This is a genomic window from Pseudomonas sp. F8002 (assembly GCF_013385495.1).
Classification (GTDB): Bacteria; Pseudomonadota; Gammaproteobacteria; order Pseudomonadales; family Pseudomonadaceae; genus Aquipseudomonas.
This window is the reverse complement of sequence record NZ_JACAPW010000039.1, coordinates 1-115,343: the sequence shown is the minus strand read 5'-3', so window position 1 is coordinate 115,343 and position 115,343 is coordinate 1. Positions and strand designations below refer to the sequence as shown.

General features: G+C 57.8%; 101 protein-coding genes and 9 tRNA genes (1 of these 110 running past the window's edge). 36 read left to right on the top strand and 74 right to left on the bottom strand.

The features are described from left to right. The 4 genes in view from dbpB (HX811_RS26480) to queC are tightly spaced (at most 28 nt apart) and all read left to right on the top strand, a layout consistent with a single transcriptional unit that may run on beyond the window. Window positions 1-769: the 3' portion of a DGQHR domain-containing protein DpdB gene (dbpB, locus tag HX811_RS26480; protein WP_177048106.1), read on the top strand. It extends 353 nt beyond the left edge of the window; only the last 769 of its 1,122 coding nucleotides appear in the window; the start codon falls outside the window, past its left edge; it ends in the stop codon at window positions 767-769. Further along, complete coding sequence (gene dpdA, locus HX811_RS26475) at window positions 766-2,064, top strand: tRNA-guanine transglycosylase DpdA (protein ID WP_177048104.1); 1,299 nt, start codon at window positions 766-768, stop codon at window positions 2,062-2,064. The genes dbpB (HX811_RS26480) and dpdA overlap by 4 nt, the downstream gene beginning before the upstream one ends. Continuing rightward, window positions 2,061-3,116 (top strand): DGQHR domain-containing protein DpdB, encoded by a 1,056-nt coding sequence (gene dbpB / locus HX811_RS26470; protein ID WP_177048102.1) that lies wholly within the window; start codon window positions 2,061-2,063, stop codon window positions 3,114-3,116. Before dpdA ends, dbpB (HX811_RS26470) begins: the two co-directional genes overlap by 4 nt. 28 nt (window positions 3,117-3,144) lie before the next feature. Further along, the gene (gene queC, locus HX811_RS26465; protein ID WP_177048100.1) at window positions 3,145-3,843 is read left to right on the top strand and encodes a 7-cyano-7-deazaguanine synthase QueC; all 699 of its coding nucleotides are present in this window, start codon (window positions 3,145-3,147) and stop codon (window positions 3,841-3,843) included. 105 nt (window positions 3,844-3,948) lie between these two features. On the opposite strand, the gene HX811_RS26460 is transcribed toward queC, so the two are convergent. Together HX811_RS26460 and HX811_RS26455 are read right to left on the bottom strand one after the other, a co-directional pair. Then, the gene (locus tag HX811_RS26460; protein WP_177048097.1) at window positions 3,949-5,136 is read right to left on the bottom strand and encodes a DGQHR domain-containing protein; all 1,188 of its coding nucleotides are present in this window, start codon (window positions 5,134-5,136) and stop codon (window positions 3,949-3,951) included. Further along, window positions 5,129-6,061: an HNH endonuclease gene (locus HX811_RS26455; protein ID WP_177048095.1), complete on the bottom strand. Its 933-nt coding sequence runs from the start codon at window positions 6,059-6,061 to the stop codon at window positions 5,129-5,131. The genes HX811_RS26460 and HX811_RS26455 overlap by 8 nt, the downstream gene beginning before the upstream one ends. A 266-nt stretch (window positions 6,062-6,327) precedes the next feature. Between HX811_RS26455 and queE the strand changes: the two genes are divergently transcribed. After that, the gene (queE, locus tag HX811_RS26450; protein WP_177048093.1) at window positions 6,328-6,963 is read left to right on the top strand and encodes a 7-carboxy-7-deazaguanine synthase; all 636 of its coding nucleotides are present in this window, start codon (window positions 6,328-6,330) and stop codon (window positions 6,961-6,963) included. Window positions 6,964-7,009: 46 nt separating this feature from the next. On the opposite strand, the gene dpdD is transcribed toward queE, so the two are convergent. From dpdD to HX811_RS26405, 9 genes are all read right to left on the bottom strand, one after another. Beyond that, complete coding sequence (gene dpdD / locus HX811_RS31875) at window positions 7,010-9,187, bottom strand: protein DpdD (protein ID WP_218172379.1); 2,178 nt, start codon at window positions 9,185-9,187, stop codon at window positions 7,010-7,012. After that, window positions 9,184-9,711: a phospholipase D-like domain-containing protein DpdK gene (gene dpdK, locus HX811_RS26440; RefSeq protein ID WP_177048091.1), complete on the bottom strand. Its 528-nt coding sequence runs from the start codon at window positions 9,709-9,711 to the stop codon at window positions 9,184-9,186. The genes dpdD and dpdK overlap by 4 nt, the downstream gene beginning before the upstream one ends. Before the next feature lie 11 nt (window positions 9,712-9,722). Beyond that, window positions 9,723-14,180 carry a protein DpdJ gene (dpdJ, locus tag HX811_RS26435; protein ID WP_177048089.1) on the bottom strand — a complete coding sequence of 1,486 codons (4,458 nt, stop codon included), beginning with the start codon at window positions 14,178-14,180 and terminating at the stop codon, window positions 9,723-9,725. Next, a complete protein-coding gene (locus HX811_RS26430) occupies window positions 14,180-14,932 on the bottom strand; it encodes a hypothetical protein (protein ID WP_177048087.1) in 753 nt (250 codons plus the stop codon). The genes dpdJ and HX811_RS26430 overlap by 1 nt, the downstream gene beginning before the upstream one ends. Further along, the gene (dpdH, locus tag HX811_RS26425; protein WP_177048085.1) at window positions 14,919-17,996 is read right to left on the bottom strand and encodes a protein DpdH; all 3,078 of its coding nucleotides are present in this window, start codon (window positions 17,994-17,996) and stop codon (window positions 14,919-14,921) included. Before dpdH ends, HX811_RS26430 begins: the two co-directional genes overlap by 14 nt. Further along, the gene (dpdG, locus tag HX811_RS26420) at window positions 17,993-18,895 is read right to left on the bottom strand and encodes a protein DpdG (RefSeq protein WP_177048084.1); all 903 of its coding nucleotides are present in this window, start codon (window positions 18,893-18,895) and stop codon (window positions 17,993-17,995) included. Before dpdG ends, dpdH begins: the two co-directional genes overlap by 4 nt. Then, window positions 18,895-21,369 carry a protein DpdF gene (gene dpdF, locus HX811_RS26415; protein ID WP_177048083.1) on the bottom strand — a complete coding sequence of 825 codons (2,475 nt, stop codon included), beginning with the start codon at window positions 21,367-21,369 and terminating at the stop codon, window positions 18,895-18,897. The genes dpdG and dpdF overlap by 1 nt, the downstream gene beginning before the upstream one ends. Then, window positions 21,369-24,449 carry a protein DpdE gene (dpdE, locus tag HX811_RS26410; RefSeq protein ID WP_177048082.1) on the bottom strand — a complete coding sequence of 1,027 codons (3,081 nt, stop codon included), beginning with the start codon at window positions 24,447-24,449 and terminating at the stop codon, window positions 21,369-21,371. Before dpdE ends, dpdF begins: the two co-directional genes overlap by 1 nt. Window positions 24,450-25,024: 575 nt before the next feature. Further along, window positions 25,025-25,315 carry a hypothetical protein gene (locus HX811_RS26405; protein ID WP_177048081.1) on the bottom strand — a complete coding sequence of 97 codons (291 nt, stop codon included), beginning with the start codon at window positions 25,313-25,315 and terminating at the stop codon, window positions 25,025-25,027. A gap of 127 nt (window positions 25,316-25,442) precedes the next feature. Between HX811_RS26405 and HX811_RS26400 the strand changes: the two genes are divergently transcribed. Continuing rightward, complete coding sequence (locus HX811_RS26400; protein WP_177048080.1) at window positions 25,443-26,315, top strand: WYL domain-containing protein; 873 nt, start codon at window positions 25,443-25,445, stop codon at window positions 26,313-26,315. Between the two features lie 601 nt (window positions 26,316-26,916). On the opposite strand, the gene HX811_RS26395 is transcribed toward HX811_RS26400, so the two are convergent. The 9 genes from HX811_RS26395 to thrS form a co-directional block, all read right to left on the bottom strand. Further along, window positions 26,917-26,993: transfer RNA gene (locus HX811_RS26395), tRNA-Pro, on the bottom strand. 90 nt (window positions 26,994-27,083) lie between these two features. Continuing rightward, on the bottom strand, window positions 27,084-27,440 hold the full coding sequence (locus HX811_RS26390; RefSeq protein WP_003219935.1) for a MerR family transcriptional regulator: 357 nt from the start codon (window positions 27,438-27,440) through the stop codon (window positions 27,084-27,086). Further along, window positions 27,421-27,723 (bottom strand): integration host factor subunit alpha, encoded by a 303-nt coding sequence (ihfA, locus tag HX811_RS26385; RefSeq protein ID WP_002553164.1) that lies wholly within the window; start codon window positions 27,721-27,723, stop codon window positions 27,421-27,423. Before ihfA ends, HX811_RS26390 begins: the two co-directional genes overlap by 20 nt. A gap of 3 nt (window positions 27,724-27,726) precedes the next feature. After that, a complete protein-coding gene (pheT, locus tag HX811_RS26380; protein ID WP_177048079.1) occupies window positions 27,727-30,105 on the bottom strand; it encodes a phenylalanine--tRNA ligase subunit beta in 2,379 nt (792 codons plus the stop codon). A gap of 26 nt (window positions 30,106-30,131) precedes the next feature. Continuing rightward, window positions 30,132-31,148 (bottom strand): phenylalanine--tRNA ligase subunit alpha, encoded by a 1,017-nt coding sequence (pheS, locus tag HX811_RS26375; RefSeq protein WP_003219939.1) that lies wholly within the window; start codon window positions 31,146-31,148, stop codon window positions 30,132-30,134. A gap of 109 nt (window positions 31,149-31,257) precedes the next feature. Continuing rightward, window positions 31,258-31,614, bottom strand: coding sequence for a 50S ribosomal protein L20 (rplT, locus tag HX811_RS26370; protein WP_003219940.1), 357 nt, complete (start codon window positions 31,612-31,614; stop codon window positions 31,258-31,260). Between the two features lie 28 nt (window positions 31,615-31,642). Then, entirely contained in the window at window positions 31,643-31,837 is a 195-nt protein-coding gene (gene rpmI, locus HX811_RS26365) for a 50S ribosomal protein L35 (RefSeq protein WP_002553160.1), read from the bottom strand. A gap of 59 nt (window positions 31,838-31,896) precedes the next feature. Then, window positions 31,897-32,448, bottom strand: coding sequence for a translation initiation factor IF-3 (gene infC / locus HX811_RS26360; RefSeq protein WP_169875357.1), 552 nt, complete (start codon window positions 32,446-32,448; stop codon window positions 31,897-31,899). Beyond that, window positions 32,448-34,370: a threonine--tRNA ligase gene (thrS, locus tag HX811_RS26355; RefSeq protein WP_003219944.1), complete on the bottom strand. Its 1,923-nt coding sequence runs from the start codon at window positions 34,368-34,370 to the stop codon at window positions 32,448-32,450. The genes infC and thrS overlap by 1 nt, the downstream gene beginning before the upstream one ends. Window positions 34,371-34,734: 364 nt before the next feature. Here thrS and HX811_RS26350 point away from each other — a divergent pair, with 364 nt between their 5' ends. Together HX811_RS26350 and HX811_RS26345 are read left to right on the top strand one after the other, a co-directional pair. Then, the gene (locus HX811_RS26350) at window positions 34,735-35,049 is read left to right on the top strand and encodes a hypothetical protein (RefSeq protein WP_080673250.1); all 315 of its coding nucleotides are present in this window, start codon (window positions 34,735-34,737) and stop codon (window positions 35,047-35,049) included. Between the two features lie 289 nt (window positions 35,050-35,338). Continuing rightward, window positions 35,339-35,551, top strand: a complete 213-nt coding sequence (locus HX811_RS26345) for a cold-shock protein (RefSeq protein WP_003179963.1) — start codon at window positions 35,339-35,341, stop codon at window positions 35,549-35,551. Between the two features lie 73 nt (window positions 35,552-35,624). On the opposite strand, the gene HX811_RS26340 is transcribed toward HX811_RS26345, so the two are convergent. Then, window positions 35,625-35,945, bottom strand: coding sequence for an I78 family peptidase inhibitor (locus HX811_RS26340; protein WP_008438688.1), 321 nt, complete (start codon window positions 35,943-35,945; stop codon window positions 35,625-35,627). Between the two features lie 147 nt (window positions 35,946-36,092). Next, window positions 36,093-36,398: a hypothetical protein gene (locus HX811_RS26335; protein WP_003219949.1), complete on the bottom strand. Its 306-nt coding sequence runs from the start codon at window positions 36,396-36,398 to the stop codon at window positions 36,093-36,095. Between the two features lie 142 nt (window positions 36,399-36,540). Between HX811_RS26335 and HX811_RS26330 the strand changes: the two genes are divergently transcribed. Next, entirely contained in the window at window positions 36,541-36,753 is a 213-nt protein-coding gene (locus HX811_RS26330) for a hypothetical protein (protein WP_003219951.1), read from the top strand. 33 nt (window positions 36,754-36,786) lie between these two features. Here the strand turns inward: HX811_RS26330 and HX811_RS26325 are convergent, their stop codons facing one another. Genes HX811_RS26325 through HX811_RS26295 form a run of 7 tightly spaced genes read right to left on the bottom strand, consistent with a single transcriptional unit; the run spans window position 36,787 to window position 43,755 of the window. Continuing rightward, window positions 36,787-37,815 carry a nucleoside hydrolase gene (locus HX811_RS26325; protein WP_003219953.1) on the bottom strand — a complete coding sequence of 343 codons (1,029 nt, stop codon included), beginning with the start codon at window positions 37,813-37,815 and terminating at the stop codon, window positions 36,787-36,789. 26 nt (window positions 37,816-37,841) lie between these two features. Then, window positions 37,842-38,246: a D-ribose pyranase gene (gene rbsD, locus HX811_RS26320; RefSeq protein ID WP_008438690.1), complete on the bottom strand. Its 405-nt coding sequence runs from the start codon at window positions 38,244-38,246 to the stop codon at window positions 37,842-37,844. Continuing rightward, on the bottom strand, window positions 38,243-39,160 hold the full coding sequence (gene rbsK / locus HX811_RS26315; RefSeq protein ID WP_008438691.1) for a ribokinase: 918 nt from the start codon (window positions 39,158-39,160) through the stop codon (window positions 38,243-38,245). The genes rbsD and rbsK overlap by 4 nt, the downstream gene beginning before the upstream one ends. Before the next feature lie 23 nt (window positions 39,161-39,183). Next, window positions 39,184-40,206 carry a LacI family DNA-binding transcriptional regulator gene (locus HX811_RS26310; protein ID WP_003219958.1) on the bottom strand — a complete coding sequence of 341 codons (1,023 nt, stop codon included), beginning with the start codon at window positions 40,204-40,206 and terminating at the stop codon, window positions 39,184-39,186. Between the two features lie 3 nt (window positions 40,207-40,209). Further along, the gene (locus HX811_RS26305; RefSeq protein ID WP_003219960.1) at window positions 40,210-41,187 is read right to left on the bottom strand and encodes an ABC transporter permease; all 978 of its coding nucleotides are present in this window, start codon (window positions 41,185-41,187) and stop codon (window positions 40,210-40,212) included. Further along, on the bottom strand, window positions 41,184-42,737 hold the full coding sequence (locus HX811_RS26300; RefSeq protein WP_008438693.1) for a sugar ABC transporter ATP-binding protein: 1,554 nt from the start codon (window positions 42,735-42,737) through the stop codon (window positions 41,184-41,186). Before HX811_RS26300 ends, HX811_RS26305 begins: the two co-directional genes overlap by 4 nt. Window positions 42,738-42,795: 58 nt before the next feature. Then, the gene (locus HX811_RS26295; RefSeq protein ID WP_177009393.1) at window positions 42,796-43,755 is read right to left on the bottom strand and encodes a sugar ABC transporter substrate-binding protein; all 960 of its coding nucleotides are present in this window, start codon (window positions 43,753-43,755) and stop codon (window positions 42,796-42,798) included. Window positions 43,756-44,321: 566 nt separating this feature from the next. On the opposite strand from HX811_RS26295, the gene HX811_RS26290 reads away from it, so the two are divergent. The 3 genes from HX811_RS26290 (at window position 44,322) to HX811_RS26280 (ending at window position 46,585) form a co-directional block, all read left to right on the top strand. Then, window positions 44,322-45,410: an asparaginase gene (locus HX811_RS26290; RefSeq protein WP_003219965.1), complete on the top strand. Its 1,089-nt coding sequence runs from the start codon at window positions 44,322-44,324 to the stop codon at window positions 45,408-45,410. Window positions 45,411-45,639: 229 nt separating this feature from the next. Then, window positions 45,640-45,891, top strand: coding sequence for a DUF1654 domain-containing protein (locus HX811_RS26285; RefSeq protein WP_023659007.1), 252 nt, complete (start codon window positions 45,640-45,642; stop codon window positions 45,889-45,891). A gap of 4 nt (window positions 45,892-45,895) precedes the next feature. Continuing rightward, window positions 45,896-46,585, top strand: coding sequence for an endonuclease (locus HX811_RS26280; protein ID WP_003219970.1), 690 nt, complete (start codon window positions 45,896-45,898; stop codon window positions 46,583-46,585). A gap of 43 nt (window positions 46,586-46,628) precedes the next feature. Here the strand turns inward: HX811_RS26280 and HX811_RS26275 are convergent, their stop codons facing one another. Further along, window positions 46,629-47,006, bottom strand: coding sequence for a hypothetical protein (locus HX811_RS26275; protein ID WP_032899812.1), 378 nt, complete (start codon window positions 47,004-47,006; stop codon window positions 46,629-46,631). A 263-nt stretch (window positions 47,007-47,269) separates the two neighbouring features. On the opposite strand from HX811_RS26275, the gene csrA reads away from it, so the two are divergent. After that, window positions 47,270-47,464 (top strand): carbon storage regulator CsrA, encoded by a 195-nt coding sequence (gene csrA / locus HX811_RS26270; protein ID WP_003192511.1) that lies wholly within the window; start codon window positions 47,270-47,272, stop codon window positions 47,462-47,464. Between the two features lie 120 nt (window positions 47,465-47,584). Here csrA and HX811_RS26265 read toward each other — a convergent pair whose 3' ends face one another. Next, on the bottom strand, window positions 47,585-48,043 hold the full coding sequence (locus HX811_RS26265; protein WP_177048077.1) for a DUF2214 family protein: 459 nt from the start codon (window positions 48,041-48,043) through the stop codon (window positions 47,585-47,587). A 170-nt stretch (window positions 48,044-48,213) separates the two neighbouring features. On the opposite strand from HX811_RS26265, the gene HX811_RS26260 reads away from it, so the two are divergent. Together HX811_RS26260 and HX811_RS26255 are read left to right on the top strand one after the other, a co-directional pair. Further along, window positions 48,214-48,474, top strand: coding sequence for a hypothetical protein (locus HX811_RS26260; RefSeq protein ID WP_177048075.1), 261 nt, complete (start codon window positions 48,214-48,216; stop codon window positions 48,472-48,474). 159 nt (window positions 48,475-48,633) lie between these two features. Further along, a complete protein-coding gene (locus HX811_RS26255; RefSeq protein ID WP_177048073.1) occupies window positions 48,634-48,948 on the top strand; it encodes a hypothetical protein in 315 nt (104 codons plus the stop codon). Window positions 48,949-48,964: 16 nt separating this feature from the next. Here HX811_RS26255 and HX811_RS26250 read toward each other — a convergent pair whose 3' ends face one another. After that, a complete protein-coding gene (locus HX811_RS26250; RefSeq protein ID WP_177048070.1) occupies window positions 48,965-49,639 on the bottom strand; it encodes an HAD-IA family hydrolase in 675 nt (224 codons plus the stop codon). A gap of 243 nt (window positions 49,640-49,882) precedes the next feature. Between HX811_RS26250 and HX811_RS26245 the strand changes: the two genes are divergently transcribed. The 5 genes from HX811_RS26245 (at window position 49,883) to HX811_RS26225 (ending at window position 53,528) form a co-directional block, all read left to right on the top strand. Beyond that, window positions 49,883-50,095 carry a hypothetical protein gene (locus HX811_RS26245; protein WP_003219983.1) on the top strand — a complete coding sequence of 71 codons (213 nt, stop codon included), beginning with the start codon at window positions 49,883-49,885 and terminating at the stop codon, window positions 50,093-50,095. 161 nt (window positions 50,096-50,256) lie between these two features. Further along, entirely contained in the window at window positions 50,257-51,027 is a 771-nt protein-coding gene (locus HX811_RS26240; protein ID WP_177048068.1) for an alpha/beta fold hydrolase, read from the top strand. A gap of 111 nt (window positions 51,028-51,138) precedes the next feature. Continuing rightward, window positions 51,139-51,396: a DUF2790 domain-containing protein gene (locus HX811_RS26235; protein WP_003219985.1), complete on the top strand. Its 258-nt coding sequence runs from the start codon at window positions 51,139-51,141 to the stop codon at window positions 51,394-51,396. 51 nt (window positions 51,397-51,447) lie between these two features. Next, complete coding sequence (locus HX811_RS26230) at window positions 51,448-52,119, top strand: heavy metal response regulator transcription factor (RefSeq protein ID WP_003219986.1); 672 nt, start codon at window positions 51,448-51,450, stop codon at window positions 52,117-52,119. Continuing rightward, window positions 52,116-53,528: a heavy metal sensor histidine kinase gene (locus tag HX811_RS26225; RefSeq protein WP_003219987.1), complete on the top strand. Its 1,413-nt coding sequence runs from the start codon at window positions 52,116-52,118 to the stop codon at window positions 53,526-53,528. The genes HX811_RS26230 and HX811_RS26225 overlap by 4 nt, the downstream gene beginning before the upstream one ends. On the opposite strand, the gene pcp is transcribed toward HX811_RS26225, so the two are convergent. Genes pcp through HX811_RS26210 form a run of 3 tightly spaced genes read right to left on the bottom strand, consistent with a single transcriptional unit; the run spans window position 53,521 to window position 55,836 of the window. Continuing rightward, window positions 53,521-54,168: a pyroglutamyl-peptidase I gene (pcp, locus tag HX811_RS26220; RefSeq protein WP_177048066.1), complete on the bottom strand. Its 648-nt coding sequence runs from the start codon at window positions 54,166-54,168 to the stop codon at window positions 53,521-53,523. The genes HX811_RS26225 and pcp overlap by 8 nt on opposite strands. A gap of 7 nt (window positions 54,169-54,175) precedes the next feature. Next, window positions 54,176-55,126, bottom strand: a complete 951-nt coding sequence (locus HX811_RS26215) for a DUF979 domain-containing protein (protein ID WP_102605117.1) — start codon at window positions 55,124-55,126, stop codon at window positions 54,176-54,178. Next, window positions 55,123-55,836: a DUF969 domain-containing protein gene (locus HX811_RS26210; RefSeq protein WP_177048065.1), complete on the bottom strand. Its 714-nt coding sequence runs from the start codon at window positions 55,834-55,836 to the stop codon at window positions 55,123-55,125. Before HX811_RS26210 ends, HX811_RS26215 begins: the two co-directional genes overlap by 4 nt. Window positions 55,837-56,149: 313 nt before the next feature. Here HX811_RS26210 and HX811_RS26205 point away from each other — a divergent pair, with 313 nt between their 5' ends. Further along, window positions 56,150-56,275 carry an SPOR domain-containing protein gene (locus tag HX811_RS26205; RefSeq protein WP_256344468.1) on the top strand — a complete coding sequence of 42 codons (126 nt, stop codon included), beginning with the start codon at window positions 56,150-56,152 and terminating at the stop codon, window positions 56,273-56,275. A gap of 18 nt (window positions 56,276-56,293) precedes the next feature. On the opposite strand, the gene HX811_RS26200 is transcribed toward HX811_RS26205, so the two are convergent. Then, window positions 56,294-56,719, bottom strand: a complete 426-nt coding sequence (locus tag HX811_RS26200) for a GNAT family N-acetyltransferase (protein WP_177048063.1) — start codon at window positions 56,717-56,719, stop codon at window positions 56,294-56,296. A gap of 165 nt (window positions 56,720-56,884) precedes the next feature. Between HX811_RS26200 and HX811_RS26195 the strand changes: the two genes are divergently transcribed. Further along, a complete protein-coding gene (locus HX811_RS26195; RefSeq protein WP_177048061.1) occupies window positions 56,885-57,799 on the top strand; it encodes an SGNH/GDSL hydrolase family protein in 915 nt (304 codons plus the stop codon). 27 nt (window positions 57,800-57,826) lie between these two features. Here HX811_RS26195 and HX811_RS26190 read toward each other — a convergent pair whose 3' ends face one another. Both HX811_RS26190 and HX811_RS26185 read right to left on the bottom strand, forming a co-directional pair. Beyond that, the gene (locus HX811_RS26190; RefSeq protein ID WP_177048059.1) at window positions 57,827-58,063 is read right to left on the bottom strand and encodes a hypothetical protein; all 237 of its coding nucleotides are present in this window, start codon (window positions 58,061-58,063) and stop codon (window positions 57,827-57,829) included. Next, complete coding sequence (locus HX811_RS26185) at window positions 58,063-58,839, bottom strand: AraC family transcriptional regulator (RefSeq protein ID WP_174717779.1); 777 nt, start codon at window positions 58,837-58,839, stop codon at window positions 58,063-58,065. Before HX811_RS26185 ends, HX811_RS26190 begins: the two co-directional genes overlap by 1 nt. A gap of 211 nt (window positions 58,840-59,050) precedes the next feature. Here HX811_RS26185 and HX811_RS26180 point away from each other — a divergent pair, with 211 nt between their 5' ends. From HX811_RS26180 to HX811_RS26155, 6 genes are all read left to right on the top strand, one after another. Continuing rightward, window positions 59,051-60,667 (top strand): APC family permease, encoded by a 1,617-nt coding sequence (locus HX811_RS26180; RefSeq protein WP_134326083.1) that lies wholly within the window; start codon window positions 59,051-59,053, stop codon window positions 60,665-60,667. Between the two features lie 30 nt (window positions 60,668-60,697). Next, a complete protein-coding gene (locus HX811_RS26175; protein WP_177048057.1) occupies window positions 60,698-61,624 on the top strand; it encodes a 4-hydroxyproline epimerase in 927 nt (308 codons plus the stop codon). 38 nt (window positions 61,625-61,662) lie between these two features. Then, a complete protein-coding gene (locus HX811_RS26170) occupies window positions 61,663-62,610 on the top strand; it encodes a dihydrodipicolinate synthase family protein (RefSeq protein WP_177048055.1) in 948 nt (315 codons plus the stop codon). A 179-nt stretch (window positions 62,611-62,789) separates the two neighbouring features. Further along, complete coding sequence (locus HX811_RS26165) at window positions 62,790-64,361, top strand: aldehyde dehydrogenase (NADP(+)) (protein ID WP_177048053.1); 1,572 nt, start codon at window positions 62,790-62,792, stop codon at window positions 64,359-64,361. A gap of 3 nt (window positions 64,362-64,364) precedes the next feature. Beyond that, window positions 64,365-65,624 carry an FAD-binding oxidoreductase gene (locus HX811_RS26160; RefSeq protein WP_177048051.1) on the top strand — a complete coding sequence of 420 codons (1,260 nt, stop codon included), beginning with the start codon at window positions 64,365-64,367 and terminating at the stop codon, window positions 65,622-65,624. A 169-nt stretch (window positions 65,625-65,793) separates the two neighbouring features. Continuing rightward, on the top strand, window positions 65,794-66,930 hold the full coding sequence (locus HX811_RS26155) for an alpha/beta fold hydrolase (protein ID WP_177048049.1): 1,137 nt from the start codon (window positions 65,794-65,796) through the stop codon (window positions 66,928-66,930). A gap of 23 nt (window positions 66,931-66,953) precedes the next feature. Here the strand turns inward: HX811_RS26155 and gltS are convergent, their stop codons facing one another. Together gltS and HX811_RS26145 are read right to left on the bottom strand one after the other, a co-directional pair. After that, window positions 66,954-68,165 carry a sodium/glutamate symporter gene (gene gltS / locus HX811_RS26150; protein WP_102368526.1) on the bottom strand — a complete coding sequence of 404 codons (1,212 nt, stop codon included), beginning with the start codon at window positions 68,163-68,165 and terminating at the stop codon, window positions 66,954-66,956. Window positions 68,166-68,483: 318 nt separating this feature from the next. Beyond that, window positions 68,484-68,560: transfer RNA gene (locus HX811_RS26145), tRNA-Val, on the bottom strand. A 183-nt stretch (window positions 68,561-68,743) separates the two neighbouring features. Between HX811_RS26145 and HX811_RS26140 the strand changes: the two genes are divergently transcribed. Continuing rightward, entirely contained in the window at window positions 68,744-70,027 is a 1,284-nt protein-coding gene (locus HX811_RS26140; RefSeq protein ID WP_003212689.1) for an FAD-binding oxidoreductase, read from the top strand. A 166-nt stretch (window positions 70,028-70,193) separates the two neighbouring features. Here the strand turns inward: HX811_RS26140 and HX811_RS26135 are convergent. The 19 genes from HX811_RS26135 to leuC form a co-directional block, all read right to left on the bottom strand. Next, a tRNA-Asp gene (locus tag HX811_RS26135) sits at window positions 70,194-70,270 on the bottom strand. A gap of 105 nt (window positions 70,271-70,375) precedes the next feature. Continuing rightward, window positions 70,376-70,452: transfer RNA gene (locus HX811_RS26130), tRNA-Asp, on the bottom strand. Between the two features lie 55 nt (window positions 70,453-70,507). Then, window positions 70,508-70,583, bottom strand: a tRNA-Val gene (locus tag HX811_RS26125). Window positions 70,584-70,690: 107 nt separating this feature from the next. After that, a complete protein-coding gene (locus HX811_RS26120) occupies window positions 70,691-71,455 on the bottom strand; it encodes an SDR family oxidoreductase (protein ID WP_003212687.1) in 765 nt (254 codons plus the stop codon). A gap of 11 nt (window positions 71,456-71,466) precedes the next feature. Beyond that, a complete protein-coding gene (locus tag HX811_RS26115) occupies window positions 71,467-72,678 on the bottom strand; it encodes an O-succinylhomoserine sulfhydrylase (RefSeq protein ID WP_008438742.1) in 1,212 nt (403 codons plus the stop codon). A 66-nt stretch (window positions 72,679-72,744) separates the two neighbouring features. Next, entirely contained in the window at window positions 72,745-74,250 is a 1,506-nt protein-coding gene (purF, locus tag HX811_RS26110) for an amidophosphoribosyltransferase (protein ID WP_003212683.1), read from the bottom strand. 41 nt (window positions 74,251-74,291) lie between these two features. Next, window positions 74,292-74,849 carry a CvpA family protein gene (locus HX811_RS26105; RefSeq protein WP_003212681.1) on the bottom strand — a complete coding sequence of 186 codons (558 nt, stop codon included), beginning with the start codon at window positions 74,847-74,849 and terminating at the stop codon, window positions 74,292-74,294. A gap of 254 nt (window positions 74,850-75,103) precedes the next feature. Continuing rightward, window positions 75,104-75,766 (bottom strand): SPOR domain-containing protein, encoded by a 663-nt coding sequence (locus HX811_RS26100; protein WP_177048047.1) that lies wholly within the window; start codon window positions 75,764-75,766, stop codon window positions 75,104-75,106. Then, the gene (gene folC, locus HX811_RS26095; protein WP_008438745.1) at window positions 75,750-77,057 is read right to left on the bottom strand and encodes a bifunctional tetrahydrofolate synthase/dihydrofolate synthase; all 1,308 of its coding nucleotides are present in this window, start codon (window positions 77,055-77,057) and stop codon (window positions 75,750-75,752) included. The genes HX811_RS26100 and folC overlap by 17 nt, the downstream gene beginning before the upstream one ends. After that, window positions 77,054-77,974 (bottom strand): acetyl-CoA carboxylase, carboxyltransferase subunit beta, encoded by a 921-nt coding sequence (gene accD, locus HX811_RS26090; RefSeq protein ID WP_003212675.1) that lies wholly within the window; start codon window positions 77,972-77,974, stop codon window positions 77,054-77,056. The genes folC and accD overlap by 4 nt, the downstream gene beginning before the upstream one ends. 243 nt (window positions 77,975-78,217) lie before the next feature. Continuing rightward, window positions 78,218-78,850 (bottom strand): phosphoribosylanthranilate isomerase, encoded by a 633-nt coding sequence (locus HX811_RS26085; protein WP_177048045.1) that lies wholly within the window; start codon window positions 78,848-78,850, stop codon window positions 78,218-78,220. Window positions 78,851-78,913: 63 nt separating this feature from the next. Continuing rightward, window positions 78,914-79,738 (bottom strand): tRNA pseudouridine(38-40) synthase TruA, encoded by an 825-nt coding sequence (gene truA, locus HX811_RS26080; protein WP_003212671.1) that lies wholly within the window; start codon window positions 79,736-79,738, stop codon window positions 78,914-78,916. A gap of 156 nt (window positions 79,739-79,894) precedes the next feature. After that, window positions 79,895-82,453, bottom strand: a complete 2,559-nt coding sequence (locus tag HX811_RS26075; RefSeq protein WP_177048043.1) for a FimV family protein — start codon at window positions 82,451-82,453, stop codon at window positions 79,895-79,897. A gap of 160 nt (window positions 82,454-82,613) precedes the next feature. Next, on the bottom strand, window positions 82,614-83,624 hold the full coding sequence (locus HX811_RS26070) for an aspartate-semialdehyde dehydrogenase (protein WP_008438747.1): 1,011 nt from the start codon (window positions 83,622-83,624) through the stop codon (window positions 82,614-82,616). A gap of 249 nt (window positions 83,625-83,873) precedes the next feature. Continuing rightward, complete coding sequence (gene asd / locus HX811_RS26065) at window positions 83,874-84,986, bottom strand: aspartate-semialdehyde dehydrogenase (RefSeq protein ID WP_003212667.1); 1,113 nt, start codon at window positions 84,984-84,986, stop codon at window positions 83,874-83,876. A gap of 64 nt (window positions 84,987-85,050) precedes the next feature. Next, window positions 85,051-86,133 (bottom strand): 3-isopropylmalate dehydrogenase, encoded by a 1,083-nt coding sequence (gene leuB, locus HX811_RS26060; RefSeq protein WP_177048041.1) that lies wholly within the window; start codon window positions 86,131-86,133, stop codon window positions 85,051-85,053. A gap of 53 nt (window positions 86,134-86,186) precedes the next feature. Beyond that, a complete protein-coding gene (locus tag HX811_RS26055) occupies window positions 86,187-86,951 on the bottom strand; it encodes a class I SAM-dependent methyltransferase (RefSeq protein WP_003212662.1) in 765 nt (254 codons plus the stop codon). A 146-nt stretch (window positions 86,952-87,097) separates the two neighbouring features. Next, window positions 87,098-87,742, bottom strand: a complete 645-nt coding sequence (leuD, locus tag HX811_RS26050) for a 3-isopropylmalate dehydratase small subunit (RefSeq protein ID WP_003212660.1) — start codon at window positions 87,740-87,742, stop codon at window positions 87,098-87,100. Between the two features lie 10 nt (window positions 87,743-87,752). Further along, window positions 87,753-89,171 carry a 3-isopropylmalate dehydratase large subunit gene (gene leuC / locus HX811_RS26045; RefSeq protein ID WP_008438759.1) on the bottom strand — a complete coding sequence of 473 codons (1,419 nt, stop codon included), beginning with the start codon at window positions 89,169-89,171 and terminating at the stop codon, window positions 87,753-87,755. 145 nt (window positions 89,172-89,316) lie between these two features. On the opposite strand from leuC, the gene HX811_RS26040 reads away from it, so the two are divergent. The 3 genes from HX811_RS26040 to HX811_RS26030 all read left to right on the top strand — a co-directional run bounded on the left by HX811_RS26040 (window position 89,317) and on the right by HX811_RS26030 (window position 95,346). Further along, window positions 89,317-90,207: a LysR family transcriptional regulator gene (locus tag HX811_RS26040; RefSeq protein WP_003212656.1), complete on the top strand. Its 891-nt coding sequence runs from the start codon at window positions 89,317-89,319 to the stop codon at window positions 90,205-90,207. 64 nt (window positions 90,208-90,271) lie between these two features. Next, on the top strand, window positions 90,272-93,577 hold the full coding sequence (locus tag HX811_RS26035) for a bifunctional diguanylate cyclase/phosphodiesterase (RefSeq protein WP_177048039.1): 3,306 nt from the start codon (window positions 90,272-90,274) through the stop codon (window positions 93,575-93,577). A gap of 80 nt (window positions 93,578-93,657) precedes the next feature. Beyond that, window positions 93,658-95,346, top strand: coding sequence for a molecular chaperone HscC (locus HX811_RS26030; RefSeq protein WP_177048037.1), 1,689 nt, complete (start codon window positions 93,658-93,660; stop codon window positions 95,344-95,346). Here the strand turns inward: HX811_RS26030 and HX811_RS26025 are convergent. The 14 genes from HX811_RS26025 to gltX all read right to left on the bottom strand — a co-directional run bounded on the left by HX811_RS26025 (window position 95,343) and on the right by gltX (window position 108,137). Continuing rightward, on the bottom strand, window positions 95,343-97,046 hold the full coding sequence (locus HX811_RS26025) for a DUF805 domain-containing protein (protein ID WP_256344467.1): 1,704 nt from the start codon (window positions 97,044-97,046) through the stop codon (window positions 95,343-95,345). The genes HX811_RS26030 and HX811_RS26025 overlap by 4 nt on opposite strands. Next, a complete protein-coding gene (locus tag HX811_RS26020; RefSeq protein ID WP_177048035.1) occupies window positions 97,037-97,732 on the bottom strand; it encodes a DUF1266 domain-containing protein in 696 nt (231 codons plus the stop codon). Before HX811_RS26020 ends, HX811_RS26025 begins: the two co-directional genes overlap by 10 nt. A 170-nt stretch (window positions 97,733-97,902) precedes the next feature. Beyond that, a complete protein-coding gene (locus HX811_RS26015) occupies window positions 97,903-99,867 on the bottom strand; it encodes a hypothetical protein (protein WP_177048033.1) in 1,965 nt (654 codons plus the stop codon). Window positions 99,868-100,089: 222 nt separating this feature from the next. Then, window positions 100,090-101,058 (bottom strand): hypothetical protein, encoded by a 969-nt coding sequence (locus HX811_RS26010; protein WP_256344466.1) that lies wholly within the window; start codon window positions 101,056-101,058, stop codon window positions 100,090-100,092. A 65-nt stretch (window positions 101,059-101,123) separates the two neighbouring features. After that, window positions 101,124-102,356 carry an adhesin gene (locus HX811_RS32090; protein ID WP_256344465.1) on the bottom strand — a complete coding sequence of 411 codons (1,233 nt, stop codon included), beginning with the start codon at window positions 102,354-102,356 and terminating at the stop codon, window positions 101,124-101,126. A gap of 547 nt (window positions 102,357-102,903) precedes the next feature. Further along, window positions 102,904-103,869, bottom strand: coding sequence for a tRNA-dihydrouridine synthase (locus HX811_RS26000; RefSeq protein ID WP_177048031.1), 966 nt, complete (start codon window positions 103,867-103,869; stop codon window positions 102,904-102,906). 40 nt (window positions 103,870-103,909) lie between these two features. After that, on the bottom strand, window positions 103,910-104,359 hold the full coding sequence (locus tag HX811_RS25995; RefSeq protein ID WP_177009373.1) for a thioesterase family protein: 450 nt from the start codon (window positions 104,357-104,359) through the stop codon (window positions 103,910-103,912). 50 nt (window positions 104,360-104,409) lie between these two features. Next, window positions 104,410-105,243, bottom strand: a complete 834-nt coding sequence (locus tag HX811_RS25990) for an alpha/beta hydrolase (protein WP_177048029.1) — start codon at window positions 105,241-105,243, stop codon at window positions 104,410-104,412. 28 nt (window positions 105,244-105,271) lie between these two features. Next, complete coding sequence (locus HX811_RS25985) at window positions 105,272-105,811, bottom strand: TetR/AcrR family transcriptional regulator (protein WP_003214462.1); 540 nt, start codon at window positions 105,809-105,811, stop codon at window positions 105,272-105,274. A 184-nt stretch (window positions 105,812-105,995) separates the two neighbouring features. After that, window positions 105,996-106,071 (bottom strand) — tRNA-Glu (locus tag HX811_RS25980). An 80-nt stretch (window positions 106,072-106,151) separates the two neighbouring features. After that, window positions 106,152-106,227: transfer RNA gene (locus tag HX811_RS25975), tRNA-Ala, on the bottom strand. A 50-nt stretch (window positions 106,228-106,277) separates the two neighbouring features. After that, window positions 106,278-106,353 (bottom strand) — tRNA-Glu (locus tag HX811_RS25970). A gap of 79 nt (window positions 106,354-106,432) precedes the next feature. Continuing rightward, window positions 106,433-106,508: transfer RNA gene (locus HX811_RS25965), tRNA-Ala, on the bottom strand. A gap of 147 nt (window positions 106,509-106,655) precedes the next feature. Then, window positions 106,656-108,137, bottom strand: coding sequence for a glutamate--tRNA ligase (gene gltX / locus HX811_RS25960; protein WP_003214464.1), 1,482 nt, complete (start codon window positions 108,135-108,137; stop codon window positions 106,656-106,658). Between the two features lie 196 nt (window positions 108,138-108,333). On the opposite strand from gltX, the gene HX811_RS25955 reads away from it, so the two are divergent. Together HX811_RS25955 and HX811_RS25950 are read left to right on the top strand one after the other, a co-directional pair. Further along, on the top strand, window positions 108,334-109,380 hold the full coding sequence (locus tag HX811_RS25955) for an HlyD family secretion protein (RefSeq protein ID WP_102368518.1): 1,047 nt from the start codon (window positions 108,334-108,336) through the stop codon (window positions 109,378-109,380). Then, window positions 109,370-110,920, top strand: a complete 1,551-nt coding sequence (locus HX811_RS25950) for an MDR family MFS transporter (protein ID WP_008438772.1) — start codon at window positions 109,370-109,372, stop codon at window positions 110,918-110,920. Before HX811_RS25955 ends, HX811_RS25950 begins: the two co-directional genes overlap by 11 nt. 238 nt (window positions 110,921-111,158) lie before the next feature. Here the strand turns inward: HX811_RS25950 and uvrB are convergent, their stop codons facing one another. Beyond that, window positions 111,159-113,174 carry an excinuclease ABC subunit UvrB gene (uvrB, locus tag HX811_RS25945; protein ID WP_003214470.1) on the bottom strand — a complete coding sequence of 672 codons (2,016 nt, stop codon included), beginning with the start codon at window positions 113,172-113,174 and terminating at the stop codon, window positions 111,159-111,161. Between the two features lie 343 nt (window positions 113,175-113,517). On the opposite strand from uvrB, the gene HX811_RS25940 reads away from it, so the two are divergent. Together HX811_RS25940 and HX811_RS25935 are read left to right on the top strand one after the other, a co-directional pair. Next, window positions 113,518-114,714: an amino acid aminotransferase gene (locus HX811_RS25940; protein WP_177048027.1), complete on the top strand. Its 1,197-nt coding sequence runs from the start codon at window positions 113,518-113,520 to the stop codon at window positions 114,712-114,714. Between the two features lie 319 nt (window positions 114,715-115,033). Beyond that, window positions 115,034-115,243 carry a hypothetical protein gene (locus HX811_RS25935; protein ID WP_003214473.1) on the top strand — a complete coding sequence of 70 codons (210 nt, stop codon included), beginning with the start codon at window positions 115,034-115,036 and terminating at the stop codon, window positions 115,241-115,243. Window positions 115,244-115,343 lie beyond the last annotated feature (100 nt).

Below are 115,343 nucleotides of genomic sequence, written 5' to 3'. Positions count from 1 at the left end.
GAGGTCTGCCTGGATCGTAGACGGACAACAACGCTCATTGGCGTTGGCGAAAGCGGCTAATTCAGATCTTCCTGTACCAGTGATCGGCTTTGTGTCCGACAGTCTGACCACCCAGCGCGAGCAATTCATTTTGGTCAACAAGGCCAAACCCTTGCCCACTCGACTGATCAACGAACTACTGCCGGAGACAGGCAGCATCCTTTTGCCTCGCGAACTGAGTGCTCGCAAAGCACCAGCTGAGTTGTGCGGGCTTCTTAGCCGAGATCCCAACTCCCCTTTCTACAAACTTATAAAGCGGTCGTCCGAGCAAAATAGCAAAGCAGTGATCACTGACACCGCTGTAATAACGATGATCCGCAACAGCATCGGTAATCCGTTGGGGGCGTTGGCCCCCTATACCTCCAGCATCGACGGAGCAGCGAACGTTGAGTCCATGTACAACCTACTGACGACCTTCTGGCGGGCAGTGCGTGATACGTTTCCAGAGGCATGGGCACTTGAATCCAAGAGCAGTCGACTCATGCACTCAGCGGGGATCATCGCCATGGGAGTGCTTATGGATCGGATCTACGCCAAAATCGGTGGTCAGCGCGAAACCTACGAAGCCGTGCTACAAGAGTTGGCCAGAGTAGCCCCTTACTGCGCATGGACAACAGGTCAGTGGCCGATGATTAATGTCCAGTGGAATGAAATCCAAAGCACCCCTCAAGATATCAAGGCGCTGCAAGAAACCTTGATCCGCCTCTATATGACCAGCGCTCACCAATGAAATTTTTATACGCCGACACCCAAGACTACGTAGACCCGGACTACGATTTCATCAACGATCGAAATGCGCCAGGCCGGAAGAGATACTGGGATGACCAGTATGCGCACGAAATGATGACCCCCGTCCCTTATGATGGGCTCTTGGTCTCGATGAGCGCAGTGCGACCTGCAAATGGCGTCGCTAATTCAAAGGTTCGGTACTCGACTTCCGAGCAGCAGCGCTTCCTCAGAGAAGGCGCGCGCAAATTTCTACGACTCGATGGCATTCAGTTCAAAGATACGATGGTCCTAGGTGACTGCGGGGCTTTCGCCTATGTAGAGCACCCTACCCCTGCGTATAGCCCAAGCGAAGTAGTAGAATTCTACTCAGATGCGGGATTCACCCACGGTTGCTCGCCGGACCACATCATATTCAACTGCGACTCCAGCAATCCGCCAGCGCTGAGCCAGTCGGAAGATGTGCTGTTTCGGTACGAAATTACGCTCAAAAATGCGCAAGAGTTTCTGCGTTTAGTGAAGGAGGCGGAATGGCCTTTCGAACCTCTTGGAGCGGTACAGGGTTGGTCTCCTCAAAGCATGGCGAACGCGGCAAAACAACTCGAAGACATGGGTTATCGCTACTTGGCGATCGGAGGTCTAGTACCTTTGAAAGTCGATCAAATCCATGAGGTTCTGAAAGAGCTTCGAGCGGTCCTTAAGCCCGAGACAAATATTCATCTGCTGGGTTTTGCTAAAGCTGAGAACATCCATGAATTCACCGGATATGGCATTACCAGTTTTGACTCAACCTCCCCCCTTATACGCGCATTTAAAGATGCGAAGTGTAATTACTACATGGGCAACAATACAAGCAAACTGGATTACTACACTGCTATCCGCATTCCTCAGGCGATTGAAAATCCACGCCTGATGCAAGGAATAAAAAAAGGCACTCTGAGCGCAGAAGAGTTACAAATCAAAGAAAAAGCAGCGTTGCTAGCGATCCGCGACTACGACAAAAATCTGCTCGACTTTGATTCAACTTTAGCCGTACTAGTAGACTATCTCCGACTGACTCTTTCCGGATCGATATCATCATCAATAGAAATGGAAAAAGAAATCGCCAAGCATGTCCGACTAATCTCACCCACGCTGAGAGATAAACCGTGGAAAAAATGCCAATGTTCGATTTGTCAGTCAGCGGGTATCGAAACTATTATCTTTCGAGCCAGCAATCGAAACAAAAGACGTGGATTTCATAACTTAGGCGTGTACCACCGCCACCTTCAGAAAACTCTGGAACTTTCGAAACAATGATCTATCGATTTAAGGGTGTGCGCGCCCAACAGGCCTCCGGGCATGATGTATTTTCGTTTGCGGCCACTCCAAATGAAATTTTAGAGTTCTCTGAAATTGAGAGAGTCGGCCGCGATGAAGAAGGTCACCTCAAAGGCTTTCAGCGCCATCAAGTCGCGTCGCACATCAGAGATATTCGTGACTATCTTCAGCGCGACGATGCATTGCTTCCTAACGCAATTATCTTGGCCTTTCTGGATGGGGTAACGGTTAAAGACCTCGGCGAGGGTATTGTAGAAATCGTTATTGATACTGCCGAATCCAAGCCAGGCTTCGTGGTCGATGGACAACAACGACTCAGTGCCCTTGCCACGATGGAGAAACCTGGATTCCAGGTATTCGTATCGGCATTAATTTGTAAAGATTACAACGAGTTGCGGCAACAATTTGTGCTCGTCAACAATACGCGACCGCTGCCAAAATCGCTGATCTATGAGCTTTTACCGACTGTTGACGGCCTGCCAGAACGGTTCACCAGTCGTAAATTTGCTGCTCGCATTATTGATTTGTTGAATTTTCTGCCTAACTCCTCTCTATTTGGCGAGATCAAGCAACATACGAATCCCAAAGGAGTACTAAGCGACATGGCGATGCAGAAGTTCGTGATGAACTCTGCGAATGATGGCGCGATTCGTAGTTTCATGAAGTTTGATGACTTTGAGGGGCGCAGCATCGAACTCATCAACAACTTCTTCCATGCAGTGCGTGTAGTTTTCAAATCAGAATGGGAAGGACTAGCGCCTAGGAATTCACGTTTGAAGCACGGGGCGGGCCTGGTTTCTTTGAGTTTCGTTATGGAGTTGCTTTACTCCGATCAAGGCACAACCTGCAAGGAAGGTTTTATCAAAGGTCTAAAACTTTTGAAACCTCATACAGCGTGGACAAGTGGCGATTGGCACATTTCTGAAACCGACCGCCGCCCCTGGAACGGTATCCAAAACACGCCCACTGATATCGGATTGCTCACCAAGTATCTGACCGAAAAACTCAAGCAAGAACTGAAACGGCGCTAAATGCAAACCCAGTTCCGAGGAGAGCAGCATGCACACCAAAGCCTTAGTTTTATTCTCAGGCGGACAAGACTCAACCACTTGCCTTGCCTGGGCGCTGGAACGTTACGACCACGTCGAGACCATTGGCTTCGACTATGGTCAAAGACATCGAATCGAACTCGAATGTCGGCTGAATATCCTGCAGGAGATACGTAACAGATTTCCGAACTGGGCCAAGCGACTCGGTGAGGACCACGTACTCGATCTCAAATTACTCGGCCAGATCAGCGATACGGCGATGACCGCTGAGAAAACCATAGAGTTTGAAAAGAATGGACTTCCCAATACGTTTGTTCCCGGGAGAAATCTGCTGTTCTTGACGTTCGCAGCCACGATTGCCTACCGACGGGACCTCACAGTGCTGGTCGGGGGAATGTGCGAAACCGACTACTCAGGCTACCCAGACTGCCGGGACAACACCCTCAAAGCCACCCAGGTGGCCTTGAGCCTCGGGATGGACGTTCCAGTGATAATTGAAACGCCCTTGATGTGGCTCAACAAAGCTCAGACCTGGCGCTTGGCTGAAGACCTAGGTAATCGAGATCTTGTCAGCCTGATTCAAGAAGAGTCCCACACCTGCTACCTCGGGACTCGACAGCAGAAACATGAGTGGGGCTACGGGTGCGGAACGTGCCCGGCTTGCGAGTTGCGCAAGTCTGGATACGAGCAATATGCTAAAAAAATATAAAATTAATCGCCACACCAAAATTCAAACTGATTATATCTAAATGCATGTAATACCATTTAGGCGAATCGCGAGATTCGCCTAAATCAAATAAGCCACGATATTAAATCAAACCTCTTCCTGATTTCCTGTTTGATAGAGCGGATTGTCTTTTCGCCAATCGAAATCATCGCCTTGGTTTTTCGCTATTTGTTTTTTCAACTCTCGAATGCTCACACTGATGATATCGCGACCGGCAGAAGTATCCAAACTCTTGAGTGCCCAATCATCCTGCCAGAATTCAACCGGAATCATAGCAATCAATTTGTCTGCGGCATCGCCAGCTCTCCGAGCATCGCCCGACATAATACTACCGGTTGAAAACGCTGGATCCAATTCCTGCACGAGAAAATCTACAACCATCTCTGTGACCCGTTGTACTACTGCTTTTTTTGTCAAATTTGGAAACTGCTCGATATTCGCGAGACTTATTCCATACTGATTAAATATCCGCATCCAGATAGCCGACATAACAGTTATAGCATCAGCAGGATCAGATTTAGTCTCTGGAAATCCGCTATTAATAGACTTAAGTCCATTTTCTATAGCACTTGGCGAAATAATTTCTTTACGATCATCATATCGATTATTAACCCAAGCAACCATTTTGTGAAATGGACTGTCTGAGTTCTCATTCATTACGTCAACATGTGTTGCAAATTTTGGCGCAGTGATGGAAGCCTGAGTGAGTCGCGAACGAAGCCCATCCTCGATCTCATCGAAATTAGTAATAAGCGCCTTTAAATTGTTGGTAGGGACTTTGTGCGATTTGTTATTGATTGTTATAAATTGAAATGCCCTCTCTAACTGTGATAGGGAAGGAAACAAGCAAATAGGAACCCAGATATCTTGCCCAACTTCGGCCATACCCTTGAGACGATGCTGACCATCAATAATAAAAGAAAAACTCTTAACCGCATTTGTAAAGGTAAGCTCTACCATATCACTTTCGGGCTGCCCCAAAAAATAAGACGGTATCGTTTCTGAAAGCTCTTCTTTTGAGTTCACTCTAGTTAGATTTTCATCGAAAGCAATCGTAACACTTGTGGGTATGACATTTCGAGAAGAAGCGTTAAAAAACTTTCTAACTTGCCTCCACCTTGATTCAACCAACTCGCGCTGAACATTCCCTCTATCCAAACGGATATCATCTGCCTGAGTCCACTGAACTACATCAATAGCGTTCGCAACAAAAAGAACAAATTCAATCTCAGTTGTATCACGCTGGCGAACCAAAAAGCCACGATAGCTATGCACTTAGATTTACTCCATCCCGAAAATGATTTTTATTACAATCTAGACATACTAACATCATATTAAAAAAATGATATGGTTGCGTACGCTCTCGCTTTACCAGGAGCAAATCTTCCGTATCGACATCATGAAATTTTCTTGAACAAAAGAAGCATTTGCCTTGCTGTCGCCAGATGAGCGCAAAACGAAACTCAGCACTCATTGAATACCGTACACTTTCAGGTTCAACTGCAGTGGTCATTATTTGTTCCACAGCAATATCAGTAAAATTAACTAAATGTTTTTTTAGCTTATTGCAAACACTGCAACTCGCTGCCAAATTATCACGTCCTCGACCACCCCCTCTAGCCTGACTCCATATATGTTCAATTTCAAATGCCCGTTTTTGGCGTTTTTCTTTTATAAACGCATCATCATCAGAGCCAAAGGGACTATCATTATAATGCAAAGCCTTACCACACAGATAGCATCGATGCCTGTTCTCTATGGCCAATTTTTTTATACTATTTTTTTGTCCTCGTGTGGGATCGGCCTCCTTTTTCTTTATACGCCATGCGATGCGATCAAGATACCAAACTATTCGATCCCTAATATCAGGTTCCACATCTAAAATAGTTTCCACCGAAGCCGAAAGACTTTCATATGATTCTTCCTCATCTAGCTCGGCCGTATCTATTAAATTGGCTGCATGAACAGCACCAAGAATTAGACGAGAAAAGACATAGTTTACGAATCGATCATGCAGAACCTCTTGAAAGCCAGGCTCACGTAGTGATTCAAAAGAGACTGAGAAGGGGACCTGCGCCTTAACAAAAGCCCAAAGTTGCGGCCCCCAGTCTTCGGCACGAGACTCGTGTGCTTCCTTTATAGCGTATGTTTTTTCTAGCTGCACGCGATTGGAGTAAAGTGTATCTTCCGAGATCTGCATGTTAAGTCTTCCGTATTTAACACTGTTAAATATTATATCTAATCTGACACTCAGTAAAACTCCGTTAAATCCGAATCCTTCTCCATTTTTTTTGCAGAAGAGCGGCTTAAAATACCCTCCCCCGGCGACGATTCATAGTAATTCCGGTATCATTGGGACCTCCCAGAGCAACAGCACATGCTGCGGCGACGGCGACCGGCCAGTCCCGCACCAGGGCACCACCTCTGTGGGTTCCATCACATTCCCGTTCCGACCCTGCGATCATTATGAATTACACCGTCAAAGAGATTTTTTATACCTTGCAGGGAGAAGGCCACCAAGCTGGACGCCCTGCCGTGTTCTGCCGTTTCACCGGTTGCAATCTCTGGACGGGGCGGGAACAGGATAGATTGAAATCAATTTGTCGATTCTGTGATACCGATTTTTTAGGAACCGATGGCAACGGTGGAGGGAGATTCACAAGTTCGGAACAGCTTTCGCAATCAATCAATGAGAAATGGCCAAATGTCGATGCCGAGTATAAATATGTCGTTCTTACTGGCGGCGAACCATTGCTTCAAGTTGATGAATCGCTAATTAATGCTCTACACGCATGTGGATTCACTATCGCCGTTGAAACCAATGGAACAATTAAACCTCCTACCGGCATAGATTGGACTTGTGTAAGTCCGAAGTCGACCACTCAATTAAAAATAACTAAAGGCGACGAATTAAAACTCGTATTCCCTCAACATGATTCAATGCCCGGCCAATATGAGCATCTAGACTTTAAACACTTTTACCTCCAACCGATGGATGGTCCACAAGCCCGCCAAAACACCATAGCGACCATTAACTATTGCAAAGCTCATCCAAAGTGGAGATTAGGCTTACAGCAGCACAAAGTATTGATGATCCCATAACCTTTCCTGAGTTTAAATTTCAGTATGTCGATAGAATGCATAAACACTAAAATTGACTAATTCTCAATCGACTCACAAACTCACGAATGATACTTGAAGCACCTTTTCCTAACGGAAAAATAATATCACTTCTTATCGCCGTCACTGGATAAAACGCTTGATGTTTTGAACTTCTAGAGGAGAACACAAAATAATCGGCCGTTTTGGCCAGATGGCACAAGGCTGGAGTAGCGGTATGATCACTGTTGATCTCGACCGTGAGTCCAGTGAAAATTACTTCTAGTACGTCCCGTGCGCGGCGAGCGGCACCTTCTGTGAGAGTATAAATACCCAACAATTTTCCTTGTAAATTAGGGGTTAATTCTATCACTGAATCGCTATCTGATTCAGAATCCTTGTTATTGCTAAAATCTGGGAGTGGTTCACCAACCTCAAGAATTTCCTGCATTAATACAAAGGTCAGTTCGCGTATCGCTGGATCTTTAATTTGTCTCCAGTGCTTTGTCGCGAAATCCTGTAGTGATTGCCAAACTTGACGACGCAATGGCTCTGCCGGGCAAGGTGCGTCCAGCAGCACATCCATCAACTCAAGCATGCCGGTATACGCTTCAGGCCCTTTATTGACCTCCCAGAGCATCAATATAGAGTCGACCAACCGCGTATACTCATCGACTGCGAACGGTTGCTCCAACATCAACTGCGTCAATTGTGCAGCCAGCGACAGCAGTGCTGGATTGACTATAGAATCAAGAGCAAGTAATTCCAATAATTCTAACCAAACAACCCCTTGGCAAACCACATCGCGCTCATCCAACCAATCTAGCAACAACGGTAGCGTGTTACGAAGAATCGTCTGCCCCACAGGAGACCCAGACTTAATGCACTTAAGCAATCTGTCTGAATGAAATGACTCAACTGTCCAATTTTCGCAATACTCTTGTGCATCTCTCTCCAGTACACCAGTAGGTAGATCGGTATCAAACAAGCGCTGAAACCAACTATCCCAACCACCCAACTGTTCTTTAGAATAGCGTTTTTGCAAATCTTGCAAAATCGCAGTCATCATAGGCAATGATTTCAACGGCTCAAACCACGACGCAGGCATAGCCTGTAATTGCTGCCACAATTGCTGCAACTCAACTAATGACGCGCCCAACGAGCGTTGCAGTAACGCTTGCACCGCCCCTGGCCCTTCCTTCTGATCTTTTGACTCACAAACAACCGATTCTACTTCAGCCTCAGATTGATTTACCGCAACCAAATCCGCCCAATGTAGCAATTTTCGAAACCAATCCGAGTCGATAAAGTCAGGTAACTGCTGCTGAATCTGTGCACACCTTAAAGTAACAGCGCCGGCAACCCACAACTGCCAATCTTGTTTAAAGCTTTCGTGACATTCAAACAACGGAACAGTCATAAAAAGTGGGCTTAATGGGCGGCACAAATCGGCCAATTCGTCCCTCGACTCCTCACCGATGGCCTCATTAATTAGTAGTCGATTAAGTCCCAACTGACCAAGTGCTCGAAGCAATACGCGAACTAATCGTAAAGGAATACGGCCACCGAGCAGACTGGGCAACCGCGGATGATTAACGATGTCCTGCCAACGATCCGCTGAAGCTAAGGCCTGCAACTCCAATGACAGCAAATTAGGTGGAGTGAAACCTCCCGAGTTCTTAAGCTCTCCGTAAAAACGCCAAGCATCCTCACCATCATGTAATCGGTAGGCCAGCATAAAATCACGCAGCACTCGACCTATGGGTCGTTTGGCTAACGAGGTAAGCGCAGGACGTTGTTGATACAGCTTCAGCACGTTAGCTAGTACTGTAAAAACCCGATTTTTTTGCTGCTCATTCACCTCGCCAAGTAAATCAATACGCAATAATCCTGCTGGGGCATGCGCTAGCAATGCTCTCTGCCCCTCAGTACTTGGATTGATGATCAACCCATAATCAAAACAAGTATCCGCTGTCCCCAAAAACGCCGCTAACACCTGGCGTAACTCCTCCAGAGCGCGGCCATCCTCCGCAGCTGCGTAGAACCATAATTCCGGCGGGCGACTGTATGGCAACAGTAAAGGCCACCGCCCCGCACAGGCACTTTGCACCAAAGGCTCCAACAAATTCTGATACGGCTGCGGGTATTTCCCAGCAAGCACTTTGCCCGGATCGATCTGGTTATCGACCGCAAAAAAAGGATGCAACCATGTCGGTATAGTGTTCATGAATGTGCCTCGAAGCGGTAATGCTCTTCAAACTCTAGTAATGCTTCAGAAATTATCTGAGAATTACTGGTCAGCATGACATGTTCGTCATTACGGTTTGTTCCACTCCAGGTGTAATTCATTGAGCCCTTCAAAAAACAACTGTTAGTAAGTAGGCCTTTGGTATGAACTTGTTCACTGAACTGGCAAGAAAAATCATGACCGGAAATTAGGCGACCGCTCAATTGCTGAACAAACCGACGACTGTACGTATCGTCACGGGTCACTACCCGTAAACGGCACCCGCAATTAACTGCCTTCGCTAGCACTTCATTAAAACTAACCTCTCTACTGCCCCAACCTGGTTCTAATGTGTCCCACTGCCCTGAACAGTTGTCCAATAGGGGAAAGTCGCTCAGCCAGGGCGATACCAACCAGATAGGCTCAGGGTTAAGCAACAAGCCGGACATCAGTCCACCCAGTACTTCGCGAAATTGTCGACGACCTAGGGGGCCGTGTAGAAAAATTTGCCGCTGTTCATTCATAGCAAAAACTCTTATTGAATGGCCTCGGCCAGTTCGATCCTCAATACCATGCTATCTTGTAACCGCCTCATAGCCCCAATGCGGGGATATAACCATAACCCGGAGTGATCAACAGGATTTAGCTGAATCTCGGCTATTAGTTTTGAGATTGAGGCGATATGGGTACGCGGTATTAAAAGGTCCACTCGTCCTACTCGCTTTAACACGTGATGTAATTCAGCCAAATAATCAACTGTTAGCTGGACATACAACTCTTGCTCAGCAAAGAGGAGGCTACCTAGCAGCCGTTCAGTTGTGGCGACGCCCGTTTGGAAAGGGTTATAGTAGTTCATTTCAGACTGACGGATGGCGTTACCACGCGGCCACAATAACCCCTGATTACGACAAAGTCCCTGGAACACTTCAACAGCAGACGCCTGAGCACCAAGATTTTTGGCGGATAAGGCATGGGCGGCGATATTTAAACCCCACTCCAAGCCACTAAAGCTTTCTAAATTTCGCCACTGCTCCAGCAAGTTGAGAAGGTACTTGTCGGTGCTGGTATTGCTACCTGGCCTGAGGGCCCTTGAATGCAAAACACTTAAAAAACTGTGGCTAAGGGCAAAGCCTTCACGGAGCAGAACACGGTGCAACTCTTCGTTGGCATCACGCCGTTGTTGTAAATTACTGCAGCCACGCACCTCAGCAAGCGAGCCAGCTAAATCCCCCCCTTTCACTACCAGGCCAAGCAACTGGAAGAGATCAAAGTCGATTTGCTCATAGTCACTTGGCTGCAGGCTGCGTGCGAAGACATTAAGTACGCGCAACGGATCCTGAAAATATGCCAGTTCTAAACGAGTGATGATGCCATTACCTCCCGCCTCGGCCTCACTCAACCAGATCTCTAAGTAGCCCTCACTCCACAACGCATCAGCCAACACAACCCGTTCGTCAACATCGGGCAGCAACACACACATGGATTGCTGGGCTGCCGCGGCCAGAGTATTGGCCAACAAGGCGCGCGCCCATTGGCCCAATTCCGGTAATACGTGCACATCAGACCAGAGGGCATTTGCGCACACTTTTAGACTGCAAAGTAAATCATCTCGGTCTAGTAACTCCCGTAGAGCCACCTGTAACTTCTGCTCTTGCACTGAATCAAGTTGCTCATCAGGCTGAAATAGACTCTGTGGAATGCTGCGCAATCGCTCAATACCCGCACTCGAGTGCAACCGAATCAACGCACTGATTAGTGGTTGCGGATCGTTTGGATTCAAATCTAGCAATTCACCCGCGACTGCAGCCAGATAGCACTCTGCGATCCAATTAGCTTTAAATTGGTCACCACCAAAGATATCCAGTTGATCCACAAGATGCCGGAAGTAGATCGGGCGCAATCCTCGTAATACCTGTGGATTTGCTAACATATCAGCTATTACCTGATCATTGATAGCAAAGCGTAATCGCATGCCATCAACCCATTGGCGGGCACCAATGGCAACGGGTTCGCCATTACGCTGCCAATCAAATCGAATTTTAGTAGTTGCTCCCTTGCTAAATCTTAAAGTGGCATCTGCGGCGGTACTAAAACGCAGCACCTCCAGAGGAGTCATTTGCTGATGCAAACAGAACGTTACATCGACCAAATGCTGACCCCAACTGCCAACTGGGGGTTTGTGCAATTCAGTTAGTGCTGGAACGCGAAATTCAGACTGCCATATCAGTCGCGCGTTACTTTTCTCAGATAGGCCTAACTTTGGATCTAAACGCCGGGTATATATGGAGTTAGGGCGCAGTACCGTCAAAGTTTTATCCGCATCACCAGCAACCAAGCCTTCATCTCGTAACTGCTCGCCAAAAGCCTCACCGACTTCAAACCCGCGCTGCTGAATGGTTTCCTGTTCAGGTACAAAATCTACGGGCACTAACCAGTCTGAATCGAGGTTGCTGTCAATCGCATATCGCTTAGAAATTCGCCCTGGGGCAAACTCTCGCAGGGCTTGAAAAATTGGTAGATCCGTCCACTCGATATGCTCCTCCGCCCCCCGCACCAAAGCAACAAACACACTCGGCAAACTAAGTTCGGCAAATAGCGCCTCAGGAATAAACTCCGAGAGCGGTGAACTTCCTCTTACCACATCCGCCCAAGGTTGGCCGTTGGCACTCCAATCTGTCACCAGTTTGCGCTGCAACGTAGGTAACACTTCAAGCATCACCGAACGCGGCGGCGCCCAGAGAATGCGCTTCGCCGTATCGTCATCGACCTGCAGGGCATCTTTCAAATAGGTTTTGAAGTGCTCTTGCTGACTACCTGGTCGTAGCAACTGCTCGACTAAAATGAGCAGTTTCTTGCAACTGCTCTTATTCATTTGCGGTTTGCGTAGAATCGTCCACACGGAACCACTACCTAACTGCGCACTGAGCCAGTCAAGCAGCGCCATAGTTGCTTGCATTTTTTGAATATGGCTGTTGTGCAGTGGCAGACCTTGCCGCTTAATTTCGGGGCTAAGCAACTCTTCATAGCGTTGAAATGCGACTCGATCACGACCGAACTCTGAGAGAACTACAAGCATCCACGGACGCATGGTGCGTGAGCGACCGGCACGGCCCTTGCGCTGCAAATAGGATGCAACATCACGCGGCGCCTTGTGTTGCAGCACAGCCCCCACTGCCGGATCATTGAAGCCCACCTCAAGAGACGCTGTGGCAACAACAATCTCTGCGTCAGCATCCACCCCGACATCCTGGCTTGAGGTGCGCCCGATTACCGCACGATCATCCTCATCCAGCGAATGGCCTATATCGGTAGCCGCTCGCCAATCTTGGCCCAGACGTATACGTTCGAGCGGATTGACTGTGTCTTGCCCGCCATCATCCCGCCCGTCCCTTGGACCACGCAGACTAGCAAGCGAGGGATGATGAGGCTTAAGCCCCCATTTACTAGTGCGCCAACCTTCTGCATCTGCTAATTGATGATAAAGACGATTATTGGCATCCAAATCGTCAGTAAAGACAAAGGTTTTACTACCCCAAGTGCCTAGTGAGCGGCTCTTGCGGACATCCAGAATACGCCTAGTTAGCATGCACGCTTGAATGGTGGTCGACAGCAACGCAGTCTGGGAAACTGGGTCGCCGCGAAGCACCAGTAGGTACTCCGCACCCTCGTCAATCATTTCATCAGGCAGCGCTTCGACCAATTCCACATGCTCTTGGCGTGCGCCGACCAACTCGCCAAAAAAACGCTCAGCATCTGTCAGTGTTGCAGACAGCCCTACAAAGTGCGGACGGCATTGAGCGCGCTTCATCCAGCGCCTAAGTAAGTAAGCAACTTGAGCTCCGCTGCTACCACCGTACGTGTGCACTTCATCGAGTAGCACCAACATCGGACCTGCCTGCTGGCCTACACCAAATAGGTGGTTACAACTGAAGTCACCAAGTCTACGATTGAGCATCTCGGTGGTGGTAAACAGAATATCCGGAGGTAAGTCCGTCTGACAACTACGGGTCAGCGCCACCTCATCATCCGTAACACGGTGACCACAGCGACTACACTTAACCTCTTTAAGATTAGAATTCCACTCCATCTGACCAGTACAACTGTCGGTGGTGCAGCGTAGTAGATCAAACTCAGTTTTTTGTTTCCCCGTTTTATAGTCCTTCCCGGCCATACCCCAGTTGTAAGGTGTATCACCATACAGAGCACCAATGCGAATTTTTCGACCGACCCCTGACTGCATCAGTCCATCGAGTTTTCGGCACTGCCCCCAAGCCTCCATGAACTGGTCTTTGAGCAGTTCATTACGCGGGTAGATTGCAAGAATTCGTACTCGAGGAGAGGGATTAAGTAATAGATCCGCTGCTAGTGAAGCGAGTCCCGGCAAATAAAACGACAGTGTTTTGCCGCTGCCTGTTCCGGCACAGACAATGGTGCCAGAGGCTTGGCTACTACCGCAGCGCTGCTCGCTGTAGGCCTGTAAGATGCGCAATGTTGCTCGCGCCTGAAAACCAGCCAAATGCAGGTTACTGTTTGGGTCAAGCAATAATTCAATTGCCGTTTTCAACTGCTGAGTATTACTAAGTTTCGGTACTTGTAACCACTGAGGCAGTAACTTTCCTATAAACTGATCACGCATAGGGTAACTGCGTGGGCGTCGAATAAAGCGAAAGTCTGATACGAGTGTACGAGACCGATCCAGCGATTGGCCTAAGAACCATTGACGCAAATTACGGTACAGGTACGCCGACTCGCCCATCCGTGTGCGATACACATTTGTCAGTCCTTCAGGGTGCGGCGCCTCTATGAGCATTGCATGCCTGGTTAATTCCATCAGTACATCGTAAGGATCATGATCGGGAAGCACACCTTCCAAGATTGTGATTACCTCATCTGCACTAAAAAATCCGCCAGTATCACCCCAAACCAGCAACTTTGTTTCTTGCTCTTCTAACCTATCTAAACAAGCATGCAAATGCGCCAATGTAATGATCATCAGGTAATTTTCCGGCTAATAATATATTGTCCAAGCTGATCATTTTCTTGTAGCCACTGAAAAGCACTCAAAGTCATCATCGACAACGGTGCCTTACCTTGATTGCCAGGGTGATTAAGCTGCTTAAAGAAACGGGTAACATCTTCTGGCAGGTCGAAAACCATTTGATCACGCATTTGCTGCATACTCGCAGCCAATTTCTCTAACCCTTGTATTACCCAAACATTTTCTGGCAATTGTTTCGTTCCAGCCAAAAACTGTTTACGTAGAGCGACATACTCCGTATAGAATTGATCAACAACTGGAATACCACGCTGGGTATCCAGCATTACTTGTTCGACTCGGCAAGAATTGTCCAATTGCGCAGTCCAGGATCTCCAACATGATTCCACTTTCGCCTCTAATTGAGTGGCCAGATCCCGAAGTGCCACGTGTGCATTATCAAGTGCGTCATCTTGGAGGGCAGCCGATCTTTTCTGCTGCCAAATACTAGTAAACGTTTTCAGACTTACAATTGCTTTACTGCACTGCTGCTGTATTTCAGAACTCAACTGCATCGACTCAGGCGCATCTTCCGGTAGTGCTTTTAGCACATCCGCACTTGCCTCCATAGCCTTTAGGTTCTTGACTATAGCTTGGAAGCGTTCATAAATATGTTCACAGTCCTTAATAGCCTCGCGAGCCTGCCCAGCAGACTGACTTAGTAGTTGCTCACTTCGAAGAGCTTCGATCTGCTGTTCAAGCGGACTCATTGCTAGCCTCCAGCAAGTTATCCACCGTCATGGTGAGTTCATCAAGTAGACGGGTCACACTATTTTGAGATTGCTTCAAAATATCTCCCCCCCAGCGCTTATTTTCCGATTCTAAGCGCGGCTTCACGTATTGGTAAAGGCCATCCCAATCCATCAGCACCTTTATAAGTGTCTCGAGGCGAGGACCATCGATGAGGTTAAACTGTTGCAATCGCTTAACCACATCAGTTTCACCATCCAGTGATAATAGGCGTTTGATCAGCGACCAGTTTTCGCTGTCAGACCTCAATGCAAGCAAAGAACTCTCCATTTTTTTTGCACTTGGAAAGTTTGATTGTGCTGGATAATGTAGCCCACCCACACTAATATCTCGCACTAAATCAGCCATATTCTTCAGCAAATTAAAAAATTCATCTTGCAGAGAACAACCTTCTAGAACAGCAATAACTTTTATCGCTGGCTGCAAAGCATTAGTTACAACGTTGGCCAACCGCACCACTGCCAGATCAGGATTAACTCTTACCGCTTTAAGTCCTTTAGCGGCAATATCGCCATCCATCCCATGCTCATTTACAGAAACCAATTTCAACCAAGCATCACGCTCAGCATCCCAACCTTTAAGCACTAATTCGCGCGCCTGCTTTAACTCTGGAACAATTGCGGCTATTTCACGTTCGCGAATACTCTCAGCGGGCCGGAGCAATTCATTTAAGCGCTGTCGATCATTATTAGCACCTACCATCAATCCAAGTATAATCGCAGATTGAACTTGCTTACCGAGCAAATCTGACAAGCTTTCCCGGGACTGCGCAGCTAATGTCCTCAAAGCATCAGGCACCCAATCCGCAGCAAAGTTTTGATATATTAGATAGTCTTCAAAACCACCGGCATAACCCCAACCAACATCATAAGTAAATTTTGGATTAAAATACTCATAGCGAAGCAGTGCGAGGGCTATGCCTTGTAGAAAAGCTGCCCTCTGCGTATTTTTGAAGTCCTTCTCTAAACAAAAAGACACTTTATTTACGGTACGATTACCGACAGCATAAGGAAGCTCTATATTTACAAAAACGCCGCTCTTCAGCGAAGGCTTTTCACCAAGGCCGAACCAATCTGCGTGCGCATACTGCTCATACATATAAAGAAGACCCGCCCGCAAAGCGCGACTCTCCTCCTGCCCAAGTTCTATTTTACGTTGAAACCATAATGTTACCGCTTCTTCCAACTTCTGCAATTTATCCTGACGAGAATCAGTTGCTGCCTCATTATCTCCTTCAGAAGTTTGAGTTTTGGTTTGCACTGTAATTACGCGTGCGTCCGGCGTGGCGACCACCCCATCCTTGAGCATCGCTGCTAGCCCACCTAAACCAAAGGCACTGGCAACTCCTCTATCCAAATTACTTTGAATATCCTCTATTTTACGACCACCGTACCCCCAGATTGCCGCAACAGTTTTGCTTCGCTCCGGATTTTCAAGTCTCTGCAAAACCCCCTGCAATCCTGACCAAACACTAATCCCCGCAAACCCTGCGGGCGGGAACTCGTGTACCTCGAACGTTTTTCTATAATCACGGAGTGTGCGCAATAAAATTTCATTCAATATTTGACGCGGATTAAATTTAAGCTCTTCGTCGCCCTTACGACAAAAATGGTCTGCAAGAGCTGTAATAGCATTTCGATTAAAAGGGAATAAAGGGGCGCCAGAGGGCGAATAACCAAATGCCCTAATTTCTTCTCCATCATTGGGATCAGACCAAATCTGCGGCCACCCTCCTTCACCTCGAGACAACCATGAGGTTTTCAACGCCGCACTGCCATATCGGGCGGCATTTAAATAGCGACCACAAAAATCGATAATTCGCTCTAAGGTTTGCACGCGGTCCAAGCCATAGTCACGAATGTTCCACTCGTATTGTGCGCGGGTTTTAATCGTATCCTGGCGACGCAAATAACCTTGATAACCGTCAGTCACAGCAATAGCCGAGCGCAGAGTGCATAGCTCCTGCTCACCATCGCGCACTGACTCTTCCAACAAACTATCAATCAGTACATCTTCGATGGCGGAAATAGCCGCCATATCTTCGACTAACACCACCAGAGTACGTCTTTCCACCTTTAACGAGCGACGAATACTCTTAAATAGATCTTGAAAACTGCCGCCATTAAACTGAAACAGATGCCGAAAAACCGTACGGGTTGACTCTCCAAGCACTTCGTTCAACACCCGTGCCGCACCCTCTCTAGCATCTAATTCAGTGGTCAATCGAGTCTTGCTAACACACTGACGCGCGCTGAGCGATAAATCGTCCAAATTAAAGCTAAAATCAAGATCCTTGGCCTTAATTTCGTAATTGTTATCGCCCAACTCATCATCACTTGCACCCTGCGTCAACCGACTCGCAGATTGATAAATGCAATGCTTTGGACTAAGCAAGTTTTTCTTAAAGTTAGGATCAGTGATTAGTTCAGAAAGCCCTTGACCGGGAAGCGTGTATTTTTGAATATCTCGCAAACGTTCTTTCTGAAAATCAGTCAACTGAGCACGAAGTTCGGGACGCTCACGAAGTTCATCCATTGTTAGAGACGCGCCTTGGTACATGCGCTGGAGTTGCTGCGACATAAATGTCAATAATAAATCCGCAACCTCCTCAGTTTTTAACTGTTCACCTACGGAGTGAATCCGCTTACGCGCTTCGTCAAAGTCATCACCTTGAAGCCCGTCTAACAATATTTCAAGTGCCTGACGCAAACTGGAATTTTTCGGTATCCTCACTACGTGCCATTTGGCGTAATCCGCGTGCAATTTTAATTTGGCGTCCATCCAACGAATAAGATGAGACTTACCAACTCCAGACTTTCCGATTATGGGAATCGGCCTTTCTACAGATAGAAAGTGTTCAAGCAAATCTTCTTCACTGCACCACTGGTCTTCGCCAGCACCTACACGCAGCAACTGCATAGGTTCATGGACTGCCAACAGGACATGCTCTGCAAGTTCCTCTGCCTCGGTACGTATGCACTCGTTTATATATTCAGGTCGAGGCCAATAATTAATCAAACTCACGACTTCACCTCCGAAACATAAAAAACTTCGCCTACATAACTAATCTTTTTATTCGGCAACTGTAACTGCATACTGTCTTTGTCATCGGAGGCTTTATCAAAGCGTAAGCGAAAGGCACTTTCCAATCGAACAAGCGCATGGCTTAGAGCCGGACTGACCTGATTATTCTCCCGAGGATACCAACCCAATTCCTGCATTAGTGGTTCGAGCAAAACACGAAAACGCCCGCCATCTAACAGGGGGACTTTTTCGGACAACTTTTCAATAAACACTTTTAGCGACAACTTTACTTCATCAGCAAACAAGCCTTCCAAATAAGGTTCGATCGATCGCGTCGGATCGACAATATAACCAGCACCAAAGGGCTCAAGAAACCCTAAAAACTCCCCAAACTGTAGGAAAGTAGTTAACTCGTTAGTTAAGTTAAGCCCTCGATCCCCTGGCAACCACCTATTGACCGCCTCTTCCGCGTTACCGTTCTTACCGGGTTCTACTGGACTACCACCCATAAATGTATAAGTTTGCTGCGCTAACAGGCAGGTCATCGCACGAAGAAAAGGCTCTACCCGCGTATCATCCAGAATGGATTGATCAGTAGTTTCCTTTGCATTAGCGATTATTAACGCTAAAACTCTATGCGGTAGATTTTTCTCCGTAGATCCTTCAGAGACCGAAATCATTCCACTTTCATCTTGCGCCCACAATCCTTCCTTTATCCAAAAATCTAAATTCCCCTCAAAACGCCATTTTGCACCATCTGATTTCGGTAACCAATCAGGTCTTAAAAGCTCAAAAATCTCAGTACGCGATATAGGCTTCCCCTTCCGCAGGAGCACCCTATCAATTAGGTTCAGTAAACTCAAACTGCTACCGGCATGCGCATTATTTACCATCGACATTACTGAAATCCCCTTACAAAACTTTCCAATTCTCTACTGCCTGGGCGGGTCTCCCACCAATTGCGATTAGGCATAAGCGGATCTGGCACTCCCTCCGAAGCGACTATCACCCGGGGAGGCGCATCGAATTCCGGCACAGGCAAATGAGTATCTCCAGGCATTAGCAGCACCAACTCAAGCCAACTTCCAGCACTATCTTTTGGTTCTAGTGAGCACCAGAACGGTAGGGCTTTTAGTGCCTCGTTTTTGAACATCTCATCTAGTACTGCTTGGCTAGCGCGCACAGCCTGAACCTGTCTAGCACGCAGCAAACTTTGTAACCAATAACGCCACTCATGTAGCATTGCCTTGACCGTAACTCTAGGGTACAACTCGGGCTTATATCGAACACGCAACAACTGCGAAGAAGGCATCCAACTAGGCACTTGAGGTAGTTCAACTCCACGTAATTCGAAAGATGCTCCAAGAGTCGGTTTAAAAGCCGTACGCCCTAGATCACGACAACCTGGACAACCACCACAACTGTATTCAGGTACAACTCCACTAGGCCGATAGAACTCGCTCAATAGCAAACACAATCGTTGCTCCGGATTCTTTAACCATCCGATTAAACGAGCAAAACCCGCGGCTCTTGCTTGTTTTTCCTGATCGCGCCTTTGCTCTACTTGCTGCCACGCTTCAATTGACAGATGGGTGCTAATCAGGATCTGAACGCCGAGTCGATCGTAATACTCCTCAAAATACTCTGTCTGTAGTTGCTCATCTTCAGGCAATAAATCGCCTTCGAATTGCGGCGGTTCGGGTGGTACAAAAAATAGACGAATCAACCCTGCCCGCTGCATCAATTGTAGGGTTTGCAAATTCCATTTTTCGTTGCTCTCGCTATGCCGGTGCACACCACGACGAAGAGCCGAAAGTGAAACCGTTAACAAATCGCCGCTAATTTTTTTGGTTTGCAATAACGTCTTCCAACGCTCCAAGCCAAGACCCGCAGAAATTAATTTCTCCAGCGATAGGCCTTTCGCTAGGTGCAACTGACCAGGGTGATAAATCATCCAAGACCAGCATGCGTTACCATCACGCCCCCCCCGACCTGCCTCCTGATAAAACCGATCCAAACTTTCGGGCACTGATGCATGCAACACCGAACGCACTCCGGATTTGTCCATACCCACACCGAAAGCAGAAGTCGCAACCATGATATCCAGTTCGTCATCACCCCATTGTCGGATCAGGTCGTCACGTTGATTCGCAGGGGTTCCGCCATGGAACAAACCGACTCTTACAAACCCTTGGGCGAGTAGCAAATCCCTCCATAACTCTGCTTCTTTTTGCTTAGTTGTATACAAAATCAACGGTCTAGGTAGACGCATAATCGCTTCCAACACCGCGACTTGATGTTCCTCAGAATCAACAGTTTTCAGCAGGTTAAAATTCAGTTCTGGGCGTAAAAAACTGCCGTGAACTTCAATCGCCTGTTCTCCTTCACGAAGAAACGAATCCTTCAACAATTGCAGGGTCGACTCGCTGAATGTTGCCGACATCAGCACAGTTTTTATGCTTTTTTTCGAATGCTCCTTGAGCGAGCGAAACAGTGGTGCCAACAATTGAAATTCTGGGCGAAACTCAGATCCCCATTGATCGATAATATGTGCTTCATCGACAATCAAAGCCTCTAACCGCCCTTGTTCTGCTAGCCGGAAAAGGGCCGGGCGCAACTTGCCGATCGCTGATTCTGGTGAACAAAACAAAATACGCTGGCTACCCTCTTTCAACCGATCAAGAACTTGCTGAGTCTCAGTTTCAGACTGGCCGCTATACAAAGCATAACTGCCACCATGGCAACATCCAGCACGGTCAAGCACTTCAGCAGCACGGCTTGCTTGTTCCAGCGCCAATCCCACCGTTGGCACAATGACTAGCACCAGCTTATTCTTGCCGGCGAACAGGCTCAACGCATGAATAACCAGGGTCTTTCCACTACCGGTTGGCAGATTAATGATCAACGTGCTGTCCGTAGGGGACGTTAAAACAGTGCGTATGGCGGCTTGCTGCCCAAGCCCTTGATATGAAGTGAATTTCTCATTTTTAAGCCTTTGTCGCAGAGACACATCCATTGGCACGGGCATTAGATGTCGACGAGCGTGATGTCCGTAGACAGCAAGTGCCTCTTCATTCAGAACATCCTCCATGCGCACGTAACTAGTCATGACATTCCGGGCAAGCCCCGTGAGTGAAAGATACTTATCGCCCACTAAACCTTCAGGTAGCAGTAATACAGGATCGTTAATTTTGTTTGCCAGTGCACACCCCAAGGCATCCCGACACACGGCCGCGCGATCAGCCGAGCCTGATCTTGGGTCGCGAAAAACCGTGAGTAACCGAACAAAAAATGACTCAGTCAGGGCCCCAACCTCGCTAACGAGATTGGGTGTCAATAATGCAGTTTTTAGTGCATTCCACTGCGCTTGCATCAGGCCTCCTTTAGCATCTTTTCGTTGCACACAATTACCGCATGCATGGATAGCAAATGCAGTTGGGGAGCAGATAACAAAAGCTGAGTCCGGGGAGAGTCAGTTAGAATCCTCTCTCGACTCTTTGATGCGATCGTCAAAACCATTTGTTTCCACTCGGCTGCTGGTAGAAATGACTCCAACTCAGGCCAAACGTTATTACGCAGATTGATATCTTGAAAGGCGGGATTAGGTTTATTGTAAGGCCACTCCATTGACTTCAACGTGTTCTCAGAAACTACCAAACTGCCATCCTGAGCCAGCCAATGGCTCAGTACTGAAGGCAACATCAACTCATCGCCTCTGAGTTGCTCTAGGCGCCCAGCCCCCAACTTTGTAGCGGTCACCAACCAGGTGAGACGGAAGAATATTTTTGGCTCCCTTAGGTCGCTTTTTTTTAGCACGCGCAGAAAGGCACTGGTTGCTCCGCGCGAATCAACCGTAATCAAGTTATAAATTGAGTCTACAAACGGCTGACCATAGCGAAATGGGTACACCCCGGACTGACCAGCCACCTGGGCTCTCGAAACACTCATTGGTGCAGTTGCTGGGGGATTACCACTTTCGGGATCGATACCGGTTAAACAGTTAGAAACAAAGGTTTGGACGTCCACTAACGTCTTGCTACCCTCACGTGACCCCTCTACCGCGAACCGGAGTCGAAATGGACTCTGCAAATCACCCTCAAAATTGAAGGACAGCCCCTTAGTCATCCATGCGCACATCCGCTTCGCTTGCTCTTCAGCTGAGTCGTCCGCGTCGGCGATTTGTTCGGCGAAGTCCTTAGCCTCGCTAACCTCATCATCTAGTGCCAACAATTCTTCCTGCACCTTCACGCGACGTCGCTCACGCACAAGTAAGCCATCATCGCCACTCAAGCCTGCGGCGCTCCGGAGCAACGCCTCATCACCCGACGAGGCCACTGTGTTCCAGCTGCTCTCAAGATGCTCCTCCAGTACATATTGCAGGCTGGCTACCGTGTTGTTAAACAAGCCTACTGACAGATCCAGCACATCAATCCAGCGGCGGATTAATCCGTCATGCGCAGGAAGTAGTGCCAAACTTTCTACTGGTCGCACCCCCACCAGGTTGGCGCTGTAACGATTAAGTCGACCAAGTCGCTGCTCAATACGGCTGAATGAGCGCGGTAAACTGTAGTGCACAGCAATTCGCTGACCACCGTGCAAGTTAAGGCCGTCCTCACCATGTTGGTCACACACCAACACCCTGATAGAACTCATGGGACGGATGAATCGCAACTCTCGCCCGGGGATATAACGTTCGATTGCCACATCCAGTTCGCAAGCCAGCAAAGTGAATATATGTTGTGCCACCTCATCAACACTACAAAATACCACTGCCTTACCATTTTTATGTTCAGCAAGCCAATTGCGCAGGTTTTCAACTAAGCAAATGTCTTTTTCTATCTGTTCATGAATAGCTTGCTGAGAGATATTATCAAGTAACTCCTGTTCAGCTTGCTTCAGTGAACCAGACAGACGTTGAATGGCCTGATTAGCGCGCCGTCCGACTAGCAAGGGGCTAACCAATAGATCATCTACCCATCGTAAATACACTTCTGCGCTCATCGCTTGGAAATCATCAGGGTCGCGACTTGCTTGACTGCGATATTCCTCCAGCAACAAATCCAAAGACGGCATTTGCTCCGTCAATGGCCAATAACTGCGCTTCAAGCCAGCGAGACCAGGGAACAGCCATGCCAATTGCTGTGACTCGCGACGGTTACGCAACATGCGTTGGTGCAGTCGGTAATGTTCGCCGATATAACGCCTTAAGGTTTGGACTGCCTGCATTCTCAGATCACCACTTTGCTCAGCAAAAAAATCTACTAGCGGAAGGGTCTTATCAACTAAAGAATGCAAAGACTGATCATCAGGGAATTTACTCACCAGATTTTGAAGTATTTGCTCCAAAGCTGCGTTGGAGTTGCTTGGCGTTAGGGCGCTGTACCAACCGCCGACTAATTCTCGCTCAGCGATCTGGGTAGTAAAGCGACGTACACCCTCCTCTGACAATTCATAGGCCTCAGGGCTAAGGCAGTGCAGCATTGCCAAAAAATTTTTCTCATTACCGTTTAGGGGAGTACCAGAAAGAAGCAGTACAACCGAGGCCACCTGACAGCCTGCTGCCAAGGCTTGAAAACGCTCACGCACATCAGACTGTAGATCCCATGCCCAAGGTGCAATTTGGTGAGCCTCATCGACCACCAACAAGGTAGGTAACCACCCCTTAAGGACACTATTTATGTGTTCATGTGAGCAGATTCGAATCAATCGTTGTGGCTCTGATTGACTTGCCAACAATTCACTAAGGTGAAAGCGTCCGGACAACTCATCTCGCCATTGCTCGATTAGTGCCGCAGGCACGGTGATTAGCACTCTTGAGTCGTGTTTTTTCTCTAGCACATGCTCACGAATGATCATGCCCGCCTCAATCGTTTTGCCGAGGCCTACTTCATCTGCCAAGAGGTATTTAGGTATTGGATCTCGCAAAACCCGACGCACTACAGCAATCTGATGCGGCTCCAACTCAACACTACTGCTGGGAATTGATGAAATTGAACGACAGGCGGCGCGCTGCTCGATATAAGCATTTAAAAAATCATGCCGTAAGGAGCAAAAAAAAGGTGCGTCATTTGACCGTGCAGCCAAAAACGCCGCCGGGTCCAGCAGTTCTCCCGGCCCTATATTCAGGCAATTAAGTTGATCAATGTCGACCTCTTGTTGATCTCCATCAGCCCGAAATATCACTAGATGCCTGTTACCAGGGCGAGGACCAGCGTACCTCCCCCTCCTCCAAATACCGCTTGCACGATCCTGACAATACACAATCGACTCTTCGTACAACTGCGCGCCCTCAAGCAAAGCAACATCTACGGCTTTCAGTCGACACTCAGAACTAATGGGCGACTCAAAGAATCCCACCACACCCTCATTGCTCTTGTGATCTATGCTCAGTAATTTTCCGATACCGGAAAAGCCACTGGAACACACGAGATCGCCAACCATCAATCCACTCATTCCATTCCCTAAATGTTCGTCATATAGCGATATTCGGGTGCAACAAAACTACAACCACTATGGGCACGGATAAATAGCAACAAAGAGAGATGATCCAGATCAGGCATGTCGATTATTTTGAACCGCTTCTGGAGGGCGATCCTTGGAGAACCGTGACCTGCCTTGCATGAGCTAAACGGTACATTGCCCACGTCACCAACAGGTGGTAAAGCAAACCAGGTAAGCCAACAGTAATTTTTCGTATTGCTAGTCAACTTATCCATCCCACTACCCATCCTTGTCTTCGTAGCAATCCGCATCGCCACAATCCTGACCCCAACTGCCTTCATTATCGAGATCACGATCTGTGCCGCTTTTGTTCTGGCCCGCATTGGCTATCGTTACCCAGATCGCATTCAGGTGCCATCTCATTGTAGTCCCACTGACCATCGTTGTTCAGGTCACTTTTCTCAGTATGAATGCTGACTTATGCCGGCAGGACTAGCGAAGTCAAAATAAAGCCTCAGAGCCGCAAGGCAATTCCTTTGCGTTGGTTTAAATTCTGTATTGATTGCATCGCGGCCTTCTCGCACCACTCAAAAACTCACTGCCACGCCAGCCAGGTAATCGGTGAGCAAGCCTTGGATCAACACCACTTTGCGCTGCAACTGCTCGACATGCGCACGCTCCGCTCGTAGTGCCGAGTACACCTTCCGATTTTCTTGCGCCAGTTTCTTGTTGACTGCCTGTTGGTGAGTCAGGGCGTCGGCCAGTTGCGCGTGAGTCCCCTGTATAGCACTAAGGTGCAACGCTTGAATCAATAACGCAATCATCAACGTGATGATGACCAAGCTTGAGCCTCCCAAAATTGCCCACACCAACTCCATACATTCCATCTCTTTCCCCCGACACTCGCGACCAATCTTGAACCGCAATCGCAGGGTATGTAACCTTTGACGACAGGTCTATGATGTAGGCATATACAGGTAAAGTTTCTGCACAGATGGAGACGTCATGAAACGCAAGCAGTCGGTTGAGCAAGTACGCTGGGATCTAGCCTTACGCTATCGCCTGATCGAGACCATTGTCTGGTGGGAGGGCCGCCTGACCACAGGGCACCTGATGCAGAGCTTTGGCATCAGTCGGCAGCAGGCATCGAAGGATATTAACGGCTACATCAATGAACATGCGCCTAAAAACCTTACATATAGCAAATCGCTGAAGGGCTATGTGCCGAGCAAAACTTTCAAGCCACTGTTCATCGATGACAGTGCCAGCGCCTATCTACATCTGCTCAACCAGAATCACGAACGCGCGCCGCACATCGACGGCCTAGCTCTGGCCTATGCCCATACTGAAGTACTGCATGTACCGGACCGCTCGATCCGCCCAGAGGTGCTGCGACCGCTACTTAAGGCCTGCCGTGAAGGCCTCCGACTGGAAACCGAGTACGTATCATTTACCACGCCGATTTCAGAAATCCGACTGATTGCTCCGCACACGCTCATCTACACCGGCATGCGCTGGCATGCACGCGCTTACTGCGAGAAGAATGGAGCATACCGCGACTTCGTTCTTAGTCGCTTGCGGGGTGAACCGGAAGTATTGGACACCTCGGCATTTAGCCGCGAGGCAGATACAGCTTGGAACACCCTGGTTGATGTAATCATCGAACCTGACCAACGCCTGACACCCGAACAAAAGAACATCATTGAGATCGACTACGGCATGCAAAACGGCCAACTCATCCTCCCTAGCCGCGGAGCTCTGGTGCAGTACGTATTGCAGCGTTTTCAAATTGACGCGAACAAAGTGGAATCCAAGGCCAGCGCACAGCAAATCGTGGTAACAAATCTCGACGCGCTACAGTCCTGGCTGTATCACTGAGGACAGGAGACGACGACATATACGGGTGAGCGGTGGGTGCGGCGGCGTAAGCTGCTTCGATTCTCCTGGCGACCATAGGCTGAAACAACTGCCAACTGCATACGTTTGTGGCTGCCAAGCAGCGCTATTTGCCCCCCCAGAGTTCCCCCGAGCAGTACATATACGATGATGGCGAGTACCAGATACGTTGTTCTGAAGACTGGCGATTACCTGCGGCACAGAACCGACCTATTCGCATCCGGATTGGGGGGGGGGCGCAGAGATATGTTCAGTCGAGCTTACACAACGAAGATCGATGAGTTTCAGGGTGGTAGTTGCCTAATAGATCCTGTCAGAGAGTGACGAAAATCGAGCGTTTGCAGACGCTGACTGACCGAAAACGGCTAGTTTACAGAAAGGTGCGAGGGGAATTCTTAACACCAAAGACCCTGCAAAACTCGCTAGTCAGAAGCATTCTTGCCAGCACCAAATATCTCGCGCGCTTACAACGAGGCAGCATCACGACAAATGGTCGAAAATTCTGTGGGGGTAAATGTGGGGGTATTTTATCGGGCATGAAAAAGCCCAACCTGCAAAGATTGGGCTAACTCATTGAAAAATATGGTCGGGACGGAGTGATTCGAACACTCGACCCCTAGCACCCCATGCTAGTGCGCTACCGGACTGCGCTACGCCCCGACTAGGCGTGTTACTGGGTTCGCTTCGCAACGAAGCGATCAGGAATATACCGCAAGCTTTTGAAATGTGGAAGTATTTTAAAAGCCGGAATTACTTCTTCAAAACCACCAGCACATCTTCGAGTTCGGAGATCATCTGGCGGATCATTTGCTTGTATTGGGTGGTGTCGTCTTTGGCTTCATCACCGGACATACGCTGGCGCGCGCCGCTGATGGTGAACCCCTGGTCGTACAGCAACGCACGGATCTGTCGGATCATCAGCACATCCTGGCGCTGATAATACCGACGGTTCCCGGTGCGTTTGACGGGGTTGAGTTGAGGAAACTCCTGCTCCCAATAGCGCAGCACGTGCGGCTTTACCGCACAGAGCTCGCTGACTTCACCAATGGTGAAGTAGCGTTTGCCTGGGATGACGGGCAGTTCGTCGTTATGACTTGGTTCCAGCATAAGCCTCAACTCGGGCCTTCAACTTCTGCCCTGGACGAAAGGTGACCACACGGCGAGCCGTGATCGGGATTTCTTCTCCCGTTTTTGGATTGCGGCCAGGCCGCTGGCGTTTGTCCCGCAGGTCAAAATTGCCGAAACCGGACAATTTGACCTGTTCGTTGTCTTCAAGTGCGTGCCTGATTTCTTCAAAGAACAGCTCGACCAATTCCTTGGCCTCGCGCTTGTTCAGGCCCAGCTCTTCATACAGACGTTCCGCCATCTCAGCTTTCGTCAAAGCCCCCATACGTCACTTCCTTAACGTGGCGTTCAACCTTTGTTCGAGCGAGGTGAGGATATTTTGCGTCGTCGTATTCACCTCATCGTCATTAAGAGTGCGCGATGGATGCTGCCAGGTCAAGCCAACTGCAAGGCTTTTTCTATGCGGATCAATGCCTTTACCCTGATAGACGTCAAATAGCCTGAGGTCTGTCAGCCATTCCCCTGCATTTTCACGGATTACGTCCAGAACAGCACTGGCCGCAACACCTTGATCGGCAATCAGCGCCAGATCACGTCGTACTTCAGGGAAACGCGACAACTCGCTGAATTTAGGCATTTTGCCCGAGGCCACTTCAGCCAAGACTAGCTCAAAAACGAAGACTGGACGGTCCAGCCCCAAGGTTTTCGACAGTTCCGGGTGAATCGCGCCAACGAAGCCCACCAGGCGACCTTCACGTTCGATACGGGCGGTCTGGCCCGGGTGCAACGCCGGGTGTTTGCCAGGGGTGAAAGTGAAGGCATCCAGCGCACCGGCAAAGCCCAGCACCGCTTCCACATCGGCCTTGACGTCGAAGAAGTCGACGGTGTCGCGACCTTGTGCCCAGCCTTCCGGCAGACGGCTGCCGCAAACCACGCCAGCCAGCATCGGCTCTTGCTTCAGGCCATCCAGCTGACCGACGAAACGCAGGCCGCTTTCGAACATGCGCACGCGGTCTTGCTGACGGTTCAGGTTGTGGGACAGCGCCTTAACCAGACCCGGCCACAGCGACGAGCGCATGGCGGCCATGTCGTTGGAGATCGGGTTAGCCAGCAACAGCGGCTCGACACCCGGGTTGAACAGTTCGAATTGCTTTGGATCGATGAAGCTGTAGGTCACCGCTTCCTGATAACCACGGGCAACCAGCAGGCGACGCAGTTCCGGCAGGTGTGCACGGGCTTCGGCTTTCGGCTGCGGCGCCAGGCGCGCTTGCGGGTAACGAACCGGCAGGCGGTTGTAGCCGTACAGGCGGGCCAGTTCTTCGATCAGGTCGACTTCCAGGCTGATATCGAAGCGATGGCTTGGCACTTCTACGTGCCACTGCCCTGCTTCACCGGTCGAGATGCCGAGGCCGAGTGCCGACAGCAGGCGCTCGATTTCAACCGGCTCGATCACCAGGCCGAGCATTTGCTCAACGGCCTTGGCGCGCAGGATGATCGGTGCAACCGACGGCAGGTGCTGTTCGCTGACGGTTTCGATGATCGGGCCGGCTTCGCCGCCAGTGATTTCCAGCAGCAGGCCAGTGGCGCGCTCCATGGCTTCACGGGCCAGCTGCCAGTCCACGCCACGCTCGTAGCGGTGCGAGGCGTCGGTGTGCAGGCCGTAGGAACGGGCCTTGCCAGCGATGGCGATCTGATCGAAGAAAGCGCTTTCGAGAAAGATGTCGCGAGTGGTTGCGGACACGCCGCTGTGCTCACCCCCCATCACGCCGGCAATCGCCAGGGCGCGGGAATGGTCAGCGATCACCAGGGTATCGGCACGCAGGCTGACTTCCTGGCCGTCGAGCAGTACCAGCTTCTCGCCTTCCTCGGCCATGCGCACGCGGATGCCGCCGTTGATTTCGGCGAGATCGAAGGCGTGCAGCGGTTGGCCCAGTTCCAGCATCACGTAGTTGGTGATGTCGACGGCAGCGTCGATGCTGCGCACTTCGGAACGGCGCAGGCGCTCAACCATCCACAGCGGGGTTGGCTTGGACAGGTCGACGTTACGGATCACGCGACCCAGGTAACGTGGGCAGGCGTTGGGGGCCAGCACTTCGATCGAACGCACTTCGTCGTGCACGGCAGGTACCGCTGCAACCACCGGGCGGGTCACGGTCGCGGCGTACAGTGCGCCGACTTCACGCGCCAGGCCCGCCAGCGACAGGCAGTCGCCACGGTTCGGGGTCAGGTCGACCTCGATGCTGGCATCTTCCAGTTCCAGATAGACACGGATGTCCTGGCCCACTGGCGCATCGGCCGGCAGTTCCATCAGGCCATCGTTGCCTTCACCGACCTGCAGTTCCGCCTGGGAGCACAGCATGCCGTTGGACTCAACGCCACGCAGCTTGGCCTTCTTGATCTTGAAGTCGCCTGGCAGCTCGGCACCGATCATGGCGAACGGGATTTTCAGGCCCGGGCGCACGTTTGGCGCTCCGCACACGACCTGGAAGGTTTCCGCGCCGTTGCCGACCTGGCACACACGCAACTTGTCAGCGTCCGGGTGTTGCTCGGTGCTCAGCACCTCACCCACAACCACACCACTGAAAACACCGGCGGCCGGCGTGACGCTATCGACCTCAAGGCCGGCCATCGACAGACGAGCAACCAGCTCGTCGCGACTTACCTGCGGGCTTACCCAGCCACGCAGCCATTGTTCACTGAATTTCATCCTGCTCTCCTAAAGATCCGTTACGACTAGCGAAATTGCGCGAGGAACCGCAAGTCGTTGTCGAAGAACAGACGCAAGTCGTTCACGCCGTAACGCAGCATGGCCAGACGCTCAACGCCCATGCCGAAGGCAAAGCCCGAGAATTCTTCCGGGTCGATCCCGGACATGCGAAGCACGTTGGGGTGAACCATGCCGCAACCCATCACTTCCAGCCAGCCGGTCTGTTTGCAGACGCGGCAGCCTTTACCGCTGCACATCACGCATTCCATATCGACTTCAGCGGATGGCTCGGTGAACGGGAAGAATGAAGGACGGAAACGTACCGCCAGCTCCTTCTCGAAGAACACCCGCAGGAACTCTTCGATGGTGCCTTTGAGGTCGGCGAAGTTGATGTCGCGATCAACCAGCAGGCCTTCGACTTGGTGGAACATCGGCGAGTGGGTGATATCGGAGTCGCTGCGATACACACGGCCTGGGCAGACGATGCGGATCGGCGGCTTCTGCGATTCCATGGTGCGGACCTGTACCGGCGAGGTATGGGTGCGCAGCAGCATGTTCGCGTTGAAATAGAAGGTGTCATGCATCGACCGGGCCGGGTGGTGGCCTGGGATGTTGAGCGCCTCGAAGTTGTGATAGTCGTCTTCGACCTCAGGGCCTTCGGCAATGCCGTAGCCGATGTGGGTGAAGAACTGCTCGATACGTTCCAGAGTCCGGGTAATCGGATGCAGGCCGCCCGAGGTCTGGCCGCGGCCAGGCAGGGTCACGTCAATGGATTCGGCGGCGAGCTTGGCCGCAAGATCAGCCTCCTCGAGCGACGCCTTGCGCGCATTGAGAACCTCTGTAACACGCTCCTTGGCCACGTTGATCAGCGCACCGACTTGCGGACGCTCTTCAGCCGGCAAATTCCCCAGGGTCTTCATCACCTGAGTCAATTCACCCTTTTTGCCAAGGTAGTGAACCCGGATTTGCTCCAGGGCATTGATATCTTCTGCGCTTTGCACAGCCTCTAGTGCTTGAGAGACCAGCGCATCCAGGTTTTCCATGTACAGACTCCAGATACAAAATAGGGGAAGAGCTTGAAGGCTCTTCCCCTATTTAAGACGTTTAACACCGTGGGCCGCGGAAGCGACCCAGGGTGACTGTCGGGGGTACTTAAGCCAAGGTGGCTTTAGCTTTCTCGACAATCGCAGCAAACGCCGCTTTTTCGTTCACTGCCAGATCAGCCAGAACCTTACGGTCGATCTCGATGGACGCTTTTTTCAGGCCAGCGATGAAACGGCTGTAGGACAGACCGTTAACACGTGCACCAGCGTTGATACGAGCGATCCACAGAGCGCGGAACTGACGTTTTTTCTGACGACGGTCACGGTAGGCGTATTGGCCAGCCTTGATAACCGCTTGCTTGGCAACACGGAATACGCGTGAACGCGCGCCGTAGTAGCCTTTAGCAAGTTTCAGAATTTTCTTGTGGCGCTTACGCGCCATGACGCCACGCTTTACACGAGCCATGAGTTACTTCCTCTATTCTTGACTAAAATTAACGAAGGCGCAGCATGCGCTCGACTTTTGCCACGTCAGACGGATGCAGCAAGCTGCTACCGCGCAGTTGACGCTTACGCTTGGTCGACATTTTAGTCAGGATGTGGCTCTTGAAAGCGTGCTTGTGCTTGATACCGTTAGCAGTTTTCAGAAACCGCTTAGCAGCACCACTTTTAGTTTTCATCTTTGGCATGTTCGGTACTCCGCATTCAGTTGATAAACATAATCAGAAGGCCTGCCGTGCCCTATTGATTACTTCTTCTTTTTCGGGGCGATGACCATAATAAGCTGGCGTCCTTCCATCTTAGGATGCTGTTCGACCGAACCGTACTCGAGCAGGTCAGCTTCAACCCGCTTGAGGAGTTCCATCCCCAGCTCCTGGTGGGCCATCTCACGGCCGCGGAATCGCAAGGATACCTTGGCCCTGTCCCCATCACTCAGGAAACGTACCAGGTTGCGCAGTTTTACCTGGTAATCCCCTTCCTCCGTCCCTGGACGAAACTTGATTTCTTTTACTTGAATCTGCTTCTGGTTCTTCTTCGCCGCGGCAATCTGCTTCTTCTTCTCGAAGATCGACTTGCCGTAGTCCATCACCCGGCAAACGGGTGGGATTGCGTCGGCGGAGATTTCCACCAGGTCCAATTTGGACTCTTCAGCAATACGAAGCGCTTCATCAATCGAGACGATGCCAATCTGCTCGCCGTCAGCGCCAATTAACCGAACCTCGCGTGCCGAGATATTCTCGTTGATCGGGGCTTTCGGTGCAGCTCGTTTATCTTGTCTCATTTCACGCTTAATAATAATTACTCCGAATCTGGGCGACCACGCCGGGAAACCGCTTGCGCGAGGAACTCAGCGAACTGGGCGACGGGCATCGAGCCCAGGTCAGCACCTTCACGAGTACGCACAGCGACAGTCTGCATCTCGACTTCCCGATCTCCGATAACCAAAAGATAGGGAACCTTGAGCAAAGTATGCTCGCGGATTTTAAAGCCGATCTTTTCATTTCTCAAGTCGGACTTGGCACGAAATCCGCTTTCATTGAGAGTTTTTTCAACTTCAGCGGCAAAATCTGCCTGTTTATCAGTGATATTCATGATCACTGCCTGGGTCGGAGCCAGCCACGCAGGGAATGCACCCTCGTAGTGCTCGATCAGGATCCCGACGAACCGTTCGAACGAGCCGAGGATCGCCCGGTGCAGCATAACCGGGTGTTTACGGCTGTTGTCTTCGGAGACGTATTCGGCTCCCAGACGGATCGGCAGGTTAAAATCGAGCTGCAGGGTACCACACTGCCAGACGCGACCAAGGCAATCTTTCAGCGAGAACTCGATCTTCGGACCGTAGAACGCGCCCTCGCCCGGCTGCAAGTCGTATGCAAGCCCCGCACTGTCCAGCGCTGCGGCCAGTGCAGCTTCGGCGCGATCCCACAGTTCGTCGGAACCGACGCGTTTTTCCGGACGAGTGGACAGCTTCATCTCGACTTCGGTGAAACCGAAATCGCGGTACACGTCCATGGTCAGCTTGATGAATGCAGCGGATTCGGCCTGCATCTGCTCTTCGGTGCAGAAGATGTGGGCGTCATCCTGAGTGAAGCCGCGCACGCGCATGATGCCGTGCAGTGCACCCGATGGCTCGTTACGGTGGCAGGCACCGAACTCGGCCAGGCGCATCGGCAACTCGCGGTAGCTCTTCAGGCCCTGGTTGAACACCTGTACGTGGCACGGGCAGTTCATCGGCTTGATGGCGTAGTCGCGGTTTTCCGACTGGGTGGTGAACATATTGTCGGCGTAGTTGGCCCAGTGCCCGGATTTCTCCCACAGGCTGCGGTCAACGACTTGCGGCGTCTTGATCTCCAGGTAGCCGTTGTCGCGCTGAACCTTGCGCATGTACTGCTCGAGCACCTGGTACAGGGTCCAGCCGTTCGGGTGCCAGAACACCATGCCCGGCGCTTCTTCCTGGAGGTGGAACAGGTTCAGGCGCTTGCCGATCTTGCGATGGTCGCGTTTTTCGGCTTCTTCGATGCGCTGGATGTAGGCCGCCAGCTGCTTCTTGTCAGCCCAGGCAGTGCCGTAGATCCGCTGCAGTTGTTCGTTCTTCGCGTCACCGCGCCAGTAGGCACCGGACAGCTTGGTCAGCTTGAACGACTTGAGGAAGCGCGTGTTCGGCACGTGCGGACCACGGCACATGTCGACATATTCTTCGTGGTAATACAGGCCCATGGCCTGCTCGTCCGGCATGTCTTCCACCAGGCGCAGCTTGTAGTCTTCGCCGCGGGCGGTGAACACGTCGATCACTTCGGCACGCGGAGTGACTTTCTTGATGACGTCGTAATCTTTTTCGATCAGCGCGTGCATGCGCTGTTCGATAGCCGCCAGGTCGTCCGGGGTGAAAGGACGCTCGTAGGCGATGTCGTAATAGAAGCCTTCGTCGATGACCGGGCCGATGACCATCTTCGCGGTTGGGTACAGCTGCTTGACCGCATGGCCAATCAGGTGCGCGCAAGAGTGGCGAATGATCTCCAGCCCCTCTTGATCCTTGGGCGTGATGATTTGCAGGCTGGCATCGCCGGTGATCAGGTCGCTGGCGTCAACCAGCTTACCGTCGACCTTGCCGGCCACGGTGGCCTTGGCCAGGCCGGCACCAATGGATGCGGCGACCTCGGCTACGGAAACCGAATGATCGAATGAACGTTGACTGCCGTCGGGAAGAGTAATAGTTGGCATGGCGCCTCCTCTCCTAGTGGTGACCCCTACCAAAGGTCACGTGGGTTGGGATGAGCCAGTACAAGATCCAATACCAGGCCGTTCAGTGATGAACGCCTGCCTTACAGCGGCAGGAGCCTTTCGGCCAACCGATAATCGAACCAGAGTGACTGGAGTTAAACAAAAAAGACCTTGGCAAGGCGGCATAGGGCGCGCCGGAAAATAGCCAAGCGGAAGATGCTAGCACAGATGAACGGTCATGGCGCCGAAGCCGCTTCACGAAACGAAAATTCCCGGCTTTTAAGGGCAAAAGTGAACTTGAACTGTACGGCAGCCCTCAAACACACCGAGAATCGCCGTTCGTCCACGACTCCAGGAGCATTTGATTATGCGTTTTACCTCGACTTTCGCCCTTGCTGCATCCCTGACCCTCATGTCCCTGGGTGCGCACGCCGCAGCCCCGTCGAACTGGCCTGCCGGTGCGCGGGACAGCTTCATCAAGGATTGCAGCGCAGCCGCCCAGCAAAGTGTTGATGCCAAAACCGCCAAAGACCACTGTGAATGTGGCGCGGACAAAATCAATGCCGAATTGAGCAGTGCCGAAATCAAGGAACTCATGACCAACCAGAACGCAGATCCTGCGCTCAAGACCAAAGCTGTGACGGCTATTTCGTCCTGCAAAGTCGTGAAGAAAAAGTAATTTTTACACCCTGCCAGACCGGCTGAAGGACCAGAAATCGCCATGAAAACTGCCATTTCTCACAAATTACGCAGCTTTTACGGCTTTTTTTAACAGCTGATATTTCGCCTGAAAGCCCCGTAGATCGGGGCTTTCAGCCAACCAAGGCATGAAACACAACGCGATTGATTAGCAAACAATGCCTTGGGGGGGCTCCCAAGCCGAACATTTCGACTATGATAGCTCGGTGTGCCCAGTTGGCCTGAGCAGCACAGCACTACTGAAAATATATGTTTCTTGGAGATACACCATGTCTAATCGCCAAACCGGCACCGTTAAATGGTTCAACGATGAAAAAGGCTTCGGCTTCATCACTCCTCAAGGTGGCGGTGACGACCTGTTCGTACACTTCAAAGCTATCGAAAGCGACGGTTTCAAAAGCCTGAAAGAAGGCCAAACCGTTTCCTTCGTGGCTGAGAAAGGCCAAAAGGGTATGCAAGCTGCACAGGTTCGCCCAGAGTAAATCTGCGCCGAACTAAAAAAACCCCGTCCATGTGACGGGGTTTTTTATGGCCTGGAGAAAAGCGCTGGAGCAATCAGCCGCAATTGACCCGATTGATCACAAGGTTGTCATCGGTATTGAGGTTCAGGCGATCGGAGCGGTATTCCAGCGTGACCATGTCATCTGGCTTGAGAATGCGTGCGTTCTGCGCTCCGGCGCGGCTACGGGCCTGTTCCAGCAATTGTGGCGAAGCTTTCTGGCCGATTGCGAACTCGGCAGCCTTCGCCTCACAGCGGCTATGACCAGCATCGGTCACGGCAGTGTCTTTGGCTGGCTCAGAGGTACCCGGGGTGCTGCAACCCGACAAGGCGAGCGCAGCCAACAAAGTACCGAATGATGCGAGCTTCCAAGGCATGAAGCCTCCTTTGAGAAAAAATGGACAGAGATCGTGCGACCGTGGTTTGGCCGATTGGTTTCAGAATTGTCACAATTGGCTGTGGGCCAGTCTGCCTGAGTCGACACCGGGCGCTGGCGAATCAATCGTCACCAGATATGAACGCACTCAATAGATGTCGATGTAATCAAACGGCGGCGTTGGCCAATTCTGCTTGAGCGCGTTGAAAATCTGCATCACCCACACCTCGTCGCTGGCTGCGACGTTGCCGACATAACCCGAACCCGCCGCCCAGGTCTCCAGGCGGAACAGAAGGCCGTCGATATCGACGCCACCCACCACGCCCGAAGAAATGTAGGCAATGCCGGCCTTGGTAACGCGCAATTGGGTGTGAACGTTGTCACTGGCGGACGCAAGCAGCTGCCGCACAGCGTCCAGCGTCAGGTTTTCGGGGTTGTTCAAGTCGATCTGCACGCGGTTTGCCCTGGCAATTAAACAGGCGGACAGTGTCGCACAGCCCTCCCCTCATGCCTAAGTAGCAGTGCCAAACACGGCGCAAAATGGTTAACTCCACACGCAGAACGCACTAACCGCCTTTCAGCCTCGCGAGACACCCATGACCATCGTCACGATCCACGCCGACATCAAAGCCAAGTGGCCCCACGGGCAAAGCTCCTACAGCCCGGGCAGCCCGGAGGAGTTGGCAATCATCGGTATCGACCTGCTGGTCAAGGAACTGGGCACACAGGCCGCGCAGGCATTCATCGGCCAGGTATTCGAGAAATACCCGGCCGATCACATGGGGGCGCCAGACCCCGAGCGCGAATAAGACCCGGCCGACGAACGTCGACCGGCAGGCTGTTTACTTCAGGCGACCAAGGCGTTCGGTCAGCAGATCGAAGAAGCCTTGGGCATCGCCGTTTTCAACCCAGAACGCGTTCTTCGGTTGTTTCAGGCCGTCGTACCAGTCGACGATGGTCTGGCCGAAGGTCGGGCCTTCACGGCTATCCACCACCACATTGACTTCACGGCCGCTGAACAGCGCAGGCTTGAGCAGGTAGGCAATGACGGTAGCGTCATGCACCGGGCCACCCGGGATGCCGTAGTGCTCCATGTCGCCTTTGACGTATTCATTGAGAATATCGCCCACCACCTTGCTCGCGTTGTTGTTCAGCGCAGCGATTTGCTTCAGGCGTGCGTCGCTGGTCAGGACCTTGTGGGTCACGTCCAACGGCAGGTAGGTCAGCTTGACGCCGCTCTTGAGCACGATCTCGGCCGCGATCGGGTCGGCGAACAGGTTGAACTCGGCCACCGGCGTGATATTGCCGCCGTTGAAGTGCGCGCCGCCCATCACCACCACTTCCTTGATGCCTTGAGTGATCTCCGGCGCCTGGGTCAATGCCAGCGCCAGGTTGGTCTGCGGACCGAGCATGGCGATGGTGATGCTGTGGGGCTTGGCGGTGCTGAGGGTCTTGATCAGGTAATCAACGGCATTGCCTTCGGCCAGGCCTTTTTTCGGCTCATGCACGGTGACGCCGGAGATACCTTCCTTGCCATGGATGTTTTCAGCGTAGATCGGCGTGCGCAGCATCGGTTTCGGTGCACCGGCATATACCGGGATGTCCTCGCGCCCTGCCCATTCGCGGGCCAGGCGTGCGTTGCGGGAGGTCTTGTCGAGGCGCACGTTACCGGCAACGGTGGTCAGCGCGCGGATCTGCAGTTCATCGGGCGAAGCCATGGCGAACAGCAAGGCAACCACGTCGTCGGCACCGGGATCGGTGTCGATGATCAGGTCGATTTTTTCCGCCGCGTGGGCGCTTGCAGCAGTTAGAACGGACAAAAGCAGCACACTCCGGAACAGGTGTCGCAGGGTTTGGGTACCACGTTGCATGACGCACTCCTTGTCGTTGGGGAATTCTAGAACGTTACGCCGGAAACCAGCGCGATATTGCAGTAGGGCTGGCACTCGCCGGTGCGCACCACCGCCCTCGCCTTGCGGCTGAGCTGCTTGAACTCTTCATGGCTGACCAGGCGGCGTTCGCCGAGGGCGGCCTGTTCGGTCAGGGTATTGAGATCCGCCAGGGCCGGCGGTTGCTTGAGCAGGATTTCTTCAGCGAGCACGTGGCTTTCCACCTGCATCTCGCTGAGGACGATGCGCAAGGTACTGACGAAATCCGGAATGCCTTTGGTCAGCGCCAGGTCGATCAGCTCGACACCCGGCGGCACCGGCAAGCCGGCATCACCGATCACCAGAATGTCACCATGGCCAAGGGATGCGATCACCCGTGACAGCGCGATATTGAGCAAGGGAGTCTTTTTCATGAGGGCACAAAACCTTGGACGTCATGCAATGTGGGAATAGAGGGTTGCGCACCCGCGCGGGTCACGGACAGCGCGGCGGCTACCTGGCCGAAACGAATGGCCTCGGCCTCGCTCCTGCCGTTGGCCAGCGCGGCTGCGAAACCGCCGACGAAGGTGTCACCGGCAGCCGTGGTATCGACCGCCTTGACCTTGGGCGCGACCAGGTGCTCGAAGCCTTGGCCATCGGCAAACAACGCGCCTTCGGAGCCGAGGGTAATGATCACTTTGCCAGCACCGGCCTTGATCAGGCGTGTGGCGGCGGCCTTGGCGCTGTCCAGCGAGTCGACCACCACGCCGCTCAAGGCCGAGGCTTCGCTTTCATTGGGAATCAGGTAGTCGATGGCGGCGTACCAATCCTCGGGCAGCGGACCACTGGCCGGCGCCGGGTTCAGGATCACCGTCTTGCCCAGCTCGCGACCGCGCTTGAGGGCATGGCCGACAGTCTCCATCGGCGTTTCCAGCTGGCAGACAATCACGTCGGCAGCCTGCAGCACACTGTCAAATGCCTGTAATTTGGCTGGGGTCAGCTCGCCATTGCTACCGGCGACAATAACGATCGCATTCTGGCTGCTGTCATCCACCACGATCAGCGCCACGCCGCTGGAACCGTCGACGGTGCTGACGGCCTGGCAATCAATGCCCTCCACCAGCAACGCGTCGCGCAATTGCGCGCCATAGGCATCGGTACCCACGCAGCCGACCATGGCGACCTCAGCCCCGAGGCGCGCCGAAGCGACCGCCTGGTTCGCGCCCTTGCCGCCGGGAACGGTGGAAAACGATTGGCCGATCAGAGTTTCACCGGCGCGGGGCAGCCGGCTGGCCCGGGTGACCAGGTCCATGTTCAGGCTGCCTATTACCACTACTTTTGCTGGCATACATCAATACTCATCAATTCGGTTCAGCGGTATTGGGCAAACACACCGGCCAACGGCGCCGTCGACTCGCGCAGGACAATACTCGGCGTCACGATGCGTTGATCGATCGGCAATTGGGGTGTCGCAATTCGTCGCAGTAAAAGCTCGGCCGCCATCTCTCCCAGCTGCAGGATCGACTGGCCCACGGTGGTCAGCGCCGGGTACACGTACTGGCTCATCTGGATATCATCAAACCCGATCACCGACAGCTCACCGGGCACCCGGATGTTACGTTCGGCAGCGGCACGCAAGACGCCGAAGCCAATCATGTCGTTGCCGGCAAAAATCGCGCTGGGGGGATTATCCGCCAGCAATTGCGCCGCGGCCGCGTAACCACCGGTACTGGTGAAATCACTTTCCAGCACACGGCCGGCCGGCACTTCGAGCCCCGCCTCGGCCAGGGCACGGTAGTAGCCCGCCATCCGCATTTGCGCCACGCGGGTATGACTCGGGCCACCAATGCAGGCAATGTCGCGATGACCCAGATCGAGCAAGTGCCGGGTCGCCAGGTAAGCGCCCTGTTCATGGTCGATGCGCACCAGGTCGACATCGATCCCGTCCAATGCACGGTCGACGATGACCATCGGCGTGCGTACCGCCTTGAGGCCTGTCGCCAGGCCGCTGTCGTCGCCGCCCACCGAGGTCACGATCAAGCCGTCGATGCGTTTTTCCAGCAGCACCCTCAGGTAGCTGCGCTGCTTTTCGGCATTATCGTCGGAGTTGCAGAGGATCACGCAATAGCCGTTACGCTCGCAGTAATCCTCGATGCCCCGGGCCAGTTCCGCAAAATACGGGTTGAGGCTGTTGGGCACCAACAGGCCGATGGTGGCTGTGGTCTTGGCCTTCAGCGAGCGCGCGACCGCACTGGGTACATAGTCGAGCTGCTTGATGGCCGCCTCGACCTTGATCCGTACCGGCTCGCTGACCGGGCGCGTCTTGTTCACCACATGAGACACGGTGGTGTAGGAAATCCCCGCCAGCGCGGCCACATCCTTGATCGTTGCCATGGCTCAGGCTCGCCGACTGGCGCGCTGGCTGCGGTAAGTATCGAGCACCACCGCGATCACGATCACGGCACCGGTGATGATACGTTTGGTCGGCTCGGTGGCGCCAATCTGCGCCAGCCCTGCCGCCAGTACCGAGATGATCAGCACGCCGAAGAAGGTACTGATGACCGAGCCACGCCCGCCCATCAGGCTGGTGCCACCGATCACTACCGCAGCGATCACTTGCAGCTCCAGGCCGGAACCGGCGTTGGGATCGGCCGCTTCCAGGCGCGAAATCTGGAACAGCGCCGCCACACCCGCCAGCAGGCCCATCAGGCTGAACACCAGGATCTTGTAGGGCTTGGGATTGATACCCGCCAGGCGCACGGCCTCTTCGTTGGTGCCAATGCCGATCAGGTAGCGACCGAACACGGTACGGGTCAGCACCAGCTGCGCGGCGATGATCACCAGCAACGCGATGATGAACGAAGGTGAAATGCCGAAGGCCACCGGGTTGGACAGCCAGGCAAACGAATCACCGATGTATGCGGTACGCGAGCCGGTCATCTGGTACGCCACGCCGCGAGCCATTTCCAGCACGCCGAGGGACACGATGAATGACGGGATCCGCCAGGCCACTGTGATCGAACCGGTAATGGTCCCGGCCAACGCGGCGCAGCCCATGCCCAGCACGGCTGCCGGCAACACACTCCAGCCCCAGCCGAGAATCGCCACACTGACGGCCGATGCGGCCAGGGCCAGCACGGAGCCTACCGACAGGTCGATGCCGCCGATGATCAGCACGAAGGTCATGCCGACCGCCAACACCATCAGGTCGGGAATCTGGTTGGCCAGGGTGCTGAAGGTGTCGTACGAGAGGAAGTGGTCGCTCAGGAACGAGAACAGCGCAATCATCGCCAGCAAGGCGCCGGCCAGGCCCAGGTAGGTGCCCAGGCCATAGAAGTTGCCGCCACGTTTTGCGGGGGAGGAAGTGGTTTTCATGGGGTATTCCTAGGCGCTGCGTCGTTGAGCAGCGCATCACGTTTCTGATAGCCGGCAAAAGCAGCGGCAAGCAATTCGTCCTGGGTCCAGCTGTCGCGCTCGAAGGTCTCGATCAGGCGCCCGGCGGAAAGTACGCCGATGCGGTCGCAGATCAGCATCAACTCACGCAGGTCGCTGGACACCACCACCAGCGCCTTGCCCTGGCGGGTCAGGTCGCCGAGCAACGCATAGATATCGAATTTGGCGCCGACGTCGATGCCTCGGGTCGGTTCATCGAACAGCATCACCGCGCAATCGCGCTCCAGCCAGCGGCCAATCACCACCTTCTGCTGGTTGCCACCCGACAGCTCGGACACCAGCTGCGCCGGACTGGAACTGCGGATACGCATGGCGTCGACCTGCCGCTTGGCCAAGGCCGTTTCGTCACGACTGTTCACCAGGCCACCGCTGGACACCTTCGGCATGTTGCCCAAGGCAATGTTGGCGCCGATGGATTGGGTCAGCAGCAGGCCTTCGCCCTTGCGGTCTTCGGTGATCAGGGCGATGCCATGGCCAACCGCGTCGACGGGCGAGCGAATGCTGACGACTTGCGCAGGTGTGCCCAGGGCCACGGTGCCGCTGTCGGCCAGGTCGGCGCCGAAGATCAGGCGCAGCAACTCCGTACGGCCCGCACCGATCAGGCCGGAGATGCCGTAGATTTCGCCGGCACGCACTTCAAACGACACGTCGCGGACCTTGTCCGAGCGGGTCAGGCCTTTTACCGTCAACAGCGGCGCGCCGATGGTGCGCGGGCCCAGGTCGATTTTCTCGCCCAGTTCGCGGCCCACCATCAGCGTGACCAGTTGCTCACTGTTGTAGTTGGCCATCGGCTCGACACACACCAGCTTGCCGTCGCGCAGCACCGCAATGCGCTGGGCAACCCGGGCCAGTTCTTCGAGCCGGTGGGAAATATAGATAATCGCCACGCCCCGGGCCTGCAGGCGGGTGATTTGTTCGAACAGCATCTCGACTTCACGGGCGGTCAGCATCGCCGTGGGTTCGTCGAGGATCAGTACGTGGCAATCGCCAATCAGGTTGCGGGCGATCTCGACCATCTGTTGGTGGCCGATGCCGAGGCTGCCGACCAGGGTGTCCGGGTCGATAGCGTCCAGGCCGACCTGGGCCATGGCTTCAATGGCGGCCTTGCGCAGTTGCTTGCGGCTGATCCAGCCACCGTGGCTGGGCAGGTTATCGAGGAACAGGTTTTCAGCGACCGTCAGGGTTGGCAGCAGGTTAAGCTCCTGCATGACCATGCGGATGCCCTGCTCTTCAGCCTGGGTCCGGCTGCCTGGCGTGTAGGCCTGGCCATTGAACTGCATCTGGCCGTCGGTCGGGGTGACCAGCCCGCCGATGATTTTCGACAGGGTGCTTTTCCCCGCGCCATTCTCACCGGTAAGCGCCAACACTTCCCCACGATTGAGCGTCAGGGTGATGTCGGACAGAACCGGTTGGGCATAGGTCTTGCCGATACCGCTGACCGAGAGGACAGCGTTCGGTGCGGAAGATGACATAGGAACGTCTCCAGGCGTCCGCTCGGGTGAGCGGACGCTGTTTTGTGCTGCCGGGGAATTACTTCTTGAGGATGAGTTCGACCGGGGTTTCGATCATGCCATCCACGGCATCGACTTTTTCACCCTTGACCAGCTTCAGAGCGTTCTGGATACCGAAAACGGCTTGCTGGGCAGCAGCCTGGTCGGCGGTGGCCAGGACACGGCCGTCCTGCAGCATCGGCTTGATGGCCTCGATGTTGTCGTAGCCTACGACCAGCACCTTGCCAGCCTTGCCGGCGCCACGTACGGCGGATACTGCGCCCAGTGCCATGTTGTCGTTACCGGCCAGCAGTGCCTTGATGTTCGGGTTTGCCTGGAGCATGGCAGCGGCAATCGCGTTGCCCTTGTCGATTTCCCACTCACCGGATTGGGTGGAGACGATCTTCATGCCGGCGGCATCCATCGCGTCCTTGAAGCCAGCGGTACGCTGCTGGGCGTTGGTGGTGGTGGACACACCTTCGATGATGCCAACCTGGTCACCCTTGGTGAGGTGCTTGGCCAGTTCTTCACCGACCAGGCGCGCGCCCTTGCGGTTGTCTGGACCTACGAACGGGATATCAAGGTTTTTGCTTTTCAGTACATCCACATCCAGACGGTTGTCGATGTTGACGACCTTGATGCCTTTGTCGGAGGCCTTTTTCAGCACGGTGACCAGGGCTTTCGAGTCGGCGGGAGCAATGACGATCGCGTCAACCTTGGACAGGATCATCTGATTGACGATATCGATCTGCGCACTGGTATCGGTTTCGTTCTTGATCCCGTTGGTGATCATGTCGAAGTCGGCGGCGTGGGCTTTCTGGTATTCCTTGGCACCGTCCTGCATGGTGACGAAGAATTCGTTGGCGAGGGATTTCATGACCAGGCCGACCTTGGGTTTGGCGGCGGTCTCGGCAGCAAATGCAGAGGAAAGAGGCAGGGCAGCGGATGCGGCAGCAAGCACAGCGACAGCAAGAAGACGTCCAGCAAATGGCAGCTTCATGGGTTCACTCCGATCTTATGATTATTGTGAGCAACGCTTGCACCGAAGAACGCTTCGGCAGCCAACCCACCCGGGCGGCTGATACGAGCTTTCACGACACTCGAGGAGCACCCCGTGAAACATCTCGCAAACGTTTGCGTTAGGTCAAACTATGAGAAGCTTGTCGAGATTTGTCAACGGGAGAAAACAGCCTTTTGATGAATCCGCTTTACGCCCTGCCCTCGAAGCCATCCGGTACCCCCTTTAAACATCCGCGTTGCTGGATCGTTCTCTGAAACGACAGGTCGGGGCGTGCCTCCTGCGTTTAAACCCAAACTTTTCCGTCATCCTTTTCGGACAACCGAACACCTGCGCACCGCTTTGTTCGGAAAGCCGGACAGAAGACCAAGCCATTTACTTACAAATCAAACAAATATAGATATAAATCAATAGGTTAAATTCTATTGCCCAACAAAATCCCGCTGGTACAAATCCTGCTCTTACTCAGCACCTCGTGGCGTTCAGAACCGCCCGGGTGTTTCTAGATGAACCTGCATCAGCACTCATCAAAACTAGAGAGAAGAATAATGAAATCTGCGTTGAAAACTTTCGTACCGGGCGCGTTAGCCCTCCTGCTGTTGTTCCCCGTTGCCGCTCAGGCAAAAGAAGCTGAAACCCAGCAAAAACTGTCCAACGTGGTGATCCTTGCCACCGGCGGCACCATCGCCGGCGCCGGCGCCAGCGCGGCCAACAGTGCGACCTACCAGGCCGCCAAGGTCGGCATCGAACAATTGATCGCCGGTGTTCCTGAGCTTAGCCAGATCGCCAATGTCCGCGGCGAACAAGTATTGCAAATTGCCTCCGAAAGCATCACTAACGAAAACCTCCTGCAACTGGGTCGTCGTGTCGCCGAACTGGCCGACAGCAAGGACGTCGACGGCATCGTGATCACCCACGGTACCGACACCCTGGAAGAGACTGCCTACTTCCTCAACCTGGTGGAAAAGACCGACAAGCCAATCGTCGTGGTCGGCTCGATGCGCCCAGGCACCGCCATGTCGGCTGATGGCATGCTCAACCTGTACAACGCCGTTGCCGTCGCCGGCAGCAAGGACGCCCGCGGCAAAGGCGTACTGGTGACCATGAACGACGAGATCCAGTCGGGTCGCGACGTCAGCAAGATGATCAACATCAAGACTGAAGCGTTCAAGAGCCCATGGGGCCCGCTTGGCATGGTGGTAGAAGGCAAATCCTACTGGTTCCGCCTGCCAGCCAAGCGTCACACCATGAACTCGGAATTCGACATCAAGACCATCAAAAGCCTGCCGGACGTCGAAATCGCCTATTCCTATGGCAACGTAAGCGACACCGCCTACAAGGCCCTGGCCCAGGCCGGCGCGAAAGCCATCATCCATGCCGGTACCGGCAATGGTTCGGTGTCGTCCAAGGTGGTGCCTGCCCTGCAGGAACTGCGCAAGCAAGGCGTACAGATCATTCGCTCTTCCCACGTGAATGCCGGTGGTTTCGTTCTGCGTAACGCCGAACAACCAGACGACAAATACGACTGGGTAGTTGCCCATGACCTGAACCCGCAGAAAGCCCGCATCCTGGCCATGGTCGCCCTGACCAAGACCCAGGACAGCAAGGAACTGCAACGGATGTTCTGGGAATATTGATCGCTCCCTGGCCCGGCCGGTAACGGTTGGGCCATCCCGCTCGTGGCGTACCGCGAGCGGGTCTGATTTCCCCGCTTTATCCCCCGCGCAAAAAAACCTTTGAAAAACAAAGCGTTCCTACACCAAATCGGCAAAACCACTGTCAGAGGAAATTCTTGAATTTTAAGCAGTTGCGAAATTGCCCACAGTTAAATACTGTATGCACGTACAGCCCAATAAGGAATACTCCGTGGCAAAGCCCTCTTCCGCAGCACCAACACCTCCTGATGCCTACCAACGACTGGCCGTTCGTGTGCAGAAAATCATCAACTCCACCAATGCCCAAAAAAACAAGGCGGCGTTGATTTTTCGTTTGCCGGAGGAACCGGAAGACGAGTGGGCACGACTACTGGAAGAGATAGCAGAAAACGATAACGTCACCCTCGCTTATCGCGATGACGGCGGCGTGCAGATTTTCTGGGTTGTGCCGAAGGAAGATTGAGTCAATGAGTGTCCGTTTTATCAGTGTGTTGTTCGTGTTTTTTGCTGTCACCGCTCACGCCCAAGCCCCCAGGACGTTCAGCGAAGCCAAGAAAATCGCCTGGAAACTGTATGAACCGCAATCCACGGAGTTCTATTGCGGCTGCAAATACAACGGCAACCGGGTAGACCTGAAAGCCTGCGGCTATATCCCGCGCAAAAACGCCAACCGGGCGGCACGTATTGAATGGGAACACATTGTTCCGGCCTGGCAGATCGGCCATCAGCGCCAGTGCTGGCAGGATGGCGGGCGCAAGAACTGCACCCGCAAGGACGCGGTCTACAAGCGGGCCGAAGCCGACCTGCACAACCTGGTGCCGAGCATCGGCGAGGTGAATGGCGACCGAAACAATTTCAGTTTTGGCTGGCTGCCGGTACAAAGCGGCCAGTATGGATCATGCCTGACCCAGGTGGACTTCAAGGCCAAGAAGGTCATGCCCCGCCCTTCCATTCGCGGCATGATCGCCCGAACCTATTTCTATATGAGTAAGCAGTATGGCCTGCGCCTGTCGAAACAGGATCGCCAGCTGTATGAAGCCTGGAACAAGACCTACCCGGTACAGCCCTGGGAACGCCAGCGCAATCAAACCGTGGCGTGCGTGATGGGGCGCGGCAATGAATTTGTCGGCCCGGTGAACTTGAAAGCCTGCGGCTGAACGAAAAAAGCGGGAGCGCCATGGCCTCCCGCTTGTCGACTCTTTACTGCGCAACCTTGTGTTCGATGACCTCGGACACCGTGTCATTCTTCTTCGCAGTGGCCAGTTTCTCGGTCAACTGCGCTTGTTTCGCCTCGGCCTCGGCCTTGGTGCTGAATGGGCCCAGCAGCACCTGGTCCTTACCGTCTTCCTTCGCCAGATAGAAACTGAAACCGTGTTCCAGCAACCACGCGGTCAGGTCAGTCATCGCCTGCAGCTTGTGATCCGGCGGCCCCACCCATACATCCCATTCTTGAGAGGCGATCGCGCCGACCGCAGGTTGCGCCTGGGCGGGCGCCTCGGCAACGGCAGGCCTGGCCTTGGGGGCGTCGACACTTTTACCTTCACCGCAACCGGCCAATGCCAACACCGCAATTGCCATCGCTACTTTACGCACTACCCTGCTCCTTAGAGGATCAAAGAGGCGACTTTATCATTCACTGTCTATTCTGGCCGTCATAAACGTTGGCTTAAACAATGCGAATGATGTATCGCAGACCTGTATGATGGCGGCATGGGAATTAATGCCGCCTCTATGCGTCCTAAAAGAGGCAGCCACAGGGAAGCGCTTCGCAGTAAGCTACACACATCCGACATCTGCCCTGTCTGAAACATGTGTCCTTCAAAGCAATCAAGGAGAAGTCCATGCTGATACTCACCCGCAAAGTCGGTGAAAGCATAAACATCGGTGATGACATCACGATCACCATCCTGGGCGTTAGCGGCCAGCAAGTAAGAATCGGCATCAATGCTCCAAAGGACGTTGCCGTGCATCGCGAGGAGATCTACCAACGTATCCAGGCGGGCCTGACGGCTCCGGATAAAAACCAGACACCTTGAAGCGCCTCCAGTAGCCAGCCCTTTCGTTCACTGTAACGGCTGGCGAAAACCTCTTTCAGCCTGCTCGCGGCTTCCCGCGGCCAGCGCGCCCTATTCCCTTGTTCCAGCGCCAGGCCAGCGTCATCCCAGGCCGACACCGCGTGCCATGCCGCTCGCTGCAATCATCATCAGCACCAGCAGTAACGCCTGCATATGGCTGATGCGCGCAAAAAGATCTGCCTGGTGCAAATCGAGGCGCGTGCCACGCGCCAACGCGATGCGCCATTTGATAAAGCGAATCATCGGCGCGAGCTCCAGTAACAAAATTAATACAAGCAGCGTCATCTTCACGTGAAACAACGGCTGGTGCAGGTAATAATCACTGCCCTTTTCGTAGCCGCCGAAGGCCCGCAGGCCACCGGTTACCAATAACACCAGGGCACTGATTCCCCAGATGTTGTCCGCGATCAATACGCGGCGCAGGGTGGATGGGTCACTATCAGATACACCGCGCAATGCCTTGCCACGCGCAAGCACGGCCGACAATGCCATGGCGAATGCCAGTAAATGGACTGCTGCAAGAAACCACTGAACCAACATAAGGCGTACTCCCTTTTGTATGACACATGGCAGGAACACTTCTCAGTAATAGTCGCTGGCTGCGTTCAACGCATGAAACAGCCTGCAAACAAAGGGAACTTGTGGAGTTTTCCAGGGCCGAATCTCGTGACAAATCCCCTACAGTCTGCAGCGCGCCAAGGAGCACGTTGATGAGGCGTCCCGTTAAACAGCCTTATTTATCCAAGTCTTGGTTGATCGTCACGCTGATCAGCGTGGCGTTTGTGGCGCTGGAGTATGGCCTCAAGTTCGAAATCGAAGGTTCCTCCGACAAAGCCTACTCATGGCTGGACCTGACGCTGTTCCTGAGCGCGTACTTGTTTTTCTTCTGCCTCAAGCCCATTCAGGTCGCCGTCCATCGCAGACTGTGCCGGCGCGCGCCTCACAGTGATCGCCGCAAAGCCTCATCCTGACGGCTTTGGGTTTCATCTTGAAGTTCATTGCCCCAGCGCGGTGTATCCCGCAAGCGGGTTGAAACCGTCGCCGCAGTTGCTATCAGATCGCCGGTATTTACAGCTGCGCGACACAACCTATGCTTGGGCATGCACGGTCGGTGAAAGGTTGTAGCGCTGATGGACACACTGAGTAAAAGCGAAATCGAATCAGCACTGGCAGCGCGCCTGCCGAGCTACAAAATCGTCTGCACCCTGCATGCCGATGGCACGCTTTCCGCGATTCTCAGCGGCCCGGAAGCTGATCACTTTGCGGTGACCGGCATCGTCCGCGCACACCATCGAGGGCCGGAGGCGATTGCCAGGCTTGCCAGCGAAATCCTCAAGGAAATGGTCTTGTCCCGCCAGGGGCTCAAGGGCAACCGCCTGCAGACGCTCACTGGAAACAGCTCCAACGCTGAACCGCCCCTTTACGAAGAAGGCCGATCCGGGTAACCGGGTCGGCCTTTTTTTACGCCAGGCGCTGTAGATGCAACAGCCCGGCTTCGTCCCGCTGAACCTCTAGACGCTCATACCCGTCAATCGACGGATGCGCGGTGACCATGGGCACAAGGTGGGTCGACGTCACCACCATCACATCGGCCCCCGCCGCCTCGCCGGCGCGAATCCCGACGCTGGCATCCTCAAACACCAGGCAGTCCTGTACCGGTACTCCCAGCCGTTGCGCACCGAGCACATAACAGGCCGGATCCGGCTTGCCGCTGGCGACATCCTCCGCGGTGACCAGCACCGCCGGCGGGTTGATCCCGGCCGCCTGCATACGGCGCAGAGCCAGTGCCTTGGGGGCAGACGTAACCAGCGCCCATTGATCGCCGGGCAATGCGTTGAGGAATTCCACCGCGCCCGCAATCGCCACCACCCCTTCCACATCCTCAAGTTCAGCCTCGGTAATCCACTGCGCCTCAGCCTGCGCGTCCACACCGGGCAACGCCTGGCGGGTGATGGTATCGATGGCCCGGGCACCATGGATGGTCTTCAGAAAAGCCTCGACATCCAGCCCATGGCGTTCAGCCCAGGTGGCCCAGACGCGCTCGGCGGCGGCAATGGAGTTCAGGAGTGTGCCATCCATATCGAACAGAAAGGCGCGGTAACGGTGGGCGAATACAGCTGAATCGCGGGTGGACACTGCTCGGCTTCCTCTTGCTTTCGTCACCCGGTCTTGGGCGCTGACGAACCACTTGCCTAGTGCAATCTACGGATCGGCCCAAACGCTGTAAACCTTCCCGTGGTTTGTATCGGACTGTATGGGAACCCCGCCTGGATACGCGAACCCGCATTTCGCCATGGCTGGGCACACATGGCAGATACACCCCGGCGATTAACTACGACCACCAGCCAATCCGGCTGACTCACGCGTAGGAGCCTCATCATGTTCAATCTCTCGAAAGCTTCGTCCCTGGTACTCGGCCTGACTGTCATCGCGGGCCTCGGGCTGTCATCCATGGCGTCGGCCGACACCCACGCTGGCGCGGTCAAAGACCAGCCATCCCACCTGCTCGCCGAGGGCGGCGCAGATCGCCTGCACGAACGCGGCCTGGCGGAAGGCGGCGCTGAACGCCTGCAAGCAGCCCGTACTGTCTGATGGGTCACCGTCCAACCAGGGCAGCCTTCCGGCTGCCCATTGCATTACAAACTTGTCATCAAGCTGTCAGTGTTGCCAGCACCCTCACTTCATACAGTGAAGTCGTCAGTCACCCACAGCGGGTGACCCAACTTCCCACTGAAAATGAAGCGAGCCCGCCCATGAAACCTGCAAGCAAACTCTGCCTGATCGCCGCCAGCCTGTTGATGCTGGGGACCGGCACCGCCGTGGCCGGCCCGATTGCACCGGTGAAAGCCAATAACGTAGTGCTGGTGCACGGCTCCTGGGCCGACGGTTCCAGTTGGTCCGAAGTGATTACCCGCCTGCAGGCCGCCGGCTTGCATGTAACCGCCGTGCAAAACCCGCTGACCTCGGTGGCGGATGACGTCGCTGCCACCAATCGCGTACTCGATCAACAGGACGGTCCTACCGTGTTGGTCGGCCATTCCTACGCCGGCACCGTGGTCAGCGACGCCGGGGCCAACCCCAAGGTCAGCTCCCTGGTATACGTCGCCGCCCGCGCTCCGGACGCCAACGAAGACTTCGTCGCCCTGTCCGCCAAGTACCCAAGCACACCCGTGCGGGCCGGTGTGGTGGAGCACGACGGTTACCTGACCCTGAATCAGGACGCCTTCCTCAAGTACTTTGCCGCCGACGTACCCCACGCCAAGGCCATGGAGCTGTACGCCGTGCAACAACCGATCGCCAAGACCCTGTTCAGCGGTCGCACCGTCAACGCCGCGTGGCACACCAAGCCGTCCTGGTATGCGGTGTCCAGCAATGACCAGACCATCAACCCGGACCTGGAACGCTTTCTCGCCAAGCGCATGAACGCCACCACCATCGAGCTGCCATCGAGCCACTTGTCCCTGGTTTCCCACGCCAAGGAAATCACCGACCTGATCCTCGAAGCGTCCGGCCGCCAGCCTTAAGCCCTTCATTACGATCTTGTCATCATCCTGTTGGCTGGCTGTTTGTGTCGCCTGGTTACTGTGAACTCACTGCCGGATACCGGCAGCCAACCCTTAAAGAGAGATACCGCCATGAAACTGTTTATCCTCGGCTTTGCTGCCCTCCTCGCCACCGGCTCGGCCTTTGCCGATACCACCGCCACCACCTCGGTGATCCATGACACCCCCGGCTTCTTCATGCACATGGACGTGGCCAAAGTACTGTCGAGCACCGATACCTACGGCCAGTGCGGCATTGTCCCTGCGCGCCTCGACTACCTCGACAGCCAGGGCCGCGAACACGTGCTGGACTATCAAGTACAGGGCATCGGCTGCCCCAATGACAATTGATCGGGCTACACTTGCGCCACGCAAGAACTGCACATCACCAGGGCGAATCCCATGAATATCCTCGTAGTCGAAGACGAGCCCAAGGCGGGCAACTACCTGCTTAACGGCCTGCAGGAACTGGGTTACTCCGTGAGCCTTGCCCGCGATGGCGTGGACGGTTTGCACCAGGCCCTGGAAACCCCGTTCGACGTGATCGTGCTGGACGTGATGATGCCGAAGATGGACGGCTGGGAAGTGCTGCGTCGCCTGCGCAAGGAAGCCGACACGCCGGTGCTGTTCCTGACCGCCCGGGACGATATTGCCGACCGCATCAAGGGCCTGGAACTGGGCGCCGACGATTACCTGATCAAGCCGTTTTCCTTCGCCGAACTGGTGGCGCGCCTGCGCACCCTGACCCGGCGCGGGCCAAGCCGTGAAGAAGAACACTTGCAGATCGCCGACCTGCAGATCGACGTGCTCAAGCGCCGCGTCAGCCGTGGCGGCGTGCGCATCACCCTGACCAACAAGGAGTTCGCCTTGTTGCACTTGTTCGCCACCCATCAGGACCAGGTACTCTCGCGCTCGCTGATTGCCTCAAGGGTGTGGGACATGAATTTCGACAGCGACACCAATGTGGTCGACGTGGCCGTGCGCCGCCTGCGCCTGAAAATCGACGACCCGTTCCAGCTCAAGCTGATCCATAGCGTGCGCGGCATCGGCTATCGCTTCGATACGCAACCATGAGCAAGCCCCGGCATTACTCCCTGACGCTGCGCCTGGCGCTGATCTTCGCCCTGCTGGCGTTCGCCCTGCTGGCGACCCTCGGCGTGGCGCTGTACCGCGACCTTGAGCGCGAACTGATCCACCGTGACGACGCTGCGCTGATCTACCGCGTCGACCAACTGCGCAACCTGCTGAACGACAGCAACACCCTGGACCTGATCAAGACCAAGCCCGAACTGTTCCAGAACATGCTGGGCAACCGCGAATCGGTGCTGAGCATCGCCGCACCCGGGCAGAAACCGCTGCTGGAAGTGAACCCCGGCAACATCGACATGCCCGACGTTGCACCGGTGCCCCGGGACCACGCCCTGGAATTCGCCGACGTGCAGCATTTACCCGGCGTCAATGGCGTCCCCTTCTCCACCCTCGCCGCCACCATCGATTCAGGCGACCTGGGCAGCCTGCAAGTCACTACCGGGCGCTTGATGACCGAGCGAACCGCAGTGCTCGCCAGCTACCGGCTGAGTGTCTATATCCTCGCCAGCATCGCGGCATTGGTACTGGCGGTGGTCGGTTACCTGATGGTGCATCGCGGCCTGCTGCCATTGCGGCGCCTGGCCGTGCATGCCCAGGGCATCGGCGTCGGCAACCTCGCCGCGCGCCTCGACAGCCACGGCGCCCCCAAAGAACTGCTGCCGATGATTGATTCGTTCAACACCATGCTCGAACGCCTGGCCAAGGGTTTTGTGCAACTGGGCCAGGTCTCCACCGACATGGCCCACGAACTGCGCACGCCGATCAATAACTTGCTCGGGGAAACCCAGGTGGCGCTGCAGCAACACCGTAGCATCGAGGCCTACCAGCAATTGCTGGCCTCCAACGTCGAAGAACTCGAACGCCTAGCGCGCATGCTCGACAACATGCTGTTCCTGGCCCGCACCGACCCGGCCAGTGCACTGCGCCAGCGCCAGGAACTGGACGCGGCCGATGAAGTGGAACGCATGGCCGACTACTTCGAAGGCCTGGCGGGCGATGTCGATATCAGCATCCTCGCCCAGGGCGCCGGTGTGATCTGGGCCGAGCCGATGCTGCTGCGCCGTGCCCTGGCCAACCTGTGCGCCAACGCCATCAAATATGGTGCGCCCGCCTCTGAACTGCTGATCCAGGCCACACCCTGCGCCGAAGGCATCAACCTGACAGTGACCAACCACGGCGCGACCATCCCGGCGGAGCACTTGCCCAGGTTGTTCGAGCGGTTTTATCGCGTGGATGAATCACGGGAGCGTTCGGCGCATTCCAATGGATTGGGGCTGTCGATTGTCGCGACCATCATGCAGTTGCATAACGGCCGATACAGCGTGAGCAGCGAGAACGGTGTGACCTGCTTCGCGTTGTTTTTCCCGGGACGCGAAGCCGAAAACCTCAGCTGACTTGCCCACCCGCTTCACTGATATCCACCAAGGTATTCCAGGCCGTCAGCAACGCAATCCGCAAGCCCTCGACCTGCATCGGCAATGCCATCGAGGCCGGCTCGGGTATTCGGCCCGCCACCTGCTCGGGCAGCCACGGCACATGGATGAAACCGCTGCGTACCCCTGACCCGGCGAGCGCGTGCTGCAACAGATAGAACACCTGGTTGCACACGAAAGTGCCGGCGGTTTGCGACACGCTGGCCCCAATGCCGGCCTCGCGCACGGCCCTCACCATGGCCTTGCTCGGCAAGGTGCCGAAGTAGGCCGCAGGGCCGCCGGGCAGCACTTCCGTGTCGACAGGTTGCTCACCCAGGTTGTCCGGGATCCGCGCGTCGTTGAGGTTGATCGCGACCCGCTCGATGGAAATATCACTGCGCCCGGGGCCCAGCCCGACAGCAATAACCATCTGCGGGCGGTGTTCGGCCAACAGCTGAGCCAGGCGCTCGCCCGCCGTGGCAAAGGCACAGGGTAACTGCCGCGCGACAATCCGCACATCAGCGCCCAGTTGCACACCCTCCAACAGGCGTACCGCCTCCCAGGACGGGTTGACAAGGTCTTGGTCAAACGGTTCGAAACCCGTCAGCAATACAGTGCGCATTACAGCCTCACATCAGCAGGTAGAGCAGGACAATATTGACCACCAGCATCATCAATGCGGTCGGCATCTGTGCCTTGATGACCGCGTTTTTATCCGGCAGCTCCAGCAACGCCGCCGGGACAATATTGAAGTTGGCCGCCATGGGTGTCATCAGCGTACCGCAGTAACCGGAGAACATGCCGATGGCAGCCATCACCGCCGGGTTGCCGCCGTAGATGCCTACCAGCACCGGTACGCCAACGCCGCCGGTCATCACCGGGAAGGCGGCAAATCCATTGCCCATGATCACGGTAAACAGTGCCATGCCCAACACATACACCATCACCGCTACCAGCTTGTAATCCAGGTTGATATAGGTGGTGGTGATGTGCGCCACCGCTGTGCCCACGCCCGCTTCGTTGAACAACAGCCCGAGCATCGCCAGCATCTGCGGCAGCACCATCGCCCAGCCCAGCGCTTCGGTGAGGCGCCGGGATTCGCGAAGGGCTTGCACCGGGGTGTCCCGCGTCAGCCAGCAGGCCAGCGCCAGTGCAATCAGGCAGCCGATACCCAGGGAAACAAAGGTGGTGTTCTTCGGGTCCAGCAGCGGCACGCCGCCGATCTCGGTGTGTTTGAGCAACACCGAGCCGATCACCGTGGTCAACGGAATGGCCAATGCCGGGATAAACAGTTTATGCCCCAGGCGACCAGCGCTGGCCCGTGCGGCCTTGTCATGCAACTGGGCATGCGCGCCGCGACCTACGCCGCCCAGGCCCGCGATGAGTGCCATCACCACCACGCCCACGCCGACCACCACCGAGGGCAGGCGCTCCCCCACCAGGAACGGAATGGCAAACAGCAGCCAGAACAACGAACTCGACCAGCGCCTGGGGTGGGTGCGATCCATCAGGATCATCCCGGCGGTGATCACCAGCAGAACGCCGGCCAGCCAGTACAGGTATTGAATGGAAATGATCATTGCGCCGCCTCCGCTGTGTTGGCCGGCAACAGCTCTCGGGTCAGCATTCGGTCAAAGCGGTGCAAGCGCATGGCATGAATGATGAAGGCGCAGATCGCCGTCGGGATGCCCCAGACCGCAATGTGCAGAGGCTCGACATCAATCCCCGAACCCAGCAGGAAGGTGTGCATCAACGCAATCGCACCAAAGGCGACGAAGATATCCTCGCCAAAAAACAGCCCGACGTTGTCGGTCGCGGCACACATGGCCAGGACCTTGTGGCGAAGCTTGTCGGGGAGTTTGCCATAGCGTTTTTCCGCCGCGCCTTCCGCCATCGGCGCCAGCAACGGGCGCACCATCTGCGGGTGCCCGCCCAGGCTCGTCAGGCCCATGGCCGCTGTGGATTCACGCACAAACAGGTAGATGATCAACAAGCGCCCGACCGTGGCACGCTCAAAACGCGCGATCCAGTTTTGCGCATGCAGGCGCAAGCCATGGCGCTCCAGCAAGCCGATGACAGCCAGGGGCAACAACAGGATCAATTGCAAGGCGCGAGTCTGGAGGAAGCCGTCGCCCATGGTGGCGAGGATCTTTTCCAGTGGAAAGTGGGCGGCAAACCCGGTGGCAATCGCTGCCGCCGTGACGACCAGCAGCGGATTGAAGCGCAACACAAAGCCGACCACGATGACGAGTACGCCAATCAGCGGCCATAGGTTCACAACAGTTTGCATGGTGGTGAGGTCCTTAAGTGCGCGCTGCGGCGCCAGTAAAGCAGGTAGTGAACAAAGGGTTCACTGCAAGAAGACGGCGTGCAGCCCGGCTCGATTTTTTATTGTTGACCTGGAAGGTCGAGCGTCAGTGGCCGCATCTTTGCTGCTTGGGGAGGGAGGTGTCCAACAAGAAAAATTGTTGCTGCAATCCAATAAAGTTTGTGGGTGTTTGAAGCGTTAGAGGGCCTTTGTATCGCAGCGGCTGGGTGGTGCGCCCTACGCCGATAACGACAAAGCGTTTGGCGAACGGGTTGCGCAACTGCGGGCGCTCGATGTGCCCACCGTGCTCGATGAGCCGCCTCACGCCTTTGTCGGCCCGTTTGAAGAGAAGGCCCAGGCGCAGAACGTGCTCAGGTACTTGAAGTCCGATCAGGGCCTCGACGGCTTGGTCACGTGGTGAACGGTGACCCGCCAGCCCTCAGGCCAGGTGCTTCTGGAAAAAGTGGCGCGTGTGTCCTGGCGGGTACTCGGCAATATGCCCGAACTCGCTGAAACCCAGCTTCCGGTAGAACCCGGGCGCCTGGAAGCTGAAGGTGTCCAGCCAGATCCCCGCACACCCTTTCTCCCGTGCCAGCTCCTCAGCCGCGTGCATCAGCCGCGAGCCCATGCCTTGAGTGCGCAGCGATTCCGGCACGCTCAAGAGTTCAACGAACATCCAGCCATAGGAGATTTTCCCGTAGAGGCCGCCTACCACTTCCTGGCTGGCGGGATCACGCAGTAACAGCCCAAACGTTTCGAACGGGTTCTCGCCGCATTGGCTGATGTTGTATGCCCTCAGCGGCTGAAGGATGGCCTGGCGCTCTTGCTCCGTAACTTCAAAAGACAACTCTATCGCTGATGCCATCTCAATCTTCCTGATGTGAATGCCCAATTCTGCGGACACTACCAGCGATAGCCACCTGTCGCATACAGGACAGTCTTTGCGCCCTCAGCTACACACAGGTCGCAACCGCCCGCGGGCATGCACTTCACCGCCAGTACTCTTGGAGCACCACCCGGGAGATTTCCAATGACTCTACGCGCTTGCTTGGCCGCTCTATTGGTACTGACCGCCTCCACCGCCTTTGGCGCTCCCCGCTACGATCACCTCTATGCGTTCGGCGATAGCTACTCCGATAACGGTGCGGGTGAACGCTTCACCAAGACCCTGGCCACTCTGAAGGTCAAGGATGCCCAGGAACTGCCCGGCTCGTTGTACTGGAAGGGCCGCTGGAGCAATGGCCCAACTGCCGTCGAGAACCTGGCCCACGCCTTGAAAACACCCTTGACCGACTACGCAGTGGGCGGCGCCAAGAGTGGCAATGGCAACTACTACGCCTGGATGGAGCCCGCCCGCGACACCGGCGTTTCAGGCCAGATCGCTGACTACCTGAAGTCCGCCAAGGCACACAAAGCCGACCCGAAGGCGCTGTTTTTCATTTTCATCTCGGCCAACGACTTTTTTGAATGGGCCGACTTCTCGCACCCCGAGTCGGTTGCCGTACTCAGCCAGAACAGCGTGGCAAATATTCAGAAAGCCACCGAGACACTGATTACAGCGGGCGCAAAACACGTGATGGTAGTGGGCACCACGGATTTGAGTCATGTGCCAGCCGTGGTGCAGGGCAATCAAGTCGAGAACGCGAAAAACTACCAGCAGGTACTGGAACAAAAACTGCCGGTTGTGCTGAGCACATTGGCTAAGGCGCATCAGGTCAGCATCAGCTACTTCGACCACGTGGCGTTCAGCGACAAGCTGCGCGCAGCTCCCCAGGTGGCGGGGTTGAAAGACCTGGATATGCCCTGCCAACACACCTATCCGGACGTGAAGCCGGTGTGTGAAAACCCGGATGCGCATTACTACTGGGATGAATGGCATCCGACGCGCAAGGTGCATGCGCTGGCAGCACAGGCGATGCTTGAAACGTTGAAGGCCGGCCAGTGATTACCCAGGTGACGCCGTCCTACTGAGTCAAGGCGAACACCCACCGATAACCGCTTCTCTTCTGAACGAATCGGGAGAGCCCCCGGTGCTTTTGTCGGTGACATCCACCACGCAGCCACTCACCGGCACGGACTCGACGACTTGATAAGTCGCACCAACGGCAGGGATAAAACTGACCAGGTTTGCGCAACTGCGAAGAGCGTTGGCGCCCTCCTTGTTGGCGCCACCGCTGCTCATGACATTCACGTAGATCCAATTAGACATCACCGCACACTGGTCGCCTGCCGATACTGGCGCGGCGTAAACCCGGTCAACGCCTTGAACTGCCGGGTAAACGCACTGTGGTCGGTATACCCGCACTGCAACGCCACCTCAGTGATCGGCAGCTCGGTATGCAGCAGCCGATGCGCATGTTCCAAGCGTACCTTCTGGATCATCTGGCGCGGTGTCAGGTGGAACACGCGCTTGCAGTAGCGCTCCAGCTGCGCCACGGAAATCCCGGCGATCCGCGTCAGTTCACCCAACGTGACCCGCCGATTGAAATGCGCCCGGATGTGCTCGTCCACCGCCGCCAGCCGTTGATAGGCCGGGTGGGTTTCGCTGGCGGTTTGCAGGTCGACCGAGATGCCCGCCAGGCCGATGATTGCAGCGTCGCGGCTGTACAGCGGCCATTTGTGGGTCAGGCACCAACCCGGCTCGCGGGTACCGTACAAATGCAATTCCAACTGGTCTTCGAGGACAAATCCCTGCTCCAGCACCCGCCGATCCTGCTCGGTATAGCCGGGCCCCAACTGCGCGGGAAATACCTCGGCGCTGGTTTTTCCCAACAGCGGCTGCAAGTCCTTCAAGCCGCACCGCTGCACCAGGGTGCGGTTGGCCAATACGTAGCGCGCCTGCACGTCCTTGATAAAGATCGCGGCATTGGGAATCACGTCCAGCATCGGCAACAGCAACCCCACGCCGGCCAGTAATTCTTCGATGGTCTGTGGACGGTTCGACTCGCTCCCTTGGCATAGGGTCGCGAACGCGCTCTGCATCATGACGCTCTCTCCTGCATTTTGCGGACAGGCCAGGCGCCCGGCGGGCGGTGCCTGGCGAGCAGATTGCCGCATGGCGGTGGCCCTGTCGAGCACTCGCAATTGTGCTGATTTCGTCATCGCAGCCTGCGCAAAACATCAATCGCGGCGCCGTTGATGGGTTCACTGTATGGCCACTGCATGCCTATCCAATAACCCACAAGAAGGCGCCGCCATGTCAGCCCAAGGCAAGTTCAAGAAACAGCTTTCATTGATCGACCTCACCTTTATCGGACTGGGAGCGATCTTCGGTTCGGGCTGGCTGTTCGCGGCCAGTCACGTCTCCGCCATCGCCGGGCCGGCGGGGATTTTTTCCTGGTTGCTGGGCGGCTTCGCCGTGTTGCTGCTGGGCATTGTGTACTGCGAACTGGGGGCGGCATTGCCCCGCGCCGGCGGTGTGGTGCGCTACCCGGTCTATTCCCACGGCCCGCTGCTGGGCTACCTGATGGGCTTTATCACGCTGATCGCGTTTTCAAGCCTGGTGGCAATTGAAGTGGTCGCCTCGCGCCAATACGCCGCGGCGTGGTTTCCCGAGTTGACGCAGGCGGGTTCCAGCAACCCCACCGTCCTCGGCTGGTTCGTGCAGTTTGCGCTGCTCTCGCTGTTTTTCGCCCTCAACTACCGCAGCGTGAAGACCTTCGCCATGGCCAACAACCTGGTCAGCGTGTTCAAGTTCATCGTGCCGCTGCTGGTGATCGGCGTGCTGTTCACCTTTTTCAAGCCGGAGAATTTCCACGCCCAGGGCTTCGCGCCGTTCGGCCTGTCGGGGATTGAAATGGCCGTGTCTGCCGGCGGGGTGATTTTCGCCTACCTGGGTCTGACGCCAATCATCTCGGTGGCCAGCGAAGTGAAGAACCCGCAACGCACCATTCCGATTGCACTGATCCTGTCGGTGCTGCTCTCCACTGCAATCTACGTGCTGTTGCAGACCGCTTTCCTCGGCGGCATCCCCACCGAAATGCTCGCCAACGGCTGGGCCGGCGTCGCCAAGGAACTGGCCCTGCCGTACCGCGACATCGCGCTCGCCCTGGGCGTGGGCTGGCTGGCGTACCTGGTGGTCGCCGACGCCGTGATCTCCCCCAGCGGCTGCGGCAATATCTACATGAACGCCACGCCACGGGTGATCTACGGCTGGGCGCAAACCGGAACCTTCTTCAAGATCTTCACCCGCATCGATGAAAAGTCCGGCATCCCGCGCCCGGCGCTGTGGCTGACCTTTGGCCTGTCGGTGTTCTGGACCCTGCCCTTCCCGTCGTGGGAAGCGCTGATCAACGTGGTGTCCGCCGCGCTGGTGTTGAGCTACGCCGTGGCGCCGGTATCCGTGGCCGCCCTGCGCCGCAATGCACCTGACCTGCCGCGCCCGTTCCGGGTCAAGTGGATGGGCTTGCTCGGCCCGCTGTCGTTCATCATCGCCGCGCTGATCGTCTACTGGTCCGGCTGGAGCACCGTGTCGTGGCTGCTCGGCCTGCAAATCCTGATGTTCGTGGTGTACCTGCTGTGCGGGCGCTTTGTGCCGACCCTGCACCTGAGCCTGGGCCGCCAGGTTCGCTCCTCCGCCTGGCTGATCGGCTTCTACGCCGTGACCATCATCCTGTCGAAACTCGGCAGCTTCGGTGGCCTGGGCATCCTCAGCCACCCGTTCGACACCGTGGTCGTCGCCGCTTGCGCGCTGGGGATTTATTACTGGGGCGCGGCCACCGGCGTGCCGGCGCACCTGGTTCGCCTGGAAACCGAAGACGACGAAAGCGAAGCCCCTGAGCCCGACATCGGCCGAGTGCAGCTTGCTTCCTGAGCCTCAGCCAACCACTGGATGGATTGTTCTATGAAACGAGTGCACATCATTGATTCCCACACCGGCGGCGAACCCACCCGCCTGGTGATGACGGGGTTTCCCACGCTGGCCGGCGAGACCATGGTCGACAAGCTCGACGACCTGCGCACCCGGCATGACCAATGGCGCAGGGCGTGCCTGCTGGAGCCCCGTGGCAACGATGTTCTGGTGGGCGCGCTGTATTGCGCGCCGGTCTCGGCCGATGCCACCTGCGGCGTGATTTTCTTCAATAACGCCGGCTACCTCGGCATGTGCGGCCACGGCACCATCGGCCTGGTTGCCTCGTTGCACCACTTGGGGCAGATCGCGCCGGGGGTGCACAAGATCGACACGCCGGTCGGCCCGGTGAGCGCCACGTTGCACGCCGACGGCGCGGTCACGTTGCGCAATGTGCCCGCCTATCGCTATCGCCAGCATGTCTCGGTGCAAGTGCCTGGACATGGCTTGGTCCACGGCGATATCGCCTGGGGCGGCAATTGGTTCTTCCTGGTTTCCGATCATGGCCAAGCGCTGGAAATGGACAACGTCGAAGCCCTGACCGACTACACCTGGACAATGCTCAAGGCCCTCGAAGCCCAGGGCATCCACGGCGAAGACGGCGCGCTGATCGACCATATCGAACTGTTCGCCGACGACCCCCAGGCCGACAGCCGCAACTTTGTCATGTGCCCGGGCAAGGCCTACGACCGCTCGCCCTGCGGCACCGGCACCAGCGCCAAGCTCGCATGCCTGGCGGCCGACGGGAAACTCGCCGCCGGTGAGCCGTGGATACAAGCCAGCATCACCGGCAGCCAATTCGAAGGCAGCTATGAATGGGAGGGCGAACGTGTGCGCCCTTCCATCATCGGCCGCGCCTACATGACCGCCGACAGCACCTTGCTGATCGACGAACAGGACCCCTTCGCGTGGGGCATCTGAACCACCCCCGCCCCTTCAATCAAACTGGAGCTGAAACAATGAATACCACTATCTTCACCGGTTGCATCCCTGCATTGATGACGCCGTGCACCGCCCAGCTCAAACCGGACTTTGACGCACTGGTCGCCAAGGGCCGCGAACTGATCGATATCGGCATGAGCGCGGTGGTGTACTGCGGCTCCATGGGCGACTGGCCGTTGCTGACCGAGGCCGAGCGCCAGGAAGGCGTGGCGCGCCTGGTAGCCGCCGGTGTGCCGACCATCGTCGGCACCGGCGCGGTCAACAGCCGTGAAGCCGTGGCCCATGCAGCGCATGCGGCGAAGGTCGGCGCCCATGGTTTGATGGTCATCCCGCGGGTGCTGTCCCGTGGCGCATCGGCGACGGCGCAAAAGGATCACTTTGCAGCCATCCTCAAGGCCGCGCCAAACCTGCCGGCGGTGATCTACAACAGCCCTTACTACGGCTTCGCCACCCGCGCCGACCTGTTCTTCGAACTGCGTCGCGAGTACCCGAACCTGATCGGCTTCAAGGAATTCGGCGGTGCTGCAGACCTGCGCTACGCGGCCGAACACATCACCTCCAAGGACGATGACGTGACCTTGATGGTCGGCGTGGATACCCAAGTGGTGCACGGCTTCGTCAACTGCAACGCCACCGGCGCAATCACCGGCATCGGCAATGCACTGCCACGGGAAGTCCTGCAACTGGTGGCCTTGAGCAAGAAAGCCGCCAAGGGCGACGCCACTGCACGTCGCCAGGCGCGGGAGTTGGAGTCGGCGCTGGCGGTGCTGTCGTCCTTCGACGAAGGCTGCGACCTGGTGCTGTTCTACAAGCATCTGATGGTGCTCAACGGCGACAAGGAATACACCCTGCACTTCAACGAGACCGATGCCCTCAGCGATGCCCAGCGTCGTTATGCAGAGAACCAGTACGCGCTGTTCCGCCAGTGGTACGCCAACTGGTCGGCCGAGCAGAACGTCGCTTAAAAATACTCAAGGCAGCAAAGATCAAATGTAGGAGCTGTCGAGCTCCGGCGAGGCTGCGATGGGATCACTGCGGTGTACCTGCCAGACCGCAGCGCCTGCATCGCAGCCTCGCTGGGGCTCGACAGCTCCCACAGTGGATTCTCTTCGCCAAGCCAATCTTTACTTTCCAGGACTACGCCATGACTCTGACGGGCACCATGCTGATTGGTCAGCACTCCATTCCAGGCAGCCGCGAGGCCATCCGGGCGATCAATCCTGCCACCAACCTTGCGTTGGAACCCGCCTACGCCGGCGGCACCGCCGAACATGTCGAACACGCCTGTGCGTTGGCCTGGAGCGCCTTCGATAGCTATCGCGAAACGCCGTTGGCCGCTCGCGCCGAATTCCTTGAAACCATCGCCAACGAAATCGAAGCCCTGGGCGATGAACTGATTGAACGGGCGATGGCCGAGACCGGCCTGCCCCGCCCACGCATCCAGGGCGAACGCGGGCGCACCTGCCAGCAATTGCGCACCTTTGCCCGCACCGTGCGCGCGGGTGAATGGCTGGATGTGCGGGTGGATACTGCACAACCGGACCGCCAGCCGCTGCCTCGCTCGGACCTGCGTCAACGCCACGTACCGCTGGGGCCGGTGGCCGTGTTCGGCGCGAGCAATTTTCCGCTGGCATTCTCGGTGGCGGGCGGTGATACAGCGTCGGCACTGGCGGCCGGTTGCCCGGTGATCGTGAAGGCACACGGCGCGCATCCTGGCACCAGCGAACTGGTGGGCTGCGCGGTGGCCCGGGCCGTTCAGCAATGTGGCCTGCCTGAGGGTGTGTTTTCGCTGTTGTATGGCTCGGGCCGCGAGGTCGGTATCGCGCTGGTGTGCGATCCGCGCATCAAGGCCGTGGGTTTCACCGGCTCGCGCAGCGGCGGTATTGCCTTGTGCCAGGCGGCCCAGGCGCGCCCCGAGCCGATCCCGGTGTATGCAGAGATGAGTTCGATCAATCCGGTCTACCTGTTTCCCGCTGCGTTGAGCGCACGCGGTGAAGCATTGGCACAAGGTTTTGTCGCGTCCCTGACCCAGGGTGCCGGCCAGTTCTGCACCAACCCCGGGCTGGTGATTGCCGTTGCAGGGCAAGCGCTGGACCACTTCGTCGGCACGGCTGCCAACCTGCTTCGATACAGCACTGCCCAGACCATGCTGACACCGGGGATCTTCAAGGCTTACGAAGACGGCGTCAGCGCCCTGACCCGGCATGCTCAGCTCGCAGGTACCGGTCTGCCGGCAGAAGGGCCGAACCAGGGACAGGCCCATTTGTTCGTGACCCAGGCCCGGGACTTTCTCGCCAATCACAGCCTGCAAGCCGAGATATTCGGCGCCGCGTCATTGATCGTGCAATGTGCCAACGTCGATGAGGTCCGCCGGGTCAGCGAACACCTGGAGGGCCAACTGACCGCAACCCTGCATCTGGATGACGACGACCTGGCAACTGCCCGCGCGCTGCTGCCGACCCTGGAACGCAAGGCCGGCCGCCTGCTGGTCAACGGCTGGCCGACCGGCGTTGAAGTGTGTGATGCGATGGTGCACGGCGGACCATTCCCGGCCACCTCGGACTCACGCACCACCTCGGTGGGCACCGCCGCGATCCTGCGATTCCTGCGGCCGGTGTGCTACCAGGATTTCCCGGATAGCTTGCTGCCGACGGCCCTGCAACACGGCAACCCATTGCTGCTGCGGCGCTTGCTTGACGGTCAGAGGGAAGCCTAGAACATGTCCGATAACGTCATGCCAGACGTCGCCGTAGTGGGCGCCGGCATCATCGGCGTCGCCTGCGCGCTGCAACTGGCGCGCCAGGGCCGGCGGGTGGTCATCATCGATCAGCAGGAACCCGGCCACGGCGCCTCGTTCGGCAATGCCGGCCACCTGGCGACCGAGCAAGTGTTCCCCATCGCGGATGCGTCGATCCTGACGCGTTTGCCCGCCATGCTCATGGACCCGATGGGCCCGCTGCGCCTGGACTGGAAATACCTGCCGCGTGCACTGCCGTGGTTTACCCGGCTGCTGCTGAACCTGCGCCCGGCGCACTTCCAGCGCACCGTCGCCGGGATCCGCGCGCTCAATGAAGGCAGCCTGGGCGCCTGGCACCGGCTGCTGGGCAGCATCGAGCGCCCGCACCTGATGCGCGAAGACGGCTCGTTGCTGGTCTTCGAGCGCGCCGAGTCGCGACAGGCCATTGATGCATTGCAGGCACGCATGAGTCAGCAGGAAGTGCCGGTGGACCACTGGCACGCCAGCGTGGTGCAGGACGCGGCGCCACAGCTCAGCGAAGAGATTCAGGGCGGGTTGTTTTTTCCACGCACCGGGCATTTTCTCGATCCCTATGGGGTGGTTTGCGAGCTGATGGAAGCGGCCAAGGCCAGCGGGGTGCAATTTCTCAAGCGCCAGGTCGTGGACGGGAAGCTGGACGAGCACGGTGTTTCATTGCGGACCGACCAAGGCAGCGTGGCCGCGCGCCAGGTGTTGATCGCATGCGGTGCGCACTCAGCCAGCCTGACCGGCGCACTGACTGGCAAAAAGGTCCCGCTGGATACAGAGCGCGGCTATCACCTGATGTTGCCCCATGAGCATGGACGGTTGCCGTTTGCGGTCACGTCATTGGAGCGCAAGTTCATCATGACGCCCATGGACGGCGGATTGCGGCTGGCAGGTACCGTGGAGTTCGCCGGCCTTGATCGCCCACCGAACATGGAACGCGCGTGGCAGTTGCATCGACTGAGCCAGGGGCTGTTTCGTCGTGACTTGAGTGCCGAAGGCGCGACGCCGTGGATGGGGTTTCGCCCTTCCCTGCCCGACTCGCTGCCGATTATCGACAAGGTGTGCGAGGGCAAGGTGCTGCTTGCCTTTGGGCATCAGCATCTGGGCCTGACGCAGGCTGCGGTGACGGCGGAGTTGATTGCACGGCTGGCATCGCCTGCGGCCGCGTCCAACGGGCTGCCGGCGCTTGAGCCCTACCGGCTGGATCGTTTCTGAGATCATCGGAAACGTCTTGCTACTGTTTCGCACTTTCGGCGATACAAGGCAGGTCATTATCGTGCATGACCTTACGGTTACGCTCCGTTGAGAACCTGCCTTGAACAACCACACCTGTATGCAGCACCGTCCATCGATGCGCAGAACGCTCCGAAGCGTTGCTTGCGGCATGCTCGCCCTATTGCTCTGCACGACAGCCCTGGCAGAACCGGGCATGCCGCTTGGCCAGAAGTCATTCGAAGCGTATCGCGCCGATACCTTGCAATGGCTGCGGGACCATCGTGACTTCCAGGGCATCGACAAGGATGCCGAACTCAACTGGAACGCCCCGCAGGAATGGCGCCCGGCGGGTGCCCCCAAGCGCGGGATCATTCTCGTGCATGGCCTGGGCGACTCTCCGTGGTCGTTCCACGATATCGGCAGCGCACTGGCAGCCCGCGGCTTCCTGGTAAGGACCGTGCTGCTGCCCGGCCACGGCACGCAACCGGCCGACATGCTGCAGGTGCGCATGGAAGACTGGCGCCGGGTGGTGGACGAACAGGCTGCGATCCTTCGCGCAGAGGTGGGAGAAATCTACCTCGGCGGCTTTTCCACCGGCGCCAACCTGGTACTCGACTACGCCTACAAACACGACGACGTCGCGGGGCTGCTGTTGTTCTCTCCCGCGTTCCAGTCCAGCATGACCTACGACTGGCTGACACCCCTGATCAGTTGGGCGCGCCCCTGGCTGCTGGCGCCAGACGCCAGCCGGCCACAACAGAGCCTGGTGCGCTACATGACAGTGCCCACCAACGGTTTTGCCCAGTTCTACCGCAGCAGCCGGCTAGCCCGCCAGGACCTGGAGCGGCGCCCCTATGACAAGCCGGTATTCATTGCCGTCGCAGCCCACGACTCAGTACTCGATACGCACTACGTGCTGGAGACCTTCCAGCAACGCTTCAGCAACCCCCATAGCCGCCTCGCCTGGTACGGCACATTGCCAGAGAGCGCCTGGGATACTCGCCGTGTAAAAGCGCGTACCGACTACCTGCCGGAGTTGCGGATCAGCCAGTTCTCCCACATGGGGTTGCTGTTCTCACCCGACAACGCTCTGTATGGCGAACAGGGCAGCCTGCGGTTTTGCTGGAACGGCCAGACGGACGACGCAACCCGCGCCTGCGAACAGGGGGCCGACGTGTGGTATTCGGACTGGGGCTACCGTGAGCCGGGCAAGATGCACGCGCGGTTGACGTTCAATCCGTATTTCACCTGGCAGCTTGGGGTGATTGACGAGGTCCTGGGCAAGCAGGACCTGGCGAGTCATTAAACGGCAAATCCGGTAAACCGCGTTTATCCCGCGACGCCCAGGAACGGCAGCGCCAGGTACAACTTGATCACGATCGCATTGGTGATATCGATGAAAAAGGCGCCCACCATCGGCACCACCAGAAATGCAATCTGCGATGGACCGAAACGCTGGGTCACCGCCTGCATGTTCGCAATGGCAGTTGGCGTGGCACCGAGCCCGAAACCGCAGTGCCCCGCCGCCAGGACCGCCGCGTCATAGTTGCTCCCCATCACCCGGAACGTCACGAAGATCGCAAACAGCGCCATCATCAACGCCTGCGCGGCCAGCAGGATGAAGATCGGCAGGGCCAGTGCGGCGAGGTCCCAGAGCTTGAGCGACATCAATGCAATCGCCAGAAACAACGACAGGCTGACATTCCCGAGCACCGAGACTTCGCGCTCGAATACCTGATGCCAGCCCAGCGCCGACAGGCCATTACGCAACACCACACCGACAAACAAGACACACACAAACGTCGGCAGCTCAAAGGCCGTGCCCTGGATAAAACCGCTGAGGAACGTGCCCACTTGCAGGCTGATGGCGAGCAGCGCCAGGGTCTCGATAAAGGAGAAGGAGGTGATCATGCGCTCTTGATTCGGCTGCTCGAACCCTTTTGGCCCTAGCGGTTGTACCGGCGCCAGGGCGGGCGTCTGGACGCGCTTGATCAGCAGGCGAGCGACCGGGCCGCCAATCAGGCCGCCGAGCACCAGGCCAAAGGTCGCGGAAGCAATGGCCAGTTCGGACGCCGACGCCACGCCATACTTCTCGCTGAACACCGCGCCCCAGGCCGCGCCGGTCCCGTGCCCACCCGACAGCGTAATGGAGCCCGCCAACAACCCCATCAATGGATCGAGCCCCAGCGCCTTGGCCAGCGCAATCCCCATCGCGTTCTGGACCACCAGGAGCGCCGTCACCACCAGCAGGAAAATCCCCAGCACCCGCCCGCCTTTCTTCAGGCTGGCGAAATCCGCATTCAAACCAATGGTGGCAAAGAAAGCCAACATCAGTGGCGTCTGCAGCGACGAATCAAACCGGACCTCAATGCCAGCGAGCATACGCAGGACCAGGAGCAGCACCGCCACCACTAAACCGCCGGCCACCGGCTCCGGAATATTGTAAGTGCGCAGGAAACCGACTCGAGCGACCAGCCCGCGCCCGAGTAAAAGCACCAGGGAGGCGGCGACCAGCGTTGAATAGAAGTCGAGTTGAAGCATGGGGCAGCTCTCTGTAGTTATTTATGACGAATCGGGGCAGGCCTATCGATCCTTCGGAACAACACAGGAAGAGTAGTAGTACGACGCCATCTTTAACCTCGGAAAAGTCCTAACGTTGCCGAACGGAATCCCCAGGACATTCAGGCGAAAGACTTGCGAAGCACTATCAGGAGGGGGCGACGGAAAGATGATCAAAAAATGCGTGGAGGTCGGCGCCGAATGGCGCGCTGAGATGGGAGCCTTGCAAATCGCAGGCAACAAAAAAGGGCCCACCTTTCGGTGAGCCCTTCTAGACCGCCCAGCAGAGCGGATTTTGTTTGGTAGGCGCGATTGGACTCGAACCAACGACCCCCACCATGTCAAGGTGGTGCTCTAACCAACTGAGCTACGTGCCTGCTGTGAGGCGGCATTCTACGGAATTCCCGAGGGGTGTCAACACCTTTTTTGCAGCTAAGCCTATGAATATGCGAATTTTTTATTTGTGGCCAGCACAACCGTATTTTCCGGCGGCTGGCAGCGGATTTTCAACTCAGGTAGGATCGGCGCACTCGTAAAAAATATAAAACAGAGGTTCCAGGATGGCGAACACCCCCTACCCCCAGTCGTATTACGCCGCGTCTGCGAATGCGGTACCTCCTCGCCCAGAGCTGCAAGGTGAAGTTGAAACCGATGTGTGCGTGATTGGCGCCGGTTATACCGGCCTGTCCAGTGCGCTGTTCCTGCTGGAAAACGGCTTTCGCGTGACAGTGCTGGAAGCTGCCAAGGTAGGCTTTGGCGCGTCGGGCCGTAATGGTGGGCAGATCGTCAACAGCTACAGCCGTGATATCGATGTGATCGAGCGCAGTGTCGGCCCCCAGCAGGCGAAATTACTCGGCGACATGGCATTTGAAGGCGGCAGGATCATTCGGGAGCGGGTGGCCAAGTATCAGATCCAGTGCGACCTGAAGGACGGCGGTGTGTTCGCGGCACTGAACAGCAAGCACATGGGCCACCTGGAGTCGCAGAAGCGCCTGTGGGAGCGCTACGGCCACACCCAGCTGGAGCTGCTGGACGAGCGGCGCATTCGCGAAGTGGTCGCCTGTGACAACTATGTGGGCGGCCTGCTGGACATGAGCGGCGGGCACATTCACCCGCTGAACCTGGCGCTGGGCGAAGCGGCAGCCGTGGAGTCCCTGGGCGGCACCATTTATGAGCAGTCGGCGGCGACTCGCATCGAGCGCGGCGCCAATCCGGTGGTGCATACGGCGCACGGCAAGGTCAGGGCCAAGTTCATTATTGTCGCGGGCAACGCCTATCTGGGGAACCTGGTTCCGGAACTGGCGGCCAAGTCGATGCCGTGTGGTACGCAGGTGATTACCACCGCACCACTGGGCGATGAACTGGCGAAGACGCTGCTGCCGCAGGATTACTGCGTCGAGGACTGCAATTACCTGCTGGACTACTACCGCCTGACGAGCGACAAGCGCCTGATCTTCGGCGGTGGCGTGGTGTACGGCGCGCGTGACCCGGCGAATATCGAGGCGATCATCCGGCCGAAGATGCTCAAGGCCTTCCCGCAGCTCAAGGACGTGAAGATCGACTACGCCTGGACCGGCAATTTCCTGCTGACCTTGTCGCGCCTGCCGCAGGTCGGTCGCCTGGGGGATAACATCTACTACTCCCAGGGCTGTAGCGGCCATGGCGTGACGTATACCCACTTGGCGGGCAAGGTACTGGCGGAAGCGCTGAGAGGCCAGGCAGAACGTTTTGATGCGTTTGCCGGCCTGCCGCACTACCCCTTCCCCGGCGGACAACTGTTGCGCACGCCGTTTGCGGCGCTGGGGGCCTGGTATTACGGGTTGCGGGACAAGCTGGGATTCTGATCCGGGACCAAGGGGCTGGCTTGCCGGCCCCTGCACTTGCCGCGCCGGCACCCAATCGCAGACACAAAAAACCCCGGTCTTTCGACCAGGGTCTTTGCTATCGATCCAACCAAGCCAGCGGCTTGCTTTGGCGTCTCAGGGCGTTCAGTGGGCCCTGGAACAGATATGGCGCAGCGGACGGGACTCGAACCCGCGACCCCCGGCGTGACAGGCCGGTATTCTAACCGACTGAACTACCGCTGCGTATCGCTCAGACTGCTGAAGTGTCACCTTCAACCGCCTTCAAACATCTGACTGACCAGCCTTGGCTGTTCAATCTCAAATCTGAAACATCAGACCTGGAAAATATGGCGCAGCGGACGGGACTCGAACCCGCGACCCCCGGCGTGACAGGCCGGTATTCTAACCGACTGAACTACCGCTGCGCGTCGGTGCAACCTTTAACGTTGCGTCTTACCCTAGGGCAAAACTCTCAAGAAGTGGTGGGTGATGACGGGATCGAACCGCCGACCCTCTGCTTGTAAGGCAGATGCTCTCCCAGCTGAGCTAATCACCCTTTGCTTCGTTGAGGCCGCGAAATTTACGCAGGTAGCGGACCTAAGTCAATAGCCTGCTTGAAGTTTTTCTGAAAAAGACAAAATGGCTTCAGGACCGCGACCCGCCCTACTCGGTGTAAATCATCTTCTTGCTCATGCCGCCGTCGACGACGAACTCTTGCCCGGTGACAAACCCGGCATTGCGCGACAGCAACCACGCCACCATCGCCGCTACGTCTTCCACAGTGCCTACCCTGCCGGCCGGGTGCTGGGCGTGATCCGCATCCGTCAGCGGCTCGGCACGGCGTGCAGCCGGGTCACGGGCATCGATCCAGCCCGGGCTGACTGCATTGACCCGTACTTCCGGCCCGAGGCTGATAGCCAACGCGTGGGTCAGGGCCAGCAAACCGCCCTTGCTCGCCGCATAGGCTTCGGTGTCCGGTTCCGACTGGCGTGCCCGGGTCGACGCCAGGTTGACGATGGCGCCGCCGTGGGCCCGCAGGTAGGGCGCACAGTGCTTGGCCAGCAACATGGGACCACTGAGGTTCACCGCCAGTACACGATTCCAGTAAGCCAGGTCGAGACTTTCCAGGGTGATGTTGCGCGGGTCGGCCACGGCGGCATTGCACACCAGCGCATCCAGGCGCCCGAACTGGCCAAGTACCTCGGCCACGCCCTGGGCAACCTGCCGCTCATCGGCCACGTCCATGGTAATAAACCAGGCGTTGTCGCCGAGCACCTTGGACACCTTGGAACCGCGCTCACGGTCCAGGTCCGTCAATACCACCTGCCAGCCTTCGCTGATCAACCAGGCGGCAATCCCCAGGCCGATGCCCCGCGCCGCGCCGGTCACCAGCGCGACCCGCCCGTTACTGGCGCTCGCCGCCTCCATGGACCACTCGATCACAGGGCAGCCAACCCACGGGCCAGGTCGGCCTGCAGGTCAGCGACGTCTTCCAGGCCCACGGCAATGCGGATCAGGCTGTCACGAATCCCGGCAGCTTCACGCTCCTGCGGCGCCAGGCGGCCGTGGGAGGTGGTGCTCGGGTGAGTGATAGTGGTCTTGCTGTCACCCAGGTTGGCGGTGATGGAGATCAGGCGAGTCGCATCGATAAAGCGCCAGGCGCCCTCTTTGCCGCCCTTGACCTCGAAACTCACCACGGCGCCGAAGCCACGCTGCTGGCGCTGGGCCAACTCGTGTTGCGGGTGGCTCTTGAGGCCGGCGTAGTGGACCTTCTCGATACCGTCCTGTTGCTCCAGCCACTCGGCCAGGGCCTGGGCATTGGCACAATGGGCCTTCATCCGCAGGCTCAGGGTCTCCAGGCCTTTAAGGAAGATCCAGGCGTTGAACGGGCTCAGGGTCGGGCCGGCGGTGCGCAAGAAGCCCACCACTTCCTTCATCTGCTCGCTGCGGCCGGCAACCACGCCACCCATGCAACGGCCCTGGCCGTCGATGAACTTGGTGGCCGAGTGCACAACGATGTCTGCGCCCAGCTTCAGCGGCTGCTGCAATGCAGGGGTGCAGAAGCAGTTGTCGACGATCAGCATCGCGCCCTTGGCGTGGGCCACTTCGGACAATGCGGCAATGTCCACCAGCTCGGCCAACGGATTGGACGGCGACTCGACGAACAGCAATTTGGTGTTGGCCTTGATGGCCGCGTCCCAGCCGGACAGGTCCGCCAGCGGCACGTAGTCGACTTCAATACCAAAACGCTTGAAGTACTTTTCGAACAGGCTGATGGTCGAACCAAACACGCTGCGCGATACCAGGACGTGGTCACCGGCACTGCACAGGCTCATGACTACCGCGAGAATCGCGGCCATGCCCGTGGCAGTGGCGACAGCTTGCTCGGCGCCTTCCAGCGCGGCGATACGCTCTTCGAACGCGCGCACGGTCGGGTTGGTGTAACGCGAATAAACGTTGCCTGGCACTTCACCGGCAAAACGCGCAGCGGCGTCGGCCGCAGTGCGGAACACATAGCTGGAGGTAAAGAACATCGGGTCACCGTGCTCACCTTCCGGGGTGCGGTGCTGGCCGGCGCGCACAGCCAGGGTATCGAAAGCTACGCCATCGAGGTCGCTGTCCAAGCGACCGGCATCCCATTCCTGACTCATGCTCTACTCCTCAACTCGAATGCTTTATCAAAGATACAAAACCGGCCCCTCAGGGCCGGTGTCTACTCAGTTGTTGTACAGGTCGATGATCGCGCTGACCGCCTGGGTCTTGATCTTCGAGGAATCGTTACGGGCCTGCTCGATCTTGTTCAGGTAGGCCTCGTCGACATCGCCGGTGACGTACTTGCCGTCGAACACCGCGCAATCGAACTCCTCGATCTTGATCTTGCCACCACCGACGGCCTCGATCAGGTCCGGCAGGTCCTGGTAGATCAGCCAGTCGGCGCCGATCAGGTCCGCAACGTCCTGGGTCGAACGGTTGTGGGCGATCAGTTCGTGGGCGCTCGGCATGTCGATGCCGTACACGTTCGGGTAACGCACGGCAGGCGCGGCGGAACAGAAATAAACGTTCTTCGCACCGGCTTCGCGGGCCATCTGGATGATCTGCTTGCAGGTGGTGCCGCGTACGATGGAGTCATCCACCAGCATCACGTTCTTGCCGCGGAACTCCAGCTCGATCGCGTTGAGCTTCTGGCGCACCGACTTCTTGCGCGCAGCCTGGCCAGGCATGATGAAGGTACGGCCGATGTAACGGTTCTTGACGAAGCCTTCGCGGAATTTCACGCCCAGGTGGTTCGCCAACTCCAGCGCAGCGGTGCGGCTGGTGTCCGGGATCGGGATAACCACGTCGATGTCGTGATCCGGGCGCTCGCGCAGGATCTTGTCCGCCAGCTTCTCGCCCATGCGCAGGCGCGCCTTGTACACCGAAACACCGTCGATGATCGAATCCGGACGCGCCAGGTAGACGTGTTCGAAGATGCACGGGGTGAGTTTCGGGTTCAGTGCGCACTGACGGGTGTGCAGCTTGCCGTCTTCAGTGATGTAGACCGCTTCGCCCGGCGCCAGGTCGCGAATCAGGGTAAAGCCCAGCACGTCCAGGGACACGCTTTCGGAAGCGATCATGTACTCGACGCCTTCGTCGGTATGACGCTGGCCGAACACGATCGGGCGGATGCCGTGGGGGTCGCGGAAACCGACGATACCGTAGCCGGTCACCATCGCCACTACCGCATAGCCACCGACGCAACGGTTGTGCACGTCAGTCACGGCAGCGAATACGTCTTCTTCGGTCGGCTGCAGCTTGCCGCGCTGGGCCAGCTCGTGGGCGAACACGTTCAGTAGTACTTCGGAGTCCGAGTTGGTGTTGACGTGGCGCAGGTCAGATTCGTAAATCTCCTTGGCCAGTTGTTCAACGTTGGTCAGGTTGCCGTTGTGCGCCAGGGTGATGCCATAGGGCGAGTTGACGTAGAACGGCTGGGCTTCGGCCGAAGTCGAGCTGCCCGCTGTCGGGTAGCGCACGTGGCCAATGCCCATGTGCCCGACCAGGCGCTGCATGTGGCGCTGATGGAACACGTCACGCACCAGACCATTGTCCTTGCGCAGGAATAACCGGCCGTCGTGGCTGGTCACAATACCGGCAGCATCCTGGCCGCGGTGCTGGAGGACGGTTAGCGCGTCATACAGCGCCTGATTCACGTTCGACTTACCGACGATACCGACGATGCCACACATGCGACGCAACCCCTACTTAATGAATCTTGACTGAACACAACTTACTGAGGCGTTTTGGCCGGCAAGAGGTGTTCCTTGAACGGAAGATCAGCGGGTACGCTGATCCCGCTGGCCAGCCACTGACTGCTCCACCCCAAAATGAGGTTTTTGGACCAATCTGCAACCAATAGAAATTTTGGCACGAGTACCGACTCCTGCCACCACGAATCCTGCTGTACCGGCCCCAGGCTCAACAGCCCGACCGCCACGACCACCAGCAAGCCGCCACGCGCGGCGCCGAAGGCCATGCCGAGAAATCGATCGGTCCCGGAGAGGCCGGTGACGCGTATCAATTCGCCGATAAGATAATTGACCATTGCCCCCACCAACAACGTGGCGATGAACATGATGGCGCAGCCCGCGATGACGCGAGCCGAAGGTGTCTCGATGTATCCGGCCAGATAGACAGACAATGAACCGCCGAACATCCAGGCTACAACTCCTGCGATGATCCATGTCAGCAGCGACAATGCTTCTTTGACGAAGCCGCGGCTCAGACTGATCAAAGCGGAGATGGCGACGATTGCAACGATCGCCCAATCAACCCAGGTAAATGGCACAGTTCAGCCTACAGACGGATAAGGCGGCGCATTTTAGCAGAGCGCTGGGCTATCGGTAAGCTGTGATTGGCAGTGCATTTGAAATCAATGAGTTATAGGGGAAACCGGCCTGTTGCGGCACACCCAAAACACTTGTGGGAGCGGACGTGCTCGCGAAGGCGGTGGGGCAGCCAATAAATCTGCTGACTGATACACCGCTTCGCGAGCAAGCCCGCTCCCACATTGACCGCATTCCAGCTTGAATCCTTGCAGCCTCAGCCTTTTTCGGGCTGGAAGCGAACCACAAAACCCTTGAGGTTCTGCTGGCGATCCAACAGGTCCCGCAGGCGATCGGCTTCAGCCCGCTCGATCAGCGGCCCGATGAATACCCGGTTCTTGCCATCGGCGCTGCGGATATAGGCGTTGTAACCCTGGGTACGCAGCTTCTTCTGCAACGCATCAGCACTTTCGCGGTTAGCCAGGCTGGCCAGCTGGATCGACCAACTGATCGGCAAGCCATTCGGGTCAATACGGCTCTGGCCCACGTCCGGCTTGCCCGGTGCCGCAGGTTGCGGGGCCACAGGTTTTGGTGCTGGCGCCGGCGCCGCAGGCTTCGCAGCAACTGCAGGAGCAGCAGGCGCAGGCTTAACCACCAGCACGCTCGGCTGCACCGGCATCGACGGCGCTTGCTGTGCAGCCACTTCGTCATCGGTGGGCACCGGCTCTTCTTCCGGCAGCGCTTGCGGCTCGGGAACCACCACCGGCTCAACCTGAACCTGAGGCACCGCAGGCGCCTGGGGCGCAGCTGGCGCTTCAACGGTCACTTGGCGCTGCTCATCCTGACGGGAAAACAGCATCGGCAGGAAAATCACCGCCAACGCCACCAGGACCAGGGCTCCAACCATTCGCTGCTTGTATGCGCTATCCAGTAATGCCATGTGCAGCTTCCTCCGTGGAGCGCCGGGCCAACCATTCGAGCGCCTCGGCAACACAATAAAATGATCCGAACAACAGAATCTCATCCTCAGGCGTCGCAACCGCGCACTGGGCTTCCAGGGCGGCTGTCACGCTTGCATGGGACGTCACGGACGCGCCAAGGTTCTGCAAGGCAACCTGCAACTCGATGGCAGGACGACTGCGGGACGTATCCAGCGGTGCAACCGCCCAGGCCTGGACGTCGCCCAGCAAGGGTGCAACCACGCCGTCCAGGTCCTTGTCGGACAACAACCCGAACACCGCGAGGCGGCGACCGGCGGGCGGCGTGCGTGCCAGGCGCCTGGCCAGGTATTCAGCGGCGTGAGGGTTATGCCCCACGTCCAGCAGCAGGTTCAGGCGCTTGCCCTCCCAGTCGAACGTGCGCCGGTCAAGGCGCCCCACCACGCGAGTAGCCTGCAACGTAGCGGCAATCTGCTCGGCATGCCAGGGCAAATCCAGCAACAGGTAGGCTTGCAGCGCGAGCGCGGCGTTTTCCATCGGCAGGTTCAGCAGTGGCAAGTCGCGCAACTCGACGGTTTGACCGCGCGCGTCAAGCCCGCGCCATTGCCAGAATTGGTCGCCAATCTCGAGATTGAAATCACGCCCGCGCAGGAAGAACGGGCAATCCAGCTCGCGCACCTTGTCCAGCAAGGTATGCGGCGGGTCCAGGTCGCCGCACAGTGCAGGCTTGCCCTGGCGGAAGATCCCGGCTTTTTCATAGGCCACGGACTCACGGGTGTTACCCAGGTAGTCCGCATGGTCGACACCAATACTGGTAATCAGCGCCAGGTCGGCATCCACCACGTTGACCGTGTCCAGACGCCCACCCAGGCCGACTTCCAGCACCACCACATCCAGCTGCGCACGCTCGAACAGCCAGAACGCCGCCAGGGTGCCCATCTCGAAATAGGTCAGGGAAATCTCGCCACGCCCGGCATCAAGTGCGGCGAAGGCTTCGCAGAGTTGCTCGTCAGTGGCTTCGACGCCATTGAGCTGCACCCGCTCGTTGTAGCGCAGCAGGTGCGGCGAGTTGTACACGCCGACCTTCAGGCCCTGGGCTTGCAGCAAGGCCGCGACAAAGGCGCAGGTAGAGCCCTTGCCGTTGGTGCCGGTCACCGTGATCACACGCGGCGCCGGCCGGCCCAACCCGAGGCGGGCCGCTACCTGTTGCGAGCGCTCCAGGCCCATGTCGATGGCTGACGGATGCAACTGCTCAAGGTAGGCGAGCCATTCGCCCAGGGTACGTTGGGTCATATGTTTGCAGGCACCGGTGGCACGACAATCGGCTCGATTTTAGGCGCGACGTACACAGGTGTCGGCAGGCCCATCATTTGCGCCAGCAGGCTACCCAGGCGCGGACGCAGTTCGCCGCGCGGAATGATCAGGTCGATCGCGCCGTGCTCCAGCAGGAACTCGCTGCGCTGGAAACCTTCCGGCAGTTTTTCGCGAACGGTCTGCTCGATAACACGCGGGCCGGCAAAGCCGATCAGCGCCTTCGGCTCACCGACGATCACGTCACCCAGCATCGCCAGGCTGGCGGACACACCGCCGTAGACCGGGTCGGTCAGCACGGAGATGAACGGAATACCTTCTTCGCGCAGACGCGCCAGTACCGCGGAGGTCTTGGCCATTTGCATCAGCGAGATCAGTGCTTCCTGCATCCGCGCACCACCGGAGGCGGCGAAGCAGATCATCGGGCAACGGTTTTCCAGCGCGTAGTTGGCGGCACGTACGAAACGCTCACCGACGATGGCGCCCATCGAGCCGCCCATGAAGGAGAATTCGAAGGCCGAAACCACCACCGGCATACCCAGCAGCTTGCCGCTGACGGAAATCAGCGCGTCCTTTTCACCGGTCTGCTTCTGGGCCGCGGTCAGGCGGTCCTTGTACTTCTTGCCGTCGCGGAACTTCAGACGGTCAACCGGCTCCAGGTCAGCGCCCAGTTCGGAGCGACCATCGGCGTCGAGGAAAATATCAATGCGGGCGCGGGCGCCGATACGCATGTGGTGATTGCACTTGGGGCAAACGTCCAGGGTCTTTTCCAGCTCCGGGCGGTACAGCACCGCGTCGCAGGATGGGCACTTGTGCCAAAGACCTTCAGGAACCGAGCTTTTCTTCACCTCGGAACGCATGATCGAAGGGATCAGTTTGTCTACTAACCAGTTGCTCATGCTTTCTTTCTCCAGTACCGGTGGCTTGAACACAGCCCCGCGTATGCCCTTGAGCTAAATTCATATGTGGCGATGACACAAACTGGACGGGGTCAGACGTTCGACCAGCCATTTCCTGCCTGTGCCCTCAGCCTTCCAGACAACCTGCCGTGCAGGGTTGCCACTTCATTTCCGGGCCTCCCACAGGCGGCGCCGGGCTGTTTTACACAGTGGTAGTTATGGACGGCGGCAGACTGCCAGCCGTCACATCGTCCCGCTGCTGTCGCGCACGGCCTGCATGAATGCGCGAATCCTTGCGTGATCCTTGATGCCCTTGCCCTGCTCTACCCCGCCGCTGACGTCCACGGCATACGGCCGAACCTGCTGGATGGCACTGGCCACGTTGTCCGGATTCAGGCCGCCCGCGAGGATAATCGGCTTGCTCAACCCTTCGGGAATCAACGACCAGTCAAACGCCTCGCCCGTACCACCGGGAACGCCTTCGACATAGGTGTCGAGAAGAATCCCGCGAGCCCCGCCATAGGCAGCGCATGCCGCGGCAATATCGTCCCCGGCCTTGACCCGCAGCGCCTTGATGTACGGGCGCTGGTAGCTCTCGCACTCGTCCGGACTCTCATCGCCATGGAACTGCAGCATGTCCAGTTGCACGGCGTCGAGGGTTTCATTGAGCTCGCAGCGGCTGGCGTTGACGAACAACCCCACGGTGGTCACGAACGGCGGCAACGCGGCGATGATCGCCCGCGCCTGCAACGCATTCACCGCCCGCGGGCTTTTGGCATAAAACACGAAACCGATGGCATCGGCCCCCGCCTCGACCGCCGCCAACGCGTCTTCTATGCGGGTAATCCCGCAAATCTTGCTGCGAACGGCAGACATGTCGATGAAACCTCAGGGCGTGTCCGGGAAAGTCCCGGATGGTAACAAATGCTTTTGAGGGCGTCAGCCGCCAAGTTCGCTGAAACCTGTGAGGAAGTGTGGCCCGATGAATCGCTGGGGCAATTCGAACTCGTCGCGGTACTCCACATCCACCAGATACAGGCCGAACGGATGCGCCGTGACGCCGCCGGTACGGCGAATCCGGCTTTCCAGCACTTCCCTGGCCCATTCCACCGGGCGTTCGCCGGTACCGATGGTCATCAGCACCCCGGCGATATTGCGCACCATATGGTGCAGGAACGCGCCGGCGCGGATATCCAGCACGATCATCTTGCCGTGGCGCGTCACCCGCAGGTGATGGACTTCCTTGATCGGCGACTTGGCCTGGCACTGCCCGGCACGGAACGCGCTGAAATCGTGGATACCTACAAGATGCTGGGCCGCCTCGGCCATGCGCTCGGCGTCCAGCGGGCGGTGGTTCCAGGTGATTTCTTCGTTGAGATGGGCCGGGCGGATCTGATCGTTGTAGATCACATAGCGATAACGCCGGGCGATGGCCTTGAAGCGCGCGTGAAAGTCCGCCGGCATTACCTTGGCCCAACTGACGCTGACGTCGTGGGGCAAGTTGATATTGGCGCCCATCACCCATGCCTTCATCGAGCGCTCGGCCTGAGTGTCAAAGTGCACCACTTGCCCGCAAGCGTGCACGCCGGCATCGGTCCGCCCGGCGCACATCAGCGACACCGGTGAGTCGGCGACTTTCGACAGGGCCTTCTCCAGGGTTTCCTGCACCGTCGGCACACCGGAGGCCTGGCGTTGCCAGCCACGATAGCGCGAGCCTTTGTATTCCACGCCCAGGGCGATTCTGAAAAAGCCTGCGGCCGCCATTTCGGCGGCCGCGTTATCTATATTTGCCAAGAACTGAGAGCCTGATGAGTTGCGCAAAGGCGGCCATTATAAGGCCGCGCGCCTGGGACGCCATGGGTTTGGTGCCTGGATGGCAAAACGGCAGCCCGAAGGCTGCCGTTGTATTTACCGCGCGTATCAAGCCAGCCGGCTGAGCATTTCCTTGGCTTCGCCCTTCTGACCGTCATCGCCTTCCTTGAGCACCTCGCCAAGAATGTCCCGCGCCCCGTCGGCATCGCCCATGTCGATGTAGGCCTGCGCCAGGTCGAGCTTGGTGGCCACTTCGTCGGTACCGGAGAGGAAGTCGAATTCCGGCTCATCGCCACCCAACGCCGCGTCGTCGGCGGTGAAGGACGGTTCGATTGGCGGATGTTCCAGGCTTTGCGACAGGCGATCCAGCTCGGCGTTGACATCATCAAGCTCCGACGCAAACGCGTCCGGCTTGGCCGCTGCAGGCGCCTCGGGCTCGTCGGCCAGGGACAGGTCGAAATCCTCCGGCAGGTCGAGGTCGTCCAGGTCGGCCGGCGTCAGTGTCGGCGGCTCTACCGGCGGCAGGTCCTTCATCTGGTCTTCAAGGCCGGAGAGGAAGTCGTCGTCGGACTGGGCCGACGAGGGTGGATCGAGTTGCAGGTCCAGGTCGAAATCCGAGAGGTCTTCCGCACTGGCCTTGGCCTCGGTCTGCTGTTGCAGCACCGATTCAAAGCTAAGGTCGTCGTCCGACGTCGGGCGGACCACGGCTGGCGAAGCAGCCTCCAGATCGTCCAGGCTGAGGTCGAAGTCAGTGTCAAACGCGTCCGGCTCAGGTGCAGGCGGTGCCGGTTCGTCCTTGAGCAGGTCCTTGACGTATTGGGCGTCGAGAGCGGCAGCGGCAACGGCAGCGCTGACGCCCGCTGCGAACACGGCCATGGCCGGGAAGCGGCTTTTCAGTTGTTCGACCTGGGCATGGTTGTCGCCATTGGCGACCAACTGGCGCTCCTGGGAGACAAACCCGTCCTTGTTGCCCTGCAAGCCGTGGACTTCCATCAGCTTGAGACGCAGGTCACTGCGGGCGGGCTCTTGCTTGATTGCATCTTCCAGCACTTCCGCAGCCTGGTTCAGGTGGCCACGGTCGATATGCGACTGGGCTTGCGACAGGGCGTCGGTCGGACGCTGCACAGCAACAGGTGCGACCACCGGCGCAATCACCGGGGCAACCACCGCCGCCGGGGCTGGAGCTGGAGCTGGAGCTGGAGCCAGCTTGACGTTCGGCGGCGGCACATCAAGGCCTTCGAAACTGTCAGATGGCAGATCGTGATCAATGTTCGGCGCAAATTCTGGCTCTTCAGCCAGGGCCCGTGCCATGCGCAGGTGCTTTTCTTCTTCAAGCCGCGCATTGCGATGACGGGCCCACAGCAGCAGAAGCAACAGCACCAGCAAACCCGCTGCGCCGCCGATCACCCCCAGCACGATCGGGTTGGTCAGCAGGTCGTTGAATTTACCTTCAGTGCTGGCAGGCGCCGCATCCGGCTTGACCGGGGTCTCGACCGGCGCAGCCGCGGGGGTTGCTGCCGGAGCTGCCGCTGCCGGCGTCGCCGGTTGTGCAGCCAGCTCGGCCGGCATCGCCGCCGTTGCAGCAGGCTGCGCCGCAGCGCCACCCGGGGCCTGCAACTTGGCCAGCTGGTTATTCTTGAGTTCGATCAGCCGCTGCAGCTTGTCCAGCTGACTTTGCAGGTCAGCCATGCGGCTTTTCAGTTCTTCATTCTCGCGGCGGGTCGAATCCAGGCTTTCCTGGGTCACCGCCAGCTTGTTGTTCAAGGCCCGGCTGTCGCCCGCCGCGCCCTTCCCGCCCTTCCTGGCCGCTTCGGCCGAGACCAGGCTCAAATTGTCCTTGGTATTGGTCTGCGACGGCGCATTACCCGCCTGGGTACGCTTGGTCGCGTCCAGCTGCGCCTTGCCGGCGAGCTGATTGCCGCCACGGCGGCCCTCGCGCCACGCCGCGTTTTGCGCCGTCACTTCAGCAATCGCCTCGGGCTGCGGCAGGCTGGTGCTTTGCCCCGAATCCGGCAGGCGCAGGACCTGGCCGGTTTTCATGCGGTTGATGTTGCCGTCGATAAAGGCGTCAGGGTTCAGCGCCTGAATGGCCAGCATGGTCTGCTGCACCGAGGCGCCATTGCGGTTTTTCGCGGCGATTTCCCACAAGGTGTCACGGGAAGTCGTGGTGTGTTCCTTGGCCTTGGTGACTGCCGGAGCCGTCGTCGCGGGCGCACTCAAGCGTGGCGCGGGTGCAGGTGCACCGGCGGCCGGGGTCGACTGGTCGAACTTGGCCGGGTCCAGCAGCACGCTGTAGTCGCGCATCAGGCGGCCGTTGGGCCATTGCACCTGCAGCAGGAAACGCACGTAGGAATCCGGCAGCGGCTTGCTGGAGGTGACACGCACCACACTGCGGCCGTTGGGATTGACCACCGGGGTAAAGGTCAGGTCGTTCAGGAACGCCTGGCGATCGACGCCCGCATCCACAAAGGCCTGGGACGACGCGAGGCTGGGGGTGATCTCGGAGGCGGTCAGGCCACCGACATCGAGCAACTCGATTTCCACCGACAGCGGCTGGTTCAGCTTCGACTTGAGGGTCATCTCCCCAAGCTGCAGTGCTTGCGCCATACCGGAGGACAGCGCCGAGGCGGCCGCTATTGCTAACACCAGTTTGCGAACTTGAACCATAGCCTCATCCTTTTTGAACACTCCCCGGCCGGCGAGAAGGTGGGTAACCGCTGCCATTAGGCATGGCGAGCCGATAGGTCACCGACGCGCAATTTTTCCAGCTTGGGGCCAAGCATAGCGCTTGGCTAGAATCAATCTACAAATTGCCGCCAAGTATCTTTTACACAAGGCCTTTTATCAACAACTGCGCCAGCTGTACGGCGTTCAGTGCCGCCCCTTTGCGTACGTTATCTGACGCCAGCCACATATTTAGTTCCGCGGGGTCATCAATACCGGCACGAACCCGGCCCACGTAGACCACGTCCTGACCGACCGCATCGCCCACAGCCGTGGGGTAATCGCCCTCTTCCACCAACTCGACACCCGGTGCCGAGTCCAGGGCACGGTTGACGGCAGCGAGATCCACCGCTGCCCCCAATTGCAGCGACACAGTCAGGCTATCGCCAAAAAACACCGGGGCTTGAACGCAAGTGACGGAAATCTTTAGCAAAGGCATTTCCAGCACGGCGCGCAATTCGTGCACCAGGCGTTTTTCCAGGGCGGTGTGGCCTTGCGCGTCAGGCTTGCCGACCTGGGCCAGCAGGTTAAAGGCCATTTGCCGGTCGAAGAACTTCGGCTCCAGCGGGCGCACATTCAGCAACTCGGCGGTCTGCCGGGCGAGTTCGCTGACAGCCTCACGGCCCTGGGCGGAAACGGCGAGGTTGGCGGTGACGTTGACGCGCTGAATGTCCAGCAAGCCGCGCAGTGGCGCCAGCACCACGGCCAGGGCAGTGGCCGACGGGCTTGGGCTGCTGACCTGATAAGGTTTTTTCAGGCCATCGAGGATCTGCGCGTTGGCTTCCGGCACTACCTGCGGCGCCTGATCGGCCGGCAAGGCGCCGGACAAGTCGATCAGGGTGCAGCCCGCAGCGGTGGCGCGCGGGGCAAAACTCAAGGTGACCGCAGGGCCGGCGGCGAAGAACACCAGTTGGACTTTGCTGAAATCGAATTCATCGACTTCCCGCACCCGCACGTTCTTGCCACGAAACGGCACCGAATGCCCGGCCGACTCGCTGCTGGCCAACAGGTGCAGGCTGCCTACCGGGAAGTCCTGCTCTTCGAGGATCTGCACCAGGGTTTCGCCAACGGTGCCGGTGGCGCCGATCACGGCAATATCAAAGGTCTGGGTCATGGGGGCTGCCTCGGGCATTGCGGGGGGAGCGGCACTTTACCGGGTGGCTGGGGGTGAGGCAATTAACCTGGGGCTTGTGGTGTGGCTGATGGCCCCATCGCGGGCAAGCCCGGCTCCCACAGTCGACCGAGTTGTTCAGACAAACACCGTTCAATGTGGGAGCCGGGCTTGCCCGCGATGAGGCCCTGAAGAGCAATAAAAAAACCCGCGCCTGTCACCAGAACGCGGGTTTCTTATTACCAGCAGCGATTACCGCTCCAGCAAGATCCGCAGCATGCGACGCAACGGCTCAGCCGCGCCCCACAGCAGTTGGTCGCCGACGGTGAACGCGCCCAGGTACTGCGTCCCCATGTTCAGCTTGCGCAGACGGCCAACCGGCACATTCAGGGTACCGGTCACCTTGTTCGGGCTCAGTTCCTGGATGCTGATATCACGGTTGTTCGGCACCAGCTTGACCCAAGGGTTGTGCTGGCTGATCAGCCCTTCGATATCGGCGATCGGCACGTCTTTGTTCAGCTTGATGGTCAGCGCCTGGCTGTGGCAACGCATGGCGCCGATGCGCACGCAGATGCCGTCCACCGGGATCGGGCTCTTGAAGCGACCGAGGATCTTGTTGGTCTCGGCCTGGGCCTTCCACTCTTCACGGCTCTGGCCGTTAGGCAGTTCCTTGTCGATCCACGGGATCAGGCTGCCGGCCAGTGGCACACCGAAGTTCTCGGTCGGGTAGGCCTCGCTGCGCATGGCCTCGGCCACACGGCGGTCGATGTCGAGGATCGCGCTGGCCGGGTCAGCCAGTTGATCGGCGACAGCGGCGTGGGTCGCGCCCATCTGCTTGATCAGTTCACGCATGTTCTGCGCGCCGGCACCGGAGGCCGCCTGATAGGTCATGGCGCTCATCCACTCCACCAGGCCGGCTTCGAACAAGCCGCCCAGGCCCATCAGCATCAGGCTGACGGTGCAGTTGCCGCCGATGTAGTTCCTGGTGCCCGCGTCCAGTTGCTGGTCGATCACCTTGCGGTTGACCGGGTCCAGCACGATCACCGCGTCATCCTGCATGCGCAGGCTGGAAGCGGCATCGATCCAGTAGCCCTGCCAGCCGGCTTCGCGCAGCTTGGGGAAGACTTCGCTGGTGTAGTCGCCACCCTGGCAGGTCAGAATGACGTCGAGGGTCTTCAGTTCTTCAATGTTGTAGGCGTCCTTGAGCGGAGCAATGTCCTTGCCCACGGACGGCCCTTGACCACCTACATTGGAGGTGGTGAAAAACACCGGCTCAATAAGATCGAAATCCTGCTCTTCCAGCATCCGCTGCATGAGCACGGAACCGACCATACCGCGCCAACCGATCAGACCTACACGTTTCATCGCAACTACACCTTGTTCAAAAGTGGGCCGCCTTGCAGCAACATCTGCAAGCGGGCCCGAGAGATTACAGATTCCGCAGCGCGGCGACTACTGCGTCGCCCATTTCTTGCGTACCGACCTTGGTGCAACCCTGGGACCAGATGTCGCCAGTGCGCAGGCCCTGGTCGAGCACCAGGCTCACGGCCTGCTCGATGGCATCCGCGGCGTCGGTCAGGTTGAAGCTGTAACGCAGCATCATCGACACCGACAAAATGGTCGCCAACGGGTTGGCAATGCCCTGCCCGGCGATGTCCGGCGCCGAACCGTGGCACGGCTCGTACATGCCCTTGTTGTTGGCATCCAGGGAGGCCGACGGCAGCATGCCGATGGAACCGGTGAGCATCGAGGCCTGGTCGGACAGGATGTCGCCGAACAGGTTGTCGGTGACGATCACGTCGAACTGCTTCGGTGCACGCACCAGCTGCATGGCGGCGTTGTCGACGTACATGTGGCTCAGCTCGACGTCCGGGTAGTCCTTGGCGACCTCCTCGACGATTTCACGCCACAGCTGGCTGGACGCCAATACGTTGGCCTTGTCCACCGAGCAGACCTTCTTGCCACGCACACGGGCCATGTCGAAACCGACACGGGCGATACGGCGGATTTCACTCTCGCTGTACGGCAGGGTGTCGTAGGCCTGACGCTCGCCATTCTCCAACTCGCGCACGCCCCGTGGCGAGCCGAAGTAGATACCGCCGGTCAGTTCGCGGACGATCAGGATGTCCAGGCCCGCGACGATTTCCGGCTTCAGGCTGGAAGCGTCCGCCAGCTGCGGGTAAAGGATCGCCGGGCGCAGGTTGCCGAACAGGCCCAGTTGCGCACGGATTTTCAGCAGGCCGCGCTCAGGGCGGATGTCACGTTCGATCTTGTCCCATTTCGGGCCACCCACGGCACCCAGCAGCACGGCGTCGGCTGCGCGGGCACGCTCCAGGGTCTCGTCGGCCAGGGGCACGCCGTGCTTGTCGATGGCCGCGCCGCCGATCACGTCGTGGCTCAGTTCGAAGCCCAGGCTGTACTTGGTGTTGGCCACTTCCAGGACTTTGACCGCTTCGGCCATGATTTCCGGACCAATGCCGTCGCCAGGGAGAATCAGAATCTGCTTGCTCATGGGTTCCTCATTTCATCAAGCGACCCGCCCGCGGGCAGGTCGGGAAAAATTAATCAGCGTTCGGCCCACACCACCAGCACGTCGGTGCTGAAGGTGCCATCGGCTTGAATCTCGAAGTAATCGCGCACTTCCTGGCCCATTGCCTTTTGCAGCTCCAGGATCGCGGCACGCAATACCTCTGGGGTGCGCATGCGCTCGACCCACGAGGTGTATTCCAGGCGCAGGCGCTGGCGGCTGCTGTTGCGCACATGCAAACCGGCTTCGCTGAGCTGGCGCATCCACTCGCCGGCGGAATAGTCACGCACGTGGCTGGTGTCGCGCAGCACTTCGACGGTTTGCAGGTAAGTGTCCAACAGCGGGCTGCCCGGTGACAAGACGTCCACAAACGCGGCCACGCCGCCCGGCTTGAGCACCCGGCGCACTTCACGCAGGGCCAGGCCCAGGTCGCTCCAATGGTGCGCCGAGTAGCGGCTGAACACGAAGTCGAATTCGCCATCGGCAAACGGCAGGCGCTCGGCGGCGCCGTGCACGGTGCGGATGTTGTCCAGGCCACGGTCCACGGCAGCGGCGGCGACCACGTCAAGCATTTGCTGGGACAGGTCGTACGCCACCACTTCCTTGACCAACGGTGCAACGTTGAAACTCACGTGACCGGCGCCGCAACCCAGGTCCAGCAGTCGTGCTGCGCCCTGCCCGGCCAGTTCGGCCTGGAGCAGCGCGAATTCGGTGCCTTGAGCATGTACTGCGCTGCTCAGGTAGGCCGAGGCCTGTTCGCCGAATTGCTTTTGCACGACTTGGGTGTGGGCGGTGCTGGTCATGATGATGTCCCTGGTTTTTGTGTTGCTGTTGCTGGCCCTTTCGCGAGCAAGCCCGCTCCCACATTCGACCGAGTTCCTTCAGTTGAAATGCAATCAAATGTGGGAGCGGGCTTGCTCGCGAAGGGGCCAGTCCGGTCTACATGGAATCAAGCGTCGCGAAACAACCAAGGCTGGCTGGCCCGGTGTTTGGTTTCAAACGCGGCAATCGCATCGCCGTCCTGCAAGGTCAGGCCGATGTCGTCCAGGCCATTGATCAGGCAGTGCTTGCGGAAGGCGTCCACTTCAAAGTGATACACCTTGCCGTCCGGACGGGTCACGGTCTGTGCCGCCAGGTCGATGGTCAACTGGTAGCCCACATCGGCTTCCACCTGCTGGAACAACTCATCCACTTCGGCATCGCTCAAGATGATCGGCAGCAAGCCGTTCTTGAAGCTGTTGTTGAAGAAGATGTCGGCGTAGCTCGGCGCGATGATGCTGCGAAAGCCATATTCTTCCAGGGCCCACGGCGCGTGCTCACGGCTGGAGCCGCAACCGAAGTTTTCCCGGGCCAGCAATACACTGGCGCCCTGGTAACGCTCGGCGTTGAGCACAAAGTCCTTGTTCAGCGGGCGCTTGGAGTTGTCCTGGTAGGCGTAGCCCACGTCCAGGTAGCGCCACTCGTCGAACAGGTTCGGGCCAAAACCGGTGCGCTTGATCGATTTCAAGAACTGCTTGGGAATGATCTGGTCGGTGTCCACGTTGGCACGGTCCAACGGCGCGACTAAACCGGTGTGTTGAGTAAAAGCTTTCATCGGGTATTCCTCAGATCAATTCGCGAACGTCGATGAAACGACCGTTGACGGCAGCCGCAGCAGCCATGGCCGGGCTGACGAGGTGGGTACGGCCACCGGCGCCCTGACGCCCTTCGAAGTTACGGTTGGAGGTGGACGCGCAATGCTCGCCCGACTCCAAACGGTCCGGGTTCATCGCCAGGCACATCGAGCAACCCGGCTCGCGCCATTCAAAACCGGCTTCGAGGAAGATCTTGTCGAGGCCTTCGGCTTCAGCCTGGGCCTTGACCAGGCCCGAACCTGGCACCACGATCGCCTGCTTGATGGTCGAGGCGACTTTGCGGCCCTTGGCGATCACCGCCGCAGCGCGCAAATCCTCGATCCGCGAGTTGGTGCAGGAGCCAATGAACACGCGATCCAGCTGGATGTCGGTAATCGCCTGGTTGGCTTTCAAGCCCATGTACTTCAAGGCGCGCTCGATGGAACCACGCTTGACCAGGTCGGTTTCCTTGGCCGGGTCCGGCACGTTCTGGTCAACGGCCAACACCATTTCCGGCGAGGTGCCCCAGCTGACTTGCGGCTTGATCTGGGCGGCATCGAGGGTAACCACGGTGTCGAACACCGCATCGGCGTCGGACACCAGGTCTTTCCAGGCTTCGACAGCGGCGTCCCAATCAGCACCGGCAGGTGCGAACGGGCGACCCTTGACGTAGGCAATGGTCTTTTCGTCCGCCGCCACCATGCCCACGCGGGCACCGGCTTCGATGGACATGTTGCAGATGGTCATGCGGCCTTCGATGGACAGGTCGCGAATCGCGCTGCCGGCGAATTCGATGGCGTGGCCGTTACCGCCGGCAGTGCCGATCTTGCCGATCACGGCGAGGACGATGTCCTTGGCAGTGACGCCGAAAGGCAACTCACCTTCCACCGACACCAACATGTTCTTCATTTTCTTGGCGACGAGGCACTGGGTGGCGAATACGTGCTCCACCTCGGAGGTCCCAATACCATGGGCCAGGGCGCCAAACGCACCGTGGGTAGAGGTGTGGGAATCGCCGCAGACCACGGTCATGCCGGGCAAGGTAGCGCCCTGCTCCGGGCCGATCACGTGAACGATGCCCTGGCGCACGTCATTCATCTTGAATTCGGTGATGCCATATTCGTCGCAGTAATCATCGAGGGTCTGCACCTGGAGGCGCGACACGGTGTCGACGATGGCGTCGATCCCGCCTTTACGTTCCGGGGTGGTCGGCACGTTGTGGTCCGGGGTGGCGATGATCGAGTCGACGCGCCAAGGCTTGCGCCCGGCCAGTCGCAGGCCTTCGAACGCTTGGGGCGAGGTCACTTCATGGATGATGTGACGGTCGATGTAGATCAGCGACGACCCATCATCGCGCCGTTTCACTTCATGGGAATCCCAAAGCTTGTCGTAAAGCGTTTTGCCGGCCATCACGCGGTCCTCATCAGGTGTTTCTATGCCCCGGGCCTTGAACGATTCAATAACCCTTTGGCTTGTGAGGCTGATGGTATGGCGCTACATTAAATAACTCAAATTCATATTTTTTATGCTTTGGATTACCAACTGGAATAGCACAATGGACCTGGCCAACCTCAATGCCTTTATCGCCATCGCCGAGACCGGCAGCTTCTCCGGTGCCGGTGAACGCCTGCACCTGACCCAACCGGCCATCAGCAAGCGCATCGCCGGCCTGGAGCAACAATTAAAGGTGCGCCTGTTCGACCGGCTGGGGCGTGAGGTCGGCCTCACCGAAGCCGGACGGGCGCTGCTGCCCCGGGCGTATCAGATTCTCAATGTACTGGACGACACCCGCCGCGCCCTGACCAACCTGACCGGCGAGGTCAGCGGTCGTCTAACTCTGGCCACCAGCCATCACATCGGCCTGCACCGCTTGCCACCGGTCCTGCGCACGTTCACCCGGGAATACCCGAATGTCGCGCTGGACATTCAGTTTCTCGACTCGGAAGTGGCCTACGAAGAAATCCTCCATGGCCGCGCCGAAGTGGCCGTGATCACCCTGGCGCCGGAGCCCCACACGCTGGTGCGGGCCACCCCGGTGTGGGACGACCCGCTGGATTTCGTGGTGGCGCCGGAACACAGCCTGATCAGCAACGGCAGCGTCAGCCTGGCGGACATCGCCCGGCACCCGGCAGTGTTTCCCGGCGGCAACACCTTTACCCACCATATCGTGCAGCGGCTGTTCGAGGCCCAGGGCCTGACGCCAAACATCGCCATGAGCACCAACTACCTGGAAACCATCAAGATGATGGTCTCCATTGGCCTTGCCTGGAGCGTGTTGCCGCGCACCATGCTCGATGACCAGGTGGCACGCATCGCTTTGCCGGGCATACAGCTCAGTCGCCAGCTAGGCTATATCGTGCACACCGAAAGGACGCTGTCGAACGCTGCGCGGGCTTTCATGAGCCTATTGGATGCACAGGTCGATCTGCCAGGGAATCAGGCTTGAATCGCCGTGGCCCGTAGACCGTGGAACCCGCGCCGAACGCCCATCGAGCCAAGGCCCTTTGAAAATGCGCAACCCCGTCGATACCGTGCCACCCCTGCCCCGCATCTACGCCCTGGACCCACAGGAGGCGGAGCAAAGCTGGGACAGCGCGCCGCAACTGCTGGCGGCGCTCAACGCTGCCCGGCTGGGCGCCTGGAGCTGGGAAATCGATACCGGCCGGATCAGCTGGTCCCGAGGCACTCAGGCCCTGTTCGGCTTCGACCCGCGCCAGCCGCTGCCTGAAGACCTGGAGTACCTGGATCTGCTGGCCCCCGAGGACCGCGCCAAGGTGGTCCGGGCCTTTCATGCGGTGCTGGCCGGCGAACCCGCTGTCCAGGCCATGCACCACCGTATCCAATGGCCCGATGGCAGCCTGCACTGGCTGGAAATCAACGGCAGCCTGCTACCGGACAAGGCCGGGCGTCGGCGAATGATCGGGGTGATCCGCGAAATCACCCACCAGCGCGAGCGCGAACACGCCCTCAGCCATTCGGAAAAGCGTTTCGCCACCCTGTTCCATTTGTGCCCGCTGATGGTCCTGCTGACCCGCCAGACGGACGGCCTGATCAGCGAAGCCAACCAGTATTTCGAGAGCCTGTTCGGCTGGCCGTTGGCCGATGCCATTGGCCGCAGCACATTGGAGCTGGGCCTCTGGGTACACCCCGAACAACGCGCGCATCTGGTCAAGGCCACCCAGCGCAAAGGCGCCCCCATCACCATGGAAGTGCAGTTTCGCGCCAGCAACGGGCAGGTCCACGATGGCACCCTCAGCGCCCAGAAAGTCGAGCTGGACGGCGAGGACTACCTGATCAGCACCTTCCTCGACACCACCGAGCGCAAGAATGCCGAGCAGGCCCTCAAGGACAGCCAGGAACGCCTGGACCTGGCCCTGGACTCGGCGCAACTGGGCACCTGGGACTGGCACATCCCCAGCGGCATGCTCTATGGCTCGGCCCGCGCCGCCCAATTGCACGGGCTGGAACCCCAACCGTTCCACGAATCCTTCGAGGCCTTCTTTGAAGGCATGCCCCAGGAAGAGCGCGAGAGCATGCGCAACGCCTACCGCACCCTGCGCGAAGGCCCGGCGGGCAACTACCAACTGACCTACCGCGTGCAACTGGAAGACGGCAGTTCACGCTACCTGGAAAGCCGCGCCCGCCTGTATCGCGATGACACGGGCGTACCGTTGCGAATGGCCGGGACCCTGCTCGACATCACCGACCAGGTTGAACGTGAGCAGCGCCTGATCGCATCCGAAGAAAAATTTGCCAGCCTGTTCCTCGCCAGCCCCGACCCGATCTGCGTGACGCGCCTGGAGACCGGCCAGTTTATCGAGATCAACCCCGCCTTCACCCAGACCTTCGGCTGGACCGCCGCCGAGGTGCTCAACAACAACGCCGAGCAGATCGGCTTGTGGGAGGAGTCGAGCCAACGCCTGCAGCGCATCGAGCAGGTGATTCGCGAACAATCCTTGAGCAACGTGGCAATCACCGTTCATCACAAGAACGGCCAGACCCTGAACTGTGTGATATCCAGCCGCCTGATCCAGGTCAGCGACCAACCCTGCATCGTCACCACCCTGCGGGACATCACCCAACAACAGCGCTCGGAAGCGGCGCTCAAGGCCAGCGAAGAGAAGTTCGCCAAGGCCTTTCATTCCAGCCCCGATGCGGTGTCGATCACCGAGCGCGATACCGGGCGCTACGTGGAGGTCAATGACGGCTTCTGCCGCCTCACCGGCTACCGCGCCGAAGAAGCGATCGGCCTGACGCTGTACCAGATCGGCATCTGGGCCGATGAAAACCAGCGCGCGGCGTTATTGGCCGAGCTGCAGATCAAGGGCCGCATTCATCACCTGGAAATGCTCTGGCACAACAAACGCGGCGAAGTGCTGGCGGTTGAAGTGTCGGTGGAGCCCATCACCCTCAATGAAACCCCCTGCCTGTTGCTGACCGCCCGGGACGTCAGCCTGCTGAAAAACGCCCAGGCGCAGATTCGCCACCTGGCCTATCACGACCCGCTGACCAACCTGCCCAACCGCGCCCTGCTGATGGACCGCCTGAGCCAGCAGATCGCCCTGCTCAAGCGCCACAACCTGCGGGGCGCCCTGCTGTTTCTTGACCTGGACCACTTCAAGCACATCAACGATTCCCTAGGCCACCCGGTAGGCGACACGGTGCTGAAGATCGTCACTGCACGCCTAGAAGCCAGTGTGCGCATGGAAGACACCGTGGCACGCCTGGGCGGCGATGAGTTTGTGGTGCTGCTCAGCGGCTTGGAAGGCACGCGCCCGCAAGTCAGCACTCAGGTCCAGGAGCTGGCCGATACCCTGCGCGAACTGTTATCCGAACCGATGTTCCTGGATGGCCACCGCCTGCAAGTCACCCCGAGCATCGGCGTGGCGCTGATCCCCGATCACGGCTCAACCCCGGCAGATTTGCTCAAGCGCGCCGACATCGCCCTGTACCGGGCCAAGGATTCAGGGCGCAACACCATCCAGATGTTCCACAACAGCATGCAGAAAACCGCCAGCGAGCGGCTGCGCATGGAAACCGACCTGCGCCTGGCCCTGTCCCGCGGCGAGTTCAGCGTGCATTACCAACCCCAGGTGGATGCGCGCGGCAACACCATCGTCGGCGCCGAGGCCCTGGTGCGCTGGCAACATCCGCAGTTGGGCGCACAGTCCCCGACGGAATTCATCAAGGTCCTGGAAGACAGCGGCCTGATCCTTGAAGTGGGCACCTGGATCCTCGACGAAGCCTGCAGCACCTTCGCGCAGTTGATTGCCGAGGGCCTGGTAGACCCGCTGAACTTCAGCCTGTGCGTCAACATCAGCCCGCGGCAGTTTCGCCAGAATGATTTTGTCGAACGGGTAGAACGCAGCCTGCGCAACCACCACCTGCCTTATACCCTGCTGAAGCTGGAGATCACCGAAGGCATCGTGATCCAGAATCTGGACGACACCATCAGCAAAATGCGCCGCCTGAAAAAGCTCGGCGTGAGTTTTGCGATGGATGATTTCGGCACCGGCTATTCGTCGCTGACCTACCTCAAGCGCCTGCCGGTGGATGCGCTGAAGATCGACCAGTCGTTTGTGCGCGACGCCACCCATGACCCCAACGATGCGGAGATCATCCGTGCCATTGTGGCGATGGCGCGCAGCTTGAACCTGGACGTCATTGCCGAAGGTGTGGAAACCCCTGAGCAACTGGCGTTTTTGCAGGGGCTTGGGTGTCATTTGTATCAGGGGTATCTGCACAGTCGGCCCTTGCCGGTGGAAGGGTTCAGGCAGGTACTGAAGCGAATGCCCCAGGCCACTTCATCGGAATAAGTCGCACCGGATTTTCCTGATGGGCAGCTGCTTTTTGAGCCTGTAGGTTCAGGTGCTTTCCATTTTCGGACACACCTACCATGCAGGATGCAAAGCACTCCCCGGCGCTGCTGGGGATAGACCTGGGTACGACCCACAGCGTTATCGCCCTCTGGCACGAGGGCAAAACCCGGCTGATCCCGAACGCGCTCGGCGATGTGCTGACGCCTTCAGTCATCAGCCTCGACGAGGACGGCAGCATTCTGGTCGGCAAGGCCGCCCGGGCTCGCCTGGCGACACACCCGCAGCGAAGTGTGGCCGCCTTCAAACGCTTTATGGGCAGTGACAAGCGCTTTGCGCTGGGCGACCAATCGTTCAGCCCCGAAGAGTTGTCGGCGCTGGTGCTCGGCGCACTCAAGGCGGATGCCGAGGCTTGGCTGGGGCACCCGGTGCATGAAGCGGTCATTTCGGTTCCGGCCTATTTCAGCGATGAGCAGCGTAAACGCACCTTGTTTGCCGCCGAGCTGGCGGGGCTTGCCGTGACACGCCTGATTAACGAACCCACCGCAGCAGCCATGGCGTATGGGCTGCACGAGCAGCAGTTTGAACGCACACTGATTTTCGACCTGGGCGGCGGTACCTTTGATGTAACCGTTCTGGAGTACGCGCTGCCACTGATCGAGGTGCACGCCTCTGCCGGCGACAACTTCCTGGGCGGGGAAGACTTCACCGAAGCCCTGTTTAAGGCGTGCCTCGGGGACTGGCAATTACTGCCGGCAGCGCTCGACGTACAGGCGCAGGCCAACCTGCGCGACAGCCTCGAAGGGTTCAAATGCAAACTGGCCAGCGAGGTGCAAACCCTGACCTGGAACCACGCCGGCGTCACCCGCGAATGGCAACTGGATGAGCCTGGTGCGCTGAAAATCTGGGAGCCTTTACTAAACCGGTTGCGCACTCCGATTGAACAAGCATTGCGCGACAGCCGGTTACGTCCTCAAGACCTCGACAACCTGGTACTGGTGGGCGGCGCGACGCGTATGCCTGCGGTGCAACGGATGGTTGCCGCGTTGTTTGGCCGTCTCCCCTACCGTCATCTTGACCCCGATACCCTCGTCGCCCTGGGCGCAGCGGCTCAGGCGGCGTGCAAGGCACGAGACCACGCCATCGAGGAGCTGATCCTGACCGATGTGTGCCCCTATACGCTCGGCGTTTCATGCCTGCGCGGGGAAGATGACAGCGACGCGTTCTCGCCGATCATTGAGCGCAACACGGTGATTCCCGTCTCGCGGGTACAGCGTTTCTACAGTTCCCACGCGCAGCAGGCACTCATACGGGTCGCGATCTACCAGGGAGAACGACCGTGGGTGCAGGACAATATCTTTATCGACGCGTTTGAAGTCCCGCTGCCGCAGACCGGTGAGATCCAGGCGCTGGACATCCGTTTCAGCTACGACATCAACGGGCTGCTGGAGGTCGACGTGACATTGCTGCATAACGGTGAACGCCACAGTCACAGCATCGACCACACACCCACCGGGCTCGGCGAGGAGGCTCGAAAAGCCAGCCACCAGCGCCTCAGCGCCTTGAAAATCCATCCCCGGGACACCCTGCCCAACCGCACGCTTATCGCACGCCTTGAACGCGCCTGGGCAAAAAGCCTGGGGGATGATCGAGAACGCATCGGCGCCTGGCTGGACACCTTCAATCAAGTGCTCGCCAGCCAGCGCCCTACCGAGATCACCGCCTGCCAGCAGCAACTGAACGGGGCACTGGACCAACTGCAGCTTTAACCACCGGCCTCATCCCGATGAGGCGGTGCACCTGGAGGGAGGCCGTAGCGGTTTGGCAGGCGGTCACCCGGCCAGAAAAACAACGCCAGTGGGATAACCGGCAACACAAACGCCAACCCCATGCCCAGCAACAGCGTGGGGGCGCCGCGCCCCATGTCGTGCAAGCGCCGCACACTGGCCCCTGCCAGCAAAAGCAGGGTAAGCGCCAGCAACGTCAACGCAGCGCCCGGCGTGACATTCATCATCAATGCCGAAAGAAGGCCAACCACCGTAAGCCCCAGGCTCTGCCCGAAAAAGGCCGCGCGCCCCAGGCGCGTGTCCAGTCGCCAGAATGCCCAAGGCGATACCGGTGCAGGAGTACTGCAGTCGCGACGCGCTTCTGCCGCTGGCGACACTCGCGGCGCAGATTGCGCGCGTATCTTCTGCCCTGCCCGATACCGAAACCCTTCAAGAATCAGCTCTTCCAACACATCACTGGATGGCGGTTCATCAAGCACCTGTTGCACATCCTGATCAGTACCTTCGCGCAATGCCCAGGCATGGCGATAAAGCCGGTGCAGATCAGCATCCTGCTCCTTGTCATTGAAGCACGCCTGAAGGGGCCGCGTATCACCACCGACCTGCCACTGGGCGTAGGCACCGGCAAAACTTCCCAAATCCGCCCTCAGCGCATTGAACCAGCGCGCCAGCGTTTCCGGCTGCATCGTTGGTGCTTCCGGGTCCTGTTGAATATCAAACTCCCGAGCATAGTCCCTGCGGTCAAATGCTTGAATCAACAACGGCAACCGCTGCGGATGATGCCGCCCGCAAAGCTCCAGCAAGTAATCGGCGGCTTTCGGGTGCCGATGTTCATGCCAGAGCTTGAGCCAACCTTGCAGCGCCTGTTCTTCCAGGCCCAACAGGGTGTTCTGACGCGTCAACAGAAACAATGCATCAAGGTCGTCCGATGCCTGATGATGCAACTCGATACACGCTTCACGCAGGCCCTTGCCCGCAATCCCGGCGAGCGTCTGCTGCACCAGCAGACGGCGCATCAACGCAGGATCCGCCGGGAGCGCTACGCAGGTAGCTTGGCTGGCAAAGTGCACATACTCGCGTAAAGGCCGCTGGTGATAGAGGTGGTCCAGGCTGTTTACGTACCAGAGGGCTTCCATTTGTGCAGGTGGCGACCACTCCCCCATCAACTCGAGGTCAAAAGGGTCGGGCCGCTGGAGGACGTGCAGAAACTCGTCGATGTGGCGAGCGCTGTCGAAATCCACATTGAGCAACCGATCCGACCACCCAAAACGTTGCGCGAGCAACAGCGCACATCGCGACGATAGCGGCCCCGATTGCATCAGCTCACTGAGCAATCTCCAGCCGAGGTCTTCGAGCCTGTCCAGCGGCAGAGTATCCAGTTGCCGGATAAAGACTTGCCAGGCGTGCACATTAAAGCGTCGGGCTGGATCTTCCAGTAAAGCCTCGAATTCCGACAGCAGTTGAGTACCGGCATCTGGCGGCGTATCCACCAGAAGAACGCGATCCGGCGGCTCCGTGCGAGCAGCCTCCAGGGCAGCCTCGTAAGCGCTGCGCAAAGTCTGGAAGCCGGTAGGGTCGCTTTCCGGGTGGTGCTCGGGCAATCGGGCACGATAGGCGGCCCGAATCAGATCGAGATTCTCGGTGGGTTCTATTCCCAGGGCTTCCCAGCAGGTCATTGCCATTCGAACACCCCCAGGCTGTCGGGACGCGGCAGTGGGTCAAGGGGCAGGTCCCAGGGCAAGGGTTCAAGCAATGAGGCTGCGGCTTTGGCCAGGGTCCGGACGACAAGCTGGGTACTTTCACAGGCAGTTTGAAGTGCCAGCGCGCGATGCAGTTGCTCTGCGGGTAGCCGCTCACATTTCCAGAAGGTATATCCCGCCAGAAACCCATTCAGATAGGTGTCCCAATTGTCGTAATGATGCCGCGCTCGCAACGCCAGCCGGCTGTGCAGCCAGAGGCTTTCCGACAAGTCGATCCATTGGTTGCGCAAACCACAACGCAACAGGAAACCCATTCGCCCCAGGTCCCAGGCGCGTATGCCGCCTACTCCGCACACGCCAAAAGTCCGGCTGGCAAATTCGTACAATGCAAACTCACGTTGCCCCAGGTCCTGCCGGAGGCGGCTCCACTCACTCGGCAAACAGCGCGCCCATTGATGGTAGGCCTCGTTGAGGTGACGTGCATGGCCGTTGTCCGCCAGGGACAACATGCCGAACAACTGGTCGCGATCATTGATTCCCCAGCTGCCGTCGAGATCAATAGGGGAAGGACCCGCATAGAAAGCCGGCTCGAGATAACCGGCGCCAGGGTTGATGGACACCATGGGAGCAGACAGGGCATACAGCCAATGCTGTTGAACTTCATCCATGAGCAGGAGGTTCCAGAGTCGATGAGAGTAGCCAAGGCCAACTACCTATGCGGACACAGATTGCAAGGCATATGCAGCCGGCCACCATCGGACTTGTCCTTTCTGCGCGCAGAAAAAAGACCACGAAGATCTCGTGGCCTGTGTTTCTCAAACTCTGCACCTTTTTGAAACTAAACCAGCTTTAGCGCGGTGCCCTCTTCATCCATCCAACTTGATGACTTCAGTGGGTGTTTATACCCGTAATCATCAAAAGCCCCATCAACGACGACGACAGAATGCATAAAGTTCGCCAACGTGCCGGTTGCACCATCTGCCAGTTCCTGGACGCTGCTGCTTCGGGTAAAGGCGAACAAACCCAGACGTCGCAGTGCATCACCAGGGGTCTCGCCATCATTGAGCGTGCTCATCGCCGCTTCAAAGCTCTCGCCGGCACGATACTCGTGGTTCTCCATCTGCGCCCGCTTGGCGCTGACGGCGTACAGGAAATTCGCATCCTTGAGCAGGCCGGCGTCGTTGCCTTTGAAATTCGAGTGTTCCCGGGCTGTTTTCAGTTCTGCGTGGGTCAAGCTGACCTTGCTGGAATCGCGCATCGTCACGGTGTAACCGTCGCGGGTCTCGGTGATGTTTTTATAGATGCCCTGGGGACTTTGCCCATACTTCATCATCGCCGCCTTGATCGCCGATACCGTGACACAGTTCCCCTCGACGCCTTGATAGAATCCACTCCAGATATCCCCAGGCTTGACCCCGACCGGTACATTGGAAAAAGGCGGGGGTCGCTTGCTTGAACCAACGGGCACTCCGTCCGGTACCTCCTCGGCGAGCATGTAGCCATAAGATTTGACGATCGATGGCTTGTCACCATTGCTGTGCTGCACGCCATCCAGTACCAGGGCACTCGAATAGCCAAAGGTACTGACCACCCCCACCGCGCCCTGCTCCTGCATCTTGGCGGGTGGCACGATGCGCAAGAAGCCAGTCATGCCCAAGCCCTTCAACACGCGGTATTCCGTATCGCCTTTGAGCGTGTTCGATAAAACCTTTTCAAACGATGCCCCGGGGTCCTGGTCACCGCGGGTCATCTGCTTGCGCTTCGTGTACGCCGCCAGCATGAAGTTGGCCTGCTTCACCGCGTCGGGGTTTTTCCCAGCGAATCGCGAGGCCGTGGTCGCTTGCTGCAGCTCTTGCCTGGAAAAATGCAGTTCGAAACCGTCCTTCATCGTAATGTCATAACCGTCTCCCGCCGGGGTGACTTTCTCGAACATATCCGTGGCGTCTGAACCAAACCTCATCATCATCATTTTTATGACGCTGGCATGGCTGCTGCCATCAACAACCTCACCGAATCCTCGCTCAGCCGCGTTAAATCCGCTGAGAATGTCAACGGGCTTGCGGCCACGTTGGGTGGACGACGTATCGACGAGGGGAACATCGACCGGAGCAATCGGCACATCTCGCTTAACCGGCCTAGCCGTTTGCCCCTCCTTGTCCAGCACGTAGACGTAGGGGCGGTCGGGGCGATATTGACGGTCAAACCGATGCGCCACCCCATCCCGAATCAGCGCGGCACCGAAGTTATGCGCCTCCATGACGCCCACGGAGTTCTTGCCGACGAGTTGCTCCGAAGGGATCTGCTGCATAAACCGGCCCATACCCATGCCCTTGAGCAGGTTCGATGCAGTCTCACCCTGTAAGGACGTGGTCAAGGCCGCGTTAAAGCTGCTGCTGATACGGCTGTCGGAACTGGACAATTGTTTGCGCTTGACGAAGACAGCCAATGCGAAATTCGCGTTTTCCACTGTACTGGCATCACCACCGACAAATCTCGACGCTGAGGCAGCGCCATGCACTTCATGATCGGAAATATGTAACTTATAACCGTCTTTCAGCGTAACGTCATACCCCGAGCCAACACGCTTTACTTCATCAAATAGATCAGCGCGCGCAGGACCGAAGGTCGATATCATCATCTGGATAACGGCAGAATGGCTGCTCGTATCAAAATGCTCACCGAACTTTCGCTCGGTGGAACTTATAGTACTTACACTGTCGACAGATTTGTTCTCGCCCCCATATACACGCGCAGGGTGATTGACCGCCGCACTCATTGCATAACCCGTATTCATAGTAACCATGGAGTACTCCTTTAAAGGACGAACACACAACAGCCCGTGACAAACGCTGCCACCTCTACAATGCGTTCAGGTATAAAAAGAAAGTGCATGAACACGGCATACAGTATTTTCTGCACGACATGAACTGCACCCAGCCAGATAATAAGTTCAACAAAATCCAGCTATAAATTTAACGTGTTACGCAGCAACGATCATATTCTTATTGTTTTTATAGATGCCCCGTTAGCCAACCAATGCAACAGCCCGTCCAAACCGCGGTCTCCCCGCTTTAGTCCCATACATCTCCTCACAACCATCAACCACTGCTACAGAGTGCCTGCTCCTGTTGACCATACCGATCAATGATTTATCAGCGAACGCACTGACCGGAACTTCTTTCATATGCTGGCGCAAGCCCAGACGCTTGAAGCCTTCCCCGGGCCCTGTTTCGTCTTCACCGTCGTTGAGGCTGTTTATCGCGGATTGAAAGCTCCTGCCTGCAGTCCCGTCATTGTTTTCCAGCATCGCTCGCTTGGCACTGACGGCAAATAGAAAGTGCGCATCCTTGAGCATGCCGGGATCGCGCATCGGGACAAACTTTGAGCCGCGCCTGGCTTTGGCCAATTCATCCTTGCTCAAATCCAGCGTGTACCCGTCACGCATGACAATGTGATAGCCATCACCCTTGGCTTGAACAGACTTGAAGATATCGGTCGGGCTTTGACCGAACTTCGCCATCGCCGCCTTGATCGCCGAAATAGTCACGCAATTACCGTCAGGACCCTGGCGAAAGCCGTTCCATATATTTTCCGGCTTGGCGCCGTTGCGCTTATCGGACAGATCAGGAAGCGGCTGCGGTGTTGGATCCGGCAGGGGTACATCCGGCTTGGGCAGCACTGCCGGCGGGGGCGCAGGTGTTACCTTGGTCGTCACTGTATTCGCCAGTTCCTTGCCCGCCAGCAGGCCTTGCAACTGTGTAAAAAACTGGGTGAACAGATCGAGGAGCTTTGCTAACAGCGGGGTGTCGCTGGCTGTGCTCCCAACGGTACTTTGATCGTTATTACCGAACGATGAGAGGACTTGTTTATCAACGAATACCGGCTGCACGGGAACCGATCGTCCTGGTGTGTTGCAGGTTTGCGAATGTTGATAGTAGTTTCTGACCGCGCCCGCATTATTGATTTCTGAACAAGACATATAACCATCCTTCATCAAGGGCTCCCCCGACGTTTTTGATCGGGGGCGCCTTGTTGAAAAAAACTGAGGAAGTGGCCGACTTACCTGCTTATCCGGCGGCCGGGATTAAACCGCCAGTCGCTGTCGAACGCTCGACGCCTGCCGTTGGCTTCAAACTCAAGGACATCCTCAGACGGCCCTGGCGAAGTGATGTCCGGCTTCGGAGCGTCTGGCTTCGGTGGAACCGGCGCATCGGGCTTCGGCGGGAGCGGAGCGTCCGGCTTCGGCGGGAGCGGAGCATCGGGCTTCGCCGGGACCGGTGCATCGGGCTTCGCCGGGACCGGTGCATCGGGCTTCGCCGGGACCGGTGCATCGGGCTTCGCCGGAACCGGTGCATCGGGCTTCGCCGGGACCGGTGCATCGGGCTTCGCCGGGACCGGTGCATCGGGCTTCGCCGGGACCGGAACGGCTGGCTTCGCCGGGACCGGTGCATCGGGCTTCGCCGGGACCGGAACGGCTGGTATCGGCAAGGGCACGTCAGGCTTTGGCGGGACTGGCTTCGTTGCATCCGGGTGAGGGCAATGGCAGTTCATCACTTGGACCGTGACGTTCACGTCGGAACTGCTCCGGCTGTTCGGCTGCACGTCCTTGCCCGGTGCGTGGTCTGGCCTGCGGGGCTCTGGCAGGGGTTTAGGCGTTACCTTAACCTCGGAACTCGGAACCGCTGGATTGTTTGCTGGCTTGTCTCTCTGTACCGACACATCAGGATTGGTCCCGGACTTGTCCTTGAGTGCAGTGCTCAATACCTGCGAGTTAGTCTCGGCCTTATCCTTAAGTGCAGTGTTCAATACCTGCGAGTTGGTCTCTGCCTTATCCTTGAGAGCAGTGTTCAATACCTGCGAGTTGGTCTCGGCTTTGTCCTTGGCTACAGTGTTCGGCACTTGCGAATCAGTCCCCGCCTTGTCCTTGGCCGCAGTGTCCGGCACATTCGATTTACTGTCCGCCTTATCCTTCACCGGAGTATCGCTGCTCTTCTCGTGTTTAGGCAGCGGGCCAGCATCGGGTACCAACTTGGGCATCCCCCCCTGTCCGGACAGCATGTTCCGTATGGCCTTGAATGCATATTCAAACAACTCGAACAACTTCTCGAGTGCATCCTTGTTGAAGGTAACGGTTCCATCCGTCGCCACGGCGGGATTGTTTTTCAATACTGTGCCGGGCGTATTCGCCCGGATTTCGCCGGCGCTCTTGTCGACAGACTTTGGCAGGTCTGCATTCTGCTGATTGAAATCATTAGTCAAGCGAGGGAAATTATTGACCGACAAATTAGACATAAACAAATCCTTATTCAGTGATTGCCAAAACGCCTTCAGCGGTCTGCAAACAGACCATCCAGGTTCTGGACTGGAAACAAACCCGAGTGCTGCACACTCCCTACTTTCGTGGGTGTTGCGAGCATCGGGTTCCGAAAATCGGCCTTCACATAAGGAAATCAAATGAAAATAGAGACTTTATCCTATGGACTTTCCGTAAAACATCGTGCCGACCCGATGGTCGCCGTGGGAAAAATGGATATATCAGGCAACAGTCAGCCGTTAAGGCAAATTGATGAAATCACTCACCTACACCAGTCATTCATATCTGTGTTATTGCGCGCGCCCCTCATACTCCAACTAACAAAACTTGAAAATATGCGCCTCTGACACCGCAAGACTCTGTAGCAAACAAGAAACTTGCTCACATATATAAAGCAACCAAAAAAGCTCTAGTCACGCCCCCCACAAACACTCGTTGTTAACGATCCAAGGCCTTATCTCAAGCAAAAAAAAGGGCGCCCACGGCACCCTTTCCTACTGGATTGAAACGCTTATATATATGTACTCAATTTTGCAGCGCAACCGAATCAGGCACCCTCAACAATCGTCCTACCTGCTTAAGGTCGGTTTCCCGCCGCATCAGCGTAAATAGTTCGACTGCTTCGGGATAGTTGCGGGTCAACATGGCCAGCCATTGCTTCAAGCGCCCCGGCGCCTGCCGCTCGGTCAATTGCTCGACGGATTGCCGCCAGAACTCATGAAGCATGGGTTGCATCTGCGCCCAAGTCATCTCCACCACCTCTTCCCCGGCCCGCGCGGCAGCAATCTGCCGAGCCAGGTCGGGGCGGGCCACCAGGCCGCGGCCGAGCATGATGTCTTCCACACCGCTGATTTCCCGGCAACGTCGCCAGTCTTCAACGCTCCAGATATCACCGTTGGCGAACACCGGCACCTTCACCACCTCCTGTACGCGCGGGATCCACTCCCAGTGCGCCGGGGGTTTGTAGCCGTCGGCTTTGGTGCGGGCGTGCACGACGATATGCGCCGCGCCGCCTTCGGCCAGGGCCGTGGCGCATACCAGGGCACCGTCCGGGCTGTCGAAGCCCAGGCGCATTTTGGCGGTGACCGGAATATGCGCCGGCACCGCACGCCGCACGTGCTCGACGATCTGGTTGAGCAGTTCCGGCTCCTTGAGCAATACCGCACCGCCACGGGACTTGTTGACGGTCTTGGCCGGGCAGCCGAAGTTCAGGTCAACCACCTGCGAGCCCAGCTCACACGCCAGGGCCGCGTTTTCCGCCAGGCACACCGGGTCTGAACCGAGTAACTGCACACGCAGCGGCACGCCGGCAGCGGTCTTGGCACCGTGCAGCAACTCAGGGGCGAGTTTGTGGAAATAGGCAGGCGTCAGCAGGCGGTCGTTGACCCGGATGAACTCGGTCACGCACCAATCAATACCGCCGACCCGGGTCAGCACGTCCCGCAGGATGTTGTCGACCAACCCCTCCATGGGCGCCAAAGCAATTTGCATGGAAAACACTCAACGAAAAACGTGGCGCAGTTTACTGGTTTCAGACGCTGGCAGGTAATTCGCCTTGCAGCGCAGGGCCATAACCCTCAAGAAATTCCGACGGCATGCGCTTGGGCTTGCCGCTGGACAGTTCGATGCAGACAAAGGTGGTTTGCGCTCGCAGCAAGGTAGCGCCATCACGCGGGCGTACCAGCTGGAAGCGTCGTGTCATTTTCAGGCGCTGGTCCCAGTCGACGATCCAGGTCGCCAACTGCAGCTCATCGCCTTCGTAACCGGCGGCGAGGTAATCGATCTCATGACGCACCACGGCCATCGCGCGATCCAGCCTGCGGTACTCGCTAAGGTCCAGCCCCAGGCGCTGGGAATGGCGCCAGGCGCAGCGTTCGAGCCAGGACACGTAAACGGCGTTGTTGGCGTGCCCCAGACCGTCGATGTCTTCGGCACCGACCTGCAGATCGATGATAAACGGCGTTGCCAAATCCCAGCCCATGGGGTGCTCCCGGTCGATTAATGTCGGCGGCGGGCAGTGTAACCCATGGCTCAGGCGGTTTGGCGCTCCGGCACGTGGCGGCCGGCCAGCAGCGCCAGCACGCCCTCGATCACACGCGGATCCGCCAGCACTTTCTGGTGCCCGCCCTGCTCCAGGCGCAGCAGGCGGCTGTCGAACCAGGCGTCGTGGATCACCTGGCAGGCTTTGACCGAGACGAAGGTGTCGTCTTCGGCATGCACGATCAGCCCCGGGATATTCATTTGATAGTGGGCGACGTCGAGATGCTTGAGGGGCATCCCCATCGTCAGCTCCACCTCCTGGATAAACGCCGAACGCGCACGGGCCGGTAAGCCAACCATGCCGGCGAAACCACGCAGCACGTCGAGAAACCGCGAGGGTGCCGCGATGCTGACCAACGTCTCGGTGCGCAAGCCCAACTGCACCGCCAGCATCGCGCTGGCGCCGCCCATGGAGTGACCGACTACCGCATGCAACGGTGGCAGCTCGGCTGCCGCTTCCAGCATGGCGCGAGCGAACAGCAGCACGTGGGCTTCGCGCCCCGGCGAACGACCGTGGGCCGGGCCGTCCAGTGCAACCACCGAATAGCCCGCCTCCACCAGTGCCGTGATCAGGCTGGCGAACTGCGTCGGGCGCCCTTCCCAGCCATGCATCAACAACACTGCAGGGCCCTGGCCCCACTTCAGCGCCGACAGGCCGAAACGCAAAGTGATGCGCTCGGACTGCGCCAGCAGCGGCAGCTCCCAGTCACGGGGTGGCAAATCGCGAGGCGTCATGAACACTCGACGCATCTTGCTGGCAACGGTGTGCGGCGCCAGCCGGCCCAAGGTGCCATTGACGCCACGAATCCATTTCAACGTGCCCATCGCTCATCCCTCAGGCCAGAAGCCGTTCTTAACGCACTGCGGACTTGGCCGCACGCAATACACGATCCGACAACTCACCCGGGCCCAGGGCGCGGGCCAGCGACAAGCCGCCGATCATCAGTGCCATGTCGGCCAAGGCCTTGTCGGTGTCTTCCGGACTGGCGGCCAGCTGTGCCGCCATCAGTTCGCAGTGTTCGTTCAAGGCCTGGCGGAACTCATCCGGCAGGCGGCTCATTTCGCCCACGGTGGAAGGGATCGGGCACGCCTGGCTGGTGGAGTCACGGTGTTTACGCGACAGGTAGAACGCTGCGACCAGCGCGCGACGCTCTTCACCGGTCAGCGAGGAGTCCATGTCATCGACGGCGGCGCGACGCCGGGCCAGCAACTCGGTGAAGGCCTCCAGCATCAGTGCGTCCTTGCTTTCAAAGTGCGCGTAGAAACCGCCGACGGTAAGCCCCGCCGCGCCCATCACTTCGCCCACACTCGGCTCGGCCGGGCCACGCTGCACCAGGGCAGCACCGGCAGCTTGCAGAATGCGTTCGCGGGTTTGCGCTTTTTTATCGTTCATCGTTGCCTCCGAATCTCATGCTTCGAATATTATTACCATAATAATATTTCGCAAGCCACAGGCATGACCATTGGTCAGAAGAACACTCAGGGAAAAAGGAAGGAGGATTGGCCAAACGCCAGACAAACAAAAGGGCCATTCAATAATTGAATGACCCTTAAAAATCCCGCAGAGCGGGTAATCGTGGCGTCCCCTAGGGGACTCGAACCCCTGTTACCGCCGTGAAAGGGCGGTGTCCTAGGCCACTAGACGAAGGGGACACAAACCTTCTGTACAACTGATCAGCGCTGAGGACTGATCGAATTCAAGGACGGTGTGGCCAGACCTTGAACCTGTAAATTGGTGGAGCTAAACGGGATCGAACCGTTGACCTCTTGCATGCCATGCAAGCGCTCTCCCAGCTGAGCTATAGCCCCGGATTTTTCGCCTCGCGGCGCAGCAGACCTTTCGAACTGCTTGTTGAAACTGGCGTCCCCTAGGGGACTCGAACCCCTGTTACCGCCGTGAAAGGGCGGTGTCCTAGGCCACTAGACGAAGGGGACACAAACCTTCTATACAACGTGATCAGGCTGAGTCTGATCGAATTCAAGGACGGTGTGGCCAGACCTTGAACCTGTAAATTGGTGGAGCTAAACGGGATCGAACCGTTGACCTCTTGCATGCCATGCAAGCGCTCTCCCAGCTGAGCTATAGCCCCTCGTCGGTGAGGACGGGGCGAATCTTAATGGCGTATTCGAAACGTGTCAAATTTATTTTCAACAATTTTCAAAATTTTTTGCCGAGATAACAATCACTTACCGAGCAAACCCCGGAAAACCGGGGTTTGGCCGTTACAACAGCGTGCTTAAGCGATAGCGCCCAGCAGCTTTTCCCATTCCTTGTTTTCTTTCTTCGACACACCACCAAGCAAATCAAGGGCTTGGCGCAGACGGAAGCGAGTCAGGTCCGGGCCCAGAATTTCCATCGCATCGAGCACCGACACCGAACTCGCCTGCCCGGTGATCGCGGCAAACATCAGCGGCATGGCATCGCGCAATTTCAGTTCCAGGGATTCAACCACCGCCTGGATAGTCGCGGTAATCGCATCCTTCTCCCACTGGCGCAGGCTTTCGAGCTTCCACAGGATCAACTGCATCAACTGGCGAACCTGGTCACCCGAGAGTTTCTTCGACTCAAACAGCTTCACGTCCGGGTTCACGCCACCGGCAAAGAAGAAACTCGCCAACGGTGCGACCTGGCTGAAGGTCTCCACCCTGCCCTGCACCAGCGGCGCGATCTTCATCATGTACTCGGGGTTCAACGCCCACTGCTGCACGCGGCTGGCGAACTCTTCCACCGGCAGGTCACGCAGCCACTGGCCGTTGAGCCACGACAGCTTCTCGATGTCGAAGATCGGCCCACCCAGGGACACACGAGACAGGTCGAAGTTATCGACCATTTCCTGCAACGAGAACTTCTCGCGCTCGTCCGGCATCGACCAGCCCATGCGGCCCAGGTAGTTGAGCATCGCTTCGGGCATGAAGCCCATGCGCTCGTAGAAGGTCACCGAGGTCGGGTTCTTGCGCTTGGACAGCTTGCTCTTGTCCGGGTTACGCAGCAGCGGCATGTAGCACAGCTGCGGTTGTTCCCAGCCGAAGTACTCGTACAGCAGGATCAGTTTCGGCGCCGATGGCAGCCACTCTTCGCCACGCAGTACGTGGGTGATGCCCATCAGGTGGTCGTCCACCACGTTGGCCAGGAAGTACGTCGGCAGGCCGTCGGTCTTCATCAGCACTTGCATGTCCATGCGGTCCCACGGGATCTCGACGTCACCGCGCAACATGTCCGGCACCACGCACACGCCTTCGCTCGGCACCTTCATGCGGATAACGTGCGGCTCGCCGGCGGCCAGGCGCCGGGCCACTTCTTCCTTCGACAGCAGCAGTGCGCGGCCGTCATAACGCGGGGTTTCGCCACGGGCCTGCTGCTCGGCGCGCATCTGGTCCAGCTCTTCGGCGGTGCAGAAGCACGGGAAGGCATGGCCCATGTCGACCAGTTGCTGGGTGTACTGCTTGTAGATGTCGCTGCGCTCGCTCTGGCGATACGGGCCGTGGGGGCCGCCGACGTCCGGGCCTTCAGCCCAGGTAATGCCCAACCAGCGCAGGGCATCGAAAATCTGCTGTTCCGACTCGCGCGTGGAGCGCAGTTGATCGGTGTCTTCGATCCGCAGGATGAATTCACCGCCATGCTGCTTGGCAAAGCAGTAGTTGAACAAGGCGATGTAAGCAGTACCTACGTGGGGATCCCCAGTAGGCGATGGCGCGATGCGCGTGCGGACGGTGGTCATGGCGGGTCTCGAATTGGCGATAAAACTGAAAATGAAACAAGGGGCGAATGGTAACAGCCCCAAGCCCTTGGGCTCCAGCGTGGGGAGGCGAACAAAGGGCATATGAGACAAGCTCCGGTCTCAAGTCTCGACATGGCTATTTGCCAGACCGTTCGCTGGCTATATTCCATTACCTTTTGTCGACGACATTATTGCCATGCCTGCCCCGCTCAAACGCCGCCTGTTTATCTTCCTGTTTATCGTGGTCCTGATCGCCGCGGGCTTTTTCGCCCAGTGGTTCTTCAAGGGCCGTTTTTATGAAAGCACCGACAACGCCTACGTCCAGGGCGAGATCACCCGGGTCTCCAGCCAACTGGGTGCGCGCATCGTCGAGGTGCTGGTGGGCGACAACGAGCACGTGGAAAAAGGCCAACTGCTGGTCAAGCTCGAAGGCGACGACTTCCACCTCGCCGTCGACCGCGCCAACGCCGCCCTGGCCATGCGCGAAGCCGAGCGCGTGCAGGCCCAGAGCAAACTGACCCAGCAAGCCAGCCTGATCGCCGCCGGTGCAGCCAAGGTCTCGTCCAGCCAGGCCACCCTCGGCCGCTCGCAGATCGACCTGAACCGCGCACAAACCCTGCGCAAACCCGGCTATGTCTCCGAAGAACGGGTCACCACCCTCGACGCCGACAACCACATCGCCCGCTCCCAGGTGACCATGGCCCAGGCCGACCTGCAGGGCCAGCGCCAGCAGGTCAACGCCCTGAACGCCGAGATCAAGCGCCTCGACGCGATGATCGCCAACGCCAGGACTGACCTGGCCCAGGCCGAACTGAACCTGACCCGCAGCGAAATCCACGCGCCCATCAGCGGCCTGATCGGCCAGCGCGCCGCGCGCAACGGTCAATACGTACAGGCCGGCGCCTACCTGCTGTCGATCGTCCCGGACCAGGACATCTGGGTGCAGGCCAACTTCAAGGAAACCCAGATCGGCCACATGCAGCCTGGGCAAAAAGCCGAGCTGACGTTCGACGCCTACAGCGATACTCCGATCGAAGGCCGCGTGGCCAACCTGTTCGGCGCCTCCGGCGCGCAATTCAGCCTGCTGCCGCCGGACAATGCCACGGGCAACTTCACCAAAGTCGTACAACGGATTCCGGTCAAACTGACCTTCGCCACCGACAACCCGCTGCAGGGCAAAATCCGCCCGGGCATGTCGGTGACGGTCAAAGTGAACATCCAAGACCCGCACGATGGCCGGTGATCAACTGCTGCCGCCGGTAGGCGAACCGAGCCGGCGCGACTGGATAGCAGTCATGAGCGTAATGCTCGGCGCCTTCATGGCGGTGCTCGACATCCAGATCACCAACTCCTCCCTCAAGGACATCCAGGGCGCGCTGTCGGCCACCCTGGAAGAAGGTTCGTGGATTTCCACTTCCTACCTTGTGGCCGAAATCATCATGATCCCCCTCACCGCCTGGCTGGTGCAGCTGCTGTCGGCGCGTCGGCTGGCGGTGTGGGTCTCGGGCGGGTTCCTGATCGCCTCGCTGATGTGCTCCATGGCCTGGAGCCTGGAAAGCATGATCGTATTCCGCGCGCTGCAGGGCTTTACCGGCGGTGCGCTGATCCCGCTGGCGTTCACCCTCACGCTGATCAAGTTGCCCGAACATCACCGCGCCAAAGGCATGGCCATGTTCGCCATGACCGCCACCTTCGCCCCGTCCATCGGCCCGACCATTGGCGGCTGGCTCACGGAAAACTGGGGTTGGGAATACATCTTCTACATCAACATCCCACCGGGCCTGATCATGATCGCCGGGCTGCTGTACGGCCTGGAGAAAAAGGACTCCAACTGGGACCTGCTCAAAAGCACCGACTATCTTGGCATCGTCACCATGGCCGTGGGCCTTGGGTGTTTGCAGGTGTTTCTGGAAGAAGGCCATCGCAAGGATTGGCTGGAATCCAGCCTGATTGTCAGCCTGGGCACCGTCGCCCTGTTGAGCTTGATCACCTTCGTCATCGTGCAGATGTCCAAGCCCAACCCGCTGATCAACCTGCGCATCCTCGGCAATCGCAATTTCGGGCTGTCGAGTATTTCGAGCCTGGGGATGGGCGTGGGGTTGTATGGCTCGATTTATCTGCTGCCGCTGTACCTGGCGCAGATCCAGAACTACAACGCCCTGCAAATCGGCGAAGTGATCATGTGGATGGGCGTTCCGCAGCTGTTTTTGATTCCGCTGGTGCCCAAGCTGATGAAATACGTGTCGCCCAAATGGCTATGTACGCTGGGGTTCGGGTTGTTTGGGTTGGCGAGCTTTTCATCGGGAGTGCTGAACCCGGACTTTGCCGGCGACCAGTTCAACCGCATCCAGATCATCCGTGCGTTGGGGCAGCCGTTGATCATGGTGACAATTTCGTTGATTGCCACGGCGTACATCATGCAAAAAGACGCGGGGTCGGCGTCGAGCCTGTTCAATATTTTGCGAAACCTGGGTGGGGCGATCGGGATTGCGTTGCTGGCGACGCTGCTGGATGCGCGCACCAAGACCTACTTTGATTACCTGCGTGAGGCGATTGTGCCGACCAATCCACAGGTGGCGGAGCGCATGGCCAGGCTGACGGAGACGTTTGGGAGTGAGACGGCGGCGTTGGGCAAGTTGAGTGAGATAGCGCATCAGCAGGCGCAGATCATGGCCTATAACGATGCGTTCCATTTTGTAGGGTTGGCGTTGGGGATCAGTATGGTGGCGATCTTGTTGACCAAGGCGTTGCCGGCGGGGCTTAAGGCTGGGGAAGCCCACTGAAATAACCTGTGGCGAGGGAGCTTGCTGTGGCGAGGGAGCTTGCTCCCGCTGGGCTGCGAAGCGGCCCCAAAATTCTGGGAGCGCTCCGCACTCCAGCGGGAGCAAGCTCCCTCGCCACAAAGAGCTTGAAGATCGTTCCCACGCTCTGCGTGGGAATGCCTCACTGGACGCTCCGCGTCCGCTCTTGGGACGCAGAGCGTCCCGGGCTGCTTTCCCACGCAGAGCGTGGGAACGATCATCAGACCGCCAGTAACCGCTCCCGCAACTTGCCGATCTCATCGCGCATCTGCGCCGCCGCTTCAAACTCCAGATCCCGCGCCAACTGGTACATCTTCTCTTCCAGCTGGCGAATACGCTTGGTGATCTCGCTCGGTGAACGCAATTCCGCTTCGTACTTGGCATTCTCCTCCGCAGCCTTGGCCATGCCCTTGCGCTTCTTGCTGCGCGAGCCCGGCACCGTTGCGCCTTCCATGATGTCGGCCACATCCTTGAACACACCCTTCGGCGTGATGCCATGCTCCAGGTTGTAGGCAATCTGCTTGTCGCGACGACGCTCGGTCTCGCCAATCGCCCGTTCCATGGAACCGGTAATCCGGTCCGCATACAGAATCGCCCGGCCATTCAGGTTGCGCGCCGCCCGGCCAATGGTCTGGATCAACGAACGCTCAGACCGCAGGAAGCCTTCCTTGTCCGCATCCAGAATCGCCACCAGGGACACTTCCGGCATATCCAGGCCTTCACGCAGCAGGTTGATCCCCACCAGCACATCGAAGGCGCCCAGGCGCAGGTCGCGGATGATTTCCACGCGCTCCACGGTGTCGATGTCCGAGTGCAAATAGCGCACGCGCACGCCGTGGTCGGCCAGGTAATCGGTCAAGTCTTCGGACATGCGCTTGGTCAGCGTGGTGACCAGCACCCTCTCCTCCAGGGCCACGCGCTTGGTGATTTCCGAGAGCAAGTCATCCACCTGGGTCAACGCCGGGCGGATTTCGATTTGCGGGTCCACCAGGCCGGTCGGGCGCACCAGTTGCTCAACTACCCGCCCGGCATGTTCGGCCTCGTAGTTACCCGGCGTGGCCGAGACAAAAATCGTCTGCGGGCTGATGCCTTCGAACTCGTCAAAACGCATCGGCCGGTTATCCAGCGCCGATGGCAGGCGGAAGCCGTATTCCACCAGGGTCTCTTTACGGGAACGGTCACCTTTGTACATCGCGCCCACCTGCGGCACGCTGACGTGGGACTCGTCGATCACCAGCAAGGCATCGTCCGGCAGGTAATCGAACAAGGTAGGTGGCGCCTGCCCGGACTCGCGGCCCGAGAGGTAGCGCGAGTAGTTTTCGATGCCGTTGCAGTAGCCCAGTTCTAGGATCATCTCCAGGTCGAAGCGGGTGCGCTGTTCCAGGCGCTGGGCTTCCACCAGCTTGTTGTTGGAGCGCAGGTATTCCAGGCGCTCCACCAGCTCAGCCTTGATGCCCTCGATGGCGCCCATCAGGGTTTCGCGCGGGGTCACGTAGTGGCTTTTCGGGTAGAAGGTGAAGCGCGGCAGCTTGCGGATCACTTCGCCGGTCAACGGGTCGAAGGCCGACAGGCTCTCGACTTCATCGTCGAACAGCTCGATGCGGATCGCTTCCAGGTCGGATTCCGCCGGGTAGATGTCGATCACATCGCCGCGCACGCGGAAGCTCGCCCGGGCGAAGTCTATGTCGTTGCGGGTGTATTGCAGGCTCGTCAGGCGACGCAACAGTTCGCGCTGGTCGAGTTTGTCGCCGCGGTCGACGTGCAACACCATCTTCAAATAGGTTTCCGGGCTGCCCAGGCCGTAGATGCACGACACCGTGGTGACGATGATCGCGTCTTTGCGTTCCAGCAGCGCCTTGGTCGCCGACAGTCGCATCTGCTCGATGTGGTCGTTGATCGAGGCGTCTTTCTCGATAAAGGTGTCGGACGACGGTACGTAGGCTTCGGGCTGGTAGTAGTCGTAGTAGGAAACGAAGTACTCCACCGCATTGTTCGGGAAGAACGCCTTGAACTCGCCATACAACTGCGCGGCCAGGGTCTTGTTCGGCGCCAGCACCAGGGTCGGGCGGTTCACCTGGGCGATCACGTTGGCGATGCTGAAAGTCTTGCCGGAGCCGGTCACGCCGAGCAAGGTCTGGTGCGCGAGGCCGGCCTCAATGCCTTCGACCATCAGGCGGATGGCTTCCGGTTGATCGCCGGCGGGCTCGAAGCGGGTGACTAGCTGGAAATCCGACATAACGTACCTCTTGAGTCACCCCGGGGCCGGAAAAAGCAACGGGGACGAAAAAGACCGCGACCCGCGACTGCTCGGCGCAGGTTGCAGGAAAAAACCATGATAGCTGTAGAAGTGGAGGCGAATGTGACGGGTTTCAAGGCAATCGTCCTACATGCCGTTGGTCACCCATGTTGCAATAAGACTAACGGTCGGTAAATAAACCGAAAAACTTGGCCGAAAAGCCGTTTCGGCTGTCGCCGTGAGCAGTGATGGCCTCTATACTAGCTCCCCGTTTGTGCACCGCTCTAGTGCATTCGGCTGGAGCGCGACACGTCCCTCCACTCTCTATAGAGCTGCCGCAAAAATGAGCCTGTTCTCCGCTGTCGAAATGGCACCACGCGATCCAATCCTGGGCCTCAACGAAGCATTCAACGCCGATACCCGAACCACCAAGGTGAACCTTGGCGTGGGCGTTTACTGCAACGAGGAGGGGAAGATTCCACTCTTGCGTGCCGTTGCCGAAGCGGAAGCCATTCGCGTGGCGCAACACGCCGCCCGTGGCTACTTGCCGATCGACGGTATTGTCGCCTACGACCAGGCCGTGCAAAAGCTGCTGTTCGGCGCGCAATCGCCGCTGATCAGCTCCGGCCGCGTCATCACCGCCCAAGCGGTCGGCGGCACCGGCGCCCTGAAAATCGGCGCTGACTTCCTCAAGCAACTGCTGCCCAACGCCGTCGTCGCCATCAGCGACCCGAGCTGGGAAAACCACCAGGCGCTGTTCGAAAAAGCCGGCTTCCCGGTGCAGACCTATCGTTACTACGACGCCGCCACCCACGACGTCAACCGCGCCGGCCTGCTGGAAGACCTCAACGCCCTGCCGCCACAGTCCATCGTCGTGCTGCACGCCTGCTGCCACAACCCGACCGGCGTCGACCTGAGTCCGGCCGACTGGCAACAAGTGCTGGACGTGGTCAAGGCGAAAAAACTCGTGCCGTTCCTCGACATGGCCTACCAGGGCTTTGGCGACGGCATCGACGAAGACGCCGCTGCGGTGCGCCTGTTCGCCGAGTCGGGCCTGACTTTCTTTGTGTCCAGCTCGTTCTCCAAGTCGTTCTCGCTGTACGGCGAGCGCGTGGGCGCCCTGTCCATCGTCACCGACTCCAAGGAAGAAAGCGCGCGCATCCTGTCCCAGGTCAAGCGTGTGATCCGCACCAACTACTCCAACCCGCCGACCCACGGCGCGGCGATCGTGGCAGCGGTGCTGAACAACCCTGAGCTGCGCGCCCAGTGGGAAGCGGAACTGGCCGAAATGCGCCTGCGCATTCGCGGCATGCGCGAGCAGATGGTCGCTGACCTGGCCAAGGCGGCTCCGGGCCATGACTTCAGCTTCGTCGGTCGCCAGCGCGGGATGTTCTCCTACTCCGGCCTGAGCGTTGAACAAGTGACACGCCTGCGTAGCGAGTTTGGTATCTATGCGCTGGATACCGGTCGTATCTGTGTGGCGGCGTTGAACCAGAAGAACATTGATGCCGTGACCAAGGCCATCGTTCAGGTGCTGTAAGCCTGTTGTGATGCAAAAAAGGGGAAGCCGATGGCTTCCCCTTTTTACTGCAACATTCTTTTGTGAACACCGAACCTGTGGCGAGGGGGCTTGTCCCCCGTTGGGCTGCGCAGCGGCCCCAAAAACCTGCCACCGTGAACTTTCTGAGTGAATGCGGTGCCTGAATCAGGGCCGCTTCGCGCCCCAACGGGGGACAAGCCCCCTCGCCACAGGGTAAGTGGGTTGCCTAAACAAATAGGGCATCCCCCCTAAAAATTCGCTGCTTTCAGTCCGCTGCCCCTAGACTGACAGCAAGACAGTCCCTTTCCTTGAGTAGCCTATGAGAAACGACGACCTGGACCTGCGTGCCGACCGCGACGAACTGGACCACTTCACCCCGCGCCCACCCCCCGTCAAGCGCCAGAAAAGCCTGGTACTGCAAGTCGCCCTCGGCGTATTCCTCGGCGGTTTGGCCTTGTGGCTGGTGCAACTGGGCGCCGGCGCCCTGATGGCCAAGCTGGCCATGGGCACCTTCCAGTTCGGCGGCTGACAAAGATCAAATGTGGGAGCCGTCGAGCTTTAGCGAGGCCGCGATAGCGGTGGGTCAGGCACCCTCAATATCGACTGTGCCGACGTCATCGCAGCCTCGC

Bases quoted from the DNA above. Each gene is read 5' to 3' on its own strand.
- queC (WP_177048100.1), top strand. From the start codon at position 3,145: ATGCACACCAAAGCCTTAGTTTTATTCTCAGGCGGACAAGACTCAACC.
- HX811_RS26215 (WP_102605117.1), bottom strand. From the start codon at position 55,126: ATGATCATTTCCATTCAATACCTGTACTGGCTGGCCGGCGTTCTGCTG.
- truA (WP_003212671.1), bottom strand. From the start codon at position 79,738: ATGGCGGCCGCAGGCTTTTTCAGAATCGCCCTGGGCGTGGAATACAAA.
- HX811_RS26115 (WP_008438742.1), bottom strand. From the start codon at position 72,678: ATGAGTCAGGAATGGGATGCCGGTCGCTTGGACAGCGACCTCGATGGC.
- HX811_RS26185 (WP_174717779.1), bottom strand. From the start codon at position 58,839: ATGATGCAGAGCGCGTTCGCGACCCTATGCCAAGGGAGCGAGTCGAAC.
- HX811_RS26280 (WP_003219970.1), top strand. From the start codon at position 45,896: ATGAGTGTCCGTTTTATCAGTGTGTTGTTCGTGTTTTTTGCTGTCACC.
- uvrB (WP_003214470.1), bottom strand. From the start codon at position 113,174: ATGTCGGATTTCCAGCTAGTCACCCGCTTCGAGCCCGCCGGCGATCAA.
- csrA (WP_003192511.1), top strand. From the start codon at position 47,270: ATGCTGATACTCACCCGCAAAGTCGGTGAAAGCATAAACATCGGTGAT.
- HX811_RS26300 (WP_008438693.1), bottom strand. From the start codon at position 42,737: ATGTCATCTTCCGCACCGAACGCTGTCCTCTCGGTCAGCGGTATCGGC.
- HX811_RS26035 (WP_177048039.1), top strand. From the start codon at position 90,272: ATGCGCAACCCCGTCGATACCGTGCCACCCCTGCCCCGCATCTACGCC.
- HX811_RS26010 (WP_256344466.1), bottom strand. From the start codon at position 101,058: ATGAAGGATGGTTATATGTCTTGTTCAGAAATCAATAATGCGGGCGCG.
- pcp (WP_177048066.1), bottom strand. From the start codon at position 54,168: ATGCGCACTGTATTGCTGACGGGTTTCGAACCGTTTGACCAAGACCTT.
- ihfA (WP_002553164.1), bottom strand. From the start codon at position 27,723: ATGGGGGCTTTGACGAAAGCTGAGATGGCGGAACGTCTGTATGAAGAG.
- HX811_RS26165 (WP_177048053.1), top strand. From the start codon at position 62,790: ATGACTCTGACGGGCACCATGCTGATTGGTCAGCACTCCATTCCAGGC.
- rbsD (WP_008438690.1), bottom strand. From the start codon at position 38,246: ATGAAAAAGACTCCCTTGCTCAATATCGCGCTGTCACGGGTGATCGCA.
- HX811_RS26235 (WP_003219985.1), top strand. From the start codon at position 51,139: ATGAAACTGTTTATCCTCGGCTTTGCTGCCCTCCTCGCCACCGGCTCG.
- dpdF (WP_177048083.1), bottom strand. From the start codon at position 21,369: ATGCAAGCGCAGTGGAATGCACTAAAAACTGCATTATTGACACCCAAT.
- HX811_RS26230 (WP_003219986.1), top strand. From the start codon at position 51,448: ATGAATATCCTCGTAGTCGAAGACGAGCCCAAGGCGGGCAACTACCTG.
- HX811_RS26290 (WP_003219965.1), top strand. From the start codon at position 44,322: ATGAAATCTGCGTTGAAAACTTTCGTACCGGGCGCGTTAGCCCTCCTG.
- leuC (WP_008438759.1), bottom strand. From the start codon at position 89,171: ATGGCCGGCAAAACGCTTTACGACAAGCTTTGGGATTCCCATGAAGTG.
- HX811_RS25955 (WP_102368518.1), top strand. From the start codon at position 108,334: ATGCCTGCCCCGCTCAAACGCCGCCTGTTTATCTTCCTGTTTATCGTG.
- HX811_RS26305 (WP_003219960.1), bottom strand. From the start codon at position 41,187: ATGAAAACCACTTCCTCCCCCGCAAAACGTGGCGGCAACTTCTATGGC.
- HX811_RS26405 (WP_177048081.1), bottom strand. From the start codon at position 25,315: ATGGAGTTGGTGTGGGCAATTTTGGGAGGCTCAAGCTTGGTCATCATC.
- dpdG (WP_177048084.1), bottom strand. From the start codon at position 18,895: ATGTCGATGGTAAATAATGCGCATGCCGGTAGCAGTTTGAGTTTACTG.
- pheT (WP_177048079.1), bottom strand. From the start codon at position 30,105: ATGAAATTCAGTGAACAATGGCTGCGTGGCTGGGTAAGCCCGCAGGTA.
- HX811_RS26455 (WP_177048095.1), bottom strand. From the start codon at position 6,061: ATGCAGATCTCGGAAGATACACTTTACTCCAATCGCGTGCAGCTAGAA.
- HX811_RS26175 (WP_177048057.1), top strand. From the start codon at position 60,698: ATGAAACGAGTGCACATCATTGATTCCCACACCGGCGGCGAACCCACC.
- purF (WP_003212683.1), bottom strand. From the start codon at position 74,250: ATGTGTGGCATCGTCGGTATCGTCGGTAAGTCGAACGTGAATCAGGCG.
- thrS (WP_003219944.1), bottom strand. From the start codon at position 34,370: ATGCCAACTATTACTCTTCCCGACGGCAGTCAACGTTCATTCGATCAT.
- pheS (WP_003219939.1), bottom strand. From the start codon at position 31,148: ATGGAAAACCTGGATGCGCTGGTCTCTCAAGCACTAGAGGCTGTGCAA.
- HX811_RS26275 (WP_032899812.1), bottom strand. From the start codon at position 47,006: ATGGCAATTGCGGTGTTGGCATTGGCCGGTTGCGGTGAAGGTAAAAGT.
- HX811_RS26200 (WP_177048063.1), bottom strand. From the start codon at position 56,719: ATGGCATCAGCGATAGAGTTGTCTTTTGAAGTTACGGAGCAAGAGCGC.
- HX811_RS26325 (WP_003219953.1), bottom strand. From the start codon at position 37,815: ATGCAACGTGGTACCCAAACCCTGCGACACCTGTTCCGGAGTGTGCTG.
- HX811_RS26190 (WP_177048059.1), bottom strand. From the start codon at position 58,063: ATGTCTAATTGGATCTACGTGAATGTCATGAGCAGCGGTGGCGCCAAC.
- HX811_RS26015 (WP_177048033.1), bottom strand. From the start codon at position 99,867: ATGGTTACTATGAATACGGGTTATGCAATGAGTGCGGCGGTCAATCAC.
- HX811_RS25995 (WP_177009373.1), bottom strand. From the start codon at position 104,359: ATGGGCTGGGATTTGGCAACGCCGTTTATCATCGATCTGCAGGTCGGT.
- HX811_RS25950 (WP_008438772.1), top strand. From the start codon at position 109,370: ATGGCCGGTGATCAACTGCTGCCGCCGGTAGGCGAACCGAGCCGGCGC.
- folC (WP_008438745.1), bottom strand. From the start codon at position 77,057: ATGACCCAACGTACCCTGGGCGAATGGCTCGCCTACCTTGAGCAGTTG.
- HX811_RS26390 (WP_003219935.1), bottom strand. From the start codon at position 27,440: ATGCTGGAACCAAGTCATAACGACGAACTGCCCGTCATCCCAGGCAAA.
- gltX (WP_003214464.1), bottom strand. From the start codon at position 108,137: ATGACCACCGTCCGCACGCGCATCGCGCCATCGCCTACTGGGGATCCC.
- dpdE (WP_177048082.1), bottom strand. From the start codon at position 24,449: ATGAGTGGATTGATGGTTGGCGATCTCGTGTGTTCCAGTGGCTTTTCC.
- dpdA (WP_177048104.1), top strand. From the start codon at position 766: ATGAAATTTTTATACGCCGACACCCAAGACTACGTAGACCCGGACTAC.
- HX811_RS26295 (WP_177009393.1), bottom strand. From the start codon at position 43,755: ATGAAGCTGCCATTTGCTGGACGTCTTCTTGCTGTCGCTGTGCTTGCT.
- HX811_RS26000 (WP_177048031.1), bottom strand. From the start codon at position 103,869: ATGCAAATTGCTTTGGCGCCCATGGAGGGGTTGGTCGACAACATCCTG.
- HX811_RS26310 (WP_003219958.1), bottom strand. From the start codon at position 40,206: ATGGCAACGATCAAGGATGTGGCCGCGCTGGCGGGGATTTCCTACACC.
- HX811_RS26100 (WP_177048047.1), bottom strand. From the start codon at position 75,766: ATGGCATTACTGGATAGCGCATACAAGCAGCGAATGGTTGGAGCCCTG.
- HX811_RS26255 (WP_177048073.1), top strand. From the start codon at position 48,634: ATGGACACACTGAGTAAAAGCGAAATCGAATCAGCACTGGCAGCGCGC.
- HX811_RS26085 (WP_177048045.1), bottom strand. From the start codon at position 78,850: ATGTCTGCCGTTCGCAGCAAGATTTGCGGGATTACCCGCATAGAAGAC.
- HX811_RS26155 (WP_177048049.1), top strand. From the start codon at position 65,794: ATGCTCGCCCTATTGCTCTGCACGACAGCCCTGGCAGAACCGGGCATG.
- HX811_RS26075 (WP_177048043.1), bottom strand. From the start codon at position 82,453: ATGGTTCAAGTTCGCAAACTGGTGTTAGCAATAGCGGCCGCCTCGGCG.
- dpdJ (WP_177048089.1), bottom strand. From the start codon at position 14,180: ATGATCATTACATTGGCGCATTTGCATGCTTGTTTAGATAGGTTAGAA.
- rpmI (WP_002553160.1), bottom strand. From the start codon at position 31,837: ATGCCAAAGATGAAAACTAAAAGTGGTGCTGCTAAGCGGTTTCTGAAA.
- HX811_RS26020 (WP_177048035.1), bottom strand. From the start codon at position 97,732: ATGGATGAAGTTCAACAGCATTGGCTGTATGCCCTGTCTGCTCCCATG.
- rbsK (WP_008438691.1), bottom strand. From the start codon at position 39,160: ATGCCAGCAAAAGTAGTGGTAATAGGCAGCCTGAACATGGACCTGGTC.
- HX811_RS26245 (WP_003219983.1), top strand. From the start codon at position 49,883: ATGTTCAATCTCTCGAAAGCTTCGTCCCTGGTACTCGGCCTGACTGTC.
- leuB (WP_177048041.1), bottom strand. From the start codon at position 86,133: ATGAGCAAGCAGATTCTGATTCTCCCTGGCGACGGCATTGGTCCGGAA.
- HX811_RS26025 (WP_256344467.1), bottom strand. From the start codon at position 97,046: ATGGCAATGACCTGCTGGGAAGCCCTGGGAATAGAACCCACCGAGAAT.
- HX811_RS26430 (WP_177048087.1), bottom strand. From the start codon at position 14,932: ATGAGTCCGCTTGAACAGCAGATCGAAGCTCTTCGAAGTGAGCAACTA.
- HX811_RS26225 (WP_003219987.1), top strand. From the start codon at position 52,116: ATGAGCAAGCCCCGGCATTACTCCCTGACGCTGCGCCTGGCGCTGATC.
- HX811_RS26265 (WP_177048077.1), bottom strand. From the start codon at position 48,043: ATGTTGGTTCAGTGGTTTCTTGCAGCAGTCCATTTACTGGCATTCGCC.
- HX811_RS25940 (WP_177048027.1), top strand. From the start codon at position 113,518: ATGAGCCTGTTCTCCGCTGTCGAAATGGCACCACGCGATCCAATCCTG.
- HX811_RS26260 (WP_177048075.1), top strand. From the start codon at position 48,214: ATGAGGCGTCCCGTTAAACAGCCTTATTTATCCAAGTCTTGGTTGATC.
- leuD (WP_003212660.1), bottom strand. From the start codon at position 87,742: ATGAAAGCTTTTACTCAACACACCGGTTTAGTCGCGCCGTTGGACCGT.
- HX811_RS25990 (WP_177048029.1), bottom strand. From the start codon at position 105,243: ATGGGCACGTTGAAATGGATTCGTGGCGTCAATGGCACCTTGGGCCGG.
- dbpB (WP_177048102.1), top strand. From the start codon at position 2,061: ATGATCTATCGATTTAAGGGTGTGCGCGCCCAACAGGCCTCCGGGCAT.
- HX811_RS26340 (WP_008438688.1), bottom strand. From the start codon at position 35,945: ATGCCTTGGAAGCTCGCATCATTCGGTACTTTGTTGGCTGCGCTCGCC.
- accD (WP_003212675.1), bottom strand. From the start codon at position 77,974: ATGAGCAACTGGTTAGTAGACAAACTGATCCCTTCGATCATGCGTTCC.
- queE (WP_177048093.1), top strand. From the start codon at position 6,328: ATGAATTACACCGTCAAAGAGATTTTTTATACCTTGCAGGGAGAAGGC.
- HX811_RS26140 (WP_003212689.1), top strand. From the start codon at position 68,744: ATGGCGAACACCCCCTACCCCCAGTCGTATTACGCCGCGTCTGCGAAT.
- HX811_RS26040 (WP_003212656.1), top strand. From the start codon at position 89,317: ATGGACCTGGCCAACCTCAATGCCTTTATCGCCATCGCCGAGACCGGC.
- HX811_RS25985 (WP_003214462.1), bottom strand. From the start codon at position 105,811: ATGAACGATAAAAAAGCGCAAACCCGCGAACGCATTCTGCAAGCTGCC.
- asd (WP_003212667.1), bottom strand. From the start codon at position 84,986: ATGAAACGTGTAGGTCTGATCGGTTGGCGCGGTATGGTCGGTTCCGTG.
- HX811_RS26345 (WP_003179963.1), top strand. From the start codon at position 35,339: ATGTCTAATCGCCAAACCGGCACCGTTAAATGGTTCAACGATGAAAAA.
- gltS (WP_102368526.1), bottom strand. From the start codon at position 68,165: ATGCTTCAACTCGACTTCTATTCAACGCTGGTCGCCGCCTCCCTGGTG.
- HX811_RS25935 (WP_003214473.1), top strand. From the start codon at position 115,034: ATGAGAAACGACGACCTGGACCTGCGTGCCGACCGCGACGAACTGGAC.
- rplT (WP_003219940.1), bottom strand. From the start codon at position 31,614: ATGGCTCGTGTAAAGCGTGGCGTCATGGCGCGTAAGCGCCACAAGAAA.
- HX811_RS26170 (WP_177048055.1), top strand. From the start codon at position 61,663: ATGAATACCACTATCTTCACCGGTTGCATCCCTGCATTGATGACGCCG.
- HX811_RS26210 (WP_177048065.1), bottom strand. From the start codon at position 55,836: ATGCAAACTGTTGTGAACCTATGGCCGCTGATTGGCGTACTCGTCATC.
- HX811_RS26330 (WP_003219951.1), top strand. From the start codon at position 36,541: ATGACCATCGTCACGATCCACGCCGACATCAAAGCCAAGTGGCCCCAC.
- HX811_RS26195 (WP_177048061.1), top strand. From the start codon at position 56,885: ATGACTCTACGCGCTTGCTTGGCCGCTCTATTGGTACTGACCGCCTCC.
- HX811_RS26030 (WP_177048037.1), top strand. From the start codon at position 93,658: ATGCAGGATGCAAAGCACTCCCCGGCGCTGCTGGGGATAGACCTGGGT.
- HX811_RS26070 (WP_008438747.1), bottom strand. From the start codon at position 83,624: ATGACCCAGACCTTTGATATTGCCGTGATCGGCGCCACCGGCACCGTT.
- dpdD (WP_218172379.1), bottom strand. From the start codon at position 9,187: ATGAACACTATACCGACATGGTTGCATCCTTTTTTTGCGGTCGATAAC.
- HX811_RS26400 (WP_177048080.1), top strand. From the start codon at position 25,443: ATGAAACGCAAGCAGTCGGTTGAGCAAGTACGCTGGGATCTAGCCTTA.
- HX811_RS32090 (WP_256344465.1), bottom strand. From the start codon at position 102,356: ATGTCTAATTTGTCGGTCAATAATTTCCCTCGCTTGACTAATGATTTC.
- HX811_RS26180 (WP_134326083.1), top strand. From the start codon at position 59,051: ATGTCAGCCCAAGGCAAGTTCAAGAAACAGCTTTCATTGATCGACCTC.
- dpdK (WP_177048091.1), bottom strand. From the start codon at position 9,711: ATGAATGAACAGCGGCAAATTTTTCTACACGGCCCCCTAGGTCGTCGA.
- HX811_RS26055 (WP_003212662.1), bottom strand. From the start codon at position 86,951: ATGACCAGCACCGCCCACACCCAAGTCGTGCAAAAGCAATTCGGCGAA.
- HX811_RS26240 (WP_177048068.1), top strand. From the start codon at position 50,257: ATGAAACCTGCAAGCAAACTCTGCCTGATCGCCGCCAGCCTGTTGATG.
- HX811_RS26160 (WP_177048051.1), top strand. From the start codon at position 64,365: ATGTCCGATAACGTCATGCCAGACGTCGCCGTAGTGGGCGCCGGCATC.
- HX811_RS26120 (WP_003212687.1), bottom strand. From the start codon at position 71,455: ATGGAGGCGGCGAGCGCCAGTAACGGGCGGGTCGCGCTGGTGACCGGC.